This window comes from Conservatibacter flavescens, assembly GCF_002795425.1.
In the GTDB taxonomy this organism is placed as follows: domain Bacteria; phylum Pseudomonadota; class Gammaproteobacteria; order Enterobacterales; family Pasteurellaceae; genus Conservatibacter; species Conservatibacter flavescens.
This window is the reverse complement of the sequence record NZ_PHHA01000018.1, coordinates 57,672-173,014: the sequence shown is the minus strand read 5'-3', so window position 1 is coordinate 173,014 and position 115,343 is coordinate 57,672. Positions and strand designations below refer to the sequence as shown.

Here is a 115,343-nt window from a genome sequence, read left to right as displayed (position 1 = left end):
ACACCGTGTAATAACGCTTCATTTAATACATTCTCTATACCGAGAATATATTGTGTCATATCAAAAAAATATTGGCTAGGCGGGATATTGATCACCAACGCATCAACCGAGAATAATAACGTAAGATCATCAGGATCAGCATTTATTTCTGGAGTAAGTTCAAGGTGATAGGTTTCTATGCCAAATAAACGCATTTGCTCCACACCTTCATGGGTCCGTTTACTTCCTTTGACTTCCCACCCCAAATGCTGTAAGTGTTTGGCCAAAGGAACACCTAACCAACCTAATCCAACAATAGCAACTGATTTCATTTCCTCTATCCTTCCTGTTCAGCCTTACGTATCAACCATTCACAAGGCGTAAAACGTTCCCCGTATAATGCGACATGGTGTAATAATTCTGCCACAATATTTTTCGCACCAATTTTATCCATATACGCGTAAATGCCACCTCTAAAACTTGGGAAAAACGCGCCTAATACAGAAGCTACATTACCTTCTTCAACGCTTGAAATCACATTTTCTTGTAAACAATAGGCTGCTTCATTGAGCATCATTAGCAAACAACGTCTTGCCACCTGCTCTGTTTCTAAATCATTAGATGTAATCACTTCGAGAACATGATAAATACTTTTATCTACTCCCGTCCGATTTTCATCTTTATCATATAAATAAAAACCACGTCGATTTTTTACCCCTTTACGATCGTTTTCAATGAGTAAATGTATCTTCTCGTGTAATGTGAAACGTGTGCCTAATTTTTCTTGCAAACGTGGCAAGGATTTAACCAATACATCTAAACCCGATTCATCAATCATCATTAACGGCCCAATATCAAAGCCAAACTCCTGCAAAGCTCGATCAATAAATTCCACTGCCTCACCATCAATAATACAGTGAATTGCCTCAAGTAAATAAGGCGTTAAAACACGATTAACAAAAAATCCTGGACTGTCTGCAACTAAAAATGGAATTTTGCCTTGCTGAATCGCAAAATGAATAGCCGTGGCAATCGTCTGTTCAGATGTTTCCTCATGAGGAATTATCTCTAGCATTTTTCGATGTGATACCGGATTAAAATAGTGAAAACCAATCACATTATCTGGGCGTTTTGCCACAGAAGCAATTTCTGCTATCGACAGTGTCGAGGTATTCGTCGCAAAAACGATATTGTCACCATAATATTTTTCACTTTCCTGTACCATTTGCTGTTTCAGAGCTAAATCTTCATACACAGCTTCGATAACCATATCTGCAGATGACTTACCGATGAAACGCTCACCACCTGAAATTAACTGCATTTGCTGACGCATCCGCCCAACAGACAATGCCCCGTCAATCACTGCTTTTTGCAATAAAGAATATGTCCAATGTAATGCTTTCACAATACCATCAGGATGAATATCTTTTATTCGCACAGGAATATTAGCGCGATGGGCTGTAATATAAGCTATTCCAGCTCCCATAAAACCACTGCCTAAAATCGCAACACTCTTAACATCACGTACATTCGCTCGTTGACGATATTGGTTTTTCATTGCGCGTGTTGTATATTCTAAATGGCGTAACACGCGTGATTGTTCACTAAAAAATAATGATACAAAAGCATTTTTTTCCGCGTCCAACATCGATTTAGCATCACATTCTTTCAATACCTTGATCAGGCTTTCAGTCACAGGAGAATTATCGAAAGCTTTCAAGGCCACTTTATTTTCGACGCGTTCAAGTAAATACTCGCGAGAAATTGGATATTTTTCTACCGCACTTTGTATTTGTTTTAACCACTGTCTTGTTCGAGGTAAAACTGAGTGTGGTTGTTGCGGAGAAGTGAAATAAGAAAGTGCGGTTGACATTAAAATATTTTTTGTGACCACATCATGCACTAACCCCAAATCTAAAGCTGTCTTGGCATGAATCTTATTTCCAGTTAACAAAAGCTCAGTCGCAGATTTTAATCCAACACATTGTGTTAAACGCCATACCCCTCCAGCAAATGGAACGATCCCTGAACGTACTTGTGGTAATGCAAACTGTGTACAAAAATCACTACTTGCCACGCGTATATTACAGGCTAATGCTAACTCCAGACCTAATCCATAGCAATCTCCATGAATCGCGGCTACTGTGGGTATTTTCAAACATTCAATCTCACGCAGCACTTCTTGAGCTTGGGCAGAAAATTGCGCAAGCTCGGCACTATTCTTTTGTTCCAATTCCGACAAGTCGAAACCGCGCACAAAATTCTCTTCCTTAGCCGAAACAAATAGAATCCCTTTTAACTGCTGATGTAAAACAGTGCCGAGAATTTCACGCAGTGCTTCAATAAAATTTGCCTTTAACAGATTATAAGGCTTATTTGGGCTATCTATTGTGACAATTCCTATTTGATCTTGTATGGAAAAATGAAATGCTGATGCTTCTACTAGTTGTTGTTCCATATCATTTCCCCTATTCGCTTTCCAATACCATTGCCGCACCCAAGCCACCTAGCCCACTTGCTGCCACTAAAGACAAACGTCCACCACGACGTTTTAGTTCAAATAAAGACTGGATTAAAATACGTAAACTCGTTACCGCACGCGGATTACCATAAGCTAACGAGCCGCCTAATACATTAAATTTATCCATATCGACTTGACCTAACGCGGCAGTCCTATTCAATGCATGTTGCGCAAATTGCTCGTCTTCAAATAAGCGTAAATTCGCCAGTGTTTGTGCAGCTGACGACTCATGCATATCAATCAAATCAATATCAGCTAACTGCACATTTGCCCGTGACAACGCAATGGAGGAAGCATAAGTTGAACCAGTCAACATATTTTCCCAAACATCATTCCCTGTCATGGCATAACTACGGATATAACCCAAAATATCTAAACCTTCTGCTTTGGCAATATCTTCACGTATTAACATTACTGCCCCTGCGCCATCACATGATTTCGCAATATTCCAATCTGTCACAGAGCCATATTTTTTATCCACAATCGGGGAATAACGCTCATAACGATGTGGTTTTAAACTATGCTCAATTAAATTATCTGCGACAACAAAATTGTCGTAAGGTGAAGGAAAAGACAGCATAACAGATTCGCGAATACTGCCGCCTTGCCAAGCCTCATTCGCTAAGCGATGGGAGCGAACAGTAAATTCATCTTGTTCTTGTCGGCTAATATGGAAATTTTTTGCCATTTGCTCTGAGACATCTGCTACAGAATAATCCGTGACATAATCTTTTAAGCTGACACCATAAGGTTTTAGATCCGCCCAAGTTAAATTTCGGATTAAATGAAATTTATGTTCAAGTCCTTCGGCTCTAATAATATCTTTTACGACTTGAATAAGACGTGGATTTAAACTAATTGACGAGTTAGATATAGAATCTGAACCGCCTGCGATTCCTGCTTTAATTGAGCCCGATAAGATACTCGTAGTGACATTGGCAACAGCTTGCAAGCCCGTAATACAAGAACTGCTAATAGAATAAGCTTGAACCCATGGCATACCTAATGATACTGCAATTCCTCGTGAAATATTTTGAATCGCCGAATGCTGTGTCACTTGGCCAAAGACGAGCTGCTGAATCAAATCCCGTTCAATAGGTACTCGATTTAGTAACTCATTTGTCACCATTGTCCCAAGATCAATGGCAAAAGAATCTTTAAAGCCGGTATCTTTTTGATGAAAAGGAGTACGTAAAGCGGCAACAATAGCAATGCGTTGCCCTTTTGGCGTGATTAAGGTTTGTTCCGAAAACATAATTGCCCCTAAGGAGAAAAATTACCTGTTATTGTTAGCTGAAAACTAAATAATAACAAGCAAATATTCATATTTTTTTATCAAAATCTTACATTTTAGATCGAGGTTTAAACACAAACTCACGAGATCCTTAGGTCTAACAAACCTAATATCCTTCTTCCTTAAAATTTGGCAGGAATGTCTTTTGTTGAATCCGTTTTACTTGAGTATAAATATTTCCATCAGCATGTAACTCAATTTCTCGCCAACCCGGTTGCAAATTGTCTAATGTAAATTGATGGCAGTCTGGTTTAAATTGAATACACGTTGATGGCGTTGACATCACCTTATACCCGTGCCAATAATCATCAACCTGCTGATGAATATGCCCATGCAATATGCCTTTCACTTTCTCAAACGGAGATAGCGCTTCCATCAGATCATGCAAATTTCGCAAATTATGTTGATCAAGCCAACTGGAATGCGTTGGCAATATATGATGATGTAGAACCACTAAACTATAACGATTTGGATATTCTTTCAATTTAGCAACAAGCCAATCAAGTTGATATTGGCTTAATTGACCATGTGGAACACCAAACACTTGGCTATCTAGCATGAGTATTTGCCAATGTTCTCCGGCTAGAATATGCTTATTCGGATTGATGTTTCCATATTGTCCCGTAAGGTAATCAAACATTTTAGGTTGAAAATCATGATTTCCTGGAATCCAAAAGACCGTTTTCTCTAAACATTGCACTAACTGAACAAATCGCTGATACGCTTCATCACTACTATCCTGAACAATATCTCCCGTCGCTAAAACAAATTCATAAGGGAAATCTTGTTGTAAAATTTCAGTTAATACTTGCTTAAAGCTTTCTAACGTATTAATCCCCAGTAGATCGCTATTTTCCTCCTTGAATAAATGTGGATCGGTAATCTGTAAAAACCGAACAACTGAATCAGCGGTATTCAATGAAAACGAACTTAACACAATGAACTCCTAGGAATTAAAACAACAACTTATTACTCTACATAATATAAAATTTTTTGCATTTAAAAAAAGTCAAAAATGTTATATAGCTCATATTTTTTGAAGATTTTTTCAAAAATTTCTACCTATATCACATTTTTCATTCCCATTTTTTCTGTAAGTTTACATAATTTAATTGAAGCCACTGTAAAGCAATCACCGCTAATGCATTATCAATTTTCCCACTGTTCACCCATTGGTAAGCCATATTTCGAGGAATAACATGTACACGAATATCTTCATTTTCTTCAGCTAACCCATGAATTCCCTTCGCTTGTGTAGAATCCACTCTCCCGACGAAGAAATGGATACGTTCTAACACTCCACCAGGGCTATCCCAAACACTTAATACATGAGCTAAATCCTGGATCTCAATCCCCGCTTCTTCTTGGCTTTCACGCAATGCCACATCTTCTGGCGCTTCGCCTTCTTCAACCATTCCAGCAATCATTTCAAGTAACCAAGGAGAATTAGGTATACTCGGATCATAAGCGCCAATACGTACTTGTTCTACCATCACTACCGCATCGGCTTGAGGATCATAAGCAATAACCACTGAAGCAGCGCCTTTGACTAAAAGCTCTCGTGTCACCACCCCGCTTACTCCTCCAGCAAATAATTTATGACGGAACTGAATTCTTTTTAAGGTAAAAAAACCTTGATATAAGGTCTCACTTTGCAGAATCTCAATATCTTGCTGACTAAATTGTGTTAATTTTTCCATACCCCTTAACTCCTTTTCAATCTCTCTGAACTCACCACGAATAATGCAATCACCATCAATAAAATCGCGCCTGCAAATAATAATGTATTCATTGCACTAGAGTGATCCACAATAATTAAACGAATCATTGCGGTAATACCAATATATAAAAAATAACGCAGTGGAAAATGGTAATTCGTTTTAAAGTATTTCACGATAAGCGCTAAAAATTCGAAATATAAAAAATATACGACGATCTTTTCAATCAGTAAGTAGGAGACTTTTTCCTCCGCAGAAATCAGTAAGACAATGATCAGTTCATAGGTTTCTTTCCCTAAAAAAACCACCAAAATCATGGCTAAAACTAATAATGACACATTCAAAATCCACTGTAATACAGAAGAAACTTTTAAAGCAAACTGATTATCTTTTGTTGTCCCCTGGTTTTCCATAATTCACTCCATTTAATAATTCACTGAATAATATACGACGTTTTGTAGATCATATGGCACTATCTCTTTGCCTGACCAATAAAACGCCTCGAATTGAGTCAAGCTCCGCTGCGCCCCAAAAACAGCTAAATAGAAAGGTAAACCTGCACTAAATACCAGTTGACCTTGAGGACAATAAGCCGAATGAAGGGATAACAAATAAGGCTGGTGTAATACTTCAGATAATTTTGCAATGCCTGCACCTTGCGATTTCAACACTGCCTCACGCAAGCACCAACAGCGATAAAAACTTTCCTCACTATTCGTCTGTTGTTTAAACCAATCTTGTTCGTCTTGTGGTGAAAAATGTGCTAGCAATGCATGGAAATCCCGCTGACGTTCAGGAAATTCAATATCAATTCCCACCGCACTTTCCCCATTCTCAACAACATTTACCACAACAGCCACCCAATCTCCTGAATGACTAATATTAAAATCAATCCCTTTTTGTTTAGCAAAATAAGGTCGACCAGTATGACTTAAAACCATTTGCCCTAAAAGTGCGGTATCAATTTGCATTTTTTTTAATAATTGCCACAATAAAAAATGCGCGACCCAACGACTACGATGGCGGCGTAATGTTCGTTGATTTTGAATTTTTGGCGCTTGTAGTAGTTTTGCATTTAATAAGCCGATGGGAATATCCTGCAATGGATACTCCTGTTGAATATTACCCCAAGCGATACAAAGTGCCATAATGCTCCCAATAAAAAAGCCAGATACAAATATCTGGCTTGCATAGGTAAAGTGATATCTCCCTATTCAGGACATAACTCATTGTTCTACTTAAAGATACAATCCCATTTATCATCAGTATCTGCTGAAATAAATGGAACTGTATCAACAATCTAAGCCAGATAACATTATTGGCTTATTATAACAAATTAATGTTGCAAAAGTTTATTCACACGTTTAATAAACGCGATTGGATTTTCCAAAGCCCCGCGTTCAGCTAACATCGCCTGTTCGAGTAATAATTCAATCCAATCTGCAAATTCAGCCTCATCCGCTAAATCCGCGACTTTCTGCACCATTTGGTGTTCAGGATTTAATTCAAATGTATATTTTACCTCTGGCACAGGTTGCCCCGCTGCAGCGAATAATTTTGCCATTTGTGTCGTCATCTGATCGTTATCTGTAGACACAACCGCTGGCGTATCCGTCAAACGATGAGTTAAACGCACATCTTTCACACGTTCTCCTAACAAGGTTTTCACTCGTTCTACAAAACTTGCAAAGGCTTTGTCCTGTTCTTTTTGGCTTTCTTCTTGTTCTTTATCTGCCAAATCACCGAGATCTAAATCTGCTTTGCTGATAGTTTGTAATGCTTTGCCATCAAACTCGGTGAGATAACTAAGCATCCATTCATCAATGCGGTCAGAAAGCAGTAAAACCTCAATACCTTTTTTATTAAACAGCTCCAAATGTGGTGAATTTTTCGCTGCAATATAACTATCTGCAGTAATGTAGTAAATGGCTTTTTGCCCTTCTTTCATGCGGCTCACATAATCTTCTAATGACACATTTTGTACATTGCTATCATTGTGAGTAGAAGCAAAACGCAATAATTTAGCAATTGCTTCTTTATTCGCAAAATCTTCTGCAGGACCTTCTTTCAACACCAAACCAAATTGTTGCCAAAAGGATTGGTATTTTTCCTCATCGTCTTTCGCCAATTTTTCCAACATTTGCAAAGAACGCTTGGTCAACGCTTTACGTAATGCAGCGGTGACTTTGTTATCCTGTAAAATCTCACGAGAAACATTCAGAGGTAAATCGTTACTGTCAATTAACCCGCGCATAAAACGGAGATAATTTGGCATAAACTGCTCAGCATCGTCCATAATAAACACACGTTGTACATAGAGTTTTAAACCGTGTTTATGTTCACGATTAAATAAATCCCAAGGCGCTTTGCTTGGTACATAAAGCAATGAAGTATATTCTTGATTGCCTTCCACTTTATTATGCGCCCACAACAATGGATCAGCAAAATCATGACTTAAATGCTTATAGAATTCTTTATATTCCTCATCAGATATTTCACCTTTACTACGGGTCCACAGGGCTTGGGCTTTATTAATTTTCTCCCATTTCACCCCAGTTTCCTTGCCCTCGTCATCATATTCTTTTGCTAAAATTTCCACCGGCAAACCAATATGATCAGAGTATTTACTAATAATATCGCGTAAACGCCAATCATTTAGAAATTCTTTTTCATCTTCACGCAAGTGTAAAGTAATTTCCGTACCACGATCTTTTTTCTCAATATCTGCAACAGTATAATCCCCTTCACCGGCAGATTCCCATAATACCCCTTTATCTGCGCCGTCACCTGCGGCACGGGATTTTACGCTAACTTTATCCGCCACAATAAACGCGGAATAAAAACCGACACCGAACTGCCCTATTAACTGGCTATCTTTCGCCTGATCTGCGCCCAACGCGCTTAAGAATTCTTTCGTTCCAGATTTGGCAATCGTTCCCAAATGATCAATCACCTGTTCACGATTCATACCAATCCCGTTATCACTGATCGTTAACGTGCCTTTTTTCTCATCAAAACTAATCCGCACTTTTAAATCGCCATCACCCTCATACAGTTCAGGTGCTGATAGTGCTTTAAAGCGCAATTTATCCGCAGCATCAGAGGCATTAGAAATTAACTCACGTAAAAAAATCTCTTTATTAGAATATAGAGAATGAATCATTAATTGTAATAATTGTTTTACTTCTGACTGAAAGCCACGAGTTTCTTGATTTTGAGTCATGTGAATCTATCCTATAAAAATATGATTAATAAACTTAAAAGCTAATATGAGGAAAAAAATCAAAATTTCAAGAGTGAAAAATCACATAAACAGCATGCCGTACGAATGAAACAAATTAATTACTCATCTCACTCGCCAACTCAGCCATAGTAATAATGACATCAACGGCACTGACCATTCCCTCTAATGTAATCAATTCCTGTTTACTATGAAAATTATAACCACCGGTAAATATATTTGGACAAGCAATCCCCATTTCAGCAAGTTTTGCGCCATCTGTTCCTCCACGTATTGCTTTATGCAACGGTGTAATACCACATTTCTTCATAGCTTGTTCGGCTAATTCAATAGCTTGTGGTACAGTTTGAACAACATCATACATATTTCGATATATGTCTGTAATTTGCACTTCTACTTGACGTTTTAACTGTTTATTACGATTAAAATCTTGTACGGCTTGCGCAATAAAAGCTTTACGTCTCACAAAGTTATCCCCATCAAAATCACGGATAATATAATGTAATTGAACTTTCTCTATATCTCCTTCCAAGCCATCTAAATGATAAAAACCGGCTTTACCCTCCGTCGTCTCAGGTGTTTCATTCTTAGGAAAATACTGTTGAAACTCACAAGCTAATGCTAATGCATTCACCATTTTATCTTTAGCCAATCCAGGATGGATCCCATGTCCATAAATCGTCACTACAGCATTCGCTGCATTAAAATTCTCATATTCCAATTCCCCTACTTCGCCACCATCAATCGTATATGCCCAATCACAAGAAAAGCGCTCCAAAGGGAAAAAATTCATACCTAATCCAATTTCCTCATCAGGCATAAACACTACGCGTATATTTGCTCTCTCCGTCTTGCTCTCTTTCAAGACAGAAAGTGCGGTCATAATTTCTGCAATTCCGGCCTTGTTATCTGCGCCCAATAACGTATTACCATCAGTAACAATAAGGGTTTTACCTATTAACTGTTGAAGAAAAGGAAAATGAACCGGACTAATAAATGCCTCTCCGATACCCAAAGCAATATCCCCTCCTCGATAATTTTCAATCACTTCAGGTTTTACATTTTTTCCGCTCACTTGCGGTGAGGTATCAAGGTGAGCGACTAATCCGATAGTTGGCACGCCATTACCCTGTTGAGGTGCAGGTAAATATGCAGTGACCACTCCCTGTTCACTTAATTCAATTTGCTCCAACCCCAACGCCTTAACCTCTTGAACAAGATATTTGGCTAACTTAAGCTGTCCCGATGAACTAGGCGACATTGTTGCACCGACTTTCGATTGTGTATCAATACTGATATAGTTTAAAAAACGCTCTAATAACCTATCTTTGTGTTGTGATGCTCGACTTGCCATAAATAACCTCAAATAATGTATGGAGAATATAAAAAATCCTATCATTTTTTAAGAAAAAATACGATTATCCCTTTTCATTATGAACTAATCGCTATATCATTTACACTTCTAAAATTTTAGGTCACAAATAGAAACTTTTTCTCTATTTTTATTTGTGTGTGTTTATTTATATCACATTGTGATAACTCAGGGAGAAAACCAAAGCTAGTGGAAAATCCAGTTCAAAACAAGCCAATTATTGAGCTTCGTTCTATCAAAAAATCTTATGGAAATAAAACGGTCGTTAATAATATTGATTTAACGATTAATCATGGTGAGTTTTTAACCATTCTTGGTCCTTCTGGTTGTGGTAAAACAACCGTACTTCGTTTAATCGCAGGTTTTGAGGAACTTGATAGCGGAAAAATTATTCTTGATGGTGAAGATATTACGGATGTTCCTGCAGAACAACGTCATATTAATACCGTCTTCCAAAGCTATGCATTATTTCCACACATGACGATTTTTGACAACGTGGCTTTCGGTTTGCGTATGCAAAAAGTGCCGAGTGACCAAATTAAACCTCGTGTATTGGAAGCTTTGCGTATGGTGCAATTGGAGGAATATGCGGATCATAAACCAGCACAACTCTCTGGTGGTCAGCAACAACGTATTGCCATTGCTCGCGCAGTTGTCAACAAACCTAAAGTCTTGTTACTTGATGAATCGTTGTCTGCTCTAGATTACAAATTGCGTAAACAAATGCAAAATGAATTAAAAGCATTACAACGCCAATTAGGTATTACCTTTATTTTCGTTACCCACGATCAAGAAGAAGCGTTGACTATGTCAGACCGCATTATTGTGTTACGCGGCGGTAATATTCAACAAGATGGTTCACCGCGTGAAATTTACGAAGAGCCTAAAAATCTCTTTGTTGCAAAATTTATCGGTGAAATCAACTTATTTGAAGCAACGGTAATTGAGCGTATTGATGAAAAACGCGTTCGTGCTAACGTGGAAGGCCGTATCTGCGAAATTTATTCTGCATTAGATGTTCAGCCGAATGAAAAAGTCAAAGTGTTATTACGCCCAGAAGATGTACAAATTGAAGAATTAGATGAAAATGAGCAATCACCAAATGGTATTATTGGTCATATCATTGAGCGTAACTATAAAGGAATGACATTAGAATCCACAATTCGATTAGATCATAATGGTAAAAATGTCTTAGTCAGTGAGTTCTTTAATGAAGATGATCCAAACATCGATCATTCATTAGATCAAAAAGTATTAGTAACTTGGATTGAAAGTTGGGAAGTGGTGCTAAAAGATGAAAATGACGACGCGTAAGTTTCAAACAATTACCGTTGCAATTATCTTCGCTTGGTTAACCTTTTTCGTATTAATACCAAATCTGTTGGTATTTATTACCAGTTTTTTAACCCGAGATAGTAGCAATTTTGTTGAATTCACATTCTCTTTAGACAGCTATAAACGCCTGTTTGAGCCACTTTATGCGCAAGTAATGTGGAATTCATTATATATGTCAGGGATCGCCACGATTATCTGCTTGGTGATTGGCTATCCTTTTGCTTTTATGATTACAAAAATCAACCCTAAATATCGTCCATTTTTACTCTTTTTGGTCATTTTGCCATTTTGGACAAATTCCTTAATCCGTATTTATGGTATGAAAATCTTTTTAGGGGTAAGAGGGGTTTTAAATAGCGCCTTGTTATCATTAGGGATTATTGACGAACCAATCCGTATTTTAAATACGGAAGTTGCGGTAATTATTGGCCTTGTGTATGTATTACTGCCGTTTATGATTTTACCACTCTACGCGACTATCGAAAAATTAGATGGCCGTTTACTTGAGGCGGCAAAAGATTTAGGGGCTAACGCGTTCCAACGTTTTGTCAAAATCATTATTCCACTTACCATGCCTGGTATTGTTGCCGGTTGTTTGCTTGTTTTACTCCCAGCGATGGGCATGTTCTACGTTGCGGACTTACTCGGTGGCGCGAAAGTCTTATTAGTAGGTAATGTCATTAAGAGCGAATTCTTAGTCTCGCGTAACTGGCCATTCGGTTCAACAATTAGTATTGCATTGACTGTACTCATGGCGTTATTAATCTTTGTTTATTACCGCGCAAATAAACTATTGAATAAGAAAATGGAGTTAGAATAATGAGCCGTTTACTACGTAATGTCTTTATGTTTGTGGTATACGCTTATTTGTATATCCCAATTATTATCTTAGTAGGTAACTCTTTTAACGCAGACCGTTATGGCTTAACCTGGAAAGGGTTTAGTTGGAACTGGTATGAAAGCCTATGGAATAACGACACACTGATTCAAGCAGCTTGGCATTCTTTGATTATCGCTTTTGTGTCAGCAACATTAGCTACGATTATCGGGGGGTTAACAGCGATCGCTCTTTACCGTTATCGTTTTAAAGGGAAACAAGCCGTCGGTGGTATGTTATTTATTGTAATGATGTCGCCTGATATTGTTATGGCTGTATCATTCTTAGCTTTATTTATGCTAGTCGGTATCTCATTAGGCTTCTGGTCATTACTCTTTGCCCATGTCACATTCTGTTTACCTTATGTGGTAATTGCCGTGTTCTCACGTCTACAAGGGTTTGACCTGAAAATGTTAGAAGCGGCTCGTGATTTAGGAGCAAGTGAAATTACGATTTTGCGTAAAATAATTTTACCACTTGCGCTACCTGCTATTGTTTCTGGTTGGTTACTGAGCTTTACGGTTTCCCTTGATGATGTGGTGATCTCTTCATTCGTTACCGGTGTTGACTATGAAGTACTTCCACTGAAAATCTTCTCACTGGTGAAAACAGGTGTAACCCCTGAAGTGAATGCATTAGCGACAATTTTAATTATTGTTTCACTAATTCTTGTTGCTTTAAGCCAAATTATTGCGAAAAAACAATCATAAAAGCTTCACAAAAGCGACATGAAAACTTACAATACGCCTTGACGCAAATCAAGGCGTTTTTTGTGCTCTTTTTTATCACTGCCTATGTGTTCAACACAAAAGTGCGGTGCAAAAAAGAATTTTTTTACATCCTTTTATTCTAGGAGATAAATTAGATGAAGAAATTGACGGGTCTTTTTGCAGCGAGTTTAATCGCAGTTACTCTTACAGCTTGTAATGATAAAGATACCAAAACCGCTGAGACTAAAGCACCTGAAGCAGCACCGACTAAAGATGCCGGTACTGTGCATCTCTATACTTGGACAGAATATGTTCCAGAAGGTTTATTAGACGACTTTACCAAACAAACTGGCATTAAAGTTATTCAATCAAGCCTACAGTCCAATGAAGAAATGTATGCGAAAGTAAAAGCACAGCTTATCGCCAAAAACGATGGCTATGATGTAATTGCTCCAACTAACTACTTCATGTCAAAAATGGCACGTGAAGGAATGTTATTAGAATTAGATCATAGTAAATTGCCAGTTATTGCCGAACTTGATCCAAATATGCTTGATAAAGAGTATGATAAAGGCAATAAATATTCTTTACCACAATTATTAGGCGCACCAGGTATTGCATTCAGCACTGAAGTATACGGTGACGGTAGCCAATTCACTTCTTGGGGTGATTTGTGGAAAGAAGAATTCAAAGGCAAAGTTCAATTACTTGATGATGCTCGCGAAGTATTCAACATTGCTCTATTAAAAATGGGTAAAAATCCAAATACTAGAGATCCTGAAGAAATCAAAGCAGCTTACGAAGAATTGTTAAAATTACGTCCAAACGTATTAACCTTTACTTCAGATAACCCTGCTAATACCTTTATTTCAGGCGAATCTCAAATTGGTCAAATTTGGAATGGTTCAATTCGTATTGCTAAAAAAGAAGGTGCGCCGGTTAATTTAATCTATCCGAAAGAGGGCCCAGTATTATGGGTTGATAACCTTGCTATCCCTGCAAATGCGAAAAATGTTGATGGTGCTCATAAACTAATCAACTACTTATTAGGTAAAGAAGCTTCTGCAAAATTAACTTTAGAAGTTGGCTATCCAACCTCTAACAAAGAAGCATTAGCGTTAATTCCTGATGAAATTACTCAAGATCCTGCAATTTATCCAACCCCTGAGATTTTAAATAACAGTCAGTGGCAAGATGATGTGGGTGATGAAGCAATTCAATTATATGAAAATTATTATCAACAGCTAAAAGCTGCTAAATAATGGTGACTAACTCCCCCTTTGGGGGAGTTTTTTGTTTTAAACGGACCAAACTGTAGATAAAGGCACGCTATGTTTTCTATTTCAACGCGTATTGAAGAAGCACTACAACAATTTGAGAATAAGGATTTTGCTCAACAGCTCTTTACTTGTCTAGCAGAACAACATTTTGCCGGTTACTTATCGAGTAACAATGTACAGACATTCTGTCAAAAGTATCAATTTACTACGCAGTCACTAGCGCTAATATTGCTTCCTGTCGCCGCCTGTTATGCACATACCCCCATTTCTCAATTTCGTGTCGGTGCGATTGCACATTGTGAAGATGGTTCACTTTATTTTGGTGCCAACCAAGAATTTCAAGGCAGTATTATTCAACAAACCATTCATGCGGAACAAAGCGCAATTAGCCATGCCTTGACACAAGGAGCGACTAAAATTCAAGCTATTACAGTCAATTACACACCTTGTGGCCATTGTCGCCAATTTATGAATGAACTCAATAGCGCAGAAGAGCTGCTCATTCATTTGCCACATAGTCAATCCAACAAATTATCCCAATATCTCCCCGATGCCTTTGGGCCTAAGGATCTGGATATTCACACGCGTTTATTTGATAAACATGATAATAAATTACAATTAACCACAAAAAATGCCTTAATATTAACCGCACTTCAAGCCGCAAATCAGTCTCATGCCCCCTATTCTCGCAACTATCACGGCATCGCTCTCAAAATGCAAAATGGACATGTTGTTCATGGGAGCTATATAGAAAATGCTGCGTTTAATCCAAGCTTACCTGCCATGCAAGTTGCGCTCAACGGAGTCCGATTACAAGGCTACGATTTCGCTGAAATTCAACAAGCCATCATGGTCGAACACGCCCATCACCTCAGTTACCGCCATATGAGCGAAACATTACTCAGGCTCACATGCCAGCTAGAACTAAATTACATTGGGCTTTCTTAGCTAAACATTCTCACTAGCCGGGAACTTAATGCACCAAATAAAGTCCAATATCACAAGTCATTTTAATCCTGAAATATTGAATAAACATAACAAGGTCTTTCATGAAAACTATCACCCGATTATCTACGCTTTTTGTATTATATTCATTGCTAAGCGGCTGCATTGTCGCCTCAGCTGTCGGCAGTGTCGTAGGTACTGCGGTTAATGTAGTTGATGCCGTCACTCCGGATATTATTGATTAACATAAGCAAAACAAAAGCATTTGCCAATTACACTAAGATCACGCAAAATAGACAATCGCAGTATTAATTAACTAACCATATAATGATCATAATGAGAAAGCATTTATCTTTTTTTTCCATATTTCTAAGCACAATTTTACTTAGCATACTTTTCATGCAATCCGCATGGGCTGGTACACTTAACCGTATCCAAGTAAAAACTTCTGATAAACAAACGGAAATTCATTTTCAGTTTAATGGAAAAACCCAATATAGCTATTCTTATATTAGTAACCCTAATCGCATTATTGTTGATTTTGCTAACAGCCAAGTGGCTTCCAATATTCTCCCTCACAAAATCAATAATGGGATAGTCAGCAATATTCGCCCCAATAAGCCACCACGACCAAATACCTTGCGAGTTGTGCTTGATCTCAAACAAAAAAGCACTATTAAATTTCGCAATAATGGAAATACGGTTATTGCGACCATTCCAAACCCTAGTGGCAGTCAAAATACAAAAGCGACAAACCCAGTCAGTACGACACGTACTAAAGTGACAACAACCCGCCTCCCTGTATGGACCATTGCTATTGATCCTGGTCATGGTGGTAAAGACCCTGGTGCCATCGGTCGCACACTCAAAATTTATGAAAAAAATGTGACATTGTCTATCGCGCGTGAATTAAAAGCGCTGTTAGATAAAGATCCTAATTTTCGTGCGGTCTTAACACGTAATGGCGATTACTACATCTCCGTTCCTGAACGTTCGGAAATCGCACGTAAAAATAAGGCAAACTATCTTGTTTCCATTCATGCTGACTCTTCTGCGAGCCCCGCACTACGTGGCGCTTCCGTTTGGGTTTTATCCAACCGACGAGCCAATAGCGAAATGGGACAATGGTTAGAAGATCACGAAAAACAATCTGAATTATTAGGTGGTGCAGGTGCAGTATTAAGTAATAACAAAGAAAAATACTTAAATCAGACGGTATTAGATTTGCAATTCGGCCATTCTCAACGCGTTGGATATGAACTAGGTTCAACGGTATTACGGCATTTTTCACGCATTACCAAGCTCAGCAAAAACACGCCTCAACATGCCAGTTTAGGTGTATTACGTTCACCGGATATTCCTTCTATTTTGGTCGAAACCGGTTTTTTATCTAACGTTGAAGAAGAGCAAAAATTAAATACGGCTTCATATCGTAGACAGTTAGCGCGTGTCATTTATGACGGGTTAGTGGATTACCGTAAACGTAATATACAGGCAGAAGTGATCACAGAAACCAAAGTTGTCGAAGTGGCAACAACAGCAAAAGGTGAAGTAAAAACCACAACGAATACTCAAAAAACCAGTGTTAAAGCCTCCGCAATTACTCATACCGTAAAAAGCGGTGAAACACTCAATGGTTTAGCTATTCGATACAAAGTTAAAGCCAATGACATTGTGGCACTAAACAACCTAAAAAATCGTAATTTATTGATAGGACAAAAAATTAAAATTCCGGCTGATGTCAATAATACAACAAAAGCCACAGAGACAGTAAAAAGCAGTACAAAAGTAGAAAAAACAACAACAAAAGGGAACTCCGCTGGAAAAGCGATTCCAAAAACCCATACAATTAAGCAAGATCAAACCCTTAGTGCGGTTTCACGCGAATATAACATACCACTAAGCACCTTGCTAAAACTTAATCCAAACTTGAAAGATGGTAGAGTCCGTACAGGACAGAAAATTAAACTGAGAGAAGATTAATGGCAATTCAAATCTTACCACCCCAACTGGCAAACCAAATTGCCGCCGGTGAAGTCGTCGAGCGACCAGCCTCTGTCGTCAAGGAATTAGTGGAAAATAGCCTTGATGCTGGCGCTACGCGTATTCAAATAGATATTGAACAAGGGGGAGCAAGTTTAATTCGCGTGCGTGATAACGGTTTCGGCATTCCGAAAACAGAACTTGCCCTGGCCCTAGCACGACATGCCACAAGTAAAATTCTCTGTCTTGAAGATTTAGAAGCTATCTTAAGTCTTGGATTTCGTGGTGAAGCCTTAGCAAGTATTAGCTCAGTCTCTCGTTTCACACTGACCTCACGCACAGCTGAACAATCCGAAGCTTGGCAAGTTTATGCTCAAGGTCGTGATATGGAAACAACCATACAACCGGCTTCCCACCCAGTTGGCACAACAGTTGAAGTCGCGAATTTATTTTTTAATACCCCTGCACGCCGTAAGTTTTTACGCACCGACAAAACAGAGTTTGCCCATATTGATGAAGTAATACGCCGTATAGCACTCGCCAAGCCCCATGTAACTTTTAGTTTGAGCCATAATAATAAACTGATTCGTCAATACAAAAACGCGAATAATGCTGAACAACAACTCAAACGCATTGCGGCCATTTGTGGTAATGATTTTATCCAAAATGCGCTTCATATTGATTGGAAACACGAAGAGTTATACTTATCTGGTTGGGTAGCTTTACCACAATTTACGCGCCCTCAAAATGACCTTGCCTATAGCTATGTTAACGGTCGCATGGTTCGTGATAAAGTGATCACCCATGCCATTCGGCAAGCTTATAATGAATATTTACATACGGAACAATACCCTGCTTTTGTATTATTTTTAGAGCTCAACCCTAATGATGTCGATGTGAATGTGCATCCGACAAAACATGAAGTACGTTTTCATCAATCACGCCTCATTCATGACTTTATTTATCAAGGGATTGTCAACGCATTACAAACTGACGACCTCCCCCTTGAACCATCACATTCAAGCTCAAGACAAATTGCTGAACCGGCTCCAGAATGGCACATATCGCCTGTTGATTCTAACCGCGCAGCTGCAGGGAAAAACATTTTTACCTCAAGCTCTTATTCCTCGAATTCGTCTTCCTCAAGAAAATTTGAGCCGCGTTTCTCGACACATAAACCTTATATTCCCCAACATGCACAAACTGCATATGGTGAACTACTTAAAACAGAAGACAGCGCTCCGCCTACATGTGCTGTAGAATCTTCCACAACTACCAAAAGTGCGGTCGATTTTTCGTCAGATTTTACCGAACATCAACATTTACGTGCTTTAAGTTTGATTGCCAATAAAGCATTATTATTACAACAATCACAACAACTTTACTTGTTGCCCATTAAACCGCTGCAACAATTAAAATTACAGCTTACCTTACAGCAAGATACTATTGCACAACAAGCGCTATTAATTCCTCTTGCTATCCGTTTAGATCCACAACAACAAACCTATTGGCAGCAACAAAAACACTATTTTGCTCAAATAGGTTTCCAATTTCATGAAAATCTTGCACAACAACGCATAACATTAAACAATGTGCCAATTTGTCTTCGTCAACAAAACATACAAAAATGTATTGTGTCATTACTGGCCCAATCTTATGAAAATTTATCATCATTTTTAACCGCACTTTATGAACAGATTATTTTTGATCCTATTGAAGTCTATGCGGAGGCTGTCAGCCTACTCAATGAAGTTGAACAACTTATTAAAACAGAGCGTGCTCAATTAAACACGTTATTAATTCCAATTGATTTAAGTGCTTATTTAAGCGAATAATTTAATATGCAACAGAAACCAACCGCTATTTTTTTAATGGGTCCAACCGCTTCAGGTAAAACAGCACTGGCAATTGAACTATGTCAGCACTTACCTGTAGAAATTATTAGTGTCGATTCTGCATTGATTTATCGTGGCATGGATATTGGTACCGCTAAACCTAGCGCAACTGAACTCGCCCTTGCTCCCCATCGTTTAATTGATATTAAAGATCCAGCCGAAGCATATTCTGCAGCCGATTTTTATACAGATGCACTGCGTGAAATGCGAGAGATCAGCCAACAGGGTAAAATCCCGCTCTTAGTTGGAGGCACTATGTTATATTATAAAGCGCTATTAGAGGGGCTTTCTCCTTTGCCACAAGCCGATGAAAAAACACGTGCAGAAATCGAAGAAAGAGCCCAAAAATATGGTTGGCCCGCGCTACATGCCGAACTGAAATTGATTGATCCGATATCTGCGCAACGTATTAATCCTAATGATTCTCAGCGCATCAACCGTGCTTTAGAGGTTTTTTACCTTTCAGGTAAGTCACTGACTGACCTAACCGCTCAAAAAGGAGAACCCTTACCTTACCATATTCTTGAATTTGCTATTGCACCACAAGATCGATCGATTTTGCACCAACGCATTGAACAACGTTTTTATCAAATGATTGAACAAGGGTTTCAACAAGAAGTCGAAACCCTTTATGCGCGTAGCGATCTACACCCTAACCTACCTTCTATCCGTTGTGTAGGTTATCGTCAAATGTGGGAGTTCTTACGTGGTGATTATGATCATGCTGAAATGATATTCAGGGGGATCTGCGCGACTCGCCAACTCGCCAAACGCCAACTTACTTGGCTACGAGGCTGGAAAACACCTATCACCTGGCTAGATAGTCTACAACTGGACGAAGCTTATAAAACCATAGTGAACCAATTAAAAAATCCACAAACTTCACAGCGCCTAATGACAAACCGTTGATTTACTGTTATAGTATTTTTGGGAGACAGATAAGAATACTGAAATATTCTTTGTTTAATGTTGGTTTGATAATAAGAAGGAAAAAAAATGGCAAAAGGACAATCCCTACAAGATCCTTATTTAAACGCTCTGCGTCGTGAACGTATTCCTGTTTCAATCTACTTGGTTAACGGAATTAAATTACAAGGACAAATCGAATCTTTCGACCAATTTGTTATTTTGTTAAAAAATACGGTTAGTCAAATGGTCTATAAACACGCTATCTCAACTGTTGTGCCAGCGCGTGCAATTTCTCACCATAATAACAATAGTGGGCAATCTCATCAGCATTCACAACACAACGATACCCCAACAGAAACTGCGCAAGAAGCACAAACAGAATAATATAAACAGCAAGTGCGGTATTTTTTAATAACCGCACTTCTCATTTTATCCCCATGCAATCACCCATTACAGCAACGCAAGACACCGCTATTATCGTGCATGTGTTTTTCTCTCAACAGAAAGACATTGAAAATCTGCAAGAATTTCAAGAGCTGGCAAAATCCGCTAATGTCACCATACTACAAACACTGACAACAACACGAAATACACCTCATGCCAAGTATTATGTTGGACAAGGCAAAGCACAAGAAATTGCTGAGGCTGTAAAACAATTGAATGCTGATGTAGTACTGATCAATCACGCCTTAACCCCCGCTCAAAGTCGAAATCTAGAAAGTCTATGCCAATGTCGTGTCGTTGACCGCACTGGCGTTATCTTAGATATATTTGCCCAACGCGCGCGTTCTCATGAAGGCAAGCTACAAGTGGAGCTTGCGCAACTTAAACATCTTGCTAGCCGTTTAGTTCGACGTAAAACCAGTTTAGATCAGCAAAAAGGCGCTGTAGGTTTGCGTGGTCCAGGCGAAACTCAACTAGAAACCGACCGTCGCTTAATTAAAGTACGTATCACACAGTTACAAAATCGTCTCGAGAAAGTCAATAAACAACGCCACCAAAACCGACACACTCGACAAAAAGCCGATATCCCAACTATCTCTTTAGTTGGCTATACTAACGCGGGAAAATCAACCTTATTTAATCGCCTCACTGCTGCCAATGTTTATGCCGCAGATCAGCTATTTGCTACCCTTGATCCCACTTTACGCCGTCTACAAATTCAAGATGTCGGTACGACTATTTTAGCTGATACAGTCGGCTTTATTCGCCATTTGCCTCATGATTTAGTCTCGGCATTCAAGTCAACACTTCAAGAAACAACCGAAGCCTCTTTATTGCTACATGTTATTGATTTTGTTGATAATCAACGTGATGACAATATTCATGCTGTTGACAAGGTATTAACGGAAATTAACGCAAATGACATCCCCACTTTACTCGTGTATAACAAGATCGATCAAAGTGAAAACATCACACCTAAGATTGAATATAATACCGAAAATCAGCCACAAGCCGTTTATCTCTCTGCCCAGTCAGGAGAGGGGATTGAACTGCTATTACAAGCTATTCGCGAACGCTTAAAAAACAACATTTTACAGCGACAACTTCGCTTATCCCCTACGGCTGGCAAACTGCGCCATCGACTTTATCAACTCAATGCTATTGAACAAGAAAGCATCACTGAAACAGGTGAGTTTATACTACATATACGCATTGCTGAATTAGAGTGGAAAAAGTTAGAAAAACAATTTAACGCGACCCTAAGCCAATTGTGACTTTCAGCCCGGTAATTTCATTTTCCAAATTTTTTACATTTTCTAACCGCACTTGATAATAATGTAACTCTGCAATCCGGTGCACAATTGATAAACCTAAGCCACTCCCCTTTTCATTTTGTCCAGCTGGACGGAAAAAACGTTGCCCTAACTTGGCTAAATCTTCAGCGTCAACGCCTCCTCCATTATCTTCAACAATGATACGATCTGAAGAAACCGTTATCGTCACTTGTGATCCTGTGGCACAGTAGCGTATCGCATTATCCACAAGATTTCTCAACATCAGCGATAAAAGCAGCGATTGCCCTTGTTTTACTGGTGGTTTTCCAGTTAACTGTAAAGCCAAATTAATTTGACGTTTTTGCGCAGGAAAATAAAGTTCACTCACCACTGAAGAAGCGAGCTTATGCCAATCAATGTCAGTGACATCATCTAACTCCGTGAGACAATCCAAGCGAGATAAGGTTAATAATTGTTCGATGAGCTGTGAAGCGCGATCAATACCTTGAGTTAAATTCTGTAAGGCATGCTCACGCATTTCCACATCTTCTCCAGCCATTTGAGCTAATTCCGCCTGAATACGTAACGCTGCCAGTGGGCTTCGCAACTCATGTGCTGCATCCGATGTAAAACGGCGCTCACGTAAAAACATCGTTGAAGTGCGGTCAAAAAACTGATTTAAATTTTGCACTAATGGCAACACTTCTATTGGTAAGCCTTCCGTCTCCAATGGTTTATGATCGTCTGGTTCACGCTTTAATACATTACGGCTCACTTTCTTCAACGGTTTTAATTCTCTATTAATGACCACAACGATTAATGCTAATAAAAATGGCAGACCAGCAATCCACACCCACATCTGTCCAAACACCATTTCATTAATCAGATCTTCTCGATAATCTAATTCCTGCCCAACGGCAACCATAAGCTGTCCTTCAGCAGCGGGCAACCAAAAAATACGCCATTTATCATCATCATTATAAATATGGCTTTCAGAAAATCCTCGTTGTGGTGCATAAATGAAATTTTCCCCATTTTGTCCATCACTTACAATAATCTCACCACTTCGCGTAAAAATAGCAAAAGCTAGCGCATCATCATCAAGGCGCATTTTTTTATGCACTTTCGGACGCTCTGGACGAAAACCGCCCATATTATGCCGTTCAATAAATAAGTTACGCAAATCCGTTGAAGCCAAACGTTCCGCAAATAACACTTGCTGAGCATCAAAGACCTCATTCACTTCTTTACGCACTTGAAACCATGCAATCGAGGTGGAAATGGCCCAAATCACGAGAGATACAATGGATAACATCGCAATCAGACGTAAACCTAAACTAGTTTTTTTCATCCTCTTTTCCTAACGCGTAACCCACACCATGTACAGTACGAATAAACAGCTTACCTAATTTTTTACGTAAATTATGGATATGAACTTCTAGCGCATTACTACTCACTTCATCATCCCAATTATATAACTTCTCTTCAATCAAATTCCGCGATAATACACGTTCTTTATTATTCAAAAATAACTCAAGCAGCTTCAATTCTTGCGAAGTTAATATGACTTCCTCATTATTTAATAACACAAGGCGTTTTACCGGATCAAAACTGACCATACCATGCTCAATGAGTGGGCTCACATGCCCGTGCCGACGACGAAGAATAGCCTGCAAGCGCGCAATCACCTCAACCAACGCAAAAGGCTTACATAAATAATCATCTGCGCCACTTTGCAATCCCTTTACTCGTTCATCTAAGGTATCTCGCGCAGTTAAAATTAACACTGGCACATCTTCATTCTTTCTACGCCAAGCTTGTAAAATATCTAAGCCATCCATTTTAGGCAAGGTTAAATCCAGTACAACCGCATCATAAGGGGCGCTTTGTAATGCTTCAAACCCTAACTTGCCTTCCTGAAACCAATCTACAGAAAAACCCGACTTGGTTAAACCAAGCTTTAATCCATCACCAATTAATGCATCATCTTCAATCAGTAAAATTCGCATATATTTCCTATTTATTAGCAAAAAAGAGGGGCAAACATTCTTCGTTTGCCCCTCTAGTGTAAAAGAAATTATTTCACTTTTTCAACACGATTTACTTCAAGTTCGATTTTATTCCATGATTTATCGACTTCAGCATAAATTTTCACACGATCTGTCGGGCTAACAGTTTGTCCAGCCCATGCACGGCGATCAATTTCTACTTCGATACTTCCGGTATCATCTTTAAAAGTGAAATCATCTTTACCGACTTGTTCCGTAATATTCCCTTCTAACACAACATATTGATCATCTTTCCAGCTATTAGACTCTGCGACTTTGCTCACCGCTTGTGCTGAGTTAATAAAACCACCACCATGTTTTGAACCACGTTCAGCTTTTTGGTGAACAGCCGGACGATTTGGATCTTGAAAACCACCTTGATTCCCTTGTGCAAATACGGTTGCAGTAGATAACGCTAAAACACTTGCTAAAATCACTTTTTTCATAAAATCTCTCCTGTTAAATACTTTTAAAACAGAGCACTGTTGCTTTGTTGAAATGTATTAAAACAAAAAGATATTAAGAAAATATTAAGAGAAAAAAATAGCTAAAACCCACCGCACTTTTCTTAACATCTGCATGAGGTCTAAACGAAAAAGGACAATATTGCTATTGTCCCTACAATAATGGCAGAAGAGATTACTCCTCTGCGTCTTCTTTCGCCCATTCTAATGAACGTTTTACCGCTTTTTTCCAACCTTTATAACGTTTTGCACGCTTTATTTCATCGCCATCAGGGACAAATGTTTTTTCAATTTCCGCTTTATCATGCAACTCATCAAGATCTTTCCAAAAACCTGTTGCCAAACCCGCAAGATAAGCCGCTCCCAACGCGGTAACTTCTTTAACCACTGGACGTTCAACCTTTGTCGCAAGAATATCCGCTTGGAATTGCATTAAAAAATTATTTGCCGTTGCGCCACCGTCTACGCGTAACGCTTTTAATTTTTCTCCCGAATCCGATTGCATAGCTTCTAAGACATCACGGGTTTGGTAAGCTATAGATTCTAATGTTGCGCGCACAATATGGTTCCGGTTTGCCCCGCGCGTTAAGCCAAAAATCGTTCCTCTTGCATACGGATCCCAATATGGCGCACCCAATCCTGTAAATGCCGGAACAACATACACGCCATTCGTATCGGATTCTTTAGTTGCAAAATATTCTGAATCATAACTATCATGTACAATTTTTAATTCATCACGTAGCCACTGAATTGATGCCCCTGCAATAAACACAGAACCTTCTAATGCATAAGCCGGGCCACCTTTGGCATCACAAGCAATGGTCGTCAATAAGCCATTTTCGGATTGAATCGCGTTCTTTCCAGTATGTAACAACATAAAACAACCCGTACCATAGGTATTTTTAGCTTGTCCTGCATGCACACATAAATGACCATAAAGCGCCGCTTGTTGATCACCCGCAATCCCTGCAACAGGAATACGTACACCACCTTTCCCACCAATATTCGTTTCGCCATAAATTTCCGATGAATTACGAACATCAGGCAACATTGCACGTGGAATATCTAAAATCTCTAGCATTTTTTCGTCCCATTGCAAAGTATGAATATTAAAAAGCATAGTTCGTGATGCATTTGTATAGTCAGTTACATGCACTCGGCCCTGAGTTAATTTCCAAACTAACCACGTATCCACCGTTCCAAAAAGTAATTCACCTTTTTTCGCTCGTTCCCGCGCGCCTTCTACATGATCCAAAATCCACTTCACTTTTGTACCAGAAAAATAAGGATCAACAACTAAACCCGTTGTTTTACGAATATAGTCTTCATGCCCATCTGCTTTTAATTTATCTGTAATTTCGGCTGTGCGACGACATTGCCACACTATCGCATTATAGATAGGTTTACCGGTTTCTTTTTCCCAAACAATCGTTGTTTCTCGTTGATTCGTAATACCAATAGCGGCTATTTGATCAGAAGTCACTCCAGCTTTTGCAACAACCTCATTCAGAGTTGAACTTTGTGTCGCCCAAATCTCCATTGGGTTATGTTCCACCCAACCCGCTTTGGGATAAATTTGTGTAAATTCACGCTGCGCAATTTCGACAACATTTGCATCATGATCTAATAGAACAGCACGAGAACTTGTTGTCCCTTGATCCAATGCAATAATATATTTTTTATCTGACATAATTTAAATCCTCTGCATAAGATTAAACAAATAATCCCAATAATGACCAAAAACGAGCAATTAACACCAATAAATTAAATGATAACACTCATATTGAAAAGAAACATTTTTCTATTTTTTGATTTACTTCACATAAATGCCACTATTTTACTTTGAGAGTTTGATAATGATCACAATTTTTCCTTATTCGATCGAAATCAAGAATTAACAAATAATTAATAATTTACTTTTAATATAGATAAATTACATATAAACAATTTAAATTTGTGATCTGCTTATCAAATCTTAATTTTATTTCTTGTATTGACAAAAATTATACGCATAATACCCACGACATATCACCAAAATGCTCCAAAACGAACATTACAACAATAATTCAAAATATGTCTATGTAAGGAGACTCATCATGAATGCTTATTTGGCTGAATTTCTAGGTACCGCTATCTTAATTTTATTTGGTAATGGTGTTGTGGCAAATGTCTGCTTAAAGCAAACAAAAGGAAATAGTTCAGGTTGGATTGTCATTACAACCGCATGGGCATTCGCTGTATTTGTTGCCGTTGTGATCGCAGGTCCTTATAGTGGCGCACATTTAAACCCTGCCGTTACGATTGCTTTTGCAGTAAAAGGCGCATTTTCTTGGGCTGATGTTCCGCTATATATCCTTGCTCAAATAGCGGGAGGATTTATCGGTGGCCTACTCGTTTTCCTATCTTATAAAGATCATTTTTATACGACGGAAGAAGAGGGATTAAAACGAGCATGTTTTTGCACGGAACCCGCCATTCGTCAGTATTCTAGTAACTTTCTCAGCGAATTTTTAGCGACTTTTGCCTTTATTTTCATTATCTTCTATCTTGTAGGAAGTGGCGAAATTGTTCTACCACAAACGACAGAAGCCACCCCTATTGGTTTAGGTTCTTTAGGGGCTTTACCAGTATCGTTTCTAGTTTGGGCTGTCGGCCTTAGCTTGGGTGGAACCACTGGTTATGCGATTAACCCTGCACGAGACTTCGGTCCTCGTCTTACGCTTGCCCTATTGAGCAACAAATTAAAAACGTCACCAGATTGGCAATATGCTTGGGTACCAATTGTAGGCCCAATCGTAGGGGCTATTTGCGCAGCGTTGTTTTATCAATTAGTTATGTCATTCCATTAAATGATTAAAAAAAAACAGGCGCATAAATTATGCGCCTGGCTTTCCAATAAACTCTGACTTATGCCTGCTCTATCTGTTCTTTAGTAGCCTCATCATGCTGATTTTCAGCTTTCTTCAAGTTATTCTCTTCCAAAGAGCCTTCTTCCTCTTCAATAATTTCACCTAATAATGCGGCATAACGTTTCGTTTGTGGGCTGGATTCCAAACCAATTTTTAACGCCATAGTCAACGGAACAGATAACAGCATTCCAACGGTTCCTAATAACCACCCCCAAAACAAGAGAGAAAGAAAAACGATCAGTGTAGATAACCCAAGTGTGCGCCCCATAAGGCGAGGTTCAATAATATTACCAATCACAGTGTTAATTCCGATGACACCGGCTGTCGTAATCAGACCGGTTGAAAAACCATTTAATAACAAGGCTTGAATCACAATAGGCACAGCGGCAATAACCGAACCAATATTCGGAATATAATTAAATAAAAAGCTAAGGGTTCCCCACAAAATAGCATATTGTACACCCAGCACTTCTAACAACGCCCAGACACATATACCTGTAATTAAACTCACAATGGTTTTTAACCAAAGATAGCGAATGACACCATCAAGAATGCGATCAATATTACGTTCATGCGCGGCCAATTCCCCTTTCACTTTACTAAATGACAAGGCTAATTTGTGTTTTGCGGTGGGAGCTTCAATTAACATAAAAATCACCACGAGTAACAGAACGAAAACGTTACTCACTGCGCCTGAAAAACTCATTAATAATTTACTGACAAAATCCATCACCACTGCGGGATCAAAATTACTCATAATCGCATCAGTCGAAATATCTAATGGAAAATCAAAGGATTTCGCCACTTCTAAAATATCATTAATTCGTCGTGACAATAACTGTTTATACTGTGGAATCGATGCTGTAAATTCTTGAATTGTATTGTTAATTAATCCAACTAAGAAAAAGAAAATCAATAAGATAAACACAAATAATAGACCGATTGCAATACCTCGCGGCACTTTGCGTTCAGTCATGATATTGACTACGGGAGCGCAGATAATAGCAATAAACAACGATAATAAAAAAGGGACGACAATTTGTACGGCGGATTTTACCCCCGCTAAAATAATCACCAAACACGCACCCATAATAAAAGCACGTAATAACGAATTAGAACTTTGTGATATCATAATGCCTCATCATTTTCCTCGCCCGTGCGGATACGGATCACACGCGCTACATCGTAAACAAAAATTTTTCCATCACCAATTTTACCCGTATAAGCAGTTTCTCTGATGACATCAATACAGGAGTCCAATAAGTCTTCCGATATAATAATTTCAACTTTTACTTTAGGTAGAAAATCTACCATATACTCGGCACCACGATATAATTCGGTATGCCCTTTTTGTCGTCCAAAACCGCGAACCTCTGAAACTGTCATCCCCGTAATCCCAATATCTGACAGCGCTTCACGAACATCATCAAGCTTAAACGGTTTAATTATTGCTTCAATTTTTTTCATTATGATTCCTTATTTTCACGACGTGCCGATTTTGGTCTAAAAGACGCGATCACCGCAGGATCGGTTTCAATATAAATACCATTGATCAACTGCAAACAATAAGGCACGGCTGCAAAAATACCTTTGACTAACACATTACCTTGTTCATCTTTAACCCCTTCCAACGTTTCTTTAATCGCTTTAGGTTGTCCAGGTAAATTTAAAATTAAACTCTCTTTGCGTATTACACCCACTTGACGAGACAAAATCGCCGTTGGGACAAAATGCAAACTGACTTGTCGCATCTGTTCACCAAAACCAGGCATCTCACGATCGGCAACAGCCAGTGTCGCATCAGGTGTAACATCACGCTTACTCGGCCCTGTTCCACCAGTTGTCAACACTAAATGGCAATGAGCCTCATCGACTAATTGACACAAGGTTTGCTCTATTTGATCTTGCTCATCGGGTATAAGACGGGTTTCTAGTTCAAAAGGTTCGATTAATGCACTCTCTAGCCATGCTTGTAATTCAGGAATTCCTTGATCTTGGTAAACTCCTTGTGAAGCGCGATCAGAGATTGACACCAACCCGATTTTCAAAAGTGCGGTCATTTTTTCCTCTTTTTTCTCTCTCTTTACAGCGCGCAGTATAAACCATTTTTATACAAGCACACAGCCTATTACAAAGAAAACTTATCATTCAATATAAAAAATACTTTGTTTTTCTTTAAAAATCCCTTATGCTAACTCCGCATTATCCATTATTCATATATTGCAAGTTTTGTGTATAGGATATGATGTTATGCTACTTCTCTTCGTCAGTTATCACCAGAATAGCTTTCATTGTTATACCGTTTTCTTGCAAATCTCAACACTTGATATAAAGGTATATTATGAAAGAGATTTGGTTACAATTCAAACAAGATTATCTTATCAAATATTGGAATCCCGTTGCGGCAGTCATCGCAGCAGGTTTAATCTCAGCTTACTATTTCGGTGTGACAGGTACATACTGGGCCGTAACTGGGGAATTTACCCGTTGGGGCGGCCATGCTCTGCAAGCGCTGGGTATTGATGTGTCCACTTGGAGCTACTATCAAATCATTGGCATGGACGGTACGATCTTCACCCGTATTGATGGCGTAATGATTCTTGGTATGTTTGCGGGTTGTATTTCCGCAGCGCTTTGGGCAAATAATGTTAAATGGCGGAACCAACCTCATGTAAAACGCATCGTTCAAGCCCTTATAGGCGGGGCATTAGCGGGCTTTGGCGCTCGTCTTGCAATGGGGTGTAATCTGGCTTCTTTATTTACCGGTATTCCGCAATTTTCTGTCCATGCATGGTTTTTTACCATTGCCACCGCATTAGGCACCTATCTTGGTGTAAAAGTCACCCTCTTACCCATCTTTCGAGTTAAATTAGAACTGAAAAAAGGCGCTGCCACACTGAAAACGAGTGATCCCAAACGCGCACAACGCCGCTTTTGGCTCGGCATGATTATCTTTATTCTCTATTTAACCGGCTCTCTTTATGTTATGCAATCTTCTGTCAAGCTCGGTTTTGCCATGCTATGCGGGCTTGCATTCGGTTTATTGATTGAACGCGCTCAAATTTGTTTTACATCAGCTTTCAGAGACTTATGGGTAACAGGGCGCGCTTATATGGCAAAAGCCATTATATTTGGTATTTTAGCCGGTACGATTGGTGTATTCAGTTATATTCAATTAGGTGTCCCTGCCAAAATCATGTGGGCTGGGCCAAATGCGATTATTGGTGGTCTGTTATTTGGCTTTGGCATTGTATTAGCCGGAGGGTGTGAAACAGGTTGGATGTATCGTTCAATGGAAGGACAAGTACATTTCATTTGGGTCGGTATCGGCAATGTTGTGGGCTCAACACTACTCGCTTACATGTGGGATGATCTCGCGCCAATGCTCGCGCTTGATTACGAGAAATTGAACTTACTGAAAGAATTTGGTGCAGTAGGTGGATTAATCGTGAACTATGGATTATTAATTCTTTGTTTAATTTTAGTTATCTGGTGGGAAAAACGCTTTATTTCTAAAGCAAAAGCGAAACTCGCAAGATCACAATAATACGGCAGTTCTTAAACAACACTACGTTTTACTAATAGAGGAGAAAAATTATGGCGTTTATCGTTATTCAAAAAAAAGACAAGGATCCAAAAGATATTATTCCTGACTATACCTTAGATACACTCGGTGAACCTTGTCCCTATCCGGCAATTACCATGTTAGAAACGATGCCACAATTAAAAGAAGGTGAAATCTTAGAATTATTAAGCGATTGTGCGCAATCAATTAATAACATTCCTGTTGATACAAAAAATCATGGCTACACCCTATTAAGTGTAGAACAGGACGGCACAACCCTACGCTATTTGATTCAACGCTAAAAACAAAAGGTGAGCAATCATGCTCACCTTATTTCTCACATCATTTTCAATAAGAATTAAGAAGATTTCACTGCTTTCTTCATGGCTTCTGCCACATGTTCAGCTTCAGGACCTAAAATCACTTGTAAACCGTTCTCGCCCAATTTTACATTGCCTTTAGAACCTAATGTTTTTAATTGCGCTTCATCTATTTTATTACGATCATGTAAAACGAGACGTAAACGGGTAATACAAGCATCAATATTCTCAAGGTTATCTTTGCCGCCTAATGCTTGCACAAAAGCAACTGCCTGTTCATCACGAGACACGGAAACTTTTTCATTTTGCACCGCACTTGAACTATTTTCATCATCTTCACGTCCCGGCGTTTTTAAATTAAACGCTTTGATAACTAAACGGAAAATCACGTAGTAAATGACAGCAAACACAAGTCCTTGCACAATCAACATATACCATTTCACCGCTAATGGATTTTGTGAAGACAGCACAAGATCAACCAAACCAGCACTAAAACCAAATCCGGCAATCCATTGCATTGACGCGGCCACAAACACAGATAACCCCGTCAGTAATGCATGAATAACATACAATACAGGCGCAACAAACATAAATGCGAATTCTAATGGTTCTGTAATTCCCGTGAAAAATGAAGCTAATGCCGCAGCAAACATTAATGCAGCAACTTGGGCTTTCTTAGCGGGTTTTGCACTATGATACATGGCTAAAGCAGCCGCTGGTAAACCAAACATCATCACCGGGAAGAATCCTGCTTGATACATACCTGTTACCCCAACTACCGCTGTACCATTCGCTAAAGACTGCGCTCCACCTAAGAAATTAGGAATATCATTAATACCGGCTACGTTAAACCAAAATACTGAATTAAGCGCATGATGTAAGCCCACTGGAATTAATAAGCGGTTAAAGAAAGCATAAATCCCCGCCCCTGTCGCACCAAGATTAGTAATAGATTCTCCAAATGCAATTAAGCCATTAAAAATAATCGGCCAAATGTACATTAAAATGAAAGATATTACGATCATCACTAATGATGTAATAATCGGCACTAAGCGTTTACCACTAAAAAACGCTAAAGCTTGTGGTAACTCTACATGATAAAAACGATTATATAATTCGGCAGAGATCACGCCCACCAAAATGCCAATAAATTGGTTATTGATTTTACCAAAAGCGGCTGGAACCTCTTCAACAGGCATTCCCTGTAATTGTGCGACCGTTCCCGGAGACAATAGCGTTGTTACCACAAGAAATCCCACTAAACCTGATAGCGCGGCTGAACCATGTTTATCGTGAGACATTCCAAATGCAACCCCAACTGCAAACAAGATCGCCATATTATCTATAATTGCTGCGCCCGATTTAATTAAAAACGCAGCTAGCTGGCTATCACCTCCCCAGCCATTAGGATCAATCCAATAGCCTATGCCCATTAAAATGGCTGCGGCTGGCAATGCCGCAACAGGCACCATCAAGGCACGCCCAATTTTCTGTAAATATGTGAGTATGCTCATTTTTATCTCCTAACCTTCCCCTAAATTAGCTTAAATCATAAGGGGATTCTCTTTAACTTAAAATCAAAAAGTCTCTAATTTGTGATAAATATCACTATATTTTTACTCTCGCCTAACGAGATAATCGCTCTATCATGAAAACACTAGGAATTCCCCTCATTTCATTTTAAAATATCATTCTACATGCCAAAGGGGAAGGCATGCATCTTAGGACATGGTACATTTGTCCGATAATTTTTTTTATTTTTATTTTTTTATTTAGGGCATACAATGAAAGAAAGCCATCAAATTGCAAATGTTGATTTGGTCAAACAAATGAACAGTGCCGCAGTGTATAGCTTAATCGATCAAAAAGGGCCAATTTCTCGAATTCAAATTTCAGAACAAAGCCAACTTGCTGCCGCAAGTGTCACCAAAATCACCCGTTTATTGCTAGCACGCGGTCTTATCAAAGAAGTAGAACAACAACAATCTACAGGCGGTCGTCGAGCTACCTCCATTGTCGCCGAACGACAAGCATTTTGTACTTTGTTAATTCAACTAGGGCAACAACAGGTCACCTTTGCCATAATGGATTTATCGGCTAAATTAATCAAAAAAAATCAGATAAATCTACCGCACTTTACGCAAATTGATGGGTTTGAACAGCATTTGATCACGCTTATCCGCGATTTTCTTGCAAAGAACCATAAAAAAAGTATCGAATTAATTGCCATTGGGATCACTGTCTCTGGGTTTGTAGACAATAAAACTCAACATATTCACTCCTTTGGTAATTTTCCTCTTTCTACCCCTTGGGCATTAGCACATACCCTAGAAACCCAATTTAATTTAGCGACATTCATTGGACATGATGTACGCAGCCTTGCTTTAGCAGAACATTATTTTGGTGCAACAAAAGATTGTGATGATTCTCTATTACTGCGTATTCATCGTGGTGTGGGTGCTGGCATTGTCATTAATCACGAGGTATTTTCTGGGCATAAAAATAATGTCGGTGAAATTGGACATATCCAAGTTGACCCTCTCGGCCGTCGCTGTTTATGTGGCAATGTGGGCTGTCTTGAAACCGTAGTCAGTAACTCTGCAATTGAAAATAAAATGCAGCAATTGTTAGAAGATGGCTACCAAAGTAAATGGTTATCACTTGATAGCCACGATATTGAAGCCATTTGCAAAGCGAGCAATAAACAAGATGCTGTGGCTACAGATCTTATTGAATATGCTGGCGTTCAAATTGGACGTGTTTTAGCGATGAGTGTCAATATGTTCAATCCTGAAAAAATTGTTATTTCAGGAGAAATTACACAAGCTCAAAATATTCTTTTTCCCGCTATTCGTAAAACCCTTGAAAGCCACGCACTACCCGACTTTGTAAAAAGTACACCTCTCGTGGCTTCAGAATTAAAACATGAAGACATTATTGGCGCATTTGCGATAATCAAACGCGCATTACTTGATGGACACCTATTAAGACGGCTTATCAAGGTTTAACTATATTTTAATGGAAATATGCGACCAATAATGCCAGCAAATAGGCAACCAAAGCGATAATAAAAGCACGGTGATTAAATATCACTGTGCGACGACTAAAGGCTTTAACGGCAAAAATAATATAGATGACTAAGAATACTATTTTGATTATTAACCAAAATGGTAAGCCATAATCCAATGTTATCACGATAATCAAGCCGGATAACAATAATAAGGTGTCACTTAAGTGCGGTAAAATTTTTAATAATTTTATTTCACGCCAATTTTTTCCTACAGCTTGCATTATCCCACGCACTAAAAATAGCGTGAACGTCAAAAATGCGCTACTAATATGAATATAAAGTAAGGTTAAACTATCTAACATCATCACTCCAGTTATAAAATGCTACAAACAATACGAAACTATGTATTCTAATGGATCTTAGGCAAAATCTCAGTAAAAATAGCGACTACTTCAAAATCCCTTGCGCACAAACATGCGCCGAACTCCATGCCCATTGGAAATTATAGCCACCAAGCCAGCCGGTGACATCTAATACTTCACCAATAAAATATAAGCCTTGAATATTTAATGCCTCCATTGTTTTTGAGGAAACTTGATGGGTATCAACGCCTCCCATCGTCACCTCTGCGGTGCGATAGCCTTCCGTACCGTTCGGGGTAAACTGCCAATGGTGGATAATATTCTCCACAGAATTTAACCGCACTTTACTCAGATTGGCCAACGTATCATCTTGAAATATTCCCTGCTCTAACCAAAGTTCCACAAGTTTTTTCGGTAATATGCGATTTAATGCGGTTTTTAACTGCAATTTCGGCGAAGATTGACGCTGATGTTGCAAAATATCTGCAACATGGTCATGAGGCAATAAATTAATTCGTATACTCTCATTAGGTTGCCAATAATTTGAAATTTGTAAAATTGCCGGTCCAGAAAGCCCTCGATGAGTAAATAAGAGCTGATTAGCAAAAGAGGTACCTGATTGGCTATATACCCGAACAGGTAAAGAAACACCCGAAAGAGCGGCTAGAAATTTATCACTTTCTCGGTAAGTAAAAGGAACAAGGCTCGCTCGTGGCGATATAACATTCATACCAAATTGTTCTGCAATTTGATAACCAAAAGGTGTCGCGCCGAGACCTGGCATAGATAATCCCCCCGTTGCAATAACGAGTTGTTCACAGGTCCAAGATTGACCGTTCGCGACCACTTCAAAACCATGTTCTAGCTGTTTCACTGCGCTAATTTGTTGGCGCAATTGGATATTGACTTTGCCTTTAATGCATTCCTTTTGCAAGATATCCACTATATCTTGTGCGCCATTATCACAAAACAGTTGGCCCAACTCTTTTTCATGGTAAGGTACATTGTATTGGGCGACTAAACTAATAAAATCCCAATTAGTATAACGCGCTAGAGCGGATTTAACGAAATGAGGATTACTCGACAAATAATGCTGAGAGCCAACCTCCAAATTGGTGAAATTGCAAAAGCCGCCACCGGACATGAGAATTTTTCGGCCAATCTTTTTACCATTATCTAAAACCGTAACCGATTTACCACCTTGACCTAATTGGGCGGCACAAAATAATCCGGCCGCTCCTGCGCCAATAATAATAACCTGTGATTTCACGGACGTTGCGTTCCTTTTAATTTTTCTGCCATTTGCATACTCTCAATAATCGCGCGACGTTCCACATGCACGCGTTGGCTATCTAAAATTTGTTGCCATAAACTCAGGGCGAGATCATAATCTGCATTTAAAAACGCATCAGAGGCCAATAAGGATAAACTCGCGGTATCCGCAGGATCGTCTGCTAATACTCTATCGACTAATTGCTTCACTTGCTCTGTCATACGTTGACCCGCCTGATAATACAGTGCCGTTGCTGCAGCACTTAAAATATGTGGCTTGTCGCCCAATAAGCCCGCAGCCCGAGATAAAGACTCAAGCGCATTATCAAACTCATTATTAAATAAATAAATTTGTCCTAGCTGATACCAGTTTTCACCATCATTGGGATCTTGACGTAATTTATTTTGAATTGCTATCAAACGATTATCATTTTTCTCTGTCGCGCTGCTATTTTCTACGGTATGGAGATAGTCTTTTGAATCTTGTAACCCCGTCACCACCACGTCATAACGGCTTAAAGAAAAATAATAGCTAAGTGGCAACACAATTAACAACCCCCATAAGAGCGTATAAAAAAAATACGTAGAATGCACCGCACTTTTTTGAATAAAAGATTGATTTTTTAATTGTTGCTCATCTTGCAAAAGTTGTTGGCTCATTTCATCGGCTAATTCCGGAGACAAGTTAGCCCGCAAACGCTCTCGATATAAATCGACATTCCATTGTTGGCGATGATTTTTTTGCCAATCAATTTTTTGCGCAACCTGCCAGCGCATTACGATCACGATAATCAAAATGAAAATCCCGATACCAATCCATAAAGTCATTTTCGTTGTTCCGTTTTACTTAATAACGCATTCAGTGCTTGTTGCTGCTGATGATCTAATATTGTTCTTTCAGTTGTAGATTGTTGCCTACGCACATGCCACCACATTAAAAGCAACGCGAGTAATAATAATGTAACGGGTAATAACCAAAGTAACGCTGTTTTCCAATCAAAAGGCGGTTTATATAACACAAAATTACCAAAACGCGCGGTCATGGCTTGGATAATTTCCTCATTACTCTTGCCCTCATCAATCATACGATACACTTCAAGACGCAAATCATAGGCAATAGGCGAATTAGACTCGACTAAATTTTGATTTTGACACTGTGGACAACGCAACGATTTTGCCAACGCGACAGCTCGAGAACGTTCTTCAGGTGAATTAAACTGAAAAGTATCCACCATCTCTGCTTTTGCGATAAACATCACCAAACATAATATTAATCCAATATATCCCTTCATTGCGCCAACCTTTCAATTTCAGGTAAAAATTCTTGTGTCCAAATTTTTTGATTAATCGCTCCTGAATAACGATACCGAATCACACCGTTTTCATCCACTAAATAGGTTTCAGGCGCCCCATCTACCCCTAAATTTAGCGCCAATTTACCTTGACTGTCATCTATACTAAATAAGAAAGGATCCCCCATTCTTTGTAGCATCTCCACCGCACCTTGAACTTTATCTCGATAATTAAGCCCAACTATTTGTACGCCCTCTGCTTTTAGGCTCATTAAAAAGGGATGTTCTTCACGACAATAGCTACACCAACTCCCCCACACATTAAGTAAATGCCATTGTTTAGGCAGATGATTATTATTAAGTACTTGTTGTGGCGAAAGTAAATTCGGTAAATGAAATTCAGGGACGGGTTTACCAATTAAAGCAGAAGCGATTTTTTTCGGATCCTGCTGCAAGCCGGCTAACAGTAATAAGCAAATTGCGAATACAAAAACTAAAGGCAAAAATAAAATAAGCTTTTTTTTATTCATTTTACTTTCCTTAATCCAAGCGCGGCCAATAACGCCCCGATTGCCATCATCAAACTACCAAACCATAACCAACGCACGAAAGGTTTATAATGTAGGCGGAAGGTAAACTCGCTGACCCCGACTTTATCTCCCATAACAATATATAAATCCCCAAACCATCCCCATTGTAAGCCAACCTCACTCATATTCATAGTACGCACATCGTAATGCCGGCGTTCGGGGAAAAGTGCGGTTAAAAATTGTTGATTTTTATAAATCTCAAAATGCGCTTTTTCACTCGTAAAATTCGGCCCGAGTTCATTTTTAAAACCCAAATAACGAAACTCATAACCACTCAGTGTCTCACTTTCATTCGGTTTTAAGCGCACGCCAATTTCACTACCATAGTAACTACTCATAACTGCCCCAATCACCGTTACCGCAACACCGGCATGCGCCAACATCATTCCCCAAGCTTTAACATTTAATTTGAACCAATTACACCATAACGTTGCAATTAACACCCAAAGACTTAAAGTCAGCAATGCAAAAGCCACTAAATGAAAGCGCAGCGTGCTCCCTTGCTTCAGTACGAAATAATGAATTACGCCGCTTAATAACAAAGCAGGCACTAAAAAGATAAGTCGTTTTCGCAAAAGTAGAGGATCAATTTTTTTCCAACGTGCCACTAAAGCAATAATCATGCCACATAGCACAACCACAATCAGCGGCATAAAAATACTGTTAAAATATGGAGGCCCAACAGAGATTGATCCCCAACCGAGTGTTGTAAATAACATGGGGTAAAATGTGCCAAGAAAAACACTCGCAGTCGCCACCGTAAACAAGATATTAACCAATAAAATCAAGCTTTCCTTAGACAGGAAGGTAAAATGCACTTTACGCGATACAATATTGGCTTTAAAAGCAAAAATACTCAAAGCAGCTACTAATAAAATAAAAAACAGGAATAATAATGCTCCACCACGTGATGTATCAATGGCAAATGCATGAACAGATGTGAGTGCACCGGAACGCACTATAAATGTCCCTAATACACTGAAAGCAAAAGCAAAAATGGAAAATAAAATTGTCCAATAATTGAAAATCCCCCGCTGTTCAGTCGCGGCCAAAGTATGCAGTAATCCTAAACCGAGTAACCATGGCATTAATGAGGCGTTTTCTACAGGATCCCAAAACCACCAGCCGCCCCAGCCAAGTTCATAGTATGCCCACCATGACCCAAGGGCAATTCCAAGAGTTAAAAACAGCCATGATACTAACACCCATGGCCGAATCCAGCGGGCAATCGCTGCATCAAGATGACCACTTAATAAAGCCGCTAATGTCAACGCCAAGTTGACCGCAAACCCCACATAGCCTAAATACAATAAAGGAGGATGAAAAATCAATCCGACATCTTGCAACATGGGATTAAGATCTCGCCCCTCTAGTGGGTGAGGAAAAATACGAATAAAAGGATTAGATAAAAAAAGGATAAATAGACAAAATCCCAAACAAATTAGCCCTAAAATCCCTAAACTACGCGCAGCAATAATCGGATCAATTTTACGGCTTGCCCAAGCAAATAGCATCACCCATAAACTTAAAGCAAATAACCAAAACAACATGGAGCCTTCATGTCCCCCCCATGTCGCCGCAATTTTAAAAAATGTGGGTAATTGGGAATTGGAATGGGCAGCAACATACTCCACTGAAAAATCATCTACTGCAAACGCATAAGCGAGACAAGCAATCGAAATACAAGTAAAGATGCCTAATAAATAACTGAAATGCCATGCGCTACTGATCCAAACTGTAGCACGTTTTTGAATGCCAATATGGGGTAATATGGACAACAATAAAGCAGAAAAAGTCGCAAAAAGTAAAGCAATAAAACCAAGTTCTGGGATCATGAAGTTACCAAATAAAATTATGACAAAAAAGGCGTATTCAATATACGCCTTTAATCGCGAATAAATCTTACATTAACCATATCAGATTATGCGGTTTACCTATTAAGCTAAAGCAATAACCTTACTTTAGATAACGACTAACAATATTAGCCACAAATTGTATGATACTCTTTTATTTTATAAAAATAAATCCACTAAGCAATCGTCATTTGACCTGCATATAAGATAAAGTAACGTAAACACAGCACACCGATTAAGTCAAAGATCGACACCATAATAATAAAATTGCGGTTATATTTAAGATTATCACTCACAACTAAATTACCAAGTAGAGGGATTAGGATCCCAATAAACATGATACCAATCCAGAACACAGTCCCCCAAAAACCACTAAGGGCGGTCTGCATCGCAACCAGTTTTTGACCACCGCCAAAATATAGTCCTGCAAAAAAACACACGATCAGGAATAATTCAGCCAGCATAATCGGCACTTCAAATTTATGCATAAAATGCACTTCATCTGAATGCCCTTTTAATTTACCAATGATCAAAATGCCTAAAAAGACTGCCGCAATACCAGATGATGTACCTGAGGCAAGGAATAATGCAGGTAATACAGGGTTATTCAACATTGGGTAGCTGATTAAGGCAGAAAGCAAGAAGCCTGTATATGCACCAAGTAAGACCGCTAATACCAATAAAACCAATTCAAGCAAATTTGTGAAGCGTTCAAACCAGCCAAGTATGTTTGGAATGAATTTGAACTTTGGTAACAAGGCCGCAATCTCGCGCTTAAAGATAATTCCTATCCATAAAAATACCGCAGCCATATAGACCTGAAATAAAACAACCCCCATCGACATGACAGAATTAAATTGGTAATTAAACATTAAATACCAAAATGTCCATGGTCTTGCTAAATGGAAAATTAATAACAATAAACCAATAATCACTGTTGATGGAGCAAGCACTGCGGCACTACGAATAATCCAGTTCTCACTTGGTCTTTCCAATTGGCGATTACGTTTATATAAAATTGCCAACAACAAAGAGCCGGAAGAAATACCCAGTAAAAATAGATAAATTGCAATGCTTGAATCCCAAACAAGATTTGGAGTATGGAACGGAACAGGATAATCGAGTGTCATCGTCTTGGTTCTCCACGTTGGAATGGGATATGATATAAATTCGGCTGAGTACCTAGCTCAACTTTCGTCCGATATACTGGGTTAGATTTGACCTTTAAGGCCACTTCACTATTCGGATCATTCATATCACCAAAAGTTAATGCTTTGGTTGGGCATGCCTCCACACAAGCAGGCTGTTTACCTTGTGCCAAATTAGTATCACGACAGAAATTACATTTATCTGCCGTTTTGTGCTCAGGATGAATAAAGCGTACACGATACGGACATACCGCGATACAATACTGACAGCCTACACATAAATCCTTATGCACATCAACAATCCCGGTTTTCGGATCAATAAATGATGCGCCCGTCGGACAAACAGACACACAAGGAGCATTGGTACAATGCTGACAAGACTGACGAAAAAACTCATATTCCTGATTTGGAAATTCGCCATACGGTTCACTGCGCAAAATTTCTAATCGAGAGACACCTTCTGGCACATTATTGGTTTCCCGACAAGCATCCATACAAGCTGTACACCCTATACAAGCCGTTTCATCATGCACCATCGCATAACGAATGGTCTTTGTTTCCTCTTCACTTTGCGCAATAGTCTTAATGGGGATCCCCGACACAAGGGCAATGGCGCCTATGCCGGAAATAAAATTTCGGCGTGAGCAACTCATTATTTACCATCCTTATGTTCAGTAAGAGGTTTACCTTGTTCTTTCAGTTCAAGCTGTTTGCCGTGACAATCGACACACAATTTCACTTGCTCTTTTTTCTCAATGCCACTCATTGCGTCTTTTTCAGGATGTAATGTATGGCAGCTTGCGCAAGGTAATTTCATGGCATGTACATCATGCGCCCATAATTTTTCCTGCAGTTTTTTCGGCTGGTGACAAGCAAAACACACTTGATTTTGCTCTTGTGCGGTGTACATAGGCTGTTTATCCGAGAAAATATCCCCTTCAAAACGCATGACATCTTTTGCGCCACGGCGGTGATCTTCAGAAATGTTGCCATGACAATTTACACAAGTAATCTGTTTACCTGTAATTGGACTGTTTTTACTTAAATGAATACCGTGAAATTTACCTGCATGAAACACCCCACCGGATTGTTCTTCTGTCCCGTCAAATTTGTGACACTGAGCACAATATTGGTTTGGATCACGCTGATTTTCTAATTCAGGTTCATAAACTAACGGACTGACTGCTTTATTTTCGCTCTCCGCCACCTTCTCCGCTTGCCCAATAAGAGGCAAACCTAAAGCTACCACACCAATAAGCAGCGCAAGCAGTTTGTTCCCTTTTATTAAAATAGAATGTAAGCTCATGTTTGTTACCTCAATTTCTTTTTGAAAATGGACCGCACTTTTATTGTTCACACTGCCTATCAGCAAAGTGCGGTCATTTTTAAATTATTTTTCATCTTTAGGAAGCAAACCTTTTTCTTTCGCTTCTTTATCCCATTGAGGAACAACGGTTCTGAGGAACTCATCTTTCGCTTTACGTTCAGCTTCAATATCGATCCCCACTGCTTTCCATGCAGCTTCAGCTGTTGATATATCTGGAATCTTCACAGCTTCCGTCACACCATGTTTTGCTAAAATACGGGCTAATTTAGTACGCGCATCTGCAGCCTTATCTAACCCAGTACCCAACACATGTAACACAACATCAGGTGCATGCATATGGCCACCATGACCCGCTGCAGAATAATCCCAGCGCCATTGCGCATGACGAATATCCACTAATGCCGGTTCCATTTCTTCTTTGGTTGCACCCGCATCCCAAGCAGCTTTGGCCTCGAAGTGGGCATGTACCAGCTGATCTTCTAAACGCAACATAACATCTTTAATTTCTTTTTTACGCGTTTTCACGATATCTTGTAATTTTTCTTTACTTTGATCATGACAATTTGCGCAGGTACTCTCGAAAGCATCAAATGGATTACCAATTTTATGATCCGTAAATACCTTACCATCTGCGCCTTTCACTTTTGGCATATGGCAATCAATACAAGTCACACCATTTTTACCATGAATACCTAATGACCAGGTTTCATAATCAGGATGCTGTGCTTTCAGCATTTGTGCTTTGGATAATTTATGCGTCCAATCTGTAAAGCCTATTTCATCATAATGGGCTTCAATGGCATCTGCTGTCACACCTTTTTCCCAAGGGAAAGTCACTTGTTTTAAATCCCCTGCAAAATAGTATTCCACATGACAGTTTGCACACACACCCGCACGCTGATCTGTACGATCCATTGTGTCAAACTCTTTGTCTAACTTATTAAATGCGCGTAACACATGAGGACGCGCCACTCGTAATGCCGGTTTACCTTCAGCGAAATCTTGTGAAGTCGTATCATGACAGTCAGCACAACCAATAGAGTTCACCACTTCTGCCCCACCTTTCGACCATTTACCACTAAAATAGCCTTCTTCACCCCATTCAGCAATTAAACGCGCTACATCAGGGCCTTTACAAGTCCAACATGCCATTGGCTGAGCATCACCTGTCACGCCAGGTGCACCTGTACGTAAAATATTACGCACGTCCGTTACAGCATAAAAATGGCCACGTGGCTTTTTATAATCTTTAGCAAATGCATAACCTGCCCAAAGAACAACTGTACGAGGGTCTTCTTCATTAACGGAATCAAGAGCAGTTGATTTTGAAGTATCAGCCCATGTTTTGAATTGTTTTGGATATTTATCTGCAAACTTATGGTTAGCAGATTCAATTTTTAATTCGGGGTTTGGCGCTTTTACTTCTTGCTCTATCGGAGTGTATTTGAATTCTGCAAGGGCATTTTGAGAAATTAATGCTAAGCTCAAAACAGCACTTGCTGCAACTAAGCTTTTTCTGACGATGTTCACGATAATTACTCCACTAACAATTGACATTAAGAACTGTCACCACATTATTTTTAATGAGAATTTTTCTCATTAAAAACAACAAGATAAACAAGGAAATTTAAATTTATTCAAGGATAAAATAACAAAATATGAGTACTTTTCTAGAATTATGTGAAGTTTTTTTGTTCTTGATCAAAATTTGAAAATCAATTGTTGTTTTTTTGATAAGAAAATAACTCTTTAGAGTTACTAAAAATATGAAGAAAACGAAAAATAAAAATCCCTCTTATTGACATAGAGGGATCATTTAATAGTTCAACCAATTTGGTTTAAGACAAGGAGGCAAACCCGATTATTTTACAACGCCCCCACTCGCTTGCAAATCAGCGTGATATGAAGAGCGTACAAACGGACCACAAGCTGCATGTTCAAATCCCATAGCTTCAGCTTTATCACGCATCATATCAAACTCTGCCGGCGGCATATAACGCGCAACAGGTAAATGGTGACGACTTGGTTGTAAATATTGACCCAAAGTCAACATCGTTACGCCATTATCACGAAGGTCTTGCATCACTTCCAAAATTTCTTCGTTAGTTTCGCCCAATCCGACCATTAAACCCGATTTCGTCGGAATATTTGGGAACATTTGTTTAAAATCATGTAGCAATTTTAAAGACCATTGATAATCTGCACCCGGGCGAATTTCACGGTATAAACGTGGCACATTTTCCAAATTATGATTAAACACATCTGGCGGATTATCTTTCAATTTTTCCAATGCCTGCTCAATACGTCCACGAAAATCAGGGACTAAAATTTCAATCTTGATACCTGGATTTAATGCGCGAATTTCTTTCACACATTCTGCAAAATGCCCTGCACCACGATCAGGCAAATCATCACGATCAACAGAAGTAATAACAACATATTTTAATTTCATATCTTGAATTGTTTCGGCCAATTTTTTTGGCTCTTCTGGATCTGGAGGTAATGGTTTTCCATGTGCAACATCACAAAACGGGCAGCGACGGGTACAAATTGCCCCTAAGATCATAAAAGTAGCCGTCCCATGACTAAAACACTCATGTAAATTTGGGCAACTCGCCTCTTCACATACTGAATGCAAACCATGACGGCGCATACCATTTTTTATACTTTCAATTTTCGCTGAATTTGCCGGAAGTTTAATTTTCATCCATTCCGGTTTCTTAAGCAATTCTTGCTCTGGATTAATATTTTTTACTGGAATAATTGATGTTTTAGCCGCGTCGCGATACTTAACACCACGCTCCATTTTGAAAGGAGTCCCCATTAAAGTGTGTCCTCGTTTTATTGATAACAAATTTGTTGGCTATTGTAGCCGAGAATTGTCGTAAAGTAAGCAACTAATTTTGACGAAACCGCTTCACACTGGATCTCTTTACCGACAAAATCAGATAACTGAATCATTTCTAATCCCATATAACCACAGGGATTAATTTGTTGAAATGGCGATAAGTCCATATTGATATTCAACGCCAAACCATGAAAAGAGCACCCTTTACGAATACGCAACCCTAAAGAGCAAATTTTCTTTTCATCAATATAAACGCCCGGCGCATCGGGTTTGGGGTAGGCTTTCAAGCCATAATCATCTAAAGTTTTTACAACGGCCTGTTCCAATGCGGTCACTAGATCACGCACGCCAAAATCACGATCTTGCTGCTTATGACGACGAATATCAATGAGGACATACATAATCTGCTGCCCAATACCATGATAAGTAATTTGCCCGCCTCTATCGGATTGCACAACAGGAATATCCGTTTGATAAAGAAGATGTTCCGCTTTGCCAGCCTGCCCCTGAGTAAATACACTTGGATGCTGCACTAACCAAATTTCATCGGGCGTATTTTCATCACGCCCATCAGTAAAGGCCTGCATCTTATGCCAAATATCTTCATAAGGCTGTACGCCTAATTCACGCACAATTACATTTGCCGTCGTCGCCATTACAATACCATTCTCACGCCTTCAATTTCTGCTAATTCTTTATATAAGGTTTCAATATGCTCAATATGTTCAGCTGTCACAGTAATCGATACCGAGTGATAAGTCCCCTTACCACTTTCTTTCACAACTGGTGTATAGTCCCCTTTAATATGTTTTTGCACCACAGCGACCACACGATCAGGCAGCGCAGGATCTGCTTTACCGACCACTTTAAAAGTAAACGCGCAAGGAAACTCCAATAAGTCTTTTAATTGTTGTTGAGGAATTTCCGCTAAATTCACTGCTTTTTTATCTGTTTCTACTGACATAATTCATCCTTCCACTATTCTTATGTTCTCTATCCAATCACTTGTATTATACCTATTTTGTTTCTCACAAGGAAATAATACAAAACAGCGACAAAACTGACCGCTCTTTTGCGTTATTCTATATAAGGTCAAAATCGTCACTTACAAGTCTATATTGAGACGACATCAAATCATCTAGGATCTGCTCAGGATCACACTATTTTATTCCTATCCTATTCTAATTTATTAAATTTTCCTTTCATTCCCTTTTACAAATAGAAAATAAAGGATCTGAATTTTTACAAAATGTAAAAATAAATGCATATCTTCGTGACAAAGATCACGTTTTACAAAATTTCAGCTTGAGAAAAAAAAAAATAATATGGAACACAAATATTCAATATCGAGAAATAAAAATGAAAAAATATATTGAAGATGAACATTTAATCTATAAATGCTGCTGCCTTTATTACCTTGACAATAAAAATCAAGAAGAGATTTCTAAAATATTAAAAATTTCAAGACCAACAACGTCTAGATTATTAAAACAAGGCATAACTGATGGAATTGTTGCTATTAGTATTAAAACGCCTGAATCAAATAAAACTTATGAAATCGGAAGAAGAATAGAAGATAAGTTTAATTTATTAGATGTTTTAGTTTTAGATAATAATAATTTATATAGCTATGCTTCTAATAAAATTATTTTTGAATTTATTAATAAAACTCTACAAACCGCTTCTAATATTGGTATTTCAATGGGAAAAACGTTAAGAGACTTAATTATTTCTATTAATAATACCCTTGAGCCAAATCATCATAAAAATTATACCTTTATTCCCGTTGTAGGTGGTGTGGGTAAAAAGAATAACGATATGCACTCTAATTATGTTACGGCTCGCTTTGCTCATGTATTCGGCGGCACGGCATTAGAGTTTTATTCGCCGGCAATATTTTCTAATTCGTTGTTAGCAAAGGAATTTGCTAAAGAAGAGATTGTAAAAAATGTGATTAATTATTACGACGATCTAGACGTATTGATTATGGGGCTAGGCAGCCGCAAAGATTCCACTCTGCTTAATGAAGGCTATATCGACCCTCAAATTTTAACAGATTTTTATATTCAAGGCGCGGTGGGCGATATTTGTTTAAACTTTTTTGATATTAAGGGGGATATTAATAAATTTAAATCTTTTAATGAAAGAGTGATAGGAATTAATACCAATCAAATTAAAAAAGTACCTATTCGTGTCGGCGTATCTTTAGATGAAAATAAAACCGACTCCGTTTATGGGGCAATTAATGGTGGCTATATTAATACATTAATTATCGATCTGAAATCTGCCTTAAAACTATTAAATAAGCAGGGAATAAATTAATGAATATACATATTGTCTTTTTAATTTTCTTAATATTAGTTTCCTTACAAGCATTCGGTGCATTTTGGCAAGTTAGAAATTTTCGTCAAACCATGAAAGAAATAAAAAAAGAAAATAATAATCTTGCTGTCGGCGGTAGAGAACATATTTTTAATAGTGAATACGTCATTTTAACCTGTAATACAGACGGAACAATATTAGATGCCCGTGTATTAAACGGCATGACGATTTTTAATCGCTTTAAAACCAATAATGAAATTATTGGAAAAAACGTAAAGGAATTATTAGCTCATTACAACGAACTCACGCAGCAAAAAAGCAGGAGGTATCAAGCCTATATTCAAGCTCTTACCCTACTAAAAAATAAACTTGAAAATTAATTATATTTCTTTAGGAGAAAACTATGGAATTTATTACCGCACTTGCCAATGGCTTTATTGATTTATTTAAAACCGGTGCAGGCATTTTCTCAAGCTGGGTTACTGGCATTATTCCACTGATTATTATTTTGATGACTGCCGTTAGCTCAATCATCAAATTAATTGGGGAAGAACGTGTGCATAGTATTGCACAGCTAGCGACTAAAAACATTATTACCCGCTATACCGTATTACCGATTTTAGCCGTGCTATTTCTAGGAAATCCCATGAGCTATACCTTCGGGCGGTTTGTAGAACAAAAATATAAACCGGCTTTCTTTGATGCCAATGTCAGTTTTTTACATCCTGTCACCGGCTTATTCCCGCACGCCAACGGCGGTGAACTCTTTGTTTATATGGGCATTGCTGCAGGTATCACAACGTTGGGATTACCGTTGGGTGATTTAGCTATTCGATATTTCCTTGTGGGGGTTATTGTGATTTTCCTGCGCGGTGTCATTACCGAAAAAATTTATCTCTATATGCGTTCCAAAGCAGAGTAATTCATTAATAACAGGATTTAAGGTGACATTATGTACAAAGCAATTGTAATTAAAAAAGGATCTGGCGGCTGGGGCGGACCACTATTCGTTCAACCAACTGAAAAGAAAAATAAAATCATCAGTGTCGTAGGCGGCGGTATTCACCCGTTAGCCGCAAAAATTGCGGAAATGACCGGTGCGGAAGCGGTTGATGGTTTTAACACCGGTGTTCCTGATGATGAGGTTTTGCTGGCTATAGTAGATTGCGGTGGTACTGCTCGTTGTGGCGTCTATCCTCGCAAAAATATTTTGACCGTAAATTTAACTCCGGTAGGCAAAGTAGGCCCATTGGCACAATTTATTACGGAGGAACTTTACGTATCCGATGTAAAAGAAAATTGCCTGTCCTATGCCACTGAGGAAAACCTTGCGACTTCATCACAAGCCGCAAGCTCCCAAGAAACCGATTATCACCCGAAAACCAAAGAGCAAGCCAAAGCGGAAATTGCCAAAATGAACGCCGATAAGCCGAAAAACTTTGTTACTCGTTTAGGTATCGGTATTGGTGGTGTAGTCAACAAATTCTATCAAGCAGGGCGTGAAACCATTGATATGGTGGTGAAAAGCATTCTACCGTTTATGGCTTTCGTTGCCATGATACTGGGGATTATTCAAGCCTCCGGTGTGGGCGATGTGATCGCCAAAACTATTTCACCGTTAGCCAGTACCCTGCCTGGCATGGTTGCTATTTCATTCATCTGTGCCTTGCCGTTCATTTCTCCGGTACTCGGTCCTGGAGCCGTGATAGCGCAAGTTGTCGGAACATTACTGGGAGTGCAGATTGGTTTAGGTCATATTCCTCCACAATACGCATTGCCAGCATTATTTGCCATTAACGCCCAAGTAGGTGCGGACTTTATTCCTGTGGGGCTAAGTTTGGGAGAAGCTGATCCTGACACCATTGAATACGGAGTACCGGCAGTATTGTACTCACGCCTGATTACCGGCCCGTTAGCGGTGATTATCGCTTACTTATGCAGCTTTGGTCTGTACTAAACATATGACTTACAAGGCAGCCGCCAAACAGCGGCAACATAATCAACATCATATCAAAGGAATACTTATGAAATATTACAGTGAAATAACAGAATGGGGCGAAGAAGCTTTAATGTTTTTGGAAGATGAAAGCCTGAATTTCATTATTTTATTTAATCACGGCGCGCCCGAAGAGCTGAAAGAAGTCGCCGTATTACACTCAAAATCTGAAGTACTCAGCCCTTTAGTCGCTGGCGACACCCTCTATTTCGGTGATAAACAATTTGAAATTACCGCCGTAGGCGAAGAAGCCCAGCGCACTTTTAAAGAATTAGGACATTGTACATTGTGTTTCAACGGTGAAAGTGAAGCCAAGATGCCGGGTTATATCAATGTAAAAGGCAATGAAAAAATATCCGCAGCAGACATTTATGTAGGCTGCCAAATCAAAATTATTTAATGAAATTAATGGAGAAAAACAATGTTAAATATGAATCGTAAACTTGCGAAATTAGCAGAAGAAGGCAAAGCAATTAGAACAGGGATTGTGGGTGCAGGCCAAATGGGACGAGGTATGATCACCCAAATGGTGCTTATGAAAGGTATGACACCGGCCATCGTAGCAGATATTAATGTGGAAAGTGCAGTGAATGCATTCAAATATGCGGGTGTCGATGACAGTGACATTAAAATTGTCAACACTCTGGCTGAGGCAAATCGTTGGATTGAAGCTGGAAAATATGTGGCTACCGAAAATATTGATTTGGTATCCCATGCTGATTTGGTGCAATGTGCTATTGATGCTACCGGTATTCCCGATGTGGGAGCAAAAGTCGCCACGGATGCCATGAACAATAAAAAACATTGCGTCATGCTAAACGTAGAAACCGATGTCGTCATTGGCCCTTATTTAAAACGTTTGGCTGATCAAAATGGCGTAATTTATACAGGTTCTGCTGGTGATGAACCAGGCGCCGTCATGGAACTCTATGACTTTGCCACCGCAATTGGAATGGAAGTTAAAGTGATGGGTAAAGGCAAAAATAACAAATTGGATTATGAATGTAATCCGGACACCGTGATGGAAGAAGCTATTCGCCGTAAAATGAATCCGAAAATGCTCTGCTCTTTCAAAGACGGAACAAAAACGATGGTAGAAATGACGGCAATGTCTAATGCAACTGGACTAATCCCTGATGTTATCGGCGGTCACGGCGTACAAGGCACTGTAAAAGACTTACCGGATTTATATCGCTTAAAATCTGAAGGTGGTATTTTAAACAGACACGGTGTCGTAGAATACGTCAATGGCATTGCGCCAGGTGTGTTCGTGGTGGTTTCCAATCAAAATGAAGAAATCGCTTACCAATGGCGTTATCACAGTATGGGGCCAGGACCGTTATGGGTGCTTTATCGTCCATATCATTTATGTAATCTCGAAACTCCGTTAAGCGTTGCCAAAGCTGTCATTGACAACGAAGCCACCATCGTACCGAAAGGCGATTTGGTCAGTGAATGTATCACCGTTGCGAAAAAAGATCTCAAAGCAGGTGAAACCATTGACGGAATCGGCGGTTACACCACTCACGGTTCCATCGCCACCAAACAAGAATCCGATGCCAAAGGCTACGTGCCTTACGGCTTGGTAAATAAAAATGCTCGTATGTTGAAAGATGCGAAAAAAGGCCAATTGATCACACTGGATATGATTGAGTTGGATACTTCCACCTTAATCTACAAATTACGTCAAGAGCAAGATAAAATATTTGCCAAGTAAATTATCATGTTACATAAAAAAGTGCGGTAAAATTGATCTGACCCCAAAAAGTTAGACACTAATCACAGGACTGATTTCGGTATTGTACTGGACTCAGTCCTTTTAATTTTATCTGAATACGCTCATTATTGTAATAACGAATGTAGTCGTGGAGAGTTTGTTCAAGATCCGCATAAGTTTTAAAACACTTTCTCCACCGTCATAAACCATTCCGAATTTTGTCGAGCATAAAACTGTGGGATATTACTGTCTATTCGGCGATATTTATAATTTAATTTCGGTACAAAGCCTTTCCACTGCAATTTTTCGTGCCAAATTGAGGCATTAAATTGCCGTTCTTTATCTAAACGCTTATATTGATTTTGGGTGTAAAAATTATTGGCTCTAAAATGGCGTTTAAAGTAACCACCGCTTAGGCGTAATCCAATCTGTTTCGCACGCAGAATTGTACCTATATTACCGCCCCATTTATTGGAACTTTCCGCTTTATCTCGGTTAATCTCTCGTTGAAAATCCGCCCCGACAAATAATGTGATATTTGGATTTAAATAATAATACAGTGTGCTATTTAACCCATTTAAGTAGCCATCATAACGTGCTGCGGTATTTTTATCTTTATACCGTTTTTGCGTATGGGTAAAACGATTGGATAACGAAAATTTATCCGATAACTCACGGCTATAAGCGATATTGACCCCATAATTTTGGCTATAACGAGCAGAACCAAGCCAATTTTGCTCCCAGAAAGGCGAAATAGATGCCGTATGAATATAGCTACGATATTTTAAACCCGTAGAAAAATAGAGCGATTTTTCATTATAATCTTGATTATCCCAATAATGTACACCGCCAATATCGCCATTTAACGTCAAAAAATAATGACCGCTTAAATTGGTTTCTTTGCTTGCACCAATACCATAACGAAAGCCCGTTGCCTTTTGAGGCAAAGAGCCTTCTTCTTTAATAAAAGTCATTCCGCCTAACTGAATTTCTCGCTGGCTAGACGCATTATTTACATTATCCGTTTGAATATATTGCAAACGGAAATCCATCTGCCAGCCTTGGGCTTGTTCGATCGCTTGCAAATAACGGTCGGTTAATTTTTGCATTTCAACCGATAAATAAGGCTGAACCTGTTTTAATGTCTGTTCTGCTTGAAGATATTGTTTATTCTCAAATAACATTACCCCCAAATCAAATTGAGGATAAATTAAATTGGGATTATCAACGGTAATTTGTTGGTACAATTTCACCGCCTGCGGGTAATCTTTTTCTGCACGAGCTAACGCCCCCTGTGCATATCGGATTAAAATTTCATCTCTATTTGGCTGAATTTGATACTGAGCCAATAACGGCTTTAACGCTTGCCAATTTTGCTGAATAAGCATTTGGGTGATCTGCTGTTCCAACTTATCGGCAGACAGTGGTTCTGTCAATCTCACAGAACTCGGTAATGCCTCCACCTTTGACTGATTTTTTACGGCAGGTTGCTCTGGCTCAAAGGACTGATCTTCAAAGAAAATCGGCTTCGGGGCTGAAATGGTGTTTACCTCTTGTGCAAATGCGGTTGAAATCATCAACACAAGCGGACTAATTTTAAGGATTTTTTGCATTTTACGATAACTTTAAGGCTGATGAAATGGAAACAGGGGCGTATCACTACGCCCCATCAAATTAAGGTGAATTTAAATTATTTTTGGATCTCTCCACGAGTACCGCCGAAGCCGATGTCCTTGCCTTCACCAAAGCTGGCTTTACCTGCTACTTCTTCGGCATTTGGACCGTAGAATTTCAGTTCGTAGTTACCGGTCTCACTTGATGAGGTTGCTGTACCGGCAATCCCCACATTTACAATCGGTGCTTCATTTAAGAGAACATCACCATATCTCTCAATACCTGTAATCGTTCCCGAACCTTTGCGTTCAGTAAAGTTTACATCATAAGATAATGAACCTTCATCATTAGTATTAGCACCAATTCCAATAAATGCTTTACCTACATAATTAGCTCGTCCTTCCTGCGGTAATACTTTGGTTTCCGTTCCCTCAATGGTGGTTATAGTTAATGAACCATCATAACCATTAGCCATAGATGTATCTCTACCTACAACAGTTGAATACTCTTGAGCATAAATTTTTGTGGTATCAGAACTATAATCACCATAACTATAATCATTATGGTTTATATTTACAATTTGCCCTTTTGTGATACCAATCCAGTCATTTAATTGAGCCTCGTTATCCTCTAGATGATAATCAATGTTAGCGAGATATGAGCTATTTTTAGCTAAATCGATATTAAATTTTGCCAAATAAATTTTTACAAATTCATAACGCTGTTTTAAACGTTCTACTTCTGCAACTGCTACTGAAATATCTTGCTTGAGATAGTTGCTTACAAATGCTCTAATAAACTCGTAAGAGCTTGAACCTCTATATACATTTGCTTCACTAATAAGTGAAGTAATCTCTTTTCTTTTTACTAATTCAGCTTTTGCTTCCGATAATTCTTGAGTAGATAACTGATCAATAATTTCCCCTATATCAATACCGTAATATTGATATAGTTCAAACCCTAATTCTTTCGCATACTTCGCTAAAATCCCTTTTTTCACTTCAGGATCTTTTAATAGGTTGTCTAAAGCAATTTTAGCTGCTGCTTTACTTTTACCTAAATTATTAGAAACAAAGCCATCTAGTTGTCCATAATAATTGCTATTACCAAAAGGAAAATATCCTTCAAATAAACCCGCCTCTTCTGCCATTGCAGTTAGTTCAGCACGAGAATTTTCACGTTGCACTTTTTCTTGAGCCACGCGTTCTAATGCTGTTGCTCGTTCTGCATCTGTGTTATTAAAGTAGCTATAAGCAAAATTTCTCGCTTCAGTTTGATCCAAGCCCTTTGCCATTGCTTGTGAAATAATCGCTTCGTTTTTAGCAGACAGATCAGCTAGAGCTTTATCTTGCTCCGTAGCTGTTTTAAATAAGTTGTCTGCTAAAAATTGATCTTGTATAGAATAAGGCAAACTGGTCCCATTAAATTTTGCTTCTAGAATATCTTTGATTTCTTTTAATTCGGTCAATTTAGTTTCAATTTCATCTTCCGTTGCATTAAGATATTGCTCTACAAATGTATTTGCAAGCTCACCGTAACTCAATCGAACAACATCATAAAATTGATCACGCAGATTATTTCGTTTATTTTCCAATCGACTTGCTTCTTCTTTTTCTGCAATTAAACGATTTAAAGCGGTTTCCTGCTCATCACTATTGAGATAAGTATTCACAAATTCATCTGCTTCGCTGCCATAAACCCCAATTCCAGAAAGTTTATTATAAAGTTCGTTACGTTTATTCCATTCCGCTTGTTGCTTTTCCCACTCCTCACGTTGAGCTTTTTCACGTTCTTCTTGCTGTTTAGCTAAAATCGCCTCAGCTTCATCAAAACTTTTTTCCATATTCGCTCTTTGGAATGCACGCGCTGCTTGATTATCTAAACCGTAACTCATTGCTAATAGTCTTAATGTACGGCTTTTCACTGTTAAATCAATTTTACGTTGTACATCTGCAAGCGGTTTATTTTGCATATCATCGGCTAATTCTGTCGCCCAACCACTTGGTAAACCAACAGCCACCGCTTTAGCTAAAACTTCTTCACGGCTTAAAGTTGGATTAGTGTCCGCAAGTTTTTTCTCCAAGTCGGCAACCGTCTTATTTTTTTCTTGTACGGCATCAACCTCTTTTTTAAGCTGATTTTGCAATTTAGCTACTTCATTCTTAGCATTAGTTAAGTCTTTTTGTAACTGTGCATTATTGGGTGTATTTTTTAACTTATCCTCTGCAGCTTTTTGAGCGGCTAAGGCTTTATTTAATTTGCTCTCTACATCCGACAAGTTATTTTGTGTCGTTTGCGTTTTATTTTCTTGAGCTTTAAGTTGATTAGTCAGTTGCGTTACCTGATTTCTTAATTTAGGGTCAGCAGGATTTTCAACGTGGCGAGTATGATGATGACAAGCAGTTAATGATAATAAAATCATCGTCGCTAGGGTTGTTTTTTTGATAGACATAGGTTTTTCCTCATAAAAGAATAACAAAATCTAGGTTAATTCGACACCTGAAATTGTACAAAAAAAAAACAACTGTCAATCAAGTCTTTTTTTGCAAGTTTTTTGAAAAAAATCACCGCTTGTTTGGGAAAGGAAAAAGAAAAGTGAGTAGATTTGATCTGCCCCCAAAAAGTTAGACAAAAATGTAGAATTTTTGTCCATTGCACCTTTTATGCTAATCAAACTGTGTAACCCAACTTTCACTGTGATAAGCTTCAAAGCACAATGCAACTTGTTCGCGGGTGTTTTTCTCTTCCGATAGCGGTGGTAATTCTGCTAAAGCAAAATAACCCGAAGCCAGCGTTTCACTATTTTCTACAAATTCACCGCCAAGTAGTTTGCATTGAATAAAGGTTTTAAGAATGCCGTAAGGGAATGGTTTGGGGTTGTGTTTATCACGGTCATGTAAGGCAATCACCCGTTCCGGCAACACATCAAGCCCCGCCTCTTCTTTCACTTCTTTAATGGTATTGGAGGCTAAAGATTCAAACACATCGACCCAACCGCCTGGCAGCGACCATAAGCCGTCATTTTCTTGTACCAATAAAATTTTATCATCTTGGAAAATAGCCGCTCGCGTATCAATTTTTGGCGTTTGATAACCGATTTCGTTACAAAACAAATCTTTGATTTTATCCGTTGAAATGCCGGTTTTATGGCTCAGCATTTCAGCGGATATTTCCCGCAGCCTTTCAAAACGTTCTAAATCATATACATTAGTACTGTAAGCCAAGCCAGCTTGGGCGATGCTTTGAATTTCTATCGCCCAATTCAGCCAAGGTTCTTGTAATAAGGTTGGATTATCCATATGTTAATCAAACAATCCTTTAACCGTTAAAATCACCCAATCCCATGCTTTACCAAAAAAGCCAGCTTCTTCAACGTCCTGCATGACTTGTAAATTGACTGCCGCAATATCTTTTCCATCTAATTGATAAATCACTTTGCCAACCACTTGACCTTTGACTAGTGGCGCTTGCAAATTCTTATTATCTAATTCATAACGTGCCTTCAAATCTGCAGTACGGCCTTTTGGAATGGTAATAAATGCATCATCAAGTACACCTAATTGCGCTTTATTCTCAGCCCCATAATAAACCGTTTGTTCAGAAACCGTTTTATTTGCATCTAAGGTTTTAAAGGTTTCAAAGCGGCTAAAGCCCCATTGTAAAAGTTTTTTAGTCTCAACCTCACGCCCTTTCATGCTGTCAACGCCCATTACAACAGAAATTAAACGCATATTATTTTGAGTCGCGGAGGCCACTAAATTATACCCAGCTGAATTGGTATGCCCTGTTTTTAGGCCATCCACATTCATGCTTTTATCCCACAACAAACCATTGCGATTAGGTTGCTTTATCTTATTAAAAGTAAATTCTTTCTCTGCATAAATCTTATACTCTTCTGGCAAATCGCGGATTAAATGTGCGCCAATTATCGCCATATCTCTAGCCGAAGAATATTGGCCTTCATGATCTAAACCATGCACAGTCTCAAAATGTGTATTTTTTAAATCAAATTGTCGAACAAATTTATTCATTTGTTCAATAAATGCTTGCTCTGAACCATACATATGCTCTGCAATCGCGACACAAGCATCATTACCCGATACAATAATAATCCCACGATTAAGATCATCTACTGAGACTTGTTGGTTTAAATTCAAGAACATTTTTGATGAACCAGGAAAATTTTTCCCCCAAGACTTTTCCGTAATTGTCACCATATCTGTTGGGTGTAATTTCCCTTGTTTAATCGCATCACCAATCACATAACTTGTCATCATTTTCGTTAATGATGCCGGTGCTTGACGTTGATCAGGATTGGCTGCTGCTAATACAGCACCAGAATGGTAGTCCATTAAAATATAAGTTTGTGCATTAATTTGTGGTGGGACAATGCCATAATCCGGATCATTGGCATATGCCAATGATGACATCATAGATAAACCGGCAATTAAGGTTATTTTGCTCTGACGAACCACTTTGGTTAACATTTCTGCCATTCCTCCTAAATGTTAAGCTAATAATTATAAGTATAAATTTGAATTGATTGTTTTTTATCAATTTGATGCATTTTTTGCTTTAATTGATTGACGTCTGCCTGACTATTAATCGCATGGAATAAAACTTCATAATTTTTTCCATTATTCAAGATCTCAGTTTTGACATTACGCATCGCTAATTTATCCACGAGTTCTTCCGCTTCCGTACGGCTTTTGACATTTTTCATACGTACTGAATAGGGGCCATTTTCCTGTGCATTTTTTTCAGCCGTCATCACTTTTGTGTTTTTTACATTGGCTTGAACTTGTTGAGCGGGTGTTGTCGCAACTTTTGTTGGTTGAGTATCTGTTAATACCAGTTTACTTGTATTTTTCGCTGTTTTAGCTAAGGTTTTTACTCCCGCCCCTGATACACGACCGGCTTTATCCACATGAAGCGCTTCAATCCTGACCTTTGCTAATCCCGCTTTTACCATTCCCAATTCTGCAGCAGCCGCCTTAGAGAGGTCGATTAAACGTTTATTAGAAAATGGCCCTCGATCATTAATGCGTACGATTACCTTACGATTATTACGCAAATTAGTTACTAAGGCATAAGAATTTATCGGCAATGTTTTATGTGCCGCTGTAAATTTTGCTGGATTATAAATCTCACCATTCGCTGTTTTACGGCCATTAAATTTAGTATGGTAATAGCTTGCTATCCCTTCTTTCATATAATTTTTTGATTTTTCATGGCTTTTCGTTGTATAAGCGACACCATTCACTTTATAGGTATATACCTTTGCCTTTGAAGTTGCTTTATTTAATTTTGCCCCTTCAATGCCATAGAGTTTTTTTGTTTCTGCTTGCGCATAAAAACTCGAAAAACACACAAATACCCCAAATAATACAGTCAATATTTTCTTATAATTCATATTAGTTTCCATTAGAAAGCTTTCGTTTATGTGTATGAATAGACATAATCAATCCAAATCCTGCCATTAACGTCACAAATGAAGTGCCGCCATAGCTTACCAATGGCAAAGGCACACCAACCACCGGTAAAATGCCACTCACCATACCAATGTTAACGAACACATAAACGAAAAATATTAATGTTAATGCGCCTGTTAAAATACGCCCAAACGCGGTTTCAGCTTGTGCACCTATAATTAAACCTCTTGCCACAATAAATAAATAAATCGCCAGTAAAATTAATACGCCAACCATACCATATTCTTCACTTAATACCGCAAAAATAAAATCCGTATGAGGTTCAGGCAAAAATTCTAATTGCGATTGCGTTCCCTGCATCCAACCTTTTCCAAACAATCCGCCAGAACCTATCGCGATTTTTGATTGAATTATATGATACCCTGCACCTAACGGATCTTTTTCTGGATCAAGCAAAGTCATTACCCTAGTGCGTTGATAATCATGCATCAAATATAGCCACAAAATAGGAATAAAACCGGCTAGCCCAATAACAGCAGCGCCAATTAATTTCCAACTCATACCTGCTAAAAACACCACAAAAATGCCTGAAGCACTCACTAAAATAGATGTCCCTAAATCAGGTTGAATCGCCACTAATAAGGTCGGCACGATAATTAATACTAACGCGATAAGTGTATTAGACAAACTTGGGGGTAAAGCTCGCTTCCCCAAATACACCGCTACCATTAATGGCACAGAAAGCTTAATAATTTCTGAAGGCTGAAAACGGAATAACCCTAAATCAAGCCAACGCTGCGCGCCTTTACTCGTTGTACCAATTAAATCCACCAAAATTAGTAAAATCACCCCGACAATAAACAAATAGGGGGCAATACGTTGATAAAAACGCGGGGGAAATTGCGCCATAACAAACATCACGGCAAATCCCAACGCAACTTGGATAACACGATTACGAAACATGACTTCACTGCCCCCTGAAGCACTATAAAGCATCAGCAAGCCATAACCGGAAATCATTAACAAACCTAGAAATAATAAAAAATCAAGGTGTAATCGCTCCCACAAGCGAAATAATAAACTTTTTTCGTTATTCATATTAATTCGCCTCTGGTGTGACTATTCCAATCTCTGCATCGCGTGTTGACGTTTTTTCACTTTGCAATTTTTCGACTTGAGGTAAACGTTGATTCAAATAATAATCCATAATTTTTCGCACTACAGGCGCAGCAGCCGAACTTCCTCCGCCCGCATTCTCTAAAATAATTGACACAACCATCTTCGGTTTTTCATAAGGCGCATAGGCAATAAACCATGCATGGTCATGTAAATGTTTAGACAAATTCTTCGCATTATAAGTTTCATTTTCTTTTAGACTAAATACTTGAGCAGTACCCGACTTACCTGCTGCTCGATAACTTGTACCGACAAAGGCTTTGCGCCCGGTTCCCATCGCGCCATGAATCACGCCATACATACCGCGCTTTACGGCGTCCCAATAAGCTTGAGGCGGCTCACTAATATCTTCATATAATAAAGGATCTTTATAAGGTTCAACCGTTGAACCAATGATTTGCTTCATCAAATGAGGCGTATTAATACGACCGTTATTCACCACAATACTTGTCGCTTTGGCTAATTGTAATGGTGTAGCAGTCCAATACCCTTGTCCAATCCCAACCGGAATCGTATCGCCTTGTACCCAAGGTTTTTTATAACGTTTCATTTTCCATTGACGATCTGGCATAATGCCGGAAGACTCTTCACGGATATCAATCCCCGTCGGCAAACCAAAGCCAAAGCGTTTCATCCATTCAGACATTTTATCTATGCCCATATTGTAAGCAAGCTGATAAAAATAAGTATCTGAAGATTCCACTATCGCTTTATATAAATCTGTTGAACCATGTCCTGAACGTTTCCAATCTCGATAACGTTTGGTTGTATTAGGTAGAATCCAATAACCCGGGTCCCAAATCGTCGTTGAGGTTGTAATCACTTTATCTTCTAACGCCGCTACCCCCATAAATGGTTTTACTGTAGAAGCAGGGGGATAAGCGCCTTGTGTCGCGCGGCTGTATAATGGGCGATTGTCATCATTCAATAGGCGACGATAATCCGTATTAGAGATCCCGCCCACAAAAAGGTTATTGTCATAACTTGGATTCGTCACCATGGCTAAAATACTGCTGTCCGCAGGATCCATCACCACTACCGCACCGTTATAACCACTGATTAACTCCGCTATGTAACGTTGTAATTCTAAATCGATGGTTAATTGAATACTTTTCCCCGCAATTGCAGGTTGTTCCCGCAACTTACGAATCACCTTTCCACGATTATTGGTTTCCACTTCTTCAAAACCCGTTACACCATGCAGTTCATCTTCGTAAAAACGCTCAATACCTAATTTACCGATATCATGTGAGCCCGCATAGTTTGCTAATTTATCTTCAGCTTTCAAACGCTCCACGTCTTTATCATTAATTTTAGCCACATAGCCCAAAATATGAGTCAATGGCTCGCCATATAAATAATGTCGCGTAAAATAAGGGCGAACTTCCATACTTTGATAAGCATGTTGATTCACAGAAAAACGCGCAATTTGTTCTTCGGTTAGATCCGGTTTTAATAAAATTGGGGTATAGCGTGAAGAACGGCGACGCTCTTTTTTAAAATTTTCAATATCCTCATCGGTTAACCCGATAATGGAACGTAACTCATCAAAAGTGCGGTCTAAATTATCGACTTTTTCAGGGACAATATATAAACCAAAATAGGTGAGATTTTCGGCTAAAAGTTGACCATAGCGATCATAAATTAATCCTCTTGTCGGCGGGAGGGGCAACAATTTGATACGATTACCGTTGGAACGGGTTTGATAACTCTCATAATTGGTAATCTGTAAATGATATAAGTTGGTCAGCAACACGCCTGTCAATACCAGCACACCAATAAATGTTATCAGCGCGCGACGTGCAAATAAATTTCGTTCTGCTTTTGCATCACGAATGGGATCATGCTGAGGCTGTGACAAAAGTTTTTTCAGATCCATAAATGGTCACTATTCTCGATGATATGGATGATTAGTCGTCAGCGACCATGCACGATATAAGCTCTCTGCCACGACTACGCGCACTAATGGATGTGGCAAGGTTAAGGGCGATAATGACCAGCTACTTTCCGCTGCTGCCTTACACGCAGGGGAAAGCCCTTCGGGCCCACCAATCAGCAGACATACATCACGACCATCATTTTTCCACCCTTCTAATTGCTTAGCAAGTTGCGGTGTTGTCCAAAGTTTGCCAGGAATATCCAAACTCACAATATGCGTATTCTTACCACAAGCTGCCAACATTTTTTCGCCCTCTTGCTCCAAAATACGCGGAATATCGGCATTTTTGCCACGTTTGCCTGCCGGAATTTCAATAAGCTCCAAAAGCATATCCTTTGGGAAACGGCGCTGATATTCTTCAAACCCGTTTTTTACCCAATCAGGCATTTTTGTTCCTACTGCAATTAATTGAATTTTCATGACAAATTCTTTTCCAAAACAAACCGCACTTTATATGGAATTAAGCCCAAAGCTTTTCCAATTGATACATTTCGCGACTATCTTGTTGCATCAAGTGGACAATGACCTGCCCAAAATCTACCACTACCCAATCTGCTGTAGCTTTACCTTCTTCACCAAAAGTCTCAATGCCTGATTTTTTACATTCATCAATCAATTTTTGTGCCATTGAACTGACATGGCGATTAGAGGTTCCGGTGCAAATCACCATGTCATCTGTAATGGGGGATTTACCACGCACATCAAGATGTAAAATATCCATTGCCTTTAAATCATCTAATTTTTCAATAATAAAATTTAATGTATTCAAAATATTATCCTACTTACTTATGAGAAATAGCCCACATTTTTGCTTTATCAAAACCGCTTCTTAAAGGAACGTTTTTGATTAAAAGTGCGGTGTGTTGGCATATTTTTTTTCAAACGATAAGGTTTTGGTAAATCCTTTAACAATGCTTCTGGGTCATATTGGCTGACCGGAATACTATGCCCAATATATTCTTCGATTCCAAGTAAATTCATCGCATATTCTTCGCAAGCAAAGCTCAAAGATATTCCGCTTTCTCCTGCTCGACCTGTTCGTCCAATACGATGAACATAATCTTCTCGATCATCTGGCAAATCATAGTTAAACACATGCGTAACATCCGGAATATGTAGGCCACGAGCCGCTACATCGGTTGCCACTAAAATATCTAAACTACCATCAGTGAATTGTTTGAGTAATGCTAAACGTTTCTTTTGAGCCACATCGCCTGTTAACAACCCTACACGATGCCCATCTGCCGCTAAATAGCCCCAAATTTCTTCGCATTTGTGTTTCGTATTGGCAAAAATAATACAACGTTCAGGCCATTCTTCTTCCAATAATGTCATCAATAAGGCCATTTTATCTTGATTAGAAGGATAAAATAGCTCTTCTTTAATACGGTGTCCTGTTTTCTGAGCCGGTTCAATTTCGACATAAATGGGATCATTCATATCCTCAAATGCCAATTCTCGCACCTTATATGATAAGGTCGCTGAAAATAACATGGTTAATCGTTGATTAGTCGGCGGGCATTTGCGAATCAAATAACGAATATCTTTGATAAACCCTAAATCAAACATACGATCCGCTTCATCCAGCACGACCACTTCAATACGACTAAGCTGAATAACACCTTGTTTGACATAATCAATCACACGTCCAGTCGTACCAATCAAAATATCTACGCCCGACTCAATGGCTTTTAATTGTTTATCATAGCCATCACCACCATATGCCAAAGCCGTTTTTAATCCTGTCACTTGGACTAACTCTGCCGCATCTTGTTCAATTTGAACGGCTAATTCTCGAGTTGGCGCAAGAATTAATGCTCTTGGGCGGCCACTCTCTGTACGAACTTGGTCATTTTGCAATAAACGGTGAAACGTAGCGATCAAAAACGCCATCGTTTTGCCTGTACCAGTTTGTGCTTGCCCTGCAATATCTTTTCCGATTAATGTATGAGGGAGGGATTTCGCCTGAATTGGCGTACAAAAATCAAAGCCTTTCTTTTCTAAAGCTTGTCGCACCGTCGGGTGAATAGGTAAATCACTAAAACGTTGCTCACTTAAATGGTTTGTTTGCATATACTTTCAATTTACATTCATTTTGCTTGACTTAAAGTCTACTGACTCCAAAATTTTGCTAAGGATACCATAGAACGCGGTGAATTGCTGAAAAATAACGTAAAAAAGTACCGCACTTTTATCAAAGTATACTGTGGAATCCCATCTTTTTGACGGTGATCATCACGTTTGGATAACATTTTCTTTCTATAACTAAATAGCCTATAATATTGTTCTCAAACGTGGTTCGCAAACCTCCCACGCAAAAAAACTAGGAAAATCTCATGCAATTAAATAACCCTAATCAAAATCGCAAGGCCGTTGTGATTTTTTCTGGCGGACAAGATTCGACGACCTGTCTGCTTCAAGCTATTCAACAATATGGCAAACAACATGTTGAAGCCATCACTTTTCACTATGGTCAACGCCATGCTATAGAGCTGGAAAAAGCACAGTGGATTGCACAAGATCTCGAAATAAAACAAACACTTATCGATATATCGCTGATTAAGAGTATTACTCAAAATGCCCTCATGGACAGTCAGGCCTCTATTCAACAACAAGGGACTATCCCTAACACCTTTGTTGATGGACGTAATGCGCTATTTCTGCTTTATACTGCGATTTATGCCAAAGGACAAGGTATTCACGATATTATCACTGGTGTATGTGAAACGGATTTCAGTGGCTATCCTGATTGTCGTGATGTGTTTATAAAATCCATGAATGTGACGTTAAACCTTGCTATGGACTATAGCTTTAACTTAATCACGCCACTCATGTATCTCACTAAAGCCCAAACTTGGGCCTTAGCTGATGAATTAGGCTATTTAGATTATATTCGACAACACACCCATACCTGCTATTTAGGGGTAGAACAAGGTTGTGGAACCTGCCCTAGTTGTGAATTACGTGAAAAAGGCTTACAAACCTATTTAGCCAGCCAAATGCCTAGTTAACTATTACAAAACAGCCATCTTACTTAAAATGTGATCTCGGTCACATTTTTAAACTTTTATTTGCGAACAGATCTCAATTAAAAAAATCAAGCAAACCAATCACTAACATTTCATTGTTTCAATTCATTAACAACATCATCACAATAAACACCATATATTGTGATTGAAAAACAAAATATATCTATATATAGTGTTTTTGAATTTATCGCTACATATTATACGAGAGGAAAACACTGTGTGGATTATCAAGCGTGACGGCGGACGAGTTCAATTTGAACTACAACGTATTATTAACGCCATTCAAAAAGCAACGACAGCAGTCAATATTCAAGATGACCTATTTTGCCATCAAATTGGACAAAATATTTGTAATGAAATTTTTGCTCACCATCAGCAGGAAATCGATATTCATCACATTCAACAAATCGTTGAAAATCATCTAATGTCAAGTCAATACCCACAGGTCGCTCGTGCTTATATTGAATACCGCCATGATCGTGATCTTGCGCGAGAAAAACGCAGTAATCTCACAAAAGAAATTGAGGGATTAATCCAACAAAACAATGTGGAATTATTGAATGAAAATGCAAATAAAGATGCCAAAGTGATCCCGACACAACGAGATCTACTCGCTGGCATCGTGGCCAAACATTATGCGAAGCGTTATATTTTGCCGCGTGATGTTGTGGAAGCACATGAAAAAGGTGAAATTCACTATCATGATCTTGATTATGCTCCATTTTTCCCTATGTTCAACTGTATGTTAGTAGACCTAAAAGGAATGCTAGAACAGGGATTTAAAATGGGCAATGCCGAAATTGAACCACCTAAATCCATCGGTACCGCAACCGCTGTTACTGCACAAATTATTGCCCAAGTCGCAAGTCATATTTATGGTGGGACAACGATTAACCGCATTGACGAAGTACTTGCGCCTTATGTGCAGCAAAGTTATGAAAAACACCTTCATATCGCAGAACAATGGCAAATTGCAGATAAAACAGCTTATGCACAAGCACAAATTGAAAAAGAATGTTTTGATGCTTTCCAATCATTAGAATATGAAGTCAATACTCTTCATACTTCAAACGGGCAAACACCTTTTGTGACTTTTGGGTTTGGTTTAGGGACATCATGGCAAGCAAAATTAATCCAAAAATCTATTTTGCAAAATCGTATTCGTGGTTTGGGTAAAAACCATAAAACACCTGTATTCCCTAAATTGGTTTTTACCATTAAACGAGGAATAAACCAACACGCAACCGATCCCAATTACGATATCAAACAATTGGCATTAGTATGTGCTTCAAAACGTATGTATCCCGATATTCTAAACTACGATCAAGTCGTCAATGTCACTGGTTCATTTAAAGCACCTATGGGTTGCCGCAGCTTTTTAGGTGCTTATGAAGAACAAGGTGAAGAAATTCATGATGGACGGAATAACTTAGGCGTTGTCAGCTTAAATTTACCTCGTATTGCCTTAGAAGCCAAAGGCGATGAAACACAATTCTATGCCATTTTAGATCAACGCCTTGCCATTGCCAAAAAAGCATTAATGACACGCATTGCCCGTTTAGAACATACCAAAGCCCGTGTCGCCCCTATTCTCTATATGGAAGGTGCTTGTGGTGTACGTTTACAGGCTGATGATAATGTTGCAGACATCTTCAAACATGGTCGAGCTTCTATTTCGTTAGGCTATATTGGCATTCATGAAACCATCAATGCACTTTTTGGAAATCAGCATATTTATGATAACGAATATTTACGTCAAAAAGGCATTGAAATTGTGAAGTACTTAAGCAATGCAGCAAAACAATGGCGTGCAGAAACGGGTTATGCTTTTAGTTTATACTCTACCCCAAGTGAAAATTTATGTGATCGTTTCTGCCGTTTAGACAGTAAAACCTTTGGCATTATAGAAGGTGTAACAGATAAAGGTTATTACACCAACAGCTACCACCTTGATGTGGAAAAGAAAGTTAACCCTTATGATAAATTAGATTTTGAACAACCTTATCCAAATCTGGCAAGCGGTGGATTTATTTGTTATGGAGAATACCCGAATATTCAACATAATCTTAAAGCGCTGGAAGATGTATGGGATTACAGTTACGACCGCGTCCCTTACTACGGAACAAACACGCCAATAGACGAATGTTATGAATGTGGCTTTAGTGGAGAATTTAACTGTACAAGCAAAGGCTTCACTTGCCCAAAATGTGGTAATCATGACAGCAATAAAGTCTCTGTTACCCGACGCGTATGCGGCTATCTTGGTAGCCCTGATGCAAGACCATTTAATGCAGGAAAACAGGAAGAAGTCAAACGACGTGTAAAACATTTATAATATTTTGAATCATATGAACTATCTCCAATATTATCCCGTTGATATTGTTAATGGCGAAGGCACCCGCTGCACCTTGTTTGTCAGCGGTTGTACTCATGCTTGTAAAGGTTGCTATAATCAAAAAAGTTGGTCTTTTTCTGCTGGGGTTCCCTTTGATAAAAATATGGAACAACAAATTATCAATGATTTAAAAGATACGCGTATTAAGCGACAAGGCTTAACGTTATCTGGCGGCGATCCTTTACATCCTCGCAATATCGAGACACTTTTGCCTTTTGTGCAACGTGTAAAGCAAGAATGTCCTAACAAAGATATTTGGTGTTGGACGGGTTACACGTTAGCTGAGCTCGACCATTATCAACGCCAAATGCTACCTTATATTGATGTATTGATTGATGGGAAATTTATTCAAGAACAAGCCGATCCAAGCTTAATTTGGCGAGGATCGGCTAATCAGGTGGTTTATCGTTTAAAGTGCTAAAATGACTTATCTTTTATCGTCCAAATATAGCCACTCTGCCACTTGTTTAGCAAAATAAGTCAAGATACCATCGGCTCCCGCTCGTTTAAAACACAATAAGGACTCCATAATACACTCTTTTTCTTTTAGCCAGCCATTTTGAATCGCCGCCATGTGCATCGCATATTCTCCTGACACTTGATACGCAAAGGTCGGCACGCCAAAATGGTTTTTCACCCGATACACCATATCTAAATAAGGCATACCAGGTTTAACCATGACCATATCCGCGCCCTCTTGCAGATCTAATGCCACTTCTTGCAGCCCTTCGTCGCTATTAGCTGGATCAACTTGATAGGTTTTTTTATCGCCCCCTTTCAAATTACCCGCAGATCCCACAGCATCTCGGAATGGACCATAATAATTAGAAGCATATTTAGCTGAATAAGCCATAATTTGTGTGTTAATAAATCCTTGTTCTTCTAATGCCGCACGAATTGCACCAATTCTACCGTCCATCATATCACTTGGAGCAACAATATCCGCACCGGCGGCGGCATGAGATAATGCTTGTTTCACTAATACTTCCGTTGTTACATCATTAAGCACATAGCCTGTATCATCAATAATGCCATCTTGTCCGTGTAAGGTATAAGGATCCAGTGCGACATCCGTTAATACACCTAATTCAGGATAAGCCTCTTTTAACGCTTTTACCGCACGCTGAACTAAGCCATTAGGGTGATAAGCCTCTTCTGCCATAAGGGATTTTTTATCTTGTGCTATCACCGGAAACAACGCAATAACCGGCACACCATATTTCTCGAGCAACCCCGCTTCTATTAACAATTGATCAATCGTCAAACGCTCTACTTTCGGCATAGAGGGGACAGGTTCCCGATGATTTTCCCCTTCAATAATAAACACGGGATAAATTAAATCATCTACACTTAATTTATTTTCGGCTACTAAACGACGGCTAAAATCCTGTTTACGCAAACGACGTAAACGACGGGCAGGAAAACCGGTGAAAATCTGTTGAGTCATCTTTCTATCCTTTTATCTTTTTACTTTTTAAATGTTGCCTTACGACAGGCAATCCTACTGCCACAAAAGTTGCTACAATGACGAGTATCACACCAACAAAGGTGAGGAACGACAATCGCTCTCCCAGTATCAATACCGCCATTAATACACCAAATACAGGCTCAAGGGAAATTAAAATCCCCGCAGTATTTGCGTGAATACGATGAATACTTTTATTCCATAACACCATCGCCAGCCAGCTACAAGCAAAACCTAAATATAAAATGGCCAATATGCCTGGCGTATTAGGTGTGATTGCCCAGTTTTGCGTGAGTAATAGGGTAAATGGAATACATACCCAAGGGGCTAAGCCTAATGTGACCGTTGTATAAACTTTCGGTTCTATTTCTTTCATTAAATTTTTGCCCAAATATAAACAAAAAACAAAAGAAACGGCCGCAGCTAATACTAAAAATAACCCTAACAAACCTATTTCCCCTTCGGTTTGATGAGTTGAATAGACAATTATCGCAATCCCCACGAAAGCTAATGCACCCATTAACCAATCTAATAATTTTGCACTTTGCTTAAAGAATAAATAACCGATTAATACGGTTAATAATGGCTCTGTCCCCACAACTGTTGCGGCACTGGCTGCTGAGGTGTAATTTAAACCAATAAATTGCAATAAAAAAGAAATTGGGAAATTTAATATGGCAAGAAACCAAATACGTCGGCGCAAATGCATTGGCACTTTTCTATAGGCTTGCAAGAAAAAAGGAAATACCATAATGCCCGCTAAAATAAAACGTATTTGGGCAATCAGCACCGGATCAGCCACTGAATAAGAAATTTTTCCCGCAACAAATGAACTGGACCAAATCAATAATGCGATTAAGGCATATATCATGCTTGATTACCGTCGACAGATTCCTCATCTTTTGGACGATAAAATCTAGCGCAAATCACACCTATTTCAAATAATAAACACATTGGAATCGCTAACAACGTTTGCGAAAAAATATCAGGGGGCGTTAACAACATTCCAATCACAAAGGCTGCCACAATAATATATGGTCGTTTTGCTTTCAAATCTTCAGGGGTTGTCACACCTGTCCAACACAATAAAATAATGGCTACCGGGACTTCGAAACAAATACCGAAAGCAAGAAACAGGGTTAAAACAAAATCTAAATAACTGCTAATATCCGTAGCAATCGCCACGCCCTCCGGCGCGGTTTTAGTTAAAAAGCCAAACACCAACGGAAACACGACATAATAAGCAAAAGCAACGCCCACATAAAACAATAATGTACTAGAAAATAATAAAGGATAAATCAGACGTTTTTCATGTTGATATAGCGCAGGCGCCACAAATGCCCAAATTTGATAAAGTAAATAAGGCACTGACAAAAAAACAGACGCAATTAATGTTAATTTAATTGGTGTAAAAAAGGGCGTGACAATACTTGTTGCAATCATACTTGCACCGTTTGGTAATTCATCAACCAATGGCGCAGAGATCAAATGATAAATATCGTTGGCAAAATACACCAATCCTAAAAACACCACTAAAATAAACACGACACAACGCAATAAACGATTACGCAACTCTATTAGGTGGCTAATCAAGGGTTGTGACTCTTCAACAGAAGACATATTTTCTCTCTTTAATCTAACTCGTTTTTTCTTTGACCGATGTCGGTTCAAAATCATCAACTGTTTGATATTTATCCAACATCTCCGCTAATTGCGCTTCTCTTTCCGCTTCTTCTGCTTCAATATCCGCAGCCATGTCATCTGCTGACTTTTCCGTTGAAAGTGCGGTCAATTCTGATGGATTTTTTTCTCTCTCATCTTGCGCTTCCACCGCGTTTTCCACAGCTAACTCTGCATTTTTCAAATCTGTGTCAATGGCTTGTTGTACTTTATCCGTCGCTTTACGCAGTTCTTCTGTTGCATTTTGTGAAGCATTATTCATTTCATCTTGCATTTTCTTCGCAGATTCTTTTAGCTCCTCCACCGTTTTACTTAGCTCTGGTGATAAAGCGTTCAAGTTTAAGCTCTCTGCTTTCTTAATGCTTTCTTGCAATTCCTGAAGTTTTAACTCTTGGTTTAACTCGTTTTTCACATTCGTCGCTAAACCTCGCAAGGTATTTACCCAGCTCATTACTGTACGGATTGCAACAGGCATACGCTGTGGGCCTAATACAATTAGCCCCACAATTAACACTAAAACAATCTCAGAAAAACCGATATCAAACACAGATTATGCCTGCTCTTTATCTTTTGCTTTTTCAGTTTGTGCAGTGTTTGTTGTCTCATTTTCTAATGATTTAAACTCTGCATCTTTTTTGGTTTCATCATCATTCATGGCTTTTTTAAAACCTTTCACTGACTCACCTAAATCTGAACCTAACGTTCTTAATTTTTTTGTTCCAAATAATAATACTACGATAGCAACAATAATCAGAAGCTGCCAAATACTAATACCGCCCATATGTTTTCCTCTTTTCCTTAAAAATGAAAGTAATAAAAAATTTTAGCTGAATATAGCTTTTTTAAAGCCGTTGAACAATAGTCAAATACGATTATTTTTCCGTTTCTTGAGCTAGATCACCGTAAAATAAAACCAATTGTCCAAATAATAACACTCAAAACTAACAGCACACTGCTTAATCCGACTGGTAATGCGGTATATTGCCACAATGTCCCTAAAAAAATCACACAGCCTAAACCCAGTACGCGATACTTTTTATGTTCATGTACTTGCTTCTGAAGGTTTTTATTTATTTTAACCAATTCCTGCTGAATATATTCCTGTTGCGCGAGGGCGTTAAATAAGGTCTCAGGGAGTTCGACAAACTGCTCGCGTAAGTGCGGTAATTTTTGCTGAAGTTTTTTAACTACAGATTTAACCCCCACTTGCTCATCAAGCCAATTCTGTAAAAACGGCTTCGCGGTTTGCCATAAATCGAGTTGAGGATAAAGCTGTCGCCCTAACCCTTCAATGTACAACAGTGTTTTTTGTAACAACACCAATTGAGGTTGCACTTCCATATTAAATTCACGTGCCACGTTAAATAAATTCAACAACACTTGGCCAAAAGAAATTTCTGATAAAGGTTTAGCAAAAATCGGCTCACATACTTCACGGAAAGCCTGTTCAAAGGCATCTATATCCGTATCTGCCGGTGTCCAGCCAGAACGAACATGCATTTCAGCTACCCGACGATAATCGCGGTTGAAAAACGCGACAAAACTTTCTGCCAAATAACGTTTATCATGTTCGCCTAAACGTCCTATAATGCCACAGTCAATGCCAATATATTGGGGATCATGCGGATGTTCTCGACTGACAAAAATATTACCGGGATGCATATCTGCATGGAAAAAACTATCACGAAACACTTGGGTAAAAAAGACCTGAACACCACGTTCAGCCAATAATTTCATATCGGTACCATTGGCCTCAAGCTCAGCAATATTCGAGACTGGAATACCGTAAATTCGTTCCATAACAATGACATTACGATGGCAGAATTCCGTATACATTTGTGGAATATACAACATCGGACTATTTTCGAAATTCGCTCTTAATTGAATAGCATTTGCCATTTCACGACGAAGATCTAATTCGTCACGCAATGTTTTTTCATATTCTCGCACCACTTCCACTGCGCGCAAACGATGCCCTTCACTAGACAAACGAGGCAGCCAAGTGGCTAATTGATACATTAAACTCAAATCCGCCTCAATCGCATGTTGAATATCTGGTCGTAATACTTTAAACACCACTTCTAACTCGCTGTCTTTAAAACGTACAGTATGCACTTGAGCAATAGAAGCGGAAGCTAACGCCGTTTCATTAAAATCGGTAAACCACGTTTCCAATGGCCCACCTAGCGCTTGCTCAATCTGCTCCCGCGCCAATTGGCCATCAAAAGGGTCAACCTGATCTTGTAATAACGCCAATTCATCTGCAATTTCCGGCGGAAACAAATCACGACGGGTAGAAAGCATTTGCCCTAATTTAATCCACACAGGGCCTAGCTCTTGTAACGCTAAACGTAAACGTAGCCCAAAAGCTTTATCTTTGTGCTGATTACGTAGCCAAAACAGCGTATTACGCCAACAACGAAACGGTCGGGTATAGCGGTTATAAGGCAAAACTTCATCAACCCCATAAGTTAACAATGTTTTGATAATGTGATAAAAACGAGCGATTTGTTTAAATTTCATAAGGATTTTTCTACAAGTTTTGCGATTTTCATTTCTAAAAGCACGGTATCTTTTGCTAGCTCGTCTACCTGTTCTGCAAAATCCGCAATAGCAAGGCTGGGCGAAATTAATTGCCATTCCTCTGTTAAACGTTCTCCCCAATAGCGTTGACTAGTCGCGGTCTTCTGTTGAACCCACTGCCCAAATTTTTGTCCAAAACTGACCGCACTTTGTGCGATAACATCTCCCACATAAGGTGATAACAGTTCAGCGGGATCTTTTTCCAAAAACTCCACCATTGCCACAAAATCTTGCAATACTTGCAAATCCCCTGTCAATATAATGGATTGTTCTTTAATATATCGACTTAGCTCTGCTTTCTTTGGAAATTGAAAAAGTAAACGTGATGCCACTTCTATATGACAATCACACTCCCCCTCATAATGCTGTAATATATCCACATGTTGTAACGAAAAAAACACATAACATTGCAAGGTACTATGCTGTAGTTTTATCCCTAATACTTTACCATTTAACCTATGCAAATAGGGCTCAACTTTTTCTGTTTTTTTAATAAGATGATTGAAAATGGTTTCCAATCCCCCTTGCACAAATTGCTGTAACATCGCAACTCCTTAGAATTTATAACCTCGATGTAACGCAACAATACCTGCAGTTAAATTATAATAACTGACTTGCTCAAATCCAGCTTCAGTCATCATCTCTTTTAAAACAGGCTGTGCCGGATGCATACGAATAGATTCTGACAAATAACGATAGCTATCCGCATCATTCACCACCACTTCGCCGATCTTAGGTAAGATATTAAAAGAGTAGAAATCATAGATTTTGCTCAGCGGCTCAATAATCGGCTTAGAAAATTCCAAAACCAATAAACGCCCACCCGGCTTTAACACTCGGTACATGGAACGTAGCGCTTTATCTTTATCAGTGACATTACGCAATCCAAAACTAATGACAATACAATCAAATGTATTATCCGGAAAAGGCAAACTCTCTGCATTCGCTTGTACATAGTTGACATTGCTAACAACGCCTAAATTACGTAATTTTTCTCGTCCAACGCGTAACATAGAGTCATTAATATCTGCCAATACGACTTCACCACTCTCCCCTACTAAACGAGAAAATTTTGCAGTAAAATCCCCTGTTCCGCCAGCTAAGTCTAATACTTTCTGTCCTTTTCGCACGCCACTACAATCAATAGTAAAACGTTTCCAAACGCGGTGAATACCAAAAGACATCAAGTCATTCATCAAATCATATTTTGCGGCAACAGAATGAAATACTTCTGCCACCATTTTTTGTTTGTCTTCTTTTGCTACGGTTTTAAAACCAAAATGGGTGGTATTTTCAGCAAAGTGCGGTTGGTTTTCGCTATTTTTTTCGGTGTTTATTGTTGTCATTACATAGGCTCACAAAGAGAATAATATCTACGTAAGGATAGCAAAAAATCAAGCATTCCGCATTAAAGAATTTTTTCCGATAAATTTTCTTGTTTCAACCCTTGTTTCTTGTCATGAATAGTTATAAATTAAAGGTTTTAAATATTATTGCAAACGTTTGCGATCATACACCGAAGGACGCCTCATGGATCAACTTGAAATGAAAAAAATCGCTGCTCGTGCAGCCTTAAAATACGTAAAGCCCGATACTATTGTGGGCGTAGGCAGTGGTTCTACTGTAAATTGCTTTATTGAAGCTTTAGGAGAAATGCGCGAGGAAATCAAAGGCGCCGTTGCTGCTTCAAAAAAATCAGAAGAATTATTAAAAGCACAAGGTATCGAAGTGTTTAGTGCCAATGACGTATCCAGTTTAGATATTTATGTAGATGGCGCTGATGAAATTACGCCACATAAAGCGATGATTAAAGGCGGTGGCGCAGCACTGACTCGTGAAAAAATCGTTGCCTCACTTGCCAAAACGTTTATCTGTATTGTAGATAGCAGTAAACAAGTTGATGTTTTAGGTTCAACTTTCCCCCTCCCTGTAGAAGTGATTCCGATGGCTCGTTCTCAAGTGGCTCGTAAGCTTGTGAGTCTTGGTGGCTCCCCTGAATATCGGGAAGGCGTAACAACCGATAACGGCAATGTTATTTTAGACGTACATAATTTTAAAATCCTCAACCCAGTGGAAATGGAAAAAGAATTAAATAATGTAGCAGGTGTAGTAACAAACGGCATTTTTGCCCTAAACCCTGCTAACATTGTCATTATTGGTACCCCTGATGGTGCAAAAGTGATTGAATAAGATAAAAATACTTGGAGAGCAAACATGACCATTAAAGTTTCATTAGATAAAGCCAAAATTAAATTTGTATTATTAGAAGGCGTACACCAAAGCGCGCTTGAAGTACTACAAAATGCCGGCTATACCAACATTGAATATCACAAAAAAGCCTTAGATGGCGAAGAATTAATTGAAGCCATTAAAGATGCTCATTTTGTTGGTATTCGTTCACGCACCCATTTAACTGAAGAAGTTTTGCAACATGCGCAAAAACTCATTGCTATCGGTTGTTTCTGTATTGGGACTAACCAAGTGAATCTAGAAGCGGCCAAAAAACGAGGTATTCCTGTATTTAACGCGCCGTTCTCGAATACCCGTTCTGTCGCTGAACTTGTGTTGGGCGAAATGCTCTTATTAATACGTAATGTCCCTCAAGCCAATGCGGAAGTCCATCGTGGTATTTGGAATAAATCAGCGGCAGCCTCAAATGAAGTACGCGGTAAAAAACTCGGCATCATCGGCTATGGTCATATCGGTTCACAACTCAGTGTGCTTGCTGAAAGTTTGGGTATGCGTGTGTTTTTCTATGATACGGAAAATAAACTGCCATTAGGAAATGCTCAACAAGTGCGAACTTTAGAAGAATTATTGTCTATCAGCGATGTTGTTTCTCTCCATGTGCCGGAAAATAGTTCGACTCAAAACCTCATGAGCGCAGAGCGTATTGCTCAATTAAAACCAGGTTCTATTTTAATCAATGCTGCTCGTGGTACGGTTGTGGATATTGATGCGCTTGCTAAAGCCCTTGAAGAAGGAAAATTACGTGGTGCGGCTCTTGATGTGTTCCCTGTGGAACCCGCTTCCATTAATGATCCATTTGAATCACCGCTATGTCGTTTTGATAACGTTATTCTCACGCCACACATTGGGGGTTCAACCGCTGAAGCACAAGCCAATATTGGTGCGGAAGTTGCCGGTAAATTTGTTAAATATTCTGATAATGGTTCCACATTAAGTGCGGTGAATTTCCCAGAAGTTTCTTTACCGGAACATCACAATGCAAAACGCTTATTACATATCCACCATAATCGTCCAGGTATTTTAAACCAAATCAACCAAATGTTTATGGAAGAAGGAATCAATATTGCCGCTCAGTATTTACAAACCGATCCGGTTATTGGTTATGTGGTTATTGATATTGAATCAAGTAATACGGATATGGTATTACAAAAACTACGTTTAATTGATGGCACCATTCGCGCCAGAGTATTATTTTAATTATCTCATCACAGGGCGAGATAATGATCTCGCCCTAATTTATTCATGACCATTCCCCTCTTCTCTTATAATTGTGATACACTAATTATGTTTTAATCTTACTTATTTAGGCTAATGTTTGGATTATGAAGAAGTTTTTTGCATTTCTATTTGTATTGTGTTTAATGACTGTTGGAGTAGGTATATATGGCTGGCAACAATTAAATCAATTTATTCAGTCAGAGCTTCCCTCTCACACTGCAGGTTCTCTGTTGACAGTAGAAAAAGGCACTGGTAGCCAAAAACTTGCACAACAACTTGAAACAAAAGGATTAATTCAACAAAGCTATTTACTGCCTTGGGTATTAAAATTAAAGCCAGAATACAACAAAGTGAAAGCGGGGACTTATCGCTTAGATAACATCAAAACTGTACATGATTTGTTAACCTTACTTAACAGCGGTAAAGAAGCCCAATTTGCCATTCGTTTTACCGATGGTGAAACGTATGCTCAAGTGAAAAAAAATCTGCAAAACGCACCGCACTTAGTACAAAGTTTAGCGAATAAAAGTGAGGCGGAAATTTTCACGCAATTATCTATAGAAGCTGGGTTTCCTCATATTCCACAACTTGATGAACAAAAAAAACTGGAAGGCTGGATCTATCCTGATACTTACCACTATACACCTAATTCCACAGATTTCGATCTGCTCAAACGTGCAGCCATTCGTACGGTTCAAGCCCTAGAAAAAGCATGGGCTCAACGAGATCCTAACACGCCATTAAAAAATCAATACGAACTGCTCATTTTAGCCTCAATTATAGAAAAAGAAACGGCTATCAATGCTGAGCGTGGCAAAGTCGCTTCTGTGTTTATTAATCGCTTAAACAAAAATATGTTGTTACAAACCGATCCAACGGTCATTTACGGAATGGGAGAAAGTTATCAAGGTAATATCCGTAAAAAAGATTTAGAGACACCAACGCCATATAATACCTATGTGATTTCAGGTTTACCCCCAACACCGATAGCCATGCCTAGCGAAGCTTCAATGTTAGCAGCGGCTAAACCAGAAAAGACGGATTTTCTCTATTTTGTGGCTGATGGAACTGGTGGACATAAATTCAGTAAAACCTTGACAGAGCATAATCGCGCCGTACAAGAATATTTGCGTTGGTATCGGGAGAATCATAAAAAATGACAGGAAAGTTTATTGTATTAGAAGGTCTAGAGGGTGCGGGTAAAACCACCGCACGCCAAACCATTATTGAAGCCCTCAACGAGCAAGGAATAACCGACTTAGTTTTTACGCGTGAGCCTGGCGGCACACCGTTGGCTGAAAAATTACGCCAATTAATTAAGCATGAAAGTGAAGAGCTTATTACCGATAAAGCTGAACTGCTTATGTTATACGCTGCGCGAGTTCAACTCGTAGAAAATATAATCAAGCCCGCCTTAAACGAAGGAAAGTGGGTACTTGGTGATCGCCATGACCTCTCTTCTCAAGCCTATCAAGGTGGCGGACGTCAACTTGATCAACACTTACTCAGCACATTAAAAAACGCCATATTAGGCGAGTTTGAGCCTGATTTAACTTTATATTTAGATATCGATCCTCAATTGGGTTTGCAACGCGCTAGCCATCGAGGCGCCCTAGATCGTATTGAAAAACAGCAATTGGATTTTTTCCAACGTACACGCCAACGTTATTTAGAATTAGTTCGCGATAACCCTAAAGCGATAACGATTGATGCAAGCCAATCTATTGAGCAGGTTGGCACAGATATCAAAAGTGCGGTCAAAAATTGGATACAAACTTTATCAAAATGAATATTCTATATCCTTGGCTTGAATCTCATTACCAACAAATTACCCATGCTTTTGCTCAAGGTCATGGGCATCACGCTTTGCTATTCAAAGCCGATCTCGGATTAGGTATCGAACAACTTATTGCGCATATTGCGCATTGGATTCTGTGTCAAGGCGAACCCAAACCTTGTGATAATTGCCATGCTTGCCGGCTTTTTAATGCCGTTAATCACCCTGATTTTTATCATCTTCAACCCGTTGATGATAAAGATATTGGCATTGATCAAATTCGTGAAATCAATGAGAAAGTCAGTCAACATGCTCAACAAAACGGCAATAAAATCGTCTATATTCAGGATGCAGATCGTTTAACTGAAGCCGCCTCAAACGCTTTACTCAAAACGTTGGAAGAACCTAAAACCAATACCTACTTCCTATTACAAACAAATTTAGCGTCGTCTTTGCTGCCAACTATCTATAGCCGTTGCCAAACATGGCTCATTCCAACTCCAGATTCAGAGCTGACTCTTAATTGGTTACAAAAGCAAACTCATGTAAATGCTTCACAAATTTCTACCGCACTTCGTGTGAATTATGGGCGGCCATTAATGGCGCGCCATTTTTTACAAAATCATTTAGCGGAAAAACGTACCACCTTAATAACACAATTTTGGAAGTTTTATCAACGTTCGGATATTCTACAAGTCTTACCGCAATTTGAAAAAGAAATCATCTTTCAGCAACTTGATTGGCTGTCTGCATTTCTTATGGACAGCTTAAAAGCGAAATCAGGGATATATACGGATTGGGTATGTATGGATTTTGAACGTGCCATCGAACAATTTGCTGCGCAAAATACGCTACAAACACTATTAGCCGCTAATCAAATTCTACAACAAACCCGCTCAAATCTCGCGACAATCAATGCAGTTAATCAAGAATTAATGCTGATTGATGGGTTAAGCGGTTTGATTTTGAATAAACACAGCCGATAAAGCTCGACTAAAAAAGAAAGGAAAATTATGTTTATTGTCGATTCACATTGCCATTTGGATGCCCTAGACTATGAAAATCTTCATCACAATATTGATGATGTGGTAGAAAAAGCCAAAGCCCGCGATGTACAACATCTAGTCACCATTGGCGTTACATTAAGTCGTTTTGAAAAAATGCGTGATAACTTAGCCCATCGCAGCGATGTCTCCCTAGCCTGTGGCGTGCACCCACTCGATTTAGATGACGAGCCGTTTGATTATGAGCGTTTATTAAAATTGGCTGACGATCCTAAAGTTGTGGCCATCGGCGAAACGGGGCTAGATTATTATTACAGCATTGAAAACAAACAAGAACAACAATCTGTATTTGCTCAACAAATTCAAATCGCAAACCAATTAAATAAACCGGTTATTGTGCATACTCGCTCTGCACGTGAAGATACTATGCGCATTCTGTTAGAAAATAATGCTGAAAAGTGCGGTGGTGTTTTGCATTGTTTTACGGAAAATCAAGAGATGGCTAATCAGGCATTGGCGCTTGGTTTTTATATTTCGATTTCAGGGATTATTACCTTTAAAAATGCTGAGGCTTTACGCGATGTTGTTCGTACTGTGCCATTAGATCGCTTACTGGTAGAAACAGACTCACCTTATCTCGCACCAGTACCATATCGCGGCAAAGAAAATCAACCCGCTTATGTACGTGAAGTATGCGAATATGTCGCAGCATTAAAAGGCGTATCGACCGAAGAATTTGCGCAAATTACCACGCAAAACGTCGAGCGCTTATTTAAAATTCAATTGCTTTAGTGTATGCTAAGTACACTAGATACAAGGATATATTATGGCTATTAAATTATTTGTACGAAAATCGATTAAGATTTATTTTTTGATTATTTCGCTATTAATCCATCTGTTTTTATTTGCAGCAGCGAATTATCTCTTCCCCCACTATGAAATAACCCAAATCACAGGGGTAGAAGTCAAACGTGTTGATAAAGATGGACCTATTACTAAAGCGAATCCAGCTGATGGGCCAACTCGCGATGTGTACTATATTTATACTCAAAAAGCGGGAGAGGATAAACCGATGGTATATCGTAATGAAGATACCCGTTGGGGATTCCCATTTTATTTCAAATTTGACTCTGCGGATTTACAAGCTAAAGCCTCTGCTTTTGTTAACGATGGTAAAACCGTTCAAGTAAAATATTATGGCTGGCGCTTGGTCATGTTTGATGAGTATCGTAATATGACCTCAATGAAAGAAGTGTCGCCTGAGGCAACTCCATCATGGCCCGTCATGAGTTATATTTTTTATGCACTCTTTTTATTAAGCTTTTTCTTATCTGTGCAATTTATTCGTGGTTGGTTTGATAGCGAAAAAAAATAAATCGGATTTTTAGGCAGGGCTACACAAGTAGCCCTAATTTCTAATTCCCAATACTGATAATTTTATCGTTCCTATGAATTTAATTGAATCTCTTATTATTTTAGTTATTTTAATCATCATAAGTGCGGTCATTTCTTCTGCAGAAATTTCCTTAGCGGGTGCACGCAAAATAAAATTACAACAACTTGCTAATGAAGGGGATAATCGCGCACTGCAGGTTTTACAACTCCAAGAACAACCTGGACGTTTTATTACGGTTGTGCAAATTGGTTTAAATATGGTTGCTATTTCGGGCGGTATCGTTGGTGAAGCGGCGATTCGTCCATTCTTCAATAGTTTTCTAGCACAATATTTTCATTATAATTGGATTGACTCGGCTGCTTCTTGGCTATCTTTTATTTTTGTGACTTCATCATTTATTCTATTTGCAGATCTCATGCCTAAACGCGTTGCCATGACTAAACCAGAAGCCATTGCGATTCGAACCGTTAAGATTATGCAATTGCTGATTTTTATCTTTAAACCTATTGTTTGGTTGTTTGACTGGTGCGCTAACGCCTTATTTAAACTATTCAAAATTCCTACAGTACGTCAGGAAAGCATGACTTCTGAAGATATTGTTGCCATGGTAGATGCTGGTGCACAAGCGGGTGTATTCAAGGCTCAAGAACAATATTTGATCGAAAATATTTTCGATATGCAAACAAGAACGGTCACATCTACCATGACCACGCGCGAATCGATCATTTATTTAGATAAAACAGATAATCGCCAAAAAGTTGTCGAAACCTTATCTCAAAACGCACATTCTAAGCTATTAATTTGTGATAATGGTTTAGATAAAATTTTAGGTTATGTCGAATCGCATAGCCTACTTACCCTATTTTTACAAAATGACGATCCTGTCGCATTAACTGATAGTCGAGTATTACGCAAGCCATTATATATTCCGGACACATTATCTTTATATGAGGTCTTAGAATTATTTAAGTCTTCGGGAGAGGATTTTGCCGTAATTGTTAATGAATATGCTCTCGTTGTCGGTATTATTACGCTCAAAGATGTCATGAGCATTGTTATGGGAGAACTGGTATCAAGCGAAGAAGAGCAAATTGTACGCCGTGATGAAGAGTCTTGGCTGATTGACGGGGCTACACCATTAGAGGACGTACAACGCGCCCTTGATATTGAACGCTTTCCTGATGCAGAAAATTATGAAACCATTGGGGGTTTCATGATGTATATGTTACGAAAAATCCCGAAAAAAACAGATTTTGTCATGTATGATAATTATAAATTTGAAATTATTGATACAGAGAATTTTAAAATCGATCAATTAATGGTGTCATTGCGCAAAGAAATGAAAAATGAGTGAGAAAGCGTGCTGACAATGATACAATTTACTATTCAATTAAATAAATAAGAGAACCACTATGGCTCGTAAAAAGAAAAGCCGCAAACTAACAGATATTATGCCTGCTCGTAAAGCAGATAAACAACCAGAACACACCAAAAGCCGTTCTGGGCGTAAACCAACACGCTATGAACTCGATGCTCAAGCGCGAGAAGAAAAAAGAAAACGTAAACATAAAGGCAAGCCATCCGGTTCCCGCAATATGGTAAATGATACCCAAGCGCAAACCGCTGTATCGGTAAAAAAAGATCCGAGAATTGGAAGTCGTAAAAAAGTGCCTTTAATGGTGGAGTTCGTCAATCGTCCAGAAAAAGGGCAAACGATTCCGCCTATGGTCGCTCATGAGCAAAAAAAGACTATTTTAGCGCCTGAAATCGAATTAGAACGTTTAGAAAATAACGAAATTCTTAATGATTTATTGGATCAAATGGAATCTGGCAAACCTTTATCCAAAGATGACCAACAATTTGTCGATGACTGCCTCGCTCGTATCGCAGAACTGATGGATCAATTAGGATTAAGTGAGGATGAAGAAAATGAAGATGATCTGTACCGCACTTTTGAAACCATTGACATTAACCAATTTAAATAAATTATGTGGATAACCATTCTTGCCATTATTGGCACCATCATTATTGTCGGCATGGGCTTCTATGCCGTAAAACTATTGCTTGCGTTGCGTAAACAGAATCAAGCATTCCAACAAGCACGGCTTGAGCGTATTAACCGTTTGACCGAAAGTATTACCATTATCGCACAAGCCATGCAAAATAAAGAATGTAATCATTCTGAAGGTGTTATTCGTCTACGTATGCTACTTGAACCACTTGGAAAAAAATTAAACCAATATCCCGCAATGTATGAGTTATTTACCGTTGTACAGGATATGCCGACCCATGAAGCTCGTCGCGAACTAATAAAAAAAGACCGGATGCGTTTAGATCTTACTCGAGAAAGCGCTGAAGCTAAATTAGAAGAAAATATTATGTTGGAGTTACGTCAATTATTATCAGACGTGAAAAATTATTAGGGGAAAATTATGTCAGAAGCCACAACCATTGGGAATGTGCACTGGGATTTAGCATTAATTCAAAAGTATAATCATTCAGGCCCACGTTATACATCTTATCCAACTGCATTGGAATTCAATGAGTCTTATAATGATGACGATTTTAGTATGGCGGCAAAACGCTATCCTGATCGTCCGCTCTCTTTATATGTTCATATCCCATTTTGTCATAAACTTTGCTATTTCTGTGGTTGTAATAAAGTCATCACCCGTCATCAACATAAAGCAGATATTTATCTTGATTACTTGGAAAAAGAAATCAAAGTACGTTCATCTCTCTTTAAAAATCGCCAAGTGACCCAAATTCATTGGGGTGGCGGAACACCCACTTATTTAACCGAAGAACAATCTTTACGCCTAATGGCTATGCTTCGCCATCATTTTACCATCGCTGAAAATGCTGAAATCAGCATTGAAATGGATCCACGAGAAATTGAACTTTCTATGCTATCACATTTACGTGAACTTGGATTCAATCGTATTAGTATGGGCGTACAAGATTTTAATAAAGCGGTGCAAAAAGCGGTTAACCGTGAACAAGATGAAGAATTTGTGTTTGCCTTAATGAAGCGCGCTCGCGAACTCGGCTTCCAATCGACTAACTTAGATCTCATTTATGGCTTACCTCTACAAACAGTGGATAGCTTCATGTTTACCTTACAACGCGTGATCGAATTAAACCCCGATCGTTTAAGTGTATTCAATTATGCCCACTTGCCAAGTCGTTTTGCAGGTCAACACAAAATCAAAGATGAGCAATTGCCGGCGCCAGAAACTAAGCTCACTATTTTACAAAAAACAATCGAGACTCTCGGTCATGCTGGTTATCGTTTTATTGGAATGGATCATTTTGCCAAACCGGATGATGAACTGGCCATTGCCCAAGAAAATGGTGTATTGCACCGTAATTTTCAAGGTTATACCACTCAAGAAGAATGTGATTTACTCGGTTTAGGTGTCTCTGCCATTAGTTTATTAGGCGATACTTATGCCCAAAATCAAAAAGAACTCAAACACTATTACGCAGATGTCGAATTACGTGGCATCGCATTACATAAAGGGCTGGTGATGACCGAAGAAGATTGCTTACGTCGCGATGTCATCAAGCAGCTCATTTGTAATTTCAAACTTGATTATGCCACGATTGAATCATTATATTCTATTGATTTTACATCCCATTTTGCAGAAGATCTCGCATTATTAGCCCCTCTCGTAGAAGATGGTTTAATTGAGATTCATGAAACGGGATTACAAGTCACGCCGCAAGGAAGATTACTGATCCGGAATATTTGTATGTGTTTTGATACATATTCAAGACAACAAGCTAGACGCCAACAATTTTCGAGAATTATTTAGATGACCATTTCTTTTCTACTAATTGCTTTTTGCGCGGGTATTGCTATGGCGGTTCAAGCTGCCATTAATACCCAATTAAGTAACGCGATGGTAGGGCAACCCATTGTTGCTGCACTTATTTCTTTTGCCACTGGTGCGGTGGTTCTTTTTCTCGTGTGCTTATGGAAAGCAGATCTTGTTGAAGCAATTAACAATCTCCCCAAGCAACCCCTTTGGAAATTCATAGGCGGGCCTTTAGGTGCATTAGTCGTCTTTACTAGTATTTTCCTTGCCCCTAAAATTGGGGTCACGAATATGTTATTTTTCATTATTATTGGCCAACTTGTTACCGCCATGCTCATTGACCATTTTGGCTTAATTGGCATGCCTGTGCGCACAATGGATATTTGGAAAATATTAGGACTTATCGTGATTTTAATTGGATTGGGACTTTTTTTCTTTGGAAAACAATTTTTTAGTGAGGGTTAACCTCACTAAAACCATCAAAATCTTACTGCATTTTGATACTTACACCTACTTAAAAGTCTTCAGCATTGCTATCACCATTTCTGATGAAGCCCTTGCAGCAATGGGTAAAAACTCTTCAAAAGACATACTTGCATTACCATCACCGGCATCCGAAATCGCTCGAACAACCACAAATGGCACATTAAATAAATAACATACTTGAGCAATTGCAGCAGCCTCCATTTCTACGGCCGTCACATCGGGAAAATTCTGTTTAATTTTTGCTAATGTCTCGCCACCATGAATAAAAGCATCTCCTGAGCAAATTAAACCTCGCTGAGCTGGCTTTCCTTGCTTTTTAACAACACTTTCAGCTAAATCAACTAATGCCTTATCTGACAAAAAAACCTCAGGACAAGCCGGTAATTGGCCCATTTTATAACCAAATGCGGTAACATCTGCATCATGATAGGTTGTTGCGGTAGAAATAACAATGTCCCCAATTTTTAACCCAGCAGCAACGCCACCAGCAGACCCCGTATTGATCACCACATCAGGCTTTGTTAACTGTAATAATAAAGTCGTCCCCACTGACGCGGCTACCTTACCAATACCTGATTGTACTAAGGCCACCTCAACGCCTTCAATTTGCCCTTCATAAAGCGTACAATTTGCTATATGTGTAGTTCGGCAAGCTGCCATTAAATCACGTAAAATCTCGACTTCTTGCGCCATTGCGCCAATGATACCAACTTTCATTTATTTTCTCCGCTCATCATACGCTCTTGCTCTACTCTATCCACTAGAAAATCCAAAACAGCAAAAGCATAATCATCATTATATAAAGTGCTTTGCGTTAGCACATATTTACCATCAATCACCACAAAAGGAATCGTGAATACGCCATATTTATCAGTTAAATAAATCGCTTCTTCCGTTTTCTTTGCTACTTGCTCTGATTGTAAAAACTCTAAAAACTGCTGATCGGGAATGCCGTTTCTAGCGCCCCATTGCAATAAGTTTGTCAAATTTAATAAGGTACTATGCGTATCTTTTTCCGCCTCAAACAAAAGTAGATCCGCTAAATCGTCCCGATCAAGGGCCTGTAAACTAAAATACACATTAGCTGAATATTTTGCCTCCTCAGTCGCAACCGGGTGTTTCTCAAGATAGATTGTATGAGGGTGAATCTGTGCATATAAACTCAGTACATCTTGTGCTTGCGAACAAATACGACAATCATAGGCAAAAAAGGATTGAATAATAATTTTTTTATCCTTGCGGTTCTCAATATTAATTGGAACCCGATATGAGAAATAATCAACACCGTCCTCAAAGTGCGGTATATTTTTCTCAAAATTTTGCGCTATCAAGGTTTCGCCTTGAACAGAGAAAGTACACAATAATAAAATGAAAAGACAAAATTTACGCATGATCCCTACAATGTCGGTTCGATATAATCAACCAATAGTTGCACAGTTCGATTTCCACGATACTCGTTTACATCTAATTGATAAGCAAGTTTAGCCACTTTAATAGACGGATCTGGATAATAGCGCGTATCAATATTAAACGCGATCGCATCAAGCAAAGGTCCACCCTGTTTCGGTTCAACCATCATTTTTAAATGCCGCTCACCGACTAAGCGCTGCTGTAAAATACGAAACTCACCATCAAAGCAAGGCTCAGGAAATGCTTGCCCCCATGGTCCCGCTTGCCTAATTTTTTCTGCATTTGTCAAATTAAGCTCATGGCTAGATAATTCGCCATCAGTCCAAATCACGCCTTTTAAGCGATCTTCATCAAGCCATTCTGTCACAATTTGATTAAATAATGTCTGAAATTGTGATAAATGTTCCGCATAAATGCTCAATCCTGCAGCCATTGCATGCCCACCAAATTTTAACATAATTTGTGGATTATGTTGATGAATACGTTCCAATGCATCACGCATATGCAACCCCTCGATAGAACGTGCTGAACCTTTCAATATCCCTTCACTATCTTGGGCGAACGCAATCACAGGCCGATGAAATTGATCTTTAATCCGAGAAGCTAAAATGCCCAGTACTCCCTGATGCCAGTCAGCTTGATATAACACGATCCCAAAAGGCAATGTCTGTTTAAGTGCGGTTAAATTTCGGCAAATTTCTAAGGCTTCTAATTTCATGCCTTGTTCAATTTCTTTGCGAGTTTGATTCAAACTGTCTAAATCTAACGCTAACGCACGAGCGGTTTCCATGTTATCCGCCAATAATAGCTCCACCCCGACAGACATATTGTCCAAACGCCCAGCCGCATTCAAACGAGGGGCAAGAGAAAAACCAAGATCAGCGGTCGTCAACTGACTCAATTCTCGATTGGCGACTTCCGTTAATGCCCGAATACCTGGACGACAAAGTTGCGCCTGCATACGCATCAACCCTTGATGGACTAATATACGATTATTTTGATCTAAAGGCACTACATCTGCAACAGTACCTAAGGCCACAAGATCAAGTAAATGCCTAAAATCCGGTTGGGTTTTCACATCAAACACACCCAATTGTCGCAATGCCGCACGCAAAGCCAGCATCACATAAAATGCCACGCCCACGCCAGCCAAATTTTTAGATGGAAAACCACATTGGGGCAAATTTGGATTAATAATCGCATCAGCATTCGGCAAAGTCTCTGGCGGTAAGTGGTGATCAGTGATTAACACCTTAACCCCTTTCTCTCTCAAATAACTGACGCCCTCCAATGATGAAACGCCATTATCAACTGTGACTAGCAATTCTACGCCTTTCTCTAACGCCATCTCCGCGACAGCCACACTCAATCCATACCCTTGCTCAAACCGATTCGGGACTAAATAATCTACATCAGTAAATCCCAATTGGCGCAAAGCCAACACAGTTAACGCGGTACTTGTCGCGCCATCTGCATCAAAATCGCCCACAATGACTATTTTCTGTTGCTGTTGACGAGCCATAACGAGTAAATCAACAGCCATGTCCATGCCTGAAAACAGATTTGGCGCTAACATAGCTTGCAAAGTATGGTCTAATTGTTGTGACTCTTTAATTTGGCGAGCACGATATATGCGATCGAGCAAAGTATCTTCGCAGACCTGCTGGCTATCAGGAATCGCGCGACGCTGAATAATTTTGTTCATGGAAATGTTATACTGGACGGACTAATAAAATACAGGGCGACTATCGCCCTGTGTTCTGAGTTATTTTTCTTCTAAGGCGGCTAACAATTGTTTTGGTTCTAAATAACCTCCAATCATTTCACCTGTTTCAGTCACAATACTCGGTGTACCGCGCACACCATATTGCACGCCTAAATCATAATGTTTTTTCACGATATTTGGCGTTTTTAGGTTTTTTGGCATATTGCCTTTTTCTGCCTCATTTAACGCAAATGCGGGATCTTTTTCTGTCCAAATGGCTTCCATTTGTCTAGCCGTTTGTGTATTCATACCACCACGAGGAAACGCTAAATAACGAACAGTAATACCTAAATCATTATAATCCTTAATTTGTTTATGCAACAAATTACAATAATGACACGTAATATCCATAAATACCGTCACTACATGTTTTTCATTTTTTGCCGGATAAATAATCATCTCTTTCTGATAACTATTTAATTTCTCAAATAAAAACTGACTTCCAATATCTACAGGACCTTTTTCTGTTAACTCATAAAGCGAACCTTGTAAAACATATTTTCCATCATCAGTGACATATAAAACTCCCTGTTCTGTTATGACAGTTTTTAATCCCTTGATTGGTGAGCTTTTTATTTCGATTTCTTCAACACCTAATCCTTTTAATTTACTCGTAATTGTCTCATTTGCCCAAACTGTTGCTGAGCTTAGTATTAAAAGTGCGGTCAAAAATTTTTTCATTTTTTCATTCCAATTAATTATTTTTACCAATTTCATCATTCACTTGGCCATAGATCATCATCGTGAAAACCACAGTGCCACCTAAAATATTTCCCAGCCCTGTTGGTAGTAAGAATGTAATAAAATAATCATACAAACTTGCTTCACCACGAAAAACCAAATATGCCATTTCTGCTGATCCTACTACAACATGCGCAAAATCACCTAATGCAATTAAGTAAATAAAGAAAAAGATCATTAAAAATTTCCCGCTATTTACCGTTGGCATCATCCACACAATTGAGGCTATCAAAATACCGGCAGGAATGCCTTTCCAAATATTATCACTAACAGAAAATCCTTTTACATGATGTGCAATATCATTTAATGCTTCGAAAAAATTCGGATTTAATACATGGCTATTTTGTAAAAACAGCGCGGCTAATGTGGTTCCGATCAAATTTGAAACTAACACAATAAACCACAAACGTGCCACCGCGACAATTTTTTTCATGCTAAGGGGGCTAAACAACGGCACAACTGTCGTAATCGTATTTTCGGTAAACAGCTGCATACGCCCTAAAATCACCAATAAAAAGCCAACGGTATACCCCATATTCGAAATAAGTGGAGCCCAAGGCTCATCTGGCATGTACGCGGTGAAAATTGCTTTAAAAATAAACGAAAATGTCACAACAAGCCCTGCGGTAATGCCTGAAAATACTAATGCTTTAGTAGGGCGTGTCAGCTCTTCAATCCCGTCTTGACGGATAATTTCATAAAGTAAACGAGGGCTTAGGCGCTCATGTTCTTCAATCGCCATTTTGTCACGACGTGATAAATTACTGGTATCTAATTCTGATTTCATAACGCTTTCCTAAAATATTCAATATATTATTTAAAGTTAAAGAGTTTTAAACAAAACTTAAAACCTGCGCAATATATCATAACATAATAAACTATGCCTAGTTTTCATTTATGTTCCTGTTTTATCATTAGTGATGCGCGTGATTTTGTCCATTTCCGTACACTGAATCACGTTGATGACCCTACCATAATGCGAGAAAATAGCTTATAATCTACAACTTTATAAGTTAGAAATAAATCACTTAAAATACGATGATGTTTGAAGTTAATCCTGTCAAAAATAAAATTGCCGATTTAACAGCGCGTACCCATGTACTTCGGGGGTATCTTTGACTTTGAGGTCAAAGTAGAGCGTTTAGAAGAAGTTAATGCAGAATTAGAACAACCTGATGTTTGGAATGATCCTGAAAAAGCACAAGCTTTAGGTAAGGAACGTTCTGCTCTAGAAGCCGTTGTGGAAACGATCCGTAGTTTAGATCAAGGTTTGGAGGACGTAGAAGGTTTACTTGAACTCGCTGTCGAAGCTGAAGATGAAGAAACATTCAATGAAGCGGTTGCCGAACTTGATGAATTAGAACAAAAACTCGCCTTATTGGAATTCCGCCGTATGTTTAGTGGCCCTCATGATGGCGCTGATTGCTATGTGGACTTACAAGCAGGCTCAGGCGGTACAGAAGCCCAAGACTGGACTGAAATGCTACTCCGTATGTATTTACGCTGGGCTGAAAGTAAAGGCTTTAAAACAGAATTAATTGAAGTATCTGACGGCGATGTTGCAGGTTTAAAATCTGCAACCATTAAAGTCAGTGGCGAGTATGCTTTTGGTTGGCTACGGACGGAAACAGGTATTCACCGCTTAGTGCGAAAAAGCCCATTCGACTCCAATAATCGTCGCCATACTTCCTTTGCTGCAGCGTTTGTTTATCCTGAAATTGATGATGATATTGATATCGAAATTAACCCAGCTGATTTGCGGATTGATGTCTACCGCGCGTCAGGGGCCGGTGGTCAGCACGTCAATAAAACCGAAAGTGCGGTACGAATTACCCATGTGCCAAGCGGCATTGTGGTGCAATGTCAAAACGGTCGTTCACAGCACCAAAACAAAGATCAGGCAATGAAACAACTAAAAGCCAAACTGTATGAATTGGAAATGGCGAAAAAGAATGCCGAAAAACAAGCTATGGAAGAAAGTAAATCCGATATTGGCTGGGGAAGCCAAATCCGTTCTTACGTATTAGATGATGCGCGTATTAAGGATCTACGTACCGGTGTAGAAAACCGCAATACTCAAGCTGTATTAGACGGTGACTTAGATCGCTTTATTGAAGCGAGTTTGAAAGCGGGATTATAACGAGTGGGGCGGGTTTTCCCTGCCCTCTTATACCATTTGAATAGTGAAAAGAGACCTTATAAGGTATCTCTACAATAAAATTAACAAGGTAAACCAAAATGTCAGAACAACAATCTCAAGAATTAGACTTTAACGGCGAAATGCTGGTACGACGCGAAAAATTGGCTGCACTACGCGCTAAAGGCAATGCCTTTCCTAACACTTTTCGTCGCAATGCCTTAGCCCAAGATTTACACGATGATTATGATGCTCAAGAGGCCGAATCACTTAAAGAACAAGCTATTGAAGTCGCTGTCGCTGGTCGTATTATGACCCGTCGTATTATGGGGAAAGCAACGTTCGTGACTTTACAAGATATGAGCGGACGTATTCAACTTTATATCGCTCGTGATAATTTACCAGAAGGTGTTTATAAAGAAGACGTCGGCCAATGGGATTTGGGCGATATTGTTGGGGTTAAAGGCACATTATTCAAAACCAAAACCAACGAATTGACCGTGAAAGCGCACGAGGTTCAATTACTGACTAAAGCACTACGCCCATTACCTGATAAATTCCATGGTTTAAGCGATATGGAAACCCGCTACCGCCAACGTTATTTAGATTTAATTGCCAATGAGGATTCTCGCCGCACCTTTGTCATTCGCTCGAAAGTGATTGCAGGTATGCGTGAATACTTTATTTCTAAAGGCTTTATTGAAGTGGAAACCCCAATGTTACAAGTTATCCCTGGTGGTGCTGCAGCGCGTCCTTTTGTAACCCATCATAACGCCTTAGATATTGATATGTACTTACGTATCGCACCTGAGCTTTATTTAAAACGTTTAGTTGTCGGTGGTTTTGAGCGCGTATTTGAACTTAACCGGAATTTCCGTAACGAGGGCGTATCTGTTCGTCATAACCCTGAATTTACCATGATTGAATACTACCAAGCCTATGCGGATTATCACGATTTAATGGATAATACTGAAGAATTATTGCGTAAATTAGCTTTAGATATTCTCGGTACCACCATCGTACCATACGGCGAATATGAGTTTGATTTTGGCAAACCATTTGAACGAATTACAATGCATGACGCCATTGTAAAATACGGTAACAACATTACTATGGAAGAGTTGCACGATTTTGATAAAGCCTGTGCATTAGCGAAAAAGTGCGGTATCGAAATCCAAAAATCTTGGGGACTAGGTTCTGTGGTAAATGCAATTTTTGAAGAAGTCGCTGAACATCATTTAATTCAGCCAACTTTCTTAATGGCGCACCCTGCAGAAATCTCGCCATTAGCACGTCGTAATGATGAAAACCCTGAAGTAACAGATCGTTTTGAATTATTTATTGGTGGACGTGAAATTGGTAACGGATTCTCGGAATTAAATGATGCGGAAGATCAAGCAGCGCGTTTTGATGCGCAAGTTGCAGCGAAAGAGGCTGGTGATGATGAAGCGATGTTTAAAGATGACGATTTCGTGGTTGCACTTGAACATGGCTTGCCTCCAACCGCAGGAGAAGGTTTGGGCATCGACCGTCTTGCTATGCTATTTGCCAATGCAGCCTCAATTCGTGATGTGATTTTATTCCCAGCGATGAAACATAAATCTTAATATAGAAAAATAAAAACAGTGGCCACAATAAGACATATTCTCATGTGGCCACTGTTTTTTTATTACTGAGATTAAGCAAATGCTTGTAATTCAGGATTAATCGGTGTCTCCGCAATATTATTCACATAATTACACAAAGTCGCCAAACTTACCCCTAAAATAACATCTATCGCATTTTGCTGGTTATATCCAGCCTTGAAAAACTCCTCTAATTGCGCAGGCGTTAATTTCGCTTTTTGTAATATTACGGCTAATGTAAAACGCGCTAAAGTGTCCAATTTGGCATTATCTTCAATGCGCCCCGTCGCACGAATAGCATCGACTACTTGCTGTGGCATCTTCAGTAATTTTAGTGCAATCTTTGTATGGCCTGCCACACAAAAACCACAACCATTTACGACTGCCGCCGTAATCTGTACAACCTCGCGTTCTTCCGCTGTTAAACTATTACGCCCATTAATCGCACCCACTGTACGGTAAGTTTCTAATGCTGTAGGGGCATTCGCTAATACACCAATTAAATTAGGGATAAAGCCATTGGTTTGCTGCACAGCTTTGAGTGACTCTTTCGCCTCTTCAGGTGCTGATTCAATCGTATGAATTTGAAATTGGGACATAAAACACTTCCTTTAGTTATCATCAAAATTATTGAATTCATCATAAATGAATTTAATATTAAAAGGCAAAGAGTCAAATGCTATTTGATATAACCAAACATTCTATAAATCCCCAAAACATACATAAAGTTTATCGAGTCGACAGCTGAAAAATCATCGTCTCCGCCTGACAACAAAACGAAAAAACGGCTTTTAATACATATCCATCTGTCACCGGCTTAATTTCACTATAAATCTCACACGGCTCGCTTTCGGCCTCTTTTGCCTTTTCCGTTAAATAGGCTAACGCTTCTTTTGCTTGTGCCTCGCTAGCATAAATTTGTTCAAAATCAACGCTACAATCAGTATTATCAATCACCGTGCCGACATCAACACAACAACACACTTTTGCTTCTTCTGCTTTACACTTTAAATCGCTCATACACTATCCTTATCAAGATTGTTGAAAAATTACAATTATTCTAACAAAATAAACCGCACTTTGGCGAAATCCAAGAGATATTCCATGCTTCATTGATTTAAATCAAACTCTCCACTGGTCTGAACACCATCAAAATAACCGAAATCAATTTGCACGACACTACACTCTTATTTAAAATTTCGCTGCTATTATCATAATTTTTATTTATTGCTCCGTACCTTACGAGCGTTTCTTTTGAATTTTAGTGAAGGTCAACTCATATGACAAAAACCAATTTATTAACAAAAACACTTTTAGCTTCTGCTCTCATTTCTGTAACAAGTGGCGCTTCAGCGGCAGCTTTCCAACTTGCTGAAGTCTCTACCTCAGGCTTAGGTCGCGCTTATGCTGGTGAAGCAGCAATTGCTGACAATGCAGCTGTTGTTGCAACGAACCCTGCGTTAATGACTCAATTTAAACGCCCTGAGTTTAGCATCGGTGGTGTTTATGTAGATTCTAAAATCCGTTTAAATGGTGATGTTCAATTAACCGGCTCAACACCACTAGCCGCAGGCACAATCGCAATGGCAAATCAATTTGGCTCAACATCAGGCTCAGCCAATGTCAACAGCGTTGTACCTGGAGCGTTCGTACCAAACTTATATTATATCCACCCTATTGACGATCGCTTTGCTGTAGGTGGTGGTATGAATGTCAACTTCGGTATGAAAAGTGAATTCGATGCTGACTACAATGCGGGCCTATTTGGTGGTACAACCGATTTAACTGCGTTAAATCTTAATTTAAGTGGTGCCTATAAAATTTCTGAAGGTTGGAGCATTGGTTTAGGTTTAAATGCTGTTTATGCTAAAGCTAAAGTAGAACGTACTGCAGGTGTTGTTAGCCCATTACTTAACTTACAACGTGCTGCTGCAGGCCTAGCGCCAAATTTAAATTCTTCTAGCGTAATTACACATTTAGAAGATGATGCATGGGGTTTTGGCTGGAACGCGGGTGTTACCTATAACTTCAATGAAAATAACCGTGTTGGTTTAGCCTATCACTCTCATATTAACATTGATTTCAAAGACAACTCAGCAGTTAGTCCAAGAAATCCATTAGGCGCAACGGGCGAATTAACCTTAAACTTGCCTGCATATTGGGAGTTTTCTGGTTATCATAAAATGACTGATAAGTTTGCAATGCACTACAGCTACAAATACACCACTTGGAACCGCTTTAAAGAGCTATGTGGTACTTATGTCAGCTCTGGACAAACTTGTGATGCCTTATATAAGAAAGAAGAATTTAAAAACAATCAACGTTTAGCATTAGGTGCGACCTATGATGTAAATGATGCATTAACTGTGCGTGCAGGTATTGCTTATGATGAAACAGCTGCCGGCCAACACAAAAGTGCTTCAATCCCAGATACAGATCGTACATGGTATAGCGTTGGTCTAACCTATAAATTTACACCAAATTTCTCAGCTGATTTTGGTTACACCCATATTCGTGGCAGCAAAACACAATTTGTGGAAACCGAAACCCTTGCAAACGGTGTTGTATTACAAGCAGATTATAGCTCTAAATCAAGTGCAAATCTTTACGGCTTAAATCTAAACTATCGTTTCTAATTTCTAAAATTCGCGGGTAGCTTAAAACTACCCGCAAAATCCGCTTTCCTCTCTTAAATATTTTTATATTCGCTCTCATTATAAAAAATAAAATAAGTTGATCATTCCTCAAATCTATTATATTTTCTCTGCTACAATACATTATCAGCATGGCCAATTACTAACCTGATAACTTGGAGTCCCATGATTTATTATACTTATTATTCTTCGCCTGTTGGACATTTACTTATGCTCGAACAAGAAGGCTATTTAACTAATTTGGATTTTGAAAAAGAACAAGGTACACCAAATCCTAAATGGGTTGAACATAATGATCGGCCACTTTTTCAGCGCCTTAAAATAGAATTAGAACGTTATTTTTCGGGTCAAGTCGTAGATTTTTCTACCATTCCTCTCGCGCCCAAAGGCACAGAGTTTCAACAAAAAATTTGGCAAGCATTAACGCAAATTCCTTATGGTCAAACATTAACTTATGGCGAACTTGCTCAATTAATCAATAAACCTCAAGCTGTGCGTGCTGTTGGTGGTGCGGTAGGAAGCAATCCCATTAGTATCCTCATTCCCTGCCATCGTATATTAGGCAAAAATCGAGAGCTCACTGGTTTTGGTGGCGGATTGCCGGCAAAACGTTTCTTACTTAATTTAGAAAAAATCAACTATGTCGACAAAGGTATAGAATTTGTCAAGCCCAAACTACTCAAAAAGTATTGTTCATGATAGCAGCACCGTTCTTCTTTTTAATTGACTTTGAGCAACAAAAGCCACTTATTTTACCCCTTGAGCAAGCTGCAAAGTGCGGTGTGTTTTTCCATATTTTAGGGCAAACCAATTTGAAAGTGCCTGACAATATGACATTGCCAGAATTTCAGCTAAATAAAACACCATACGATCCTGTTCAATACCAATACAGCTTTGAACGAGTACAACAAGAATTGCAAAAGGGAAATACCTACTTACTTAATCTCACGGCTCCGACAGCGATTGATTGTAACTATAGCTTAGAACAACTTTTTCACTCTACTCAGGCGCCTTATAAATTATGGTTACAAAATGAATTTGTTTGTTTTTCGCCAGAATGCTTTATCAAAATGCAGGGGAATACCGTTTATGCCTATCCCATGAAAGGGACAATTGATGCTACTCTACCTAATGCCGCTCAACAACTGATAAATTCTTCAAAAGAACTATGGGAACATCATACTATTGTCGACTTAATGCGAAATGATTTAGCGCTAATAGCCGAAAATATTCAAGTGACTCGATTCCGTTATCTAGAACGTATTGAGACCGAGCGAGGCGCTATTCTACAAACCAGCTCAGAAATTTGTGGAACATTGCCCGATAATTGGCGTCAAAATCCCCTTGAGCTATTACAAAAAATGCTACCTGCCGGTTCTATTAGCGGTGCGCCCAAATTACGCACAATAAACATTATTCAAACCGTAGAACCTCAAATGAGGGGCTATTATACTGGCGTATTTGGCCTTTTTGATGGTGAAAACTTATATAGTGCAGTTGCAATTCGTTATATAGAACAAACACCAAATGGTTTACAATTTCGTAGCGGAGGAGGTATTACAGCACAAAGCCAATGTGCCGATGAGTATCAAGAACTCCAACAAAAAGTTTATGTGCCACTTACCCAAAGGACAGCATAATGTATCCACTATTTGAAACCCTAGCAATTATCAATGGGCAAATACAAAATATCGACTGGCATCAAAAACGTTATATACACAGTTTAGACAAATATTATGGACAAAAAACGGCGGTGAATTTAACCGCACTTTTAGCCAATTTCCAGATTCCAGCAAAAGGTGAAATTCGTTGTCGAATTGATTACAATGCTCATACACAAAAAGTACAATTTTTTCCTTACCAGCGAAGAATAATTCGTACCTTTCAACCCGTGCAATGTGATCATATTCAATATCATCTAAAATTCACAGATCGCACTTTGCTTAATCAGCTGTTTACACAGCGTGGACAATGTGACGAAATCATGATTATCAAGCAGGGATATATTACAGATTGTTCCATCGGCAATTTAATTTTTCTACGTCAAGGAGAATGGTTTACACCAAACACACCTTTGCTTAATGGTACACAACGGCAGCAATTACTCGCACAATCTCGTATTCAAACACGTTCAATAAAACAGCAAGATCTAGAATTATTTGAAGAAATTCGCCTTATTAATGCTTTAAATGGATTATGATAATGCAACAAATATTATTAATCGATCACCACGATTCTTTTACTTACAACTTAGTGGATCTCCTGCGTAAACTGAACTTGTCCTTTCATGTTCAAGCCGTAGAAAATGTTAATATTAAAAATGTAGCCGATTTTAGCCATATCATTCTTTCGCCTGGCCCTGATATTCCTGAAACCTATCCCCAAACCCAAGCAATATTACAACATTATTACCAACAGAAATCTATTTTAGGTATCTGTCTAGGCCATCAAATGTTATGTGAATTTTTTGGAGGACATTTATTCAACTTAGGAAAAGTCCGTCATGGGCAGCAAATACCGGCCAATATAACCCAATCCTCTCCTTTATTTGCTCATTTACCTGCCACTATTAATGTGGGGTTATACCATTCTTGGGCCGTCAGTGACACTGACTTTCCCGCCTCCTTAACCATCACAGCACGCTGTAAAGACAATATCATTATGGCTATGCAACACAAAACCCTACCTATCTATGGCATTCAGTTTCACCCTGAATCCTTTATGACAGAACATGGACTGCAAATTATAAAAAACTGGCTAGCGATAAAAGAAGATATTTGTCATACACAAACACAATAATTGGGGGATATAACCCCCTGTTTTATTCGCTACGAACTTTAAAGCACTTTACTATAGTCAAAAAAAAATCCCAGCATAGCTGGGATTTTTCGTGTCAAACAGACAATAACTATTACATAGTTACAGCTTGTGAACCTTTGATTGAAACTTCAACACGACGGTCTGGTGCTAAACAAGCGATTAATGCTTGACGACCTTTAACCGCATCACAAGTATTGCCAGTTACAGGGTTTGCTTTACCATAACCAGTTGCAGTAATGGTTTGTGGAGCAACACCTTTAGAAACTAAGTAGTTAGCTACAGTTTCAGCACGTTTTTGTGATAATTTTTGGTTGTAAGAATCAGAACCGATACGGTCTGTATAACCTGCAACATCAACAGCTGGTGCATTTAAGCGAGAAATTTCGCCATACACGTTGTCTAAAGATGCTGCTGCAGTGTCTCTCAAGTTTGCTTTACCAAATGCAAATAATACATCTGAATCAAATGAGAAAGTTTTGCTTACAACTTCAGGAGCTGCAGCTACACGGCCTTGACCGAAACGGTAAGATAAACCAGCAGTTACAGAACCGATATCTGGACGATAGTCAAAACGGCTGCCACCTGCGTTTTCTACTTTACCTACGTTGTTTAACCATTGATATTCAACACGTAATGCTAATTCTGGTAAAGATGGTAAGTTATACTCTAAACCACCAGCGAATACTGCTGAAGTTTGTAAGCTGTGACCACGCTCAAAACCTACAGGCGCGCCTTCATAAGTTTTGTAGTCAGAACGCACTAATGCTGCACCAACACGCGCGTAAGCATCTAAACCTTCAATGATTGGGTAGCTTGCTTTTAAGCTTAAGTGTGCACCATGGTTAGTGTGCTTAACAGTTGTTTGGCCATCTTTGCGTAATTTCGCACGACCGAAATCATCGTAACCTAATTCAACCGCGAAGTTGTCAGTGATTTGATAACCACCAAATACACCGTAAGTTACAGAGTTACGTAATGTACCTTGTACACCTGGCTGTTCAAATTGCTCTAAACCATCGTGGAAAGATGCCCAACCTGCTTTAGCACCAACATAAAAAGTGTTTGCTTGTGGTGCTGCTTGTGCTACTAAAGCTGCTGCTAAGCCGGCAACGGCTAATGCGATTGCAGTTTTTTTCATTTTGATGATCCTCTTAAATTTTAGTCATCTTAAAAATTATCAGTTAAATTAAACAATCAACTGATTGGATTGTATTCATATATCTTAGATGGTTATAATAAAACAATAACTTTTATTATTACTCCTCTAAGGCTTATAAAGGGTACTCCCTTTTCCTTTTGAATGCAATGAGCCCCCTAAATTAAGTGTGAACACTCAAAAGCATATTACTTCAAAAAGTCGGTATATTATCTCTCTAGCAAAATAGAAAAGCAATTTTTTTAAGTCAATTTTTGTAATTTTTTAGATATTTTTTGTATACATTAAGCGAAAAAATGCAACATGCTTCACTTTAAAACGAATTTTCTCGCGAAATCTTTACATAACCCCAATAAAGGGGAGTAAATCGAATAGTACTGGTGTAAAAAAGGGATTATGATAGAATCAACCTTATTTTTTGTCTACTTCTTCTTTTTAATTACTTTGATATTTGAGTGAATGTATGATACCTCGTTTAACGAATGTACCGAATTTGTCTCCACTAGTTGCGGATTACCTTAACCAATTAAGCGATCAACATTTTGAAGGCGATATTGCTTCCCACTACGCTGATCGTCTAACACTGGCAACCGATAATAGCGTTTATCAATTCTTGCCTCAAGCAATTTTATTTCCTAAATCGGTTGCAGATGTTGTGCGAATTACCAAATTGGCTCAACAGGCTAAATTTCAGTCCCTCACATTTACGCCGCGCGGAGGGGGAACAGGTACAAATGGGCAATCTTTAAATGATAATATCATCGTTGATCTCTCACGTCATATGATGCAAATCCTAGAACTCAATGTCGAAGAACGCTGGGTACGCGTGCAAGCCGGTGTCGTCAAAGATCAACTCAACCAATTCCTTAAACCCTTTGGTTTATTTTTCTCTCCAGAGTTATCTACCAGTAACCGTGCCACTTTAGGCGGCATGATTAACACCGATGCCTCAGGACAAGGATCCCTACAATATGGCAAAACATCTGATCACGTACTTGGATTACGAGCAGTCTTAATCAATGGTGAAATTTTGGACACAAGTGCGGTCAAAACTCAAGATTTTTTAACCGCACTTGATGAGAAAAATCTCAGTGTTCAAAATAAACATTTACACCAAGAAATATTTCAGCGTTGTAAGGAAAAACGCTCTCAGATTCTAACAGAGCTTCCCCAACTGAATCGCTTCTTAACCGGCTATGATTTAAAAAATGTTTTTAACCATGATGAGAGCGAGTTTAACCTAACCCGTATTTTAACCGGCTCAGAAGGTTCATTGGCCTTCATCTGTGAAGCGACGCTAGACTTAACGCCTATTCCTAAATATCGCACATTAATTAACATCAAATACAATTCTTTTGATGCGGCACTGCGCAATGCACCATTTATGGTTAAAGCAAATGCCCTATCCGTCGAAACCATTGACTCTAAAGTATTAAATCTCGCTAAAGAAGACATCATTTGGCATTCCGTAAGCGAATTACTCACTGAAGAACCTGATAATCCCATTTTAGGTATTAATATTGTTGAATATGCAGGGCAACACCAAGCAACAATTGAAAAACAAGTGGCCGAACTTTGTCAGCAACTTGATACAAAAATTACAGCCAATCGAGATGGCATTATTGGTTATCAAGTTTGTTCCGATTTATCTTCTATCGAACGAATCTATAATATGCGTAAAAAAGCGGTGGGTTTACTCGGCAATGCCAAAGGCAGCGCTAAACCTATTCCTTTTGTTGAAGATACTTGTGTACCGCCGGAATCCTTAGCAGATTATATCGCTGAATTCCGCGCCTTGTTAGACAAATATCAGTTAGAATATGGTATGTTTGGACATGTCGATGCTGGCGTGTTACATGTTCGCCCAGCACTGGATCTTTGTAATACAGAGCAAGTCAAATTGTTCAAACAGATTTCGGATCAAGTCGTGGAATTAACCTTAAAATATGGTGGTTTAATTTGGGGAGAGCATGGCAAAGGTGTCCGCTCTCAATACAGCGATCATTATTTTACTCCTGAATTATGGCAAGAATTACGCTATATCAAAACCCTATTTGACCCACAAAATCGCTTAAATCCGGGTAAAATTTGTACGCCACTCGATTCAGAACAAGCACTCTATTCAATTCTCTCGCCTATGCGAGCAGATTTAGATCGCCAAATTCCAGTACGTATGAAAGAAGATTTTAGTGGCGCGATGAACTGTAATGGTAACGGTTTATGTTTTAATTTTGATGTACACAGCGCCATGTGTCCAAGCATGAAAATAAGCAAAAACCGTTTGTATTCGCCCAAAGGTCGAGCTGCGATGATCCGTGAATGGTTACGTCTAATGGCAAATGAGAATATTTCGCCTGAACAATTAGATTTCAGACAAACCAATGTGAAGCTGACTGAGCTAGTACAAAAAATTCGTCATAGTGTACAAAAATGGCGCGGTGAATATGATTTTTCTCATGAAGTGAAAGCCACTATGGATACATGTTTAGCCTGTAAAGCCTGTGCGAGCCAGTGTCCGATAAAAATTGACGTACCCAATTTCCGCGCAAAATTCTTTCATTTTTACCACTCACGCTATTTGCGCCCGGTAAAAGATTATGTTGTGGCAAATGTCGAATACGTTGCACCATTAATGGCCAAAAAACCCGATCTTTTTAACCGCTTAACACATGCGAAATTTATTGCGCCTCTCGCGGAAAAGATGCTCGGTATGGTCGATTTACCTCTACTCTCTACGCCATCTTTGCAACAGCAATTAGTCGAAATTAATTATCAAGGTAAATCACTCGAGGAATTAGAACAACTCAGTGCAGTGGAAAAGCAAAATGTTTTATTAATTGTGCAAGATCCGTTCACCTCTTATTATGATGCCAAAGTGGTTGCTGATTTTGTCGCGCTAACTCAAAAACTCGGCTTTAAGCCCGTTCTATTACCATTTAAACCTAACGGAAAAGCTCAGCATGTAAAAGGTTTTCTACGCAAATTTGCCAAAACTGCTAAAAACCAAGCGGCATTCTTAACCCGTATGGCTAAATTAGACTTACCGTTAGTAGGCGTAGACCCTGCAATCGTATTAAGCTATCGTGATGAATATAAACAAATATTGGATACACAATATACACATTTTCATGTATTAACCGCTCATGAATGGCTAAAAATGCAATTACAAGCAGATAATTTGAAAAAAATTGACCGCACTTTTGCGCCACAAACATGGTATTTATTCCCTCATTGCACCGAAAGCACAGCCCTGCCTAACAGCCCACAAGAATGGCAACAAATTTTTACTGCCTTTAATCAAACCTTAAACACTGAATCCGTTGGTTGTTGCGGTATGGCGGGTACATTTGGGCATGAGCGTAAACATATTGCTATGTCAAAAGAGATTTATTCCCTCTCTTGGGCCCAAAAGCTCGCTAACAAAGATCCTGAATATTGTCTCGCCACAGGTTATTCTTGTCGTAGCCAAGTCAAACGTTTTGAACACTGGCAACCTAAGCATCCTGTTCAGGCATTATTATCAATTGTCAATAATGGGTAAGGCAAACATATGTGGAAAAAGCAATTCTCGCTCTCACAGCTTAATCAACTTTGTGAACATTGTGCTATTGCCCATTTGGGTATTGAGTTTTGCGCGCAAGGGGACGATTGGTTAGAAGCCAAAATGCCTGTTGACTGTCGCACAACACAACCTATGGGTTACTTACACGGCGGTATCTCAGCAGCTTTAGCAGAAACCGTCGCCTCCTTAGCCGGCTTTTGTTGCGTAGAAGAAGGCTATGCTGTTGTCGGTTCAGAAATCAATGCGAGTCATTTACGTCCCGTCACATCCGGTGAGGTATATGCCAAAGCTTGTCCAATTCGATTAGGCAAAAGCTTACAGGTTTGGCAAGTCGACATACGCGATGAACGCGCTAAATTATGCTGCGTAGCCCGTCTCACCTTATCTGTTATTCGCACAGGAGAATAATATGTCTGCCAAAATAGGTATTTTACTCGCTAATCTCGGCACGCCAGACGAGCCAACACCATCAGCCGTTTATCGCTATTTAACTCAATTCCTCACGGATCCCCGTGTTATTGATCTGCCGCGCTGGAAATGGATTCCACTACTGAAAACCATGATTTTGCCCAAGCGCGCCAAGCGTGTCGCAAAAAATTATCAAAGTATTTGGACGGCCGAAGGTTCGCCATTGCTACAAATCACTAAACAACAACAGCGGGCATTACAAACCTATTTCGATAACGAAAATTTAAATATGGTTGTAGAAATTGCCATGACCTATGGTAATCCCTCTATGGAAAGTGCGGTGAAAAAATTAATAGACTCTGATGTAGAAAAAATTATTGTACTCCCGTTGTATCCGCAGTACAGTAGTACCACCACTGCCTCTGTATTTGATGCCTTTGCTCATGCACTTAAAACCACACGCAAAATATTACCATTTGAATTTATTCATTCTTATCATACTCATCCAAATTATATTTCCGCATTGGCTCAAAGCATAAAAGCGCGGTTTAAATCTGACGAGTTTTTACAATTTTCCTATCATGGAATTCCCGAACGTTACGAACATCTAGGCGACTATTATCGAGAACATTGCAAACAAACGACTTTAGCAGTAGTCGATTATTTGGGCTTAACGGAAAACCAATGGGGCATGAGTTTTCAATCTCGTTTTGGCAAAGAAACATGGTTACAACCTTATACCGATGAAACCTTAGCCCAATATCCGCAACAAGGTATTTTAAAACTCGCGGTGATTTGTCCTGGTTTTGCCGCTGATTGTTTGGAAACGTTAGAAGAAATTGCTGAAGAAAACCGTGATATTTTTCTTCAAGCAGGAGGACAATCTTATCACTACATTCCTGCATTAAATGCTGAAGATGCCCATATTCAGATGATGGCAGAATTAATTAAAACCAAACTTAGCCTCCCAAAACAAACCGCCTGATAACATGATGGACAGGAAAGCGCCTGTCCATACCATTCCGCCACCTCTGTTTCTGTCATTTATGGCGTACTCCCAATGTGATGAAAATGACGGTTAAAATAGACTAATCCTTGCCCCTCTTCTGCAACTGCAATATGTTCTAACTCGACCAAAAACAAGGAATGAGTTCCCACATTACGGATATCGACTATTGTGCCTTTTAAATTTGCCAATGCCTCCTTGAGCATAGGTACAGCAGATTGTTCTTCATTAGGCTGCCAAATATCCCACGCAAAACGCTCTTCCATACTGCTTCCCTTAAAGCCAGCAAAATGACATGCCAACTCTTCTTGTTCCGATGTTAATATATTGACACACAAGCGTTTATTTTGCTGAAAAACAGCATTCATTTCACTATTTTGATTAATACAAACCATTAGCGTTGGCGGTGTGTCTGTGATTGAACATACTGCTGTTGCGGTAATCCCACACTTCCCTGCTTCACCGTCCGTAGTAATAATATTGACTGCTGCCGCTAATTTAGACATTGCATTGCGAAATTGTTGTTGGACTGGACTTAACATATGGCCTCCGTTTTGGCGGTGAATACGCCAATATTCACCGCACAATATTGTTATTATGAAAAACGATTTAAATTCCCTAACATTCGAATATCATCAGAATTATTAAGATGTGATACTTTCCAGCCCTCTTCATCATAATCTGACAAACATCGTTCGACCAAATCAAAACAGCGTTTCAGCGTGCCATTCCCTGTAGACTGCCCTAAAACCTGTAGACGCACTTCTTCTTGACTACCTGCATAATTGATTTCATACAATTCATGGCGACCACCGAATTCTGTCCCAATCGCGTCCCACAACAATTTTAAAATTTTAATCCGCTCACGATATTCAATATTATTTGAGCCACGCACATATTTAGCCAAGTACTGATCAATATCCGGATTATTAAAATCTCGAATGTGTGAGGGTAAATAAATCAGGCCGCTCGTCACAGTCTGTTCCACAATTTTCTTAATCGTATGATATGCCATTGGTGCCATGACACGATAAGTTTGAATAGCTTGTGGGCTTGGCATTTGACAACCGTTTTTCCATTCATAAGAGGCGCCACTCATCGCATCAGTTAATGTCCAAAAAAGATTACGATACGCCATCACTTCGCCCATTTGTGCCGCCACTCCGCGAAACTCAATCACACCTGTACATTGTAAAGCTTTATGTAATAAACCCGTGATAAAATCGAGCTTAACCGCTAAACGTGTACAAGCCTGCATAGGAAATAATCCTGCAAAACCCGCATATTGCGCCCATGTGCGACAACGTTCTAAATCACGATAAATCAGTACGTTTTCCCAAGGAATAAACACTTTATCTAACACCAAAATCGCATCATTTTCATCAAAGCGACTAGATAAAGGAAAATCAAACGGGGAACCCGTTGCCCCTGCAGCTAATTCGTAAGAATGACGACAAATTAATTTCACCCCCTCATCGTCCATTGGAGCAATAAACATCATGGCAAATTGATCATCATTTCCAATAATTTGTGCCGATCCAAAACCAATAAAATTATAATGTGTCAAAGCTGAATTCGTGGCGACCACTTTTGCTCCGCTCACAATAATACCGTCTTCGCGCTCTTCCTCTACCTTAACATAAACATCTTTAACTTCATCAATAGGCTTATTACGATCAATAGGCGGATTCACAATAGCATGATTGAAATATAAACAAGATTCTTGAATACGCTTATACCAATTACGCGCATTATCAGCAAATTTACCATAAAATTCTGCATTTGCGCCCAATGAACTGCCAAATGCTGCTTTGTAATCAGGGGTTCTTCCCATCCAGCCATAACTATATCTTGACCACGCGGCAATCGCATCGCGTTGCGCCTGTAATTCCTCAGCATTACGTGCATAACGGAAAAATTTATGCGTATAGCCGCCGTTTCCCGTATCCGTCTCCCAGCATAATTCATCTTTGGTCGCAGGATCATGTAACGCATCATAGAGTTTTGCAATGGAAGCTGCCGCATTACGAAATGCGGGGTGTGTCGTCACATCTTCAACCAACTCACCATAAATATAAACTTTTCGCCCATCTTTTAGGCTCGCTAAATACTCTTCTCCTGTAAATGGACGGTTTTTTTCTTTGCGAAAATCATCTGGTAATTGATGTTTTGTGGTCATCATTTTGCTCCTCTGAAAAAATTACGTTATACGTGTTAACAATTTATTAACGTTATAGAAGATTTATTCTTCAGAGAAAATGCAATTTTTATGCCAAAAAAGGTACTTTTCCCCTTTATACCGCAAAATATTAATAAAATGTGATCTATGTCGATATTTTGTCTCTCTCAACTATACATTTATTTATTCCCTAATTAGGATACAAAGTATGTAGAAAATCAAACAACACAAAAGGATTAAAATCATGGAAGGGTTAAACAATGCAACGCATTCAATGCAAAATATTAATATTGAAAAAACCTACGGCAGTTTAGATACCAATGCGATTATTCATTATGAAACCTTTGATAATTTTGCTTTATTCTATGGTAGAACGTCATTAGTCCATTTCCACGATCGCTTTTATCAAATTCATTACCTAACGGAAGGCAGTATTTTTTTACAATTAGATGAAAAAGAATATTCTCTTAAAGCGCCTTGTTTCTTTTTAACACCGCCTTCTACGCCACATGGTTTTAAAACAAATTTAGATACTCATGGGCATGTTTTAACGATTCCTCAAGAATTTATTTGGCAATTACTTGTTTCTCTCAAACGGGATATTAACTACTTTTATCCCATGTGTATTGAGCTTAATCCTCATTCTCCCGAACACCAAAAAAGTATTTTTCAAATGGAGTATATCTTTACGGCTTTAGCCAATGAATATAAAGAAAATATTGAAGAAAAACAGACCGCACTTCGCTTATATGCTAAACTGATTTTATTAAGCATTTATCGCTTAGCGCAAAATAATCAAGTGGCTTATACGCCTAAAAATAATGAACTTAAACTGTTTAATGAGTTTAACTTTCTCATTGAAGAAAATTTCAAAAACAACTGGAAAATCCCTCAATATCTTGAAAAGTTATGTATTACCGAAAGCCGATTAAATGCTATTTGCCAACGATTTTCCACTGAGTCAGCCAAACGTATCATTATTGAAAGGCAAATCCAAGAAGCCAAAAGAAAATTACTTTTTACTCAAGATTCCATTTATCAAATTGCCTATGAACTCGGGTTTAAAGATCCGTCTTACTTTTCTCGCTTTTTTCTGAAAGAAACAAAATTATCGCCTAAAAAGTTTCGAGATCAACGTCACAAATAAATAAAAAAACTGAATATTTCATGAAAAAGTGCAATTTTTTACGAGAAAAATGCATTTTAAAGCGCCTATAAAACAATTATAAAAAAGTTACAAATTTGTAACAAAAATAATTTATTTCGTTTAAAAAGGAGCTATTCATGAAAAAATATCACTTATTTGCCCCCCTTTTAGCCCTCACCTTGTCAACAACCGCTTTCTCCGCAGACAAGGTAACATTAAAAATTGGTCATTTTTTGCCCGCACTTTCCACTATTCAACAAGATGTACTTGAGCCTTGGTGTCAACATTTAAATACCCAATCTAAAGGGCGGATTGAATGCCAACTCTATCCATCAAACCAATTAGGTGGTACCGCAGCACAGCTCATTGATCAGGTGCGTAATGGTGTTGCGGATATCGTATGGACAGCACCAGGATACTCTTCTGGACGTTTTAAAATTATTGAAGGCTTAGAAATGCCATTCTTATTACCCGATGCGAAAACAGGCAACAAAGTTGCTTGGGAATATTTTGAAAAATATGCCAAAGACACCGAATTTAAGCAATTTAAAGTCCTTTCTATGCAAACTGACGGAGGGGTAACTTTCCATGCCAATAAACCCTTAAATCATGTTGAGGATCTACAGGGGTTAAAATTACGCACCCCAACCCGTTTAGCCTCACAAGTTATTCAAGCACTCGGAGGATCCGCCATTTCCATTGCGCCTTCACAAGTTGCCGAAAGCGTCTCTAAAGGCGTAGTTGATGGCGCAATGGGCGCTTGGGAAGTTGTATTACCGACCAAATTAGATGAGGTCACTAAGTACCATGTAATGCCTGCCAAAGGCGAACCTTTTCCAACCGTCACCGTATTATCATTGATAATGAATAAGAAAAAATATGATTCCCTACCAGCCGATCTCAAAACTATTTTAGACAATAACTCTGGCCCCGTATTGCTTGAACGGATTACCCAAGCATGGGAAAGCGCTGAAGAAAACGCGCGAAAAAAATCCCTAGAACAAGGTGGCACGATCACTGAATTTAACGCGGAACATACCGAAAAAATGAAACAACTTACCGCGAATGTGCCACAAGACTGGTTTAAAAATATGGAAAAACAAGGGCTAGATGGTCAGAAAATGTTAGATGATTTACGCCAAATGGTACAGAAATACCAACAATAGTAGGAGTAAGTTATGAGTGAGGTTATGCTAGAAAATACCCTACCTGAAAAAATACAGCGCTATTCGATTGGAATATATCTTTTCCGTATTACACAAGGAATGGCTATTTTGGGTGGCTTTATCTTTATAGCACTCATTATGATGTCGTGCTATTCCTTAATTGATCGCAAACTCGGCTCCGGTGGGGTAATCGGTGATATTGAGATTATGCAAATGGGTTGTGCTGTTGCAGCCTCACTATTTCTGCCGTTTTGTACCATCATGTCAGAACATTTAAAAGTGGATTTTTTTACCGCAAAGCTCCCCCTATCTATACGCAATAAACTCGATGCACTGGCGGACTTTTGCTTGTTTGCTGTTTCACTATTACTGGTTTGGCGTATCGGATTACAAGTACAGGATCTCAAAGAATATGAAGAGGTCAGCGCATTACTCTCATTTCCTATGTGGATCCCAAATGCATTAATTATCCCAAGCTTCATTATGATGGCTCTATGCGCTTTCTATCACTTCATTCTTCATCTGAATACTAAGGATTAACATTATGATGAGTGGTTTAGAAATGGGGATTGTCGGCTTTTTTATCCTACTTACCCTATTATTAATTCGAATACATATCGGCATTGCCATGTTTTTAGCCGCCGCCGGATTATATGCCTATTTGGGACATGGGGATTTGAATACCTTGATGTTTACCCTCAACGGCTTGGCTTATGCTCGCTTATCCAATTACGATCTTGCCGTCGTGCCTTTGTTTATTTTGATGGGACAGCTGGCTTCTCATGGCGGTATGTCAAAAGCGTTATTTCAGGCTGCAAGTCATTTTATTGGACATTGGCGTGGCGGTATGGCAATGGCCGCTGTCGGCAGTTGTGCCGCATTTGGTGCAATTTGTGGTTCATCATTGGCCACCGCTGCCACAATGGGACAAGTCGCCATGCCCGAACTACAAAAACGCCACTATTCCGGTAAATTAAGTACAGCCACTTTAGCCGCTGGCGGTACATTAGGTATCTTAATTCCGCCTTCGGTACCGTTGATCATTTATGCTGTATTAACGCAAGAATCCATCGGCAAGTTGTTTGTTGCGGCAATCATACCGGGTATCTTGGCCTTATTGGGTTATATCGTCGTGATCAAAATCTTGGTGAGTCTACGCCCTGAAGCAGGGCCTGTCTCCGAAAAAGTGCCTTTTTTACAAGCTGTCAAATCACAGATTAAAGTACTACCCATTTTTATGGTTTTTGCCGTCGTGATTATCAGTATTTACGGAGGCTGGGCAAACCCAACAGAATCCGCCTCAATCGGAGCCGCTGCCTGTGGCATTATCTCATGGCTATCCGGCGGGTTAACTTGGAAAGGTCTGATACAAAGCATTCTCCAAACCGCCGCTTCTAGCGCCATGATCTTCATGGTATTGATTGGTGCAGACTTACTTAATTCAGCCCTTGCCTTAACTCAAATGCCGGCTCAGCTTGCTACTTGGGTTGTCGGTCAAGGTTATGAGCCATTGCTGGTGTTATTTATGATTATCCTGATCTACCTTGTTTTAGGCTGTGTAATGGATTCTCTTGCAATGATCCTACTGACCATTCCTATTTTCTATCCGATTATTTTAGGCTTAGATTTTTGGGGAATGTCCGCACAAGACAAAACTATTTGGTTTGGTATTGTTGCCTTAATGGTCGTCGAAATCGGCTTAATCACCCCACCAGTCGGAATTAATCTCTTTATTATCAATAAAATGGATAAAAATACACCGCTCTTAAGCACATCAAAATGGGTACTCCCCTTTATTGCATCGGATTTGATCCGAATTGTCTTAGTGGCGTGCTTCCCAATGATCGTTCTCGGTTTAGTTCATTTATTTTAAGTTGAGGAAAATATGTCAGTTTCATTAGCTAAATACATTACACAACGCTCATCAGCCCAACGTCAACCCACAGTGTTTGTGATTGCGTTGAACTCAAAGCAGTTGTTATTACGCAAACAGGCTGAATTAGCACAAGCACCTTATAACGGTGCACCCAAAACACCGGTTATTTATGTGCTGCCTGAAGCCACACATAATCGTAGCGGCGCCCCCGTGTTATTACCTATCGCCCAAAAAAAATTGCGAATCGAACCGCACTTAGGTGTCGTCTTTGCGAAAGATCTTCAACCCGTTGAGGTTAAACAGGCTTTAGATTATGTCAGCGCTTATCTCCCCGCCGTACTCTACTCATTACCGAGCGATGACTACTATCGTCCCGATATTATAGGGCGCTGCCAAGACAGTTTCTGTGTACTAGGCCAAGCCCTAAACAAAAGTGCGGTTAAAAATACCGAAGAAATTGCCATTCAGGTAGAAGTGAATAACCAAATTCAAAAGGCATGTTATCGAACCGATACCCTTTATTCTGTGGCTGAACTCATTAGTTTTCTCAGTCAGTTCATGTCCTTTAAAGCCGGTGATGTTCTCTTAACAGGGACAGAAGATTCCCCTGCAATAGCAGAAGATCAAGATCAAGTTTGTGTTCGTTTTGAACAACTTGGCACACTTTCCAATCAAATTTTAGCTTTAAGCGAGTAAGATTATGGGCAAATATGCAAGAATTTTATATAGAGATCAAATTTACAGCGTTGAAGTCACTGAACAGGGCTTATTAACTGAGCAAGGCGAAATATTACCCACAGAGGTTGTAGAATGGCTACCACCTGCACAAGGTATGATGTATGCACTTGGCTTAAACTATGCGGATCATGCTTCCGAATTAGACTTTAAGCCCCCAGAACGCCCTTTAGTTTTTATCAAAACCCACCACACCTATACGGGGCATAATAGTACGACTTGGCGACCAGATAATATCGACTACATGCATTATGAATGTGAATTAGTGGTCGTTATTGGCAAAACTGCCAAAAATATCAACCGTGAACATGCACTCGATTACGTAGCAGGTTACACCTTATGCAACGATTATGCTATTCGAGATTATTTAGAAAACTACTATCGCCCCAACTTGCGCGTTAAAAATCGCGTCGCGACCACACCGGTGGGGCCATACATCGTAGATAAAGAAGACATTAAAGATCCCATGAATCTAAGCTTAAAAACCTGGATCAACGGGGAATTATGTCAACAAGGCAATACCAAAGACATGATTTTTGATATTGCCTATCTGATTGAGTATCTCTCTCACATTACTACCCTACAACCAGGCGATATGATCGCAACAGGTACTCCAAAAGGTCTAGCCGATGTCAAGGTGGGTGATCGCGTAGAAGTTGAAATTGAGCAAATTGGCAAGCTCACCAATTACATAGTCAGCGAACGAGCTTTCTGGAACAAATCACACTGAATATAGGAGATATAACATGATTAAACATTGGATTAACGGCAAAGAGGTCGCTAGTGACAGCACCTTTGAAAATATCAACCCAGCGACAGGAGAAGTCATCTGCCAAGTGGCCTCTGGTAGCGAAACAGAAATTAATGCGGCTGTTGAAGCGGCAAAAACCGCTTTTCCTAAATGGGCTAAAACACCAGCCAAAGAACGCGCCCGTTTAATGCGTAATTTGGGGGAATTAATTGATAAAAACGTGCCAAAACTCGCAGAATTAGAAACATTAGATACGGGTTTACCCATTCATCAAACGCGTAACGTTTTGATTCCTAGAGCCTCCCATAATTTCAATTTTTTTGCCGAAGTGTGCACACGTATGAATGGCCACAGTTATCCAGTTGATGACAAAATGCTCAACTACACCCTTTACCAACCTATCGGCGTATGTGCGCTCATTTCGCCTTGGAATGTCCCATTTATGACAGCCACTTGGAAAACCGCACCATGCCTCGCGTTAGGTAATACAGCGGTATTAAAAATGTCTGAGCTTTCACCATTAACAGCCAATGAATTAGGTCGTTTAGCTCTTGAGGCCGGCATTCCAGAAGGTGTATTAAATGTGGTTCAAGGTTATGGTTCAACCGCAGGACATGCCCTCGTCACGCATAATGACATTCGAGCCATTTCCTTTACGGGTGGTACGGCAACAGGCAAAAATATCCTAAAACATGCGGGTCTAAAAAAATATTCTATGGAATTAGGTGGCAAATCCCCCGTGTTAATTTTTGATGATGCGGATTTAGAACGTGCTTTAGATGCTGCATTATTCACTATTTTTTCTCTCAATGGCGAACGCTGTACCGCCGGATCCCGCATTTTTATCCAAGAAAGTGTCTATGATGAATTTGTTAAAGAATTTGCCGCTAGAGCAAAACGCCTCATTGTTGGCGATCCGCAAGATTTCAACACACAAGTCGGCTCGATGATTACCCGCCAACACTATGAAAAAGTCACCGGCTATATTCGTATTGGCATGGAAGAGGGCGCCAATTTAGTTGCCGGCGGCCTAGAACGCCCACAACACTTGCCAGCCCATTTACAAAAAGGCAATTTTATTCAGCCTACTGTTTTTGCCGACGTAGACAATAGAATGCGTATCGCTCAAGAAGAAATTTTCGGACCAGTAGTATGTTTAATGAAATTTAAAGATGAAACCGAAGCCTTACAACTTGCTAATGATGTGGAATACGGGCTTGCTTCCTATATTTGGACTCAAGATATTACCAAAGCATTACGCTTAGCTGATGGAATTGAATCCGGCATGGTGTTTATCAACAGCCAAAATATCCGCGATTTAAGACAACCTTTCGGAGGGATTAAAGCCTCAGGTGTTGGACGTGAGGGAGGGGAATATAGCTTTGAAGTCTTTACTGAAATCAAAAATGTTTGTATTTCCATGCATGATCATCATATCCCTCGCTGGGGAATTTAATTGTTAGGAGGCTCATTATGGGTAAACTCGCATTAGCTGCAAAAATTACACACGTGCCATCTATGTATTTATCTGAACAGCCAGGTAAACATCAAGGCTGCCGTCAATCTGCTATTGAAGGACATTACGAAATAAGTCGCCGTTGTCGTGAAGCCGGTGTCGATACAATCATTGTTTTCGACACCCATTGGCTAGTAAACAGCGCTTATCATATTAACTGTTGTCGCCATTTTTCGGGAGTCTATACCAGTAACGAACTGCCTCATTTTATCCGCGATATTCACTTTGATTACGATGGCAATCCTCAATTGGGTCATGGGATTGTAGAAAAAGCCGTTGCGAAAGGCGTGCGTGCACAGGCTCATGAAATTGATAGCTTAAAACTGGAATACGGCACATTAGTGCCTATGCGTTATATGAATGCTGACAAAGCGTTTAAAGTGATTTCAATTTCCGCTTTTTGCACTTCTCATGCTTTTGAAGACAGCAGAAAATTAGGCGAAGCCGTACTGGAGGCGATTAACGACTACGACGGTACAGTAGCTGTCTTAGCTAGCGGCTCCTTATCCCATTACTTTATTCCCGATCATCTTGCCAAAGAAGGTATGAATAGCTATACCCGTGAGTTTGAACGGCAAATCGATTTGCATGTTGTAAACATGTGGCGTGCAGGTAATTTTAAGGAATTTTGTAAAATGCTGCCTGAATATGCGGATTTTTGTCGAGGCGAAGGCAATATGCACGACACGGTTATGTTACTCGGCATGCTCGGTTGGGATAACTACGACAAACCAGTAGAAATCCTGACAGATTTATTCCCAAGCTCCGGTACAGGACAAATTAACGCCGTGTTTCCTGTCGAACATTTATAAATCTATGGGCGATTGTTGTCGCCCGTTATTTATCACTTTTCCATGAAAAGGAATCTCTATGCCACATATTATTATAGAAGCCACTGATAATCTGAAAAAAAACATAGATTTTCAACCGCTCTTTGCCCAAGTCCACAACTATCTAGCCAGCACAGGTATATTTCCACTAGGCGGTATTCGCAGCCGTGTTCATTGGGTAGACATTTACCGTATGGCTGACGGTGCTGAAGACGATGGATTTATACACATTACCTTAAAAATCGGCGCAGGCCGCGCATCAGAAGATTTACTGCCGATTGGCAAAAATCTGTTTACGATCTTCACTGACTATTTTCAACCCTTATTTGAACAAGGTTATTTTGCGCTATCTTTTGAAATCACTGAATTAAATGAGTTATTGAATTTTAAAAAAAATAACGTGCATTTAAGGTTTAAAAAATCCCCTTAAAACTACCGCACTTTTATATCTAAAAGGAGAAAATATGCTATCACATGATATTGTAAATCAATTAGCTCAGCAGCTAAATGAAGCTGAAAAAAATCGCCAGCAAATCCCCCAATTTTCACTGGCTTATCCAGACATTACTATTGAAGATGCTTACCGCATTCAACAAGCATGGGTTGCCTTAAAAATACAAGAAGGGAGAAGCCTCAAAGGACATAAAATCGGCTTAACTTCAAAAGCCATGCAAAATAGTTCACAAATTAATGAGCCGGATTATGGCGCATTACTTGATGATATGTTTTTTGAAGAAAACAGTGAAATTCCTTTTGATCGTTTCATTGTTCCCCGAGTGGAAGTTGAGCTAGCGTTTATTTTAAAAAACGATCTATCGGGCCCGAACTGCAGCATATTTGATGTCATTAATGCAACAGATTATGTTATTCCCGCCCTTGAAATCATTGATGCTCGCATTGAACAATTTGACCGAATAAGCAAAGTACCACGACGTGTCTTTGATACGATTTCTGATAACGCGGCTAATGCCGGCGTTGTATTAGGTGGGCGCGCAATAAAACCAATGGATATGGATTTACGCCGAATAGCTGCCGTACTTTATCGTAATGGCATTGTGGAAGAGTCCGGCGTATCTGCCGCAGTACTGAATAACCCAATCAAAGGTGTCGCTTGGCTTGCTAATAAACTCTTCCCCCATGGCGTGACCTTAAAAGCCGGTGAAATTATTTTAGGCGGTTCATTCACTCGACCTGTCGCAGCACGGCGAGGCGACACTTTCCATGTGGACTACCATGAACTTGGTAGTATTTCTATGCAATTTGTATAAATAACAGATAAAAAGTGCGGTCAAAAATGAAAAATATTTTTAAACAACATATACAAGCAAAACAAGCACAAATTGGTTTATGGCTCGGCTTAGCCAGTGGCTATAGTTGTGAGCTTGCCGCCAATGCGGGGTTTGATTGGCTATTACTGGATGCAGAACACGCGCCAAATGATCTGCAAAGCTTACTGCATCAATTACACACCCTTGCTGCATACCCTGTCAGCCCAATTGTTCGCCCCCCTATTGGCGAAAATTATATGATTAAGCAACTACTCGACATTGGCGCTCAAACCCTATTAATTCCAATGGTAGAAAGTGCAGCGCAAGCACGAGAATTAGTCAAAGCAATTCACTACCCACCTAAAGGCGTACGTGGTGTGGGGAGTGCTTTAGCTCGCGCTTCACGCTGGAATACCATACCGAATTATTTACAACGTGCTGATGACGAAATATGTTTATTAGTCCAAGTTGAAACGAAAAAAGGCTTGGACAATCTTAACGAAATT

At 39.1% G+C, this 115,343-nt stretch carries 114 protein-coding genes, 3 pseudogenes and 1 riboswitch (2 of these 118 cut by a window edge); of the genes and pseudogenes, 58 read left to right on the top strand and 59 right to left on the bottom strand.

Going from position 1 to position 115,343, the window contains the following annotated elements; genetic code table 11:
- The 9 genes from CVP05_RS07985 to pepT form a co-directional block, all read right to left on the bottom strand.
- Positions 1–311, bottom strand: the start of a protein-coding gene (locus tag CVP05_RS07985; protein ID WP_100289043.1) for an SDR family oxidoreductase. 508 nt of this gene lie to the left of the window's left edge; the window shows 311 of its 819 coding nt (coding positions 1–311); it begins with the start codon at positions 309–311; the stop codon falls past the left edge of the window.
- 5 nt (positions 312–316) lie between these two features.
- Positions 317–2,437 carry a 3-hydroxyacyl-CoA dehydrogenase NAD-binding domain-containing protein gene (locus CVP05_RS07980; RefSeq protein ID WP_100289042.1) on the bottom strand — a complete coding sequence of 707 codons (2,121 nt, stop codon included), beginning with the start codon at positions 2,435–2,437 and terminating at the stop codon, positions 317–319.
- Between the two features lie 10 nt (positions 2,438–2,447).
- On the bottom strand, positions 2,448–3,755 hold the full coding sequence (locus tag CVP05_RS07975; RefSeq protein ID WP_100289041.1) for an acetyl-CoA C-acyltransferase: 1,308 nt from the start codon (positions 3,753–3,755) through the stop codon (positions 2,448–2,450).
- A gap of 145 nt (positions 3,756–3,900) precedes the next feature.
- Positions 3,901–4,731 (bottom strand): 3',5'-cyclic-AMP phosphodiesterase, encoded by an 831-nt coding sequence (gene cpdA / locus CVP05_RS07970; protein WP_100289040.1) that lies wholly within the window; start codon positions 4,729–4,731, stop codon positions 3,901–3,903.
- A gap of 139 nt (positions 4,732–4,870) precedes the next feature.
- On the bottom strand, positions 4,871–5,494 hold the full coding sequence (gene nudF, locus CVP05_RS07965; RefSeq protein ID WP_100289039.1) for an ADP-ribose diphosphatase: 624 nt from the start codon (positions 5,492–5,494) through the stop codon (positions 4,871–4,873).
- 5 nt (positions 5,495–5,499) lie between these two features.
- On the bottom strand, positions 5,500–5,925 hold the full coding sequence (gene psiE, locus CVP05_RS07960) for a phosphate-starvation-inducible protein PsiE (RefSeq protein WP_100289038.1): 426 nt from the start codon (positions 5,923–5,925) through the stop codon (positions 5,500–5,502).
- A gap of 12 nt (positions 5,926–5,937) precedes the next feature.
- The gene (locus CVP05_RS07955; protein ID WP_100289037.1) at positions 5,938–6,660 is read right to left on the bottom strand and encodes a 4'-phosphopantetheinyl transferase family protein; all 723 of its coding nucleotides are present in this window, start codon (positions 6,658–6,660) and stop codon (positions 5,938–5,940) included.
- A gap of 188 nt (positions 6,661–6,848) precedes the next feature.
- Positions 6,849–8,735 carry a molecular chaperone HtpG gene (gene htpG, locus CVP05_RS07950; RefSeq protein WP_100289036.1) on the bottom strand — a complete coding sequence of 629 codons (1,887 nt, stop codon included), beginning with the start codon at positions 8,733–8,735 and terminating at the stop codon, positions 6,849–6,851.
- A 115-nt stretch (positions 8,736–8,850) separates the two neighbouring features.
- Positions 8,851–10,107, bottom strand: coding sequence for a peptidase T (pepT, locus tag CVP05_RS07945; protein ID WP_100289035.1), 1,257 nt, complete (start codon positions 10,105–10,107; stop codon positions 8,851–8,853).
- A 207-nt stretch (positions 10,108–10,314) separates the two neighbouring features.
- Here pepT and potA point away from each other — a divergent pair, with 207 nt between their 5' ends.
- The 12 genes and pseudogenes from potA to hflX all read left to right on the top strand — a co-directional run bounded on the left by potA (position 10,315) and on the right by hflX (position 21,777).
- On the top strand, positions 10,315–11,439 hold the full coding sequence (gene potA / locus CVP05_RS07940; protein WP_100289034.1) for a spermidine/putrescine ABC transporter ATP-binding protein PotA: 1,125 nt from the start codon (positions 10,315–10,317) through the stop codon (positions 11,437–11,439).
- Positions 11,420–12,280, top strand: a complete 861-nt coding sequence (potB, locus tag CVP05_RS07935) for a spermidine/putrescine ABC transporter permease PotB (protein WP_100289033.1) — start codon at positions 11,420–11,422, stop codon at positions 12,278–12,280. Before potA ends, potB begins: the two co-directional genes overlap by 20 nt.
- A complete protein-coding gene (gene potC / locus CVP05_RS07930) occupies positions 12,280–13,047 on the top strand; it encodes a spermidine/putrescine ABC transporter permease PotC (RefSeq protein WP_100289032.1) in 768 nt (255 codons plus the stop codon). Before potB ends, potC begins: the two co-directional genes overlap by 1 nt.
- A gap of 155 nt (positions 13,048–13,202) precedes the next feature.
- Entirely contained in the window at positions 13,203–14,309 is a 1,107-nt protein-coding gene (locus tag CVP05_RS07925; protein WP_100289031.1) for an extracellular solute-binding protein, read from the top strand.
- A 69-nt stretch (positions 14,310–14,378) separates the two neighbouring features.
- Positions 14,379–15,275 (top strand): cytidine deaminase, encoded by an 897-nt coding sequence (gene cdd / locus CVP05_RS07920; protein ID WP_100289030.1) that lies wholly within the window; start codon positions 14,379–14,381, stop codon positions 15,273–15,275.
- A 101-nt stretch (positions 15,276–15,376) separates the two neighbouring features.
- Positions 15,377–15,517, top strand: a complete 141-nt coding sequence (locus CVP05_RS12645) for a hypothetical protein (protein WP_165773141.1) — start codon at positions 15,377–15,379, stop codon at positions 15,515–15,517.
- Between the two features lie 82 nt (positions 15,518–15,599).
- Positions 15,600–15,926 (top strand): annotated as a pseudogene (locus tag CVP05_RS12785) (AMIN domain-containing protein); the annotation flags it as partial.
- A gap of 126 nt (positions 15,927–16,052) precedes the next feature.
- The gene (locus CVP05_RS07915; RefSeq protein WP_243389220.1) at positions 16,053–17,255 is read left to right on the top strand and encodes an N-acetylmuramoyl-L-alanine amidase; all 1,203 of its coding nucleotides are present in this window, start codon (positions 16,053–16,055) and stop codon (positions 17,253–17,255) included.
- Entirely contained in the window at positions 17,255–19,090 is a 1,836-nt protein-coding gene (gene mutL, locus CVP05_RS07910; RefSeq protein WP_100289028.1) for a DNA mismatch repair endonuclease MutL, read from the top strand. Before CVP05_RS07915 ends, mutL begins: the two co-directional genes overlap by 1 nt.
- A gap of 6 nt (positions 19,091–19,096) precedes the next feature.
- Positions 19,097–20,059, top strand: coding sequence for a tRNA (adenosine(37)-N6)-dimethylallyltransferase MiaA (gene miaA, locus CVP05_RS07905; protein ID WP_100289027.1), 963 nt, complete (start codon positions 19,097–19,099; stop codon positions 20,057–20,059).
- 87 nt (positions 20,060–20,146) lie between these two features.
- A complete protein-coding gene (gene hfq, locus CVP05_RS07900) occupies positions 20,147–20,443 on the top strand; it encodes an RNA chaperone Hfq (RefSeq protein ID WP_100289026.1) in 297 nt (98 codons plus the stop codon).
- 53 nt (positions 20,444–20,496) lie between these two features.
- Positions 20,497–21,777 carry a ribosome rescue GTPase HflX gene (hflX, locus tag CVP05_RS07895; protein ID WP_100289025.1) on the top strand — a complete coding sequence of 427 codons (1,281 nt, stop codon included), beginning with the start codon at positions 20,497–20,499 and terminating at the stop codon, positions 21,775–21,777.
- Here hflX and qseC read toward each other — a convergent pair.
- The 4 genes from qseC to glpK form a co-directional block, all read right to left on the bottom strand.
- Positions 21,752–23,128, bottom strand: coding sequence for a quorum sensing histidine kinase QseC (gene qseC, locus CVP05_RS07890; RefSeq protein WP_100289024.1), 1,377 nt, complete (start codon positions 23,126–23,128; stop codon positions 21,752–21,754). The two genes, hflX and qseC, sit on opposite strands and share 26 nt — an antisense overlap.
- Positions 23,115–23,786: a response regulator gene (locus CVP05_RS07885; RefSeq protein ID WP_100289023.1), complete on the bottom strand. Its 672-nt coding sequence runs from the start codon at positions 23,784–23,786 to the stop codon at positions 23,115–23,117. The genes qseC and CVP05_RS07885 overlap by 14 nt, the downstream gene beginning before the upstream one ends.
- A gap of 68 nt (positions 23,787–23,854) precedes the next feature.
- Positions 23,855–24,271 (bottom strand): YgiW/YdeI family stress tolerance OB fold protein, encoded by a 417-nt coding sequence (locus CVP05_RS07880; RefSeq protein ID WP_100289022.1) that lies wholly within the window; start codon positions 24,269–24,271, stop codon positions 23,855–23,857.
- A 193-nt stretch (positions 24,272–24,464) separates the two neighbouring features.
- Entirely contained in the window at positions 24,465–25,979 is a 1,515-nt protein-coding gene (glpK, locus tag CVP05_RS07875; protein WP_100289021.1) for a glycerol kinase GlpK, read from the bottom strand.
- A gap of 406 nt (positions 25,980–26,385) precedes the next feature.
- On the opposite strand from glpK, the gene CVP05_RS07870 reads away from it, so the two are divergent.
- Positions 26,386–27,138: an MIP/aquaporin family protein gene (locus CVP05_RS07870; protein WP_100289020.1), complete on the top strand. Its 753-nt coding sequence runs from the start codon at positions 26,386–26,388 to the stop codon at positions 27,136–27,138.
- A 154-nt stretch (positions 27,139–27,292) separates the two neighbouring features.
- Here the strand turns inward: CVP05_RS07870 and CVP05_RS07865 are convergent.
- The 3 genes and pseudogenes from CVP05_RS07865 to mog all read right to left on the bottom strand — a co-directional run.
- Positions 27,293–28,330 (bottom strand): annotated as a pseudogene (locus tag CVP05_RS07865) (AI-2E family transporter); the annotation flags it as partial.
- Positions 28,327–28,665 carry a nitrogen regulatory protein P-II gene (glnB, locus tag CVP05_RS07860; protein WP_100289018.1) on the bottom strand — a complete coding sequence of 113 codons (339 nt, stop codon included), beginning with the start codon at positions 28,663–28,665 and terminating at the stop codon, positions 28,327–28,329. The pseudogene CVP05_RS07865 and the gene glnB, both read right to left, overlap by 4 nt.
- Positions 28,665–29,258, bottom strand: coding sequence for a molybdopterin adenylyltransferase (gene mog / locus CVP05_RS07855; RefSeq protein ID WP_100289017.1), 594 nt, complete (start codon positions 29,256–29,258; stop codon positions 28,665–28,667). Before mog ends, glnB begins: the two co-directional genes overlap by 1 nt.
- Positions 29,259–29,539: 281 nt before the next feature.
- On the opposite strand from mog, the gene yedE reads away from it, so the two are divergent.
- Entirely contained in the window at positions 29,540–30,745 is a 1,206-nt protein-coding gene (gene yedE, locus CVP05_RS07850; protein WP_100289016.1) for a selenium metabolism membrane protein YedE/FdhT, read from the top strand.
- 50 nt (positions 30,746–30,795) lie between these two features.
- The gene (yedF, locus tag CVP05_RS07845) at positions 30,796–31,065 is read left to right on the top strand and encodes a sulfurtransferase-like selenium metabolism protein YedF (RefSeq protein ID WP_100289015.1); all 270 of its coding nucleotides are present in this window, start codon (positions 30,796–30,798) and stop codon (positions 31,063–31,065) included.
- Positions 31,066–31,121: 56 nt separating this feature from the next.
- Here the strand turns inward: yedF and nagE are convergent, their stop codons facing one another.
- Positions 31,122–32,597: an N-acetylglucosamine-specific PTS transporter subunit IIBC gene (gene nagE, locus CVP05_RS07840; protein WP_100289014.1), complete on the bottom strand. Its 1,476-nt coding sequence runs from the start codon at positions 32,595–32,597 to the stop codon at positions 31,122–31,124.
- Between the two features lie 270 nt (positions 32,598–32,867).
- Here nagE and CVP05_RS07835 point away from each other — a divergent pair, with 270 nt between their 5' ends.
- Positions 32,868–34,091: an ROK family transcriptional regulator gene (locus CVP05_RS07835; protein ID WP_100289013.1), complete on the top strand. Its 1,224-nt coding sequence runs from the start codon at positions 32,868–32,870 to the stop codon at positions 34,089–34,091.
- Between the two features lie 7 nt (positions 34,092–34,098).
- Here the strand turns inward: CVP05_RS07835 and CVP05_RS07830 are convergent, their stop codons facing one another.
- From CVP05_RS07830 to ybeD, 13 genes are all read right to left on the bottom strand, one after another.
- Positions 34,099–34,455 (bottom strand): SirB2 family protein, encoded by a 357-nt coding sequence (locus tag CVP05_RS07830; RefSeq protein WP_100289012.1) that lies wholly within the window; start codon positions 34,453–34,455, stop codon positions 34,099–34,101.
- 85 nt (positions 34,456–34,540) lie between these two features.
- Positions 34,541–35,725, bottom strand: a complete 1,185-nt coding sequence (locus CVP05_RS07825; RefSeq protein ID WP_100289011.1) for a BaiN/RdsA family NAD(P)/FAD-dependent oxidoreductase — start codon at positions 35,723–35,725, stop codon at positions 34,541–34,543.
- Positions 35,722–36,555: a TPR domain-containing protein gene (locus CVP05_RS07820; protein ID WP_100289010.1), complete on the bottom strand. Its 834-nt coding sequence runs from the start codon at positions 36,553–36,555 to the stop codon at positions 35,722–35,724. Before CVP05_RS07820 ends, CVP05_RS07825 begins: the two co-directional genes overlap by 4 nt.
- The gene (gene nrfF, locus CVP05_RS07815) at positions 36,552–37,019 is read right to left on the bottom strand and encodes a heme lyase NrfEFG subunit NrfF (RefSeq protein ID WP_100289009.1); all 468 of its coding nucleotides are present in this window, start codon (positions 37,017–37,019) and stop codon (positions 36,552–36,554) included. The genes CVP05_RS07820 and nrfF overlap by 4 nt, the downstream gene beginning before the upstream one ends.
- The gene (locus CVP05_RS07810; protein ID WP_100289008.1) at positions 37,016–37,549 is read right to left on the bottom strand and encodes a DsbE family thiol:disulfide interchange protein; all 534 of its coding nucleotides are present in this window, start codon (positions 37,547–37,549) and stop codon (positions 37,016–37,018) included. Before CVP05_RS07810 ends, nrfF begins: the two co-directional genes overlap by 4 nt.
- Positions 37,546–39,444: a heme lyase NrfEFG subunit NrfE gene (nrfE, locus tag CVP05_RS07805; protein ID WP_100289007.1), complete on the bottom strand. Its 1,899-nt coding sequence runs from the start codon at positions 39,442–39,444 to the stop codon at positions 37,546–37,548. The genes CVP05_RS07810 and nrfE overlap by 4 nt, the downstream gene beginning before the upstream one ends.
- A 194-nt stretch (positions 39,445–39,638) precedes the next feature.
- Positions 39,639–40,592: a cytochrome c nitrite reductase subunit NrfD gene (gene nrfD / locus CVP05_RS07800; RefSeq protein WP_100289006.1), complete on the bottom strand. Its 954-nt coding sequence runs from the start codon at positions 40,590–40,592 to the stop codon at positions 39,639–39,641.
- Positions 40,589–41,266, bottom strand: a complete 678-nt coding sequence (gene nrfC / locus CVP05_RS07795) for a cytochrome c nitrite reductase Fe-S protein (RefSeq protein WP_100289005.1) — start codon at positions 41,264–41,266, stop codon at positions 40,589–40,591. The genes nrfD and nrfC overlap by 4 nt, the downstream gene beginning before the upstream one ends.
- A complete protein-coding gene (gene nrfB / locus CVP05_RS07790; protein ID WP_100289004.1) occupies positions 41,263–41,916 on the bottom strand; it encodes a cytochrome c nitrite reductase pentaheme subunit in 654 nt (217 codons plus the stop codon). The genes nrfC and nrfB overlap by 4 nt, the downstream gene beginning before the upstream one ends.
- A gap of 84 nt (positions 41,917–42,000) precedes the next feature.
- Positions 42,001–43,494: an ammonia-forming nitrite reductase cytochrome c552 subunit gene (gene nrfA, locus CVP05_RS07785; RefSeq protein ID WP_100289003.1), complete on the bottom strand. Its 1,494-nt coding sequence runs from the start codon at positions 43,492–43,494 to the stop codon at positions 42,001–42,003.
- A 304-nt stretch (positions 43,495–43,798) separates the two neighbouring features.
- Positions 43,799–44,761, bottom strand: a complete 963-nt coding sequence (gene lipA / locus CVP05_RS07780) for a lipoyl synthase (RefSeq protein WP_100289002.1) — start codon at positions 44,759–44,761, stop codon at positions 43,799–43,801.
- Between the two features lie 17 nt (positions 44,762–44,778).
- A complete protein-coding gene (gene lipB, locus CVP05_RS07775; protein WP_100289001.1) occupies positions 44,779–45,441 on the bottom strand; it encodes a lipoyl(octanoyl) transferase LipB in 663 nt (220 codons plus the stop codon).
- A complete protein-coding gene (gene ybeD / locus CVP05_RS07770) occupies positions 45,441–45,749 on the bottom strand; it encodes a DUF493 family protein YbeD (RefSeq protein ID WP_100289000.1) in 309 nt (102 codons plus the stop codon). Before ybeD ends, lipB begins: the two co-directional genes overlap by 1 nt.
- Positions 45,750–46,144: 395 nt before the next feature.
- Between ybeD and CVP05_RS07765 the strand changes: the two genes are divergently transcribed.
- The 6 genes from CVP05_RS07765 (at position 46,145) to CVP05_RS07740 (ending at position 50,820) form a co-directional block, all read left to right on the top strand.
- Positions 46,145–47,107, top strand: a complete 963-nt coding sequence (locus tag CVP05_RS07765; protein ID WP_100288999.1) for a sugar-binding transcriptional regulator — start codon at positions 46,145–46,147, stop codon at positions 47,105–47,107.
- A complete protein-coding gene (locus CVP05_RS07760; RefSeq protein WP_100288998.1) occupies positions 47,107–47,487 on the top strand; it encodes a transcriptional regulator GutM in 381 nt (126 codons plus the stop codon). Before CVP05_RS07765 ends, CVP05_RS07760 begins: the two co-directional genes overlap by 1 nt.
- Before the next feature lie 23 nt (positions 47,488–47,510).
- The gene (gene srlA, locus CVP05_RS07755; RefSeq protein WP_100288997.1) at positions 47,511–48,029 is read left to right on the top strand and encodes a PTS glucitol/sorbitol transporter subunit IIC; all 519 of its coding nucleotides are present in this window, start codon (positions 47,511–47,513) and stop codon (positions 48,027–48,029) included.
- A gap of 30 nt (positions 48,030–48,059) precedes the next feature.
- On the top strand, positions 48,060–49,064 hold the full coding sequence (gene srlE / locus CVP05_RS07750) for a PTS glucitol/sorbitol transporter subunit IIB (RefSeq protein ID WP_100288996.1): 1,005 nt from the start codon (positions 48,060–48,062) through the stop codon (positions 49,062–49,064).
- A gap of 67 nt (positions 49,065–49,131) precedes the next feature.
- Positions 49,132–49,503, top strand: coding sequence for a PTS glucitol/sorbitol transporter subunit IIA (locus CVP05_RS07745; RefSeq protein WP_100288995.1), 372 nt, complete (start codon positions 49,132–49,134; stop codon positions 49,501–49,503).
- Positions 49,504–49,524: 21 nt separating this feature from the next.
- The gene (locus tag CVP05_RS07740; protein WP_100288994.1) at positions 49,525–50,820 is read left to right on the top strand and encodes an NAD(P)H-dependent oxidoreductase; all 1,296 of its coding nucleotides are present in this window, start codon (positions 49,525–49,527) and stop codon (positions 50,818–50,820) included.
- A gap of 58 nt (positions 50,821–50,878) precedes the next feature.
- Here the strand turns inward: CVP05_RS07740 and CVP05_RS07735 are convergent.
- The 11 genes and pseudogenes from CVP05_RS07735 to rhlB all read right to left on the bottom strand — a co-directional run.
- Positions 50,879–51,010, bottom strand: a pseudogene (locus CVP05_RS07735) (IS3 family transposase); the annotation flags it as partial.
- Positions 51,000–52,433 carry a surface lipoprotein assembly modifier gene (locus CVP05_RS12900; RefSeq protein WP_423739127.1) on the bottom strand — a complete coding sequence of 478 codons (1,434 nt, stop codon included), beginning with the start codon at positions 52,431–52,433 and terminating at the stop codon, positions 51,000–51,002. The gene CVP05_RS12900 and the pseudogene CVP05_RS07735, both read right to left, overlap by 11 nt.
- A gap of 77 nt (positions 52,434–52,510) precedes the next feature.
- A complete protein-coding gene (locus tag CVP05_RS07725) occupies positions 52,511–54,886 on the bottom strand; it encodes a factor H binding protein domain-containing protein (protein WP_100288993.1) in 2,376 nt (791 codons plus the stop codon).
- A gap of 214 nt (positions 54,887–55,100) precedes the next feature.
- Positions 55,101–55,733, bottom strand: coding sequence for an NUDIX hydrolase N-terminal domain-containing protein (locus CVP05_RS07720; RefSeq protein WP_100288992.1), 633 nt, complete (start codon positions 55,731–55,733; stop codon positions 55,101–55,103).
- Between the two features lie 3 nt (positions 55,734–55,736).
- Positions 55,737–56,921, bottom strand: coding sequence for a serine hydrolase (locus CVP05_RS07715; RefSeq protein WP_100289092.1), 1,185 nt, complete (start codon positions 56,919–56,921; stop codon positions 55,737–55,739).
- A 26-nt stretch (positions 56,922–56,947) separates the two neighbouring features.
- Positions 56,948–57,847 carry a septal ring lytic transglycosylase RlpA family protein gene (locus CVP05_RS07710; RefSeq protein ID WP_165773139.1) on the bottom strand — a complete coding sequence of 300 codons (900 nt, stop codon included), beginning with the start codon at positions 57,845–57,847 and terminating at the stop codon, positions 56,948–56,950.
- Between the two features lies 1 nt (position 57,848).
- Complete coding sequence (rodA, locus tag CVP05_RS07705) at positions 57,849–58,964, bottom strand: rod shape-determining protein RodA (RefSeq protein WP_100288990.1); 1,116 nt, start codon at positions 58,962–58,964, stop codon at positions 57,849–57,851.
- A 1-nt stretch (position 58,965) separates the two neighbouring features.
- A complete protein-coding gene (gene mrdA, locus CVP05_RS07700) occupies positions 58,966–60,921 on the bottom strand; it encodes a penicillin-binding protein 2 (protein WP_100288989.1) in 1,956 nt (651 codons plus the stop codon).
- A gap of 9 nt (positions 60,922–60,930) precedes the next feature.
- Positions 60,931–61,401, bottom strand: a complete 471-nt coding sequence (gene rlmH, locus CVP05_RS07695) for a 23S rRNA (pseudouridine(1915)-N(3))-methyltransferase RlmH (protein ID WP_100288988.1) — start codon at positions 61,399–61,401, stop codon at positions 60,931–60,933.
- A gap of 40 nt (positions 61,402–61,441) precedes the next feature.
- On the bottom strand, positions 61,442–61,750 hold the full coding sequence (rsfS, locus tag CVP05_RS07690; RefSeq protein WP_100288987.1) for a ribosome silencing factor: 309 nt from the start codon (positions 61,748–61,750) through the stop codon (positions 61,442–61,444).
- Between the two features lie 47 nt (positions 61,751–61,797).
- Complete coding sequence (gene rhlB, locus CVP05_RS07685; RefSeq protein WP_100288986.1) at positions 61,798–63,054, bottom strand: ATP-dependent RNA helicase RhlB; 1,257 nt, start codon at positions 63,052–63,054, stop codon at positions 61,798–61,800.
- A 215-nt stretch (positions 63,055–63,269) separates the two neighbouring features.
- A riboswitch (PreQ1 riboswitch) is annotated at positions 63,270–63,314 on the top strand.
- Between the two features lie 3 nt (positions 63,315–63,317).
- Between rhlB and queC the strand changes: the two genes are divergently transcribed.
- From queC to nrdG, 3 genes are all read left to right on the top strand, one after another.
- Positions 63,318–63,992: a 7-cyano-7-deazaguanine synthase QueC gene (gene queC, locus CVP05_RS07680; RefSeq protein WP_100288985.1), complete on the top strand. Its 675-nt coding sequence runs from the start codon at positions 63,318–63,320 to the stop codon at positions 63,990–63,992.
- Between the two features lie 217 nt (positions 63,993–64,209).
- Positions 64,210–66,345 (top strand): anaerobic ribonucleoside-triphosphate reductase, encoded by a 2,136-nt coding sequence (gene nrdD, locus CVP05_RS07675; protein WP_100289091.1) that lies wholly within the window; start codon positions 64,210–64,212, stop codon positions 66,343–66,345.
- A gap of 13 nt (positions 66,346–66,358) precedes the next feature.
- The gene (gene nrdG, locus CVP05_RS07670; protein ID WP_100288984.1) at positions 66,359–66,826 is read left to right on the top strand and encodes an anaerobic ribonucleoside-triphosphate reductase-activating protein; all 468 of its coding nucleotides are present in this window, start codon (positions 66,359–66,361) and stop codon (positions 66,824–66,826) included.
- 6 nt (positions 66,827–66,832) lie between these two features.
- On the opposite strand, the gene hemB is transcribed toward nrdG, so the two are convergent.
- The 8 genes from hemB to ubiE form a co-directional block, all read right to left on the bottom strand.
- Positions 66,833–67,852, bottom strand: a complete 1,020-nt coding sequence (hemB, locus tag CVP05_RS07665; protein WP_100288983.1) for a porphobilinogen synthase — start codon at positions 67,850–67,852, stop codon at positions 66,833–66,835.
- 4 nt (positions 67,853–67,856) lie between these two features.
- Positions 67,857–68,741: a DMT family transporter gene (locus tag CVP05_RS07660; RefSeq protein WP_100288982.1), complete on the bottom strand. Its 885-nt coding sequence runs from the start codon at positions 68,739–68,741 to the stop codon at positions 67,857–67,859.
- Positions 68,738–69,490, bottom strand: a complete 753-nt coding sequence (tatC, locus tag CVP05_RS07655) for a Sec-independent protein translocase subunit TatC (protein ID WP_100288981.1) — start codon at positions 69,488–69,490, stop codon at positions 68,738–68,740. Before tatC ends, CVP05_RS07660 begins: the two co-directional genes overlap by 4 nt.
- Before the next feature lie 16 nt (positions 69,491–69,506).
- Complete coding sequence (gene tatB / locus CVP05_RS07650; RefSeq protein ID WP_100288980.1) at positions 69,507–70,097, bottom strand: Sec-independent protein translocase protein TatB; 591 nt, start codon at positions 70,095–70,097, stop codon at positions 69,507–69,509.
- A gap of 3 nt (positions 70,098–70,100) precedes the next feature.
- Positions 70,101–70,331, bottom strand: a complete 231-nt coding sequence (gene tatA, locus CVP05_RS07645; RefSeq protein ID WP_100288979.1) for a Sec-independent protein translocase subunit TatA — start codon at positions 70,329–70,331, stop codon at positions 70,101–70,103.
- 116 nt (positions 70,332–70,447) lie between these two features.
- On the bottom strand, positions 70,448–72,073 hold the full coding sequence (ubiB, locus tag CVP05_RS07640) for a ubiquinone biosynthesis regulatory protein kinase UbiB (protein WP_100288978.1): 1,626 nt from the start codon (positions 72,071–72,073) through the stop codon (positions 70,448–70,450).
- Positions 72,070–72,678 carry a ubiquinone biosynthesis accessory factor UbiJ gene (locus CVP05_RS07635; protein ID WP_100288977.1) on the bottom strand — a complete coding sequence of 203 codons (609 nt, stop codon included), beginning with the start codon at positions 72,676–72,678 and terminating at the stop codon, positions 72,070–72,072. Before CVP05_RS07635 ends, ubiB begins: the two co-directional genes overlap by 4 nt.
- 9 nt (positions 72,679–72,687) lie before the next feature.
- The gene (ubiE, locus tag CVP05_RS07630; RefSeq protein ID WP_100288976.1) at positions 72,688–73,479 is read right to left on the bottom strand and encodes a bifunctional demethylmenaquinone methyltransferase/2-methoxy-6-polyprenyl-1,4-benzoquinol methylase UbiE; all 792 of its coding nucleotides are present in this window, start codon (positions 73,477–73,479) and stop codon (positions 72,688–72,690) included.
- Positions 73,480–73,663: 184 nt separating this feature from the next.
- On the opposite strand from ubiE, the gene rpiA reads away from it, so the two are divergent.
- From rpiA to CVP05_RS07570, 12 genes are all read left to right on the top strand, one after another.
- Complete coding sequence (rpiA, locus tag CVP05_RS07625) at positions 73,664–74,323, top strand: ribose-5-phosphate isomerase RpiA (RefSeq protein ID WP_100288975.1); 660 nt, start codon at positions 73,664–73,666, stop codon at positions 74,321–74,323.
- Positions 74,324–74,347: 24 nt separating this feature from the next.
- Positions 74,348–75,580 carry a phosphoglycerate dehydrogenase gene (gene serA / locus CVP05_RS07620; protein WP_100288974.1) on the top strand — a complete coding sequence of 411 codons (1,233 nt, stop codon included), beginning with the start codon at positions 74,348–74,350 and terminating at the stop codon, positions 75,578–75,580.
- Between the two features lie 125 nt (positions 75,581–75,705).
- Positions 75,706–76,761: an endolytic transglycosylase MltG gene (mltG, locus tag CVP05_RS07615; protein ID WP_100288973.1), complete on the top strand. Its 1,056-nt coding sequence runs from the start codon at positions 75,706–75,708 to the stop codon at positions 76,759–76,761.
- Positions 76,758–77,390 (top strand): dTMP kinase, encoded by a 633-nt coding sequence (gene tmk, locus CVP05_RS07610; protein ID WP_100288972.1) that lies wholly within the window; start codon positions 76,758–76,760, stop codon positions 77,388–77,390. The genes mltG and tmk overlap by 4 nt, the downstream gene beginning before the upstream one ends.
- Entirely contained in the window at positions 77,387–78,364 is a 978-nt protein-coding gene (locus tag CVP05_RS07605) for a DNA polymerase III subunit delta' (RefSeq protein ID WP_100288971.1), read from the top strand. The genes tmk and CVP05_RS07605 overlap by 4 nt, the downstream gene beginning before the upstream one ends.
- Before the next feature lie 27 nt (positions 78,365–78,391).
- On the top strand, positions 78,392–79,174 hold the full coding sequence (locus tag CVP05_RS07600) for a YchF/TatD family DNA exonuclease (protein WP_100288970.1): 783 nt from the start codon (positions 78,392–78,394) through the stop codon (positions 79,172–79,174).
- Positions 79,175–79,208: 34 nt separating this feature from the next.
- On the top strand, positions 79,209–79,757 hold the full coding sequence (locus CVP05_RS07595) for a DUF1523 family protein (RefSeq protein WP_100288969.1): 549 nt from the start codon (positions 79,209–79,211) through the stop codon (positions 79,755–79,757).
- A 73-nt stretch (positions 79,758–79,830) separates the two neighbouring features.
- Complete coding sequence (paeA, locus tag CVP05_RS07590) at positions 79,831–81,132, top strand: polyamine export protein PaeA (RefSeq protein ID WP_100288968.1); 1,302 nt, start codon at positions 79,831–79,833, stop codon at positions 81,130–81,132.
- Positions 81,133–81,190: 58 nt separating this feature from the next.
- Positions 81,191–81,763: a Der GTPase-activating protein YihI gene (gene yihI, locus CVP05_RS07585; protein ID WP_100288967.1), complete on the top strand. Its 573-nt coding sequence runs from the start codon at positions 81,191–81,193 to the stop codon at positions 81,761–81,763.
- A 3-nt stretch (positions 81,764–81,766) separates the two neighbouring features.
- Positions 81,767–82,201, top strand: coding sequence for a DUF2489 domain-containing protein (locus tag CVP05_RS07580; RefSeq protein WP_100288966.1), 435 nt, complete (start codon positions 81,767–81,769; stop codon positions 82,199–82,201).
- Between the two features lie 9 nt (positions 82,202–82,210).
- Positions 82,211–83,596, top strand: coding sequence for an oxygen-independent coproporphyrinogen III oxidase (gene hemN / locus CVP05_RS07575; protein WP_100288965.1), 1,386 nt, complete (start codon positions 82,211–82,213; stop codon positions 83,594–83,596).
- Entirely contained in the window at positions 83,597–84,064 is a 468-nt protein-coding gene (locus tag CVP05_RS07570) for a DMT family transporter (protein WP_100288964.1), read from the top strand. It abuts the gene before it with no gap.
- Between the two features lie 45 nt (positions 84,065–84,109).
- Here the strand turns inward: CVP05_RS07570 and CVP05_RS07565 are convergent, their stop codons facing one another.
- The 5 genes from CVP05_RS07565 to CVP05_RS07545 are packed head-to-tail and all read right to left on the bottom strand — an operon-like array spanning position 84,110 to position 88,788.
- On the bottom strand, positions 84,110–84,802 hold the full coding sequence (locus CVP05_RS07565) for a 5'-methylthioadenosine/adenosylhomocysteine nucleosidase (RefSeq protein ID WP_100288963.1): 693 nt from the start codon (positions 84,800–84,802) through the stop codon (positions 84,110–84,112).
- Entirely contained in the window at positions 84,799–85,476 is a 678-nt protein-coding gene (locus tag CVP05_RS07560) for a thioredoxin domain-containing protein (protein ID WP_100288962.1), read from the bottom strand. The genes CVP05_RS07565 and CVP05_RS07560 overlap by 4 nt, the downstream gene beginning before the upstream one ends.
- A 5-nt stretch (positions 85,477–85,481) precedes the next feature.
- Entirely contained in the window at positions 85,482–87,200 is a 1,719-nt protein-coding gene (gene recJ / locus CVP05_RS07555; protein WP_100288961.1) for a single-stranded-DNA-specific exonuclease RecJ, read from the bottom strand.
- A gap of 60 nt (positions 87,201–87,260) precedes the next feature.
- The gene (dsbC, locus tag CVP05_RS07550; RefSeq protein WP_100289090.1) at positions 87,261–87,941 is read right to left on the bottom strand and encodes a bifunctional protein-disulfide isomerase/oxidoreductase DsbC; all 681 of its coding nucleotides are present in this window, start codon (positions 87,939–87,941) and stop codon (positions 87,261–87,263) included.
- 13 nt (positions 87,942–87,954) lie between these two features.
- Entirely contained in the window at positions 87,955–88,788 is an 834-nt protein-coding gene (locus CVP05_RS07545; RefSeq protein ID WP_100288960.1) for a formate/nitrite transporter family protein, read from the bottom strand.
- Positions 88,789–89,042: 254 nt separating this feature from the next.
- Between CVP05_RS07545 and prfB the strand changes: the two genes are divergently transcribed.
- Positions 89,043–90,141 (top strand): peptide chain release factor 2 gene (gene prfB / locus CVP05_RS07540; RefSeq protein ID WP_100289089.1). Its coding sequence is split into 2 segments (ribosomal slippage): positions 89,043–89,117 and positions 89,119–90,141, totalling 1,098 coding nucleotides; the frame shifts between segments, so codons are not numbered across the junction.
- Positions 90,142–90,239: 98 nt separating this feature from the next.
- A complete protein-coding gene (gene lysS, locus CVP05_RS07535; protein WP_100288959.1) occupies positions 90,240–91,745 on the top strand; it encodes a lysine--tRNA ligase in 1,506 nt (501 codons plus the stop codon).
- Positions 91,746–91,816: 71 nt separating this feature from the next.
- Here lysS and CVP05_RS07530 read toward each other — a convergent pair whose 3' ends face one another.
- Together CVP05_RS07530 and CVP05_RS07525 are read right to left on the bottom strand one after the other, a co-directional pair.
- The gene (locus CVP05_RS07530) at positions 91,817–92,362 is read right to left on the bottom strand and encodes a carboxymuconolactone decarboxylase family protein (protein ID WP_100288958.1); all 546 of its coding nucleotides are present in this window, start codon (positions 92,360–92,362) and stop codon (positions 91,817–91,819) included.
- A 130-nt stretch (positions 92,363–92,492) separates the two neighbouring features.
- Complete coding sequence (locus tag CVP05_RS07525; RefSeq protein ID WP_100288957.1) at positions 92,493–92,783, bottom strand: YfcZ/YiiS family protein; 291 nt, start codon at positions 92,781–92,783, stop codon at positions 92,493–92,495.
- A gap of 260 nt (positions 92,784–93,043) precedes the next feature.
- Here CVP05_RS07525 and CVP05_RS07520 point away from each other — a divergent pair, with 260 nt between their 5' ends.
- The 5 genes from CVP05_RS07520 to CVP05_RS07500 all read left to right on the top strand — a co-directional run bounded on the left by CVP05_RS07520 (position 93,044) and on the right by CVP05_RS07500 (position 97,216).
- Positions 93,044–94,399: an outer membrane protein transport protein gene (locus tag CVP05_RS07520; protein ID WP_100288956.1), complete on the top strand. Its 1,356-nt coding sequence runs from the start codon at positions 93,044–93,046 to the stop codon at positions 94,397–94,399.
- A gap of 183 nt (positions 94,400–94,582) precedes the next feature.
- A complete protein-coding gene (locus CVP05_RS07515; protein ID WP_100288955.1) occupies positions 94,583–95,116 on the top strand; it encodes a methylated-DNA--[protein]-cysteine S-methyltransferase in 534 nt (177 codons plus the stop codon).
- A complete protein-coding gene (locus tag CVP05_RS07510; protein ID WP_100288954.1) occupies positions 95,113–96,057 on the top strand; it encodes an aminodeoxychorismate synthase component I in 945 nt (314 codons plus the stop codon). Before CVP05_RS07515 ends, CVP05_RS07510 begins: the two co-directional genes overlap by 4 nt.
- On the top strand, positions 96,057–96,617 hold the full coding sequence (locus tag CVP05_RS07505; RefSeq protein ID WP_100288953.1) for an aminotransferase class IV family protein: 561 nt from the start codon (positions 96,057–96,059) through the stop codon (positions 96,615–96,617). The genes CVP05_RS07510 and CVP05_RS07505 overlap by 1 nt, the downstream gene beginning before the upstream one ends.
- A 2-nt stretch (positions 96,618–96,619) precedes the next feature.
- Positions 96,620–97,216 (top strand): anthranilate synthase component II, encoded by a 597-nt coding sequence (locus CVP05_RS07500; RefSeq protein ID WP_243389219.1) that lies wholly within the window; start codon positions 96,620–96,622, stop codon positions 97,214–97,216.
- Between the two features lie 112 nt (positions 97,217–97,328).
- Here the strand turns inward: CVP05_RS07500 and ompA are convergent, their stop codons facing one another.
- Entirely contained in the window at positions 97,329–98,375 is a 1,047-nt protein-coding gene (ompA, locus tag CVP05_RS07495) for a porin OmpA (RefSeq protein ID WP_100288951.1), read from the bottom strand.
- A 481-nt stretch (positions 98,376–98,856) separates the two neighbouring features.
- Between ompA and ydiJ the strand changes: the two genes are divergently transcribed.
- Genes ydiJ through hemH form a run of 3 tightly spaced genes read left to right on the top strand, consistent with a single transcriptional unit; the run spans position 98,857 to position 103,348 of the window.
- Positions 98,857–101,934 (top strand): D-2-hydroxyglutarate dehydrogenase YdiJ, encoded by a 3,078-nt coding sequence (gene ydiJ, locus CVP05_RS07490; protein ID WP_100288950.1) that lies wholly within the window; start codon positions 98,857–98,859, stop codon positions 101,932–101,934.
- 9 nt (positions 101,935–101,943) lie between these two features.
- The gene (locus CVP05_RS07485; protein WP_100288949.1) at positions 101,944–102,363 is read left to right on the top strand and encodes a hotdog fold thioesterase; all 420 of its coding nucleotides are present in this window, start codon (positions 101,944–101,946) and stop codon (positions 102,361–102,363) included.
- 1 nt (position 102,364) lies between these two features.
- Complete coding sequence (gene hemH, locus CVP05_RS07480; protein WP_100288948.1) at positions 102,365–103,348, top strand: ferrochelatase; 984 nt, start codon at positions 102,365–102,367, stop codon at positions 103,346–103,348.
- A 59-nt stretch (positions 103,349–103,407) separates the two neighbouring features.
- Here the strand turns inward: hemH and hpaC are convergent, their stop codons facing one another.
- Entirely contained in the window at positions 103,408–103,911 is a 504-nt protein-coding gene (gene hpaC, locus CVP05_RS07475) for a 4-hydroxyphenylacetate 3-monooxygenase, reductase component (RefSeq protein WP_100288947.1), read from the bottom strand.
- Positions 103,912–103,964: 53 nt separating this feature from the next.
- Positions 103,965–105,551, bottom strand: a complete 1,587-nt coding sequence (hpaB, locus tag CVP05_RS07470; RefSeq protein ID WP_100288946.1) for a 4-hydroxyphenylacetate 3-monooxygenase, oxygenase component — start codon at positions 105,549–105,551, stop codon at positions 103,965–103,967.
- Positions 105,552–105,792: 241 nt separating this feature from the next.
- Between hpaB and hpaA the strand changes: the two genes are divergently transcribed.
- The 11 genes from hpaA to hpaI all read left to right on the top strand — a co-directional run.
- Positions 105,793–106,695 carry a 4-hydroxyphenylacetate catabolism regulatory protein HpaA gene (gene hpaA, locus CVP05_RS07465; protein WP_243389218.1) on the top strand — a complete coding sequence of 301 codons (903 nt, stop codon included), beginning with the start codon at positions 105,793–105,795 and terminating at the stop codon, positions 106,693–106,695.
- Positions 106,696–106,832: 137 nt separating this feature from the next.
- Positions 106,833–107,861, top strand: a complete 1,029-nt coding sequence (locus tag CVP05_RS07460; protein WP_100288945.1) for a TRAP transporter substrate-binding protein — start codon at positions 106,833–106,835, stop codon at positions 107,859–107,861.
- 12 nt (positions 107,862–107,873) lie between these two features.
- Positions 107,874–108,401, top strand: a complete 528-nt coding sequence (locus CVP05_RS07455; RefSeq protein ID WP_100288944.1) for a TRAP transporter small permease — start codon at positions 107,874–107,876, stop codon at positions 108,399–108,401.
- Positions 108,402–108,405: 4 nt separating this feature from the next.
- Positions 108,406–109,734, top strand: coding sequence for a TRAP transporter large permease (locus tag CVP05_RS07450; RefSeq protein WP_100288943.1), 1,329 nt, complete (start codon positions 108,406–108,408; stop codon positions 109,732–109,734).
- Positions 109,735–109,746: 12 nt separating this feature from the next.
- Positions 109,747–110,433, top strand: a complete 687-nt coding sequence (locus tag CVP05_RS07445) for a fumarylacetoacetate hydrolase family protein (protein ID WP_100288942.1) — start codon at positions 109,747–109,749, stop codon at positions 110,431–110,433.
- 4 nt (positions 110,434–110,437) lie between these two features.
- Positions 110,438–111,202, top strand: a complete 765-nt coding sequence (locus CVP05_RS07440; protein WP_100288941.1) for a fumarylacetoacetate hydrolase family protein — start codon at positions 110,438–110,440, stop codon at positions 111,200–111,202.
- Positions 111,203–111,218: 16 nt separating this feature from the next.
- The gene (gene hpaE / locus CVP05_RS07435; protein ID WP_100288940.1) at positions 111,219–112,679 is read left to right on the top strand and encodes a 5-carboxymethyl-2-hydroxymuconate semialdehyde dehydrogenase; all 1,461 of its coding nucleotides are present in this window, start codon (positions 111,219–111,221) and stop codon (positions 112,677–112,679) included.
- Between the two features lie 17 nt (positions 112,680–112,696).
- On the top strand, positions 112,697–113,551 hold the full coding sequence (gene hpaD / locus CVP05_RS07430; RefSeq protein WP_100288939.1) for a 3,4-dihydroxyphenylacetate 2,3-dioxygenase: 855 nt from the start codon (positions 112,697–112,699) through the stop codon (positions 113,549–113,551).
- A 58-nt stretch (positions 113,552–113,609) separates the two neighbouring features.
- Entirely contained in the window at positions 113,610–113,999 is a 390-nt protein-coding gene (locus CVP05_RS07425) for a 5-carboxymethyl-2-hydroxymuconate Delta-isomerase (RefSeq protein WP_100288938.1), read from the top strand.
- 34 nt (positions 114,000–114,033) lie between these two features.
- The gene (hpaH, locus tag CVP05_RS07420) at positions 114,034–114,837 is read left to right on the top strand and encodes a 2-oxo-hept-4-ene-1,7-dioate hydratase (protein ID WP_100288937.1); all 804 of its coding nucleotides are present in this window, start codon (positions 114,034–114,036) and stop codon (positions 114,835–114,837) included.
- A gap of 26 nt (positions 114,838–114,863) precedes the next feature.
- On the top strand, positions 114,864–115,343 hold the 5' portion of the coding sequence (gene hpaI / locus CVP05_RS07415; protein ID WP_100288936.1) for a 4-hydroxy-2-oxoheptanedioate aldolase. Its footprint extends 321 nt past the window's final position; the window shows 480 of its 801 coding nt (coding positions 1–480); the start codon lies at positions 114,864–114,866; its stop codon lies off the right edge, out of view.

Coding starts and splice junctions, on each gene's coding strand:
- ybeD (WP_100289000.1), bottom strand. CDS start 45,749: ATGTCAGTAGAAACAGATAAAAAAGCAGTGAATTTAGCGGAAATTCCT.
- tatC (WP_100288981.1), bottom strand. CDS start 69,490: ATGTCTTCTGTTGAAGAGTCACAACCCTTGATTAGCCACCTAATAGAG.
- CVP05_RS07545 (WP_100288960.1), bottom strand. CDS start 88,788: ATGAAATCAGAATTAGATACCAGTAATTTATCACGTCGTGACAAAATG.
- CVP05_RS07810 (WP_100289008.1), bottom strand. CDS start 37,549: ATGAATAAAAAAAAGCTTATTTTATTTTTGCCTTTAGTTTTTGTATTC.
- CVP05_RS07500 (WP_243389219.1), top strand. CDS start 96,620: ATGCAACAAATATTATTAATCGATCACCACGATTCTTTTACTTACAAC.
- CVP05_RS07605 (WP_100288971.1), top strand. CDS start 77,387: ATGAATATTCTATATCCTTGGCTTGAATCTCATTACCAACAAATTACC.
- CVP05_RS07505 (WP_100288953.1), top strand. CDS start 96,057: ATGTATCCACTATTTGAAACCCTAGCAATTATCAATGGGCAAATACAA.
- CVP05_RS07425 (WP_100288938.1), top strand. CDS start 113,610: ATGCCACATATTATTATAGAAGCCACTGATAATCTGAAAAAAAACATA.
- qseC (WP_100289024.1), bottom strand. CDS start 23,128: ATGAAAAAAACTAGTTTAGGTTTACGTCTGATTGCGATGTTATCCATT.
- miaA (WP_100289027.1), top strand. CDS start 19,097: ATGCAACAGAAACCAACCGCTATTTTTTTAATGGGTCCAACCGCTTCA.
- CVP05_RS07720 (WP_100288992.1), bottom strand. CDS start 55,733: ATGGATAATCCAACCTTATTACAAGAACCTTGGCTGAATTGGGCGATA.
- CVP05_RS07745 (WP_100288995.1), top strand. CDS start 49,132: ATGAAATATTACAGTGAAATAACAGAATGGGGCGAAGAAGCTTTAATG.
- hemB (WP_100288983.1), bottom strand. CDS start 67,852: ATGACTCAACAGATTTTCACCGGTTTTCCTGCCCGTCGTTTACGTCGT.
- hfq (WP_100289026.1), top strand. CDS start 20,147: ATGGCAAAAGGACAATCCCTACAAGATCCTTATTTAAACGCTCTGCGT.
- potB (WP_100289033.1), top strand. CDS start 11,420: ATGAAAATGACGACGCGTAAGTTTCAAACAATTACCGTTGCAATTATC.
- nudF (WP_100289039.1), bottom strand. CDS start 5,494: ATGGAAAAATTAACACAATTTAGTCAGCAAGATATTGAGATTCTGCAA.
- CVP05_RS07485 (WP_100288949.1), top strand. CDS start 101,944: ATGTGGAAAAAGCAATTCTCGCTCTCACAGCTTAATCAACTTTGTGAA.
- CVP05_RS07515 (WP_100288955.1), top strand. CDS start 94,583: ATGATTTATTATACTTATTATTCTTCGCCTGTTGGACATTTACTTATG.
- CVP05_RS07455 (WP_100288944.1), top strand. CDS start 107,874: ATGAGTGAGGTTATGCTAGAAAATACCCTACCTGAAAAAATACAGCGC.
- recJ (WP_100288961.1), bottom strand. CDS start 87,200: ATGAACAAAATTATTCAGCGTCGCGCGATTCCTGATAGCCAGCAGGTC.
- hpaD (WP_100288939.1), top strand. CDS start 112,697: ATGGGTAAACTCGCATTAGCTGCAAAAATTACACACGTGCCATCTATG.
- CVP05_RS07980 (WP_100289042.1), bottom strand. CDS start 2,437: ATGGAACAACAACTAGTAGAAGCATCAGCATTTCATTTTTCCATACAA.
- psiE (WP_100289038.1), bottom strand. CDS start 5,925: ATGGAAAACCAGGGGACAACAAAAGATAATCAGTTTGCTTTAAAAGTT.
- cdd (WP_100289030.1), top strand. CDS start 14,379: ATGTTTTCTATTTCAACGCGTATTGAAGAAGCACTACAACAATTTGAG.
- CVP05_RS07600 (WP_100288970.1), top strand. CDS start 78,392: ATGTTTATTGTCGATTCACATTGCCATTTGGATGCCCTAGACTATGAA.
- CVP05_RS07725 (WP_100288993.1), bottom strand. CDS start 54,886: ATGTCTATCAAAAAAACAACCCTAGCGACGATGATTTTATTATCATTA.
- hpaA (WP_243389218.1), top strand. CDS start 105,793: ATGGAAGGGTTAAACAATGCAACGCATTCAATGCAAAATATTAATATT.
- mog (WP_100289017.1), bottom strand. CDS start 29,258: ATGACCGCACTTTTGAAAATCGGGTTGGTGTCAATCTCTGATCGCGCT.
- CVP05_RS07660 (WP_100288982.1), bottom strand. CDS start 68,741: ATGATATATGCCTTAATCGCATTATTGATTTGGTCCAGTTCATTTGTT.
- nrfE (WP_100289007.1), bottom strand. CDS start 39,444: ATGATCCCAGAACTTGGTTTTATTGCTTTACTTTTTGCGACTTTTTCT.
- srlE (WP_100288996.1), top strand. CDS start 48,060: ATGTACAAAGCAATTGTAATTAAAAAAGGATCTGGCGGCTGGGGCGGA.
- CVP05_RS07885 (WP_100289023.1), bottom strand. CDS start 23,786: ATGCGAATTTTACTGATTGAAGATGATGCATTAATTGGTGATGGATTA.
- CVP05_RS07835 (WP_100289013.1), top strand. CDS start 32,868: ATGAAAGAAAGCCATCAAATTGCAAATGTTGATTTGGTCAAACAAATG.
- CVP05_RS07880 (WP_100289022.1), bottom strand. CDS start 24,271: ATGAAAAAAGTGATTTTAGCAAGTGTTTTAGCGTTATCTACTGCAACC.
- hpaC (WP_100288947.1), bottom strand. CDS start 103,911: ATGTTAAGTCCAGTCCAACAACAATTTCGCAATGCAATGTCTAAATTA.
- hemN (WP_100288965.1), top strand. CDS start 82,211: ATGTCAGAAGCCACAACCATTGGGAATGTGCACTGGGATTTAGCATTA.
- CVP05_RS07440 (WP_100288941.1), top strand. CDS start 110,438: ATGGGCAAATATGCAAGAATTTTATATAGAGATCAAATTTACAGCGTT.
- yedE (WP_100289016.1), top strand. CDS start 29,540: ATGAAAGAGATTTGGTTACAATTCAAACAAGATTATCTTATCAAATAT.
- CVP05_RS07765 (WP_100288999.1), top strand. CDS start 46,145: ATGAAAAAATATATTGAAGATGAACATTTAATCTATAAATGCTGCTGC.
- yedF (WP_100289015.1), top strand. CDS start 30,796: ATGGCGTTTATCGTTATTCAAAAAAAAGACAAGGATCCAAAAGATATT.
- ydiJ (WP_100288950.1), top strand. CDS start 98,857: ATGATACCTCGTTTAACGAATGTACCGAATTTGTCTCCACTAGTTGCG.
- nrdG (WP_100288984.1), top strand. CDS start 66,359: ATGAACTATCTCCAATATTATCCCGTTGATATTGTTAATGGCGAAGGC.
- yihI (WP_100288967.1), top strand. CDS start 81,191: ATGGCTCGTAAAAAGAAAAGCCGCAAACTAACAGATATTATGCCTGCT.
- CVP05_RS07445 (WP_100288942.1), top strand. CDS start 109,747: ATGTCAGTTTCATTAGCTAAATACATTACACAACGCTCATCAGCCCAA.
- hpaE (WP_100288940.1), top strand. CDS start 111,219: ATGATTAAACATTGGATTAACGGCAAAGAGGTCGCTAGTGACAGCACC.
- CVP05_RS07635 (WP_100288977.1), bottom strand. CDS start 72,678: ATGTTACAGCAATTTGTGCAAGGGGGATTGGAAACCATTTTCAATCAT.
- CVP05_RS07925 (WP_100289031.1), top strand. CDS start 13,203: ATGAAGAAATTGACGGGTCTTTTTGCAGCGAGTTTAATCGCAGTTACT.
- ompA (WP_100288951.1), bottom strand. CDS start 98,375: ATGAAAAAAACTGCAATCGCATTAGCCGTTGCCGGCTTAGCAGCAGCT.
- CVP05_RS07830 (WP_100289012.1), bottom strand. CDS start 34,455: ATGTTAGATAGTTTAACCTTACTTTATATTCATATTAGTAGCGCATTT.
- CVP05_RS07955 (WP_100289037.1), bottom strand. CDS start 6,660: ATGGCACTTTGTATCGCTTGGGGTAATATTCAACAGGAGTATCCATTG.
- rodA (WP_100288990.1), bottom strand. CDS start 58,964: ATGAATAACGAAAAAAGTTTATTATTTCGCTTGTGGGAGCGATTACAC.
- nrfB (WP_100289004.1), bottom strand. CDS start 41,916: ATGAGCTTACATTCTATTTTAATAAAAGGGAACAAACTGCTTGCGCTG.
- hemH (WP_100288948.1), top strand. CDS start 102,365: ATGTCTGCCAAAATAGGTATTTTACTCGCTAATCTCGGCACGCCAGAC.
- CVP05_RS07820 (WP_100289010.1), bottom strand. CDS start 36,555: ATGACTTTATGGATTGGTATCGGGATTTTCATTTTGATTATCGTGATC.
- hflX (WP_100289025.1), top strand. CDS start 20,497: ATGCAATCACCCATTACAGCAACGCAAGACACCGCTATTATCGTGCAT.
- CVP05_RS07710 (WP_165773139.1), bottom strand. CDS start 57,847: ATGAATTATAAGAAAATATTGACTGTATTATTTGGGGTATTTGTGTGT.
- CVP05_RS07570 (WP_100288964.1), top strand. CDS start 83,597: ATGACCATTTCTTTTCTACTAATTGCTTTTTGCGCGGGTATTGCTATG.
- rlmH (WP_100288988.1), bottom strand. CDS start 61,401: ATGAAAATTCAATTAATTGCAGTAGGAACAAAAATGCCTGATTGGGTA.
- CVP05_RS07530 (WP_100288958.1), bottom strand. CDS start 92,362: ATGTCCCAATTTCAAATTCATACGATTGAATCAGCACCTGAAGAGGCG.
- lipB (WP_100289001.1), bottom strand. CDS start 45,441: ATGGCGACGACGGCAAATGTAATTGTGCGTGAATTAGGCGTACAGCCT.
- nrfA (WP_100289003.1), bottom strand. CDS start 43,494: ATGTCAATTGTTAGTGGAGTAATTATCGTGAACATCGTCAGAAAAAGC.
- tmk (WP_100288972.1), top strand. CDS start 76,758: ATGACAGGAAAGTTTATTGTATTAGAAGGTCTAGAGGGTGCGGGTAAA.
- CVP05_RS07595 (WP_100288969.1), top strand. CDS start 79,209: ATGGCTATTAAATTATTTGTACGAAAATCGATTAAGATTTATTTTTTG.
- CVP05_RS07760 (WP_100288998.1), top strand. CDS start 47,107: ATGAATATACATATTGTCTTTTTAATTTTCTTAATATTAGTTTCCTTA.
- CVP05_RS07565 (WP_100288963.1), bottom strand. CDS start 84,802: ATGAAAGTTGGTATCATTGGCGCAATGGCGCAAGAAGTCGAGATTTTA.
- CVP05_RS12645 (WP_165773141.1), top strand. CDS start 15,377: ATGAAAACTATCACCCGATTATCTACGCTTTTTGTATTATATTCATTG.
- queC (WP_100288985.1), top strand. CDS start 63,318: ATGCAATTAAATAACCCTAATCAAAATCGCAAGGCCGTTGTGATTTTT.
- potC (WP_100289032.1), top strand. CDS start 12,280: ATGAGCCGTTTACTACGTAATGTCTTTATGTTTGTGGTATACGCTTAT.
- hpaH (WP_100288937.1), top strand. CDS start 114,034: ATGCTATCACATGATATTGTAAATCAATTAGCTCAGCAGCTAAATGAA.
- mltG (WP_100288973.1), top strand. CDS start 75,706: ATGAAGAAGTTTTTTGCATTTCTATTTGTATTGTGTTTAATGACTGTT.
- CVP05_RS07450 (WP_100288943.1), top strand. CDS start 108,406: ATGATGAGTGGTTTAGAAATGGGGATTGTCGGCTTTTTTATCCTACTT.
- CVP05_RS07520 (WP_100288956.1), top strand. CDS start 93,044: ATGACAAAAACCAATTTATTAACAAAAACACTTTTAGCTTCTGCTCTC.
- ubiB (WP_100288978.1), bottom strand. CDS start 72,073: ATGAAATTTAAACAAATCGCTCGTTTTTATCACATTATCAAAACATTG.
- nagE (WP_100289014.1), bottom strand. CDS start 32,597: ATGAGCATACTCACATATTTACAGAAAATTGGGCGTGCCTTGATGGTG.
- CVP05_RS07975 (WP_100289041.1), bottom strand. CDS start 3,755: ATGTTTTCGGAACAAACCTTAATCACGCCAAAAGGGCAACGCATTGCT.
- CVP05_RS07510 (WP_100288954.1), top strand. CDS start 95,113: ATGATAGCAGCACCGTTCTTCTTTTTAATTGACTTTGAGCAACAAAAG.
- tatA (WP_100288979.1), bottom strand. CDS start 70,331: ATGGGCGGTATTAGTATTTGGCAGCTTCTGATTATTGTTGCTATCGTA.
- nrfF (WP_100289009.1), bottom strand. CDS start 37,019: ATGAAGGGATATATTGGATTAATATTATGTTTGGTGATGTTTATCGCA.
- CVP05_RS07580 (WP_100288966.1), top strand. CDS start 81,767: ATGTGGATAACCATTCTTGCCATTATTGGCACCATCATTATTGTCGGC.
- CVP05_RS07560 (WP_100288962.1), bottom strand. CDS start 85,476: ATGCGTAAATTTTGTCTTTTCATTTTATTATTGTGTACTTTCTCTGTT.
- CVP05_RS07870 (WP_100289020.1), top strand. CDS start 26,386: ATGAATGCTTATTTGGCTGAATTTCTAGGTACCGCTATCTTAATTTTA.
- mrdA (WP_100288989.1), bottom strand. CDS start 60,921: ATGGATCTGAAAAAACTTTTGTCACAGCCTCAGCATGATCCCATTCGT.
- glpK (WP_100289021.1), bottom strand. CDS start 25,979: ATGTCAGATAAAAAATATATTATTGCATTGGATCAAGGGACAACAAGT.
- dsbC (WP_100289090.1), bottom strand. CDS start 87,941: ATGAAAAAATTTTTGACCGCACTTTTAATACTAAGCTCAGCAACAGTT.
- CVP05_RS07460 (WP_100288945.1), top strand. CDS start 106,833: ATGAAAAAATATCACTTATTTGCCCCCCTTTTAGCCCTCACCTTGTCA.
- CVP05_RS12900 (WP_423739127.1), bottom strand. CDS start 52,433: ATGCAAAAAATCCTTAAAATTAGTCCGCTTGTGTTGATGATTTCAACC.
- mutL (WP_100289028.1), top strand. CDS start 17,255: ATGGCAATTCAAATCTTACCACCCCAACTGGCAAACCAAATTGCCGCC.
- glnB (WP_100289018.1), bottom strand. CDS start 28,665: ATGAAAAAAATTGAAGCAATAATTAAACCGTTTAAGCTTGATGATGTT.
- nrfD (WP_100289006.1), bottom strand. CDS start 40,592: ATGACACTCGATTATCCTGTTCCGTTCCATACTCCAAATCTTGTTTGG.
- rhlB (WP_100288986.1), bottom strand. CDS start 63,054: ATGCAAACAAACCATTTAAGTGAGCAACGTTTTAGTGATTTACCTATT.
- htpG (WP_100289036.1), bottom strand. CDS start 8,735: ATGACTCAAAATCAAGAAACTCGTGGCTTTCAGTCAGAAGTAAAACAA.
- pepT (WP_100289035.1), bottom strand. CDS start 10,107: ATGGCAAGTCGAGCATCACAACACAAAGATAGGTTATTAGAGCGTTTT.
- CVP05_RS07715 (WP_100289092.1), bottom strand. CDS start 56,921: ATGTTAACCAAAGTGGTTCGTCAGAGCAAAATAACCTTAATTGCCGGT.
- ubiE (WP_100288976.1), bottom strand. CDS start 73,479: ATGACAACAATAAACACCGAAAAAAATAGCGAAAACCAACCGCACTTT.
- paeA (WP_100288968.1), top strand. CDS start 79,831: ATGAATTTAATTGAATCTCTTATTATTTTAGTTATTTTAATCATCATA.
- rpiA (WP_100288975.1), top strand. CDS start 73,664: ATGGATCAACTTGAAATGAAAAAAATCGCTGCTCGTGCAGCCTTAAAA.
- lysS (WP_100288959.1), top strand. CDS start 90,240: ATGTCAGAACAACAATCTCAAGAATTAGACTTTAACGGCGAAATGCTG.
- srlA (WP_100288997.1), top strand. CDS start 47,511: ATGGAATTTATTACCGCACTTGCCAATGGCTTTATTGATTTATTTAAA.
- hpaB (WP_100288946.1), bottom strand. CDS start 105,551: ATGATGACCACAAAACATCAATTACCAGATGATTTTCGCAAAGAAAAA.
- lipA (WP_100289002.1), bottom strand. CDS start 44,761: ATGGGGACTCCTTTCAAAATGGAGCGTGGTGTTAAGTATCGCGACGCG.
- CVP05_RS07740 (WP_100288994.1), top strand. CDS start 49,525: ATGTTAAATATGAATCGTAAACTTGCGAAATTAGCAGAAGAAGGCAAA.
- CVP05_RS07525 (WP_100288957.1), bottom strand. CDS start 92,783: ATGAGCGATTTAAAGTGTAAAGCAGAAGAAGCAAAAGTGTGTTGTTGT.
- serA (WP_100288974.1), top strand. CDS start 74,348: ATGACCATTAAAGTTTCATTAGATAAAGCCAAAATTAAATTTGTATTA.